Here is a 112150-nt window from a genome sequence, read left to right as displayed (position 1 = left end):
CTGGCCGGCATCGCGATCACCGGCAACGGCGTGGATCCGTCGCAGGGCGCCTGGCAATACTCGACCGACAACGGCGCGACCTGGAACACGATCGCGGCGACTGGCCTCAGCGATTCGAACGCGCTGGTGTTGTCGTCGTCGGCAGAATTGCGCTTTGTGCCCGCGGCGAATTTCAACGGCACGCCGGGACAACTCACGACGCGCCTGATCGATTCGTCCAGCGTGGCGATTGCCGGTTCGGTGACCGGCGCGGACCTCGCCGCAGGCGACACGGCGCTTACCGGCGTCGACGTATCGGGCGCGCATAACGGCGGCACGACCGCGGTCAGCGCGGCGACGGTCGATCTCGGCACCGTCGTCAGCGCGGTCAACGATGCGCCGCTCGCGAGCGGCAATGCCACGCTCGGCACGGTGAGCCCGGACGATCCGAACCCGCCGGGCGACACCGTCGGCGGACTGTTCGGCCACAGTTTCAACGACGGCGCGGACCAGCAGCAGAGCGGCGCCAATCCGACCGGTTCGACGGCGAACACGCTGGCCGGCATCGCGATCACCGGCAACGGCGCGGAGCCGTCGCAGGGCACGTGGCAGTACTCGAGCGACGGCGGCAAAACGTGGACCGACGTGCCCGCTACGGGCCTCGGCGACAACGATGCGCTCGTGCTGTCGGCAACGGACGGGCTGCGTTTCAAGCCGTCCGGCTCGTTCAGCGGGACGCCGGGCGGCCTGACAGTGCGGCTGATCGAAACCACGGACACCTCGGGCAGCCCGGTCGCCGACGCCACCGGAGTCAACCTCGGCGCGGTGGGCGGCACGACGCAGTACAGCGCGTCGACTGTGCTGCTGTCGACCCAGGTCTCGAATTCGAACCGACCGTTCTTCTCCGAACCACAAGACCTGATCCCCGACTTCAACGCGCCGAACGACTACAACAAGCTGACCGATTCGAACGGGCTCGATAACTCACAGTTCCCCGACGACAACCTGGTCACGCCGTCCGAAGGCCGCGGCTACCGGACGAGCCTGTCCGGCGAGCCGATCATTCCGCAGGTCTGGCTGAGCGGCTCGGTCGGCAACCGCTTCGTGATCGAAGAGCAGCACGCGATCATCCAGGTGCCGGCGAACCTGTTCGACGATACGTACCAGGGCGCGGAGCTTTCCTACGACGCCCGCAGCCCCGGCGGCGGACCGCTGCCGCAATGGCTGCTGTTCGACGCGCGCAACCTGACGTTCACCGGCACGCCGCCGCGGGGCACGCACGGCACGGTCGAAGTGGAGATCGTCGGGCGCGACCAGTTCGGCAACGAGGCAACGGCGACGTTCCAGATCATGGTCGGACGCGAGCCGCACGATCTCGATCAGATGCTCAAGCGCCTGGTCGTCAAGGATGCGCCCGCGCCAGTTGCGCGCACGCATGCGCCGGAGCATGGCCAGCCGGTGCACGGACGGCATGACGTACAGCATCAGCCTGCGCACCCGCAACCTCAGCAGCACCCGCAGCAACACGCCCAACTGGGACGCAGTGCGTTTTCTGCGCAGTTGCGCGACGCGGGGCCCATCGGAAGGATTCTCCAGGCACGGCAGATCGTGCAGACGATCGCTGAAGTCGCTCCGGTGGAGTCCGCCTGATTCACTTTCCATAAAGCGAACTGAAAAAATGAAAACTCCAACCGGCGACCGCTTCAATGCGGCGCGGTCGAAAGCGGCGCCGACCACGCCGCAACGCGAACCGCAGTTGTCAGCGGTACGCCTCGGGCTGACGGGCGCAACGCTGCTGTCGGCGGCGTTGCTCTCGGCGTGCGCGGTGAAGCCGCAACCGATCTCGCAGGCCGAGCATCTGCAACGCGCAAAGGATGACTACACGACGCTGTACTCGACCTACGTGCCACTACGCGGGCCGCTAACGCTGCCCGACGCGATCGCCCGCTCGCTCAAGTACAACTACGACGCGCAGCTCGCAAAAACCGAGGAAACGCTGCAGGACCGCCAGCTCGATCTCGCGATCGCGCAAATGCTGCCGCGGCTCGCGGCCAACGCGGGGTACGACTGGCGCAACAACGAAAACGCGGCGGAAAGCGTGTCCGTGGTGACGCGTCAGCAGTCGCTGGAACCCTCGTTCTCCGAGTCGCCTTCGCACGCCACCGCTTCGCTTGAACTGTCGTGGAACCTGCTCGACGTCGGCGTTAGCTATTTCCAGGCGAAGCAGCAGGGCTATCGCACGTACGTGGCGGTGGAGCGTCGCCGGAAAGTGATCGACGGGCTCGTCAAGAGCACCCAGGAAGCGTACTGGAAAGCAGTCGCCGCCGACCGCCTGCTGCCGCGTCTCCAGCCGCTGCTCGTCGACGCGCAGAAGATGCTCGACAACTCGCGCGAGGCGAGCCGCGAAAAGCTCGTGTCGCCGCTGCAAGGGCTCGATTTCCAGCAGAACATGCTGTCGGTGGTCGGCCAGTTGCGGCACATGCAGACCGATTTGAACACCGCCAAGGTGACGCTCGCGTCGTTGATCAACGTGCCCGGCGACGCGCCAATCGAATTCGCGCCGATGGAGCTGGACATGAGCACGGCCACCACCAGCGTCGATCCGCGCAAGCTCGAGATGATCGGTCTCGCGATGCGCCCCGAACTGCGTGAAGAGGCGTATCAGGGAAAGATCGACCAGCAGGACGTCTACAAGGAAATCGTCAAGATGCTGCCGGGCGTGGGCCTGCTGGGCAGCCTCAACTACGACACCAACCGCTACCTGTTCAACCCGAACTGGGCGCAGCTCGGCGTGAACGCCACTTTCAACCTCGTCAACCTGATCGAAGGGCCGAAGGCCATCGCGGCGGCTAAAACGTCCGTCGAAGTGTCTCGCCAGCGCCGGCTCGCGTTGAGCGTCGCGGTGCTGACACAGGTGAACCTGAGCTATCAGGAATACCTCGCGGCGGCGCAGGATCTCGACATCGCGAAGCAGATCGACGACGTCGAGCAGAAAATCCGCGTGGCGTCGGCGAATGCGTCGCGCGCCGAGGAGGAATCGGAAGCCGACCGCGTGCGGCGCGAGCTGGCGTCGATGGTGTCCGAGTTCACCTACGACCGCACGGTGGCCCAGGTGCATACCGCGTTGACGAATCTGTACACGTCGGTCGGTGTGGACCTCGTGCCGCCGAACGCGGACACCGACGATCTGGCGACCTTGAGCCGCAGTGTGAAAAGCGCGATTGCCGGCTGGGAAGCGGGTCAGTTGCCTGAATTGAGTATGGCCATGCCGGCTGCTGCCGCGGCGCAACTCGGGTCGGCGACAGCGCCGGGAGCGGCTGACGCGGCTCCGGCCACGGCAACGGCAACGGCTCCGCTGGCTGCGACCACGGTTCCGGCCGGCGCGCAAATCACAAGCATCGCCGCGGCGCAGATTTCGCCGTCAGCGAAATGACCACGAAGTCGAAGGTGAAGAAGTTGAAATCGATGAGGTTGCAGGTAACGAAGTTCACGCGCGGTGGCCTGGCAATGGTTGCATTGGGGTTAGGTGTATCGACGGGTTCGTTCGCGTTGGCCGCGCCGACGCCCGCTGCCGGTCTGGCCACCGCCACGGCCAACGCCGTCACACCGGTCAGGCCCATTACGCCGGCCGCACAGCCTGTGGCGGCCGCCCAACCCGCAGCGTCTGAAATCCGCGTACAGGTCGTGGCCGAAACCAGCGCGACCATCGGCGCGCCGATGTCCGGCCGGCTCAGCCAGTTTGCGCTGCGCGACGGCGATCGCTTCAGGCAGGGCCAGGTCATCGCGCGCTTCGTGTGCGCGGAGAAGGAAGGCGCGCTCGCACATGCGCGAGCCGTGTTCGACGGCCGCCAGATCGTGAACGCCAGCAAGCAGCGGCTGCACGCGCTCGGCTCGACAAGCGACGTGGAGTACAAGGTCGCGGAAGCCGACGAAGAACAGGCTGCCGCCGACGTGAAAACCGCGCAGACGCTGGTCGACACCTGCGTGGTGGCCGCGCCGTTCACGGGCCGCGTGTCCGCCGTGTTTGCGCACAACTTCCAGTTCCTGCAGACCGGCGCGCCGCTGCTCGATGTGTTGAGCGACAGGAATCTCGACCTCGAAATGATCGTCCCGTCGATGTGGCTTGCGTGGTTGAAGCCGGGCAACACCTTCAACGTCGCCATCGACGAAACCGGCAAGACCTACCCCGCCACGCTGACGCGCCTGTCCGGCAAGGTCGACGCAGTAAGCCGTTCGATCAAGGTCTACGGTCACATCGACAACCCGCCCGATACACTGTTGCCGGGCATGAGCGGTCGCGCCGTCTTCACGCCGCCCGCCGGTACAGCCGTGTCAGCGCGGCAATGAACGCGCCCAATCCTGGCCAGGCGCTCAACTATCAGTTGCTGCGCCTCGGCGCGCTGCTGCAACTCGAACAGCGGGCGCGCGCGGCGAGCCGTCACGAACTCGAATTCCTGATCGTCAACGAGACGGCGGGAATCGTCGCGTACCAGCAGGCCGCGCTGTGGCAGAACCCGGCGGCCGGCGGCGCGCCGTTGATATTGTCCGGTGTCGCCACGCCCGACGAAGGCGGCCCTTACTACCTGTGGCTCGACCGCGTCTGCGCGGCGATCGGGCGCGGCGCCGACGCGCACCAGTCGCACGGCGTGAACGCGGCCGACCTGCCCGAGGCGCTCGCGCGCGAATGGCCCGAGTGGTTCCCCGCTAACGCGATGTGGTGTCCGCTGACGTGGCGCGACGGTGTGCTGGTCGGCGGGTTGCTGCTCGGCCGCACCGACCCGTGGAACGACGGCGAGCGGCAGTTGCTCGACGCGCTCGCCGGCACCTATGCGCAAAGCCTGCTGCTGCATCAGCGCCTCCGCGAAACGGGCTTCTGGCGGCGCCTGCCTGCGAAGCGCCGGCCGCTGGCGATCGCCGCCGCGGTGCTGCTGCTGGCCGCGTTGCTGCCGGTGCGCGAATCCGTGCTCGCGCCCGCTGAAATAGTGCCGATCGATCCCGCGCCCGTACGCGCGCCGTTTGATGGGGTGGTCGGCGGCTTGCGCGTCGCGCCCAACCAGACCGTGCACGTCGGCGAGCCACTGGTGTCGCTCGATCGCACGCAACTGCAAACGCGCCTTGCCGTGACGCAGAAAGCGCTCGACATGGCGCGCGAAGAATACAGCGACACGTCGCAGCAGGCGATGAGCGACGACAAGGCCAAAGGCCGTCTCGCGATGCTCGTCAGCAAGGTCGCCCAGGAGCAGGCTGAGCTCGCCTACGACCAGGACATGCTGACGCGCGCCGACATCACAGCACCGTCCGACGGCATTGCCGTTTTCGACGACAGCAGCGAGTGGGTGGGCAAGCCCGTCGCGCTCGGCGAACGGATCATGATGGTCGCGTCGCCGACGCATACGCAGTTGCAGATCGAAGTGCCGGCGGCGTCGGTGGTCTCGTTCAAGCCGGGTTCCGAAGTGGTGTTCTTCAGCAACCTGTCGCCCGACGAACCCGTGTACGGCAAGCTGGTTTTCGCGAGCTATTCGAGCACGCTGACCGCCGACGGCGTGATGTCGTACGCGTTCCGCGCCGCGCTCGCTCCCGGCGTGACGCCGCGCCTCGGGCTGAAAGGCACCGCGAAGATTTACGGACCGCGCCGCGTGCTCGCGTTGTGGTTGTTGCGGCGCCCGCTGGCGGTGCTGCGCGAGTGGGTGTCGGTATGAGCACCGCTACCGCCGGCCCCGCGACCGCCGCCGGCGCGGCTATCGGCGCACCGGTCGCCGAAGCGGATGGCGCTTCGGCAGCGACTGGAGGAGCGCCGCCGGTTGCCTTGCCGCGGTTGCGCGAAGACCTGAAGCTGCTTGCCGGCGGCGCGTCCGCCGACGGCAGTCCCACCTGGACATTGCAGGATCCCGCGCGGCACCGGTTCATCCGGATCGGCTGGCTCGAATTCGAGATTCTCGCGCGCTGGACACTCGGCAATACCGACGCCGTCGCCCGCTCCGTGTCGAGCGAAACGACCCTTCGCGCGACGTCGCAAGACGTGCTCGACGTGCTGTCCTTTCTGCATCGCGCCGGCCTGATCGCGCCCTTCGGCCCAGCCGCGATGGACCGCCTCGCCGTCGAAAACAGCGGCAAGCGGCTGTCCGCCGCGCGCTGGCTGCTGAAAAACTATCTGTCGATCAAGATCCGCCTCGTCAATCCCGACCCACTGCTAAGCGCGGTGGTGCCGCGCATCGGCTGGGTGTTCACACGCGGCTTCGTGACGCTGCTCGGACTGCTTGCGCTGCTTGGTTTTTATCTGATCAGCCGCCAGTGGTCCGCTTATACGCATAGCCTGCTGCATCTGTTTTCGTTGCAGGGCGCGCTGATGGTGGGGATCGCGTTGACGTCCGCGAAGGTCGTTCACGAAGTCGGCCACGGCGTGATCAGCAAGCGCATGGGCTGCCGGGTACCGTCGATGGGCGTCGCGTTGCTGGTGCTGTGGCCCGTGCTGTGGACCGACACCACCGACGCATGGCGTCTGACCGACCGCCGCAAGCGCCTCGCCATCGACGCCGCCGGCATGCTCGCCGAGATGACGCTGGCGATCGTGGCGTCGCTGGCGTGGTCCCTGTTGCCCGACGGGCCGTTGCGCACCGGCGCGTTTTTGCTGTCGAGTTCGACGTGGCTGCTGACCATTGCCGTCAATGTGAATCCGCTGATGCGCTTCGACGGTTATTTTTTGCTGTCCGACTGGCTCGACGTGCCGAACCTCCAGGAGCGCGGCTTCGCGATGGGACGCTGGTGGTTGCGCGAGATATTGTTCGGTCTCGGCGACCCGCCGCCCGAACGCTTCGCGCCTGCTAAACGACGCGTGCTGATCATCTATTCGCTGGCCGCGATGGTGTATCGCTTTTCGCTGTTTCTCGGCATCGCGCTCGTCGTGTATCACATGGCGTTCAAGGCGCTTGGGCTGTTTCTGATGTGCGTGGAAATCGGCTGGTTTCTGGTGCGGCCGATTGTCGGCGAGATCGCGATATGGCGGCGGCGTCTTGGCGGCGCGCGTCCCGACCGGCGGGCAGTCATCAGTTTGAGCCTGCTGGGCGTGGCGTTGGTGCTGTTTGTCGTACCCTGGCATCGCGACCTGTCCGCACCCGCGCTTTTGCGGGCCGGCAAGCAGACGACGTTATATGTCGCGGAGCCTGGACAGTTGCTGAAGTTATCCGTCGACGGGACACGTGTTGCTGCCGGCAACCCGGTGTTCGTGCTGGCGTCGCCGACGGTTGCGTACCACAAGGCCGTTGCGGTGGCGACGCTGGAGGGCGTCGACACGCGGATGAAGGGACAGTCGTTCGATCCCGAACAGGCCGCAATGATTGGTGTTGGGCAGCAGGAACTCGAAGGCGCGCTGGCGACGGTTGATCAGGTCGCTTCCCAGGAGGCCTTGCTGACCGTGCGGGCTCCTTTTTCCGGTGTGCTCACCGATGTGCCTGCCGGCTTGCGGGCGGGGGAATGGTTGCCCCGGCGGGAAGTGCTGGGGATGTTGATCGATCCTTCTTCGCAGATCGTCGAGGCTTATATCGGCGAGGCTGATCTTGGACGCGTTCATCCCGGCGCCCGCGCGCGGTTTTTTCCCGAGAACGGAGATGCGGGGGTGGAGCTCGCTGTTGTCAGCGTCGGGAGTGTTTCCGTGCGGGCGCTGGATGTGCCTGAGCTTGCTTCTGTCTATGGCGGTGGGGTTGCGGTTCGCAAGGATAGCGAGAATCGGCTTGTGCCTGAGACCGCGGTTTATCGGGCGGTGCTTGCGCCCTCCCCGGCTGGATCTGGTTTTGCCGCGGCTGGCGGAGAGCCTCTTGTCCCCAAGCGGCTGCGTGGCTCCGTTCGGATCGAGGCCGATCGTAGCAGCCTCCTCGGACGGGTCTATCAACGTGCCGTCGCTGTCGTTATTCGTGAGAGTCAGTTGTAGTCTGGTTTTTTTCGTTCGCACTTTCGCTGTTGTCTGGTGCTGATTTATCACTGAGAGATTGATGCGTTGCCCTGTACGGGCAATGCTCTCAGCTTAAGCGCCATCACCGGACAGCACACGCAATTCAAGATGGGCCAAGATCGATTAGTCGACCGGCGTAAAACGAAGTAAAGTCGTCACCAAAAACGAAGTAAGGTCGTCAACACCCGGTTTTGCGTATCGCACACGACAGTTTTGGGGCGTCGATCGTTGGAAGCTTCTCAAGCACCGCCCCTGGCACCTGAGCCCGCGAGCTGCAGGTCGCGATCGTCAATGCCAAGGCGAAAGCCGCCTGCCATGCGATTATGGAAATGTCGCGCGATAGCAATACGATGCTCGTTGCGCATCGCTGGCTTCGTTGCAAAAGCTGGAGGCGATCGGGTTGCGTAAAGCGCGCCGCAGCGCGCACAACGATACGGTGAGCCCACAAGACTCGCGTTGAGGATGTAGGGTGCCTCCTGCCCGCAATGCTGGCATCTCGTCTCAAGCTTCTGTCGGTGAGCGGGACACCGGTTTTCACTGAACATCTGGTACGTCACGCTGTGATGACCAAGCGATGTGCATTGCCTGCAGTACGGGAAAACCGGGTGATACCGTCCCCGCTGGCCAGGGTCAAGGAGTGAAGCGCGCAGCACGTTGCCGGCAGTAGCAGCATGCGCCTCAAATGCTTCAGATCAATGACATCACGTATCGGCTCAACGCCTTCGTACGGGTCAATGTCCCGATCCATCAGCCGGACCAGTGCGTGCCCGGGTAGTCCATTTGCACGCGCGAACTTCCACAGGATCGATACGATCGATTCACCAGGCAACAGCCACTCTGCATCGAATATGAAGCCCAATGCCGGGGTCAGTCGTCGCTCATCGAGGCTGACGATCGGAAAGCGCGGCGCAATGAGCGCCGGGCGCCTCCTTACGCGTGGACGAGCACACGCCCGGTTGCATGGCGCGACTGGACATAGGCGGAGCGGCGCACCGCGTGTGCTCACGAGGATGGGTCCGGGCAATACCCTGGAGCATCCATGAGTTGGCTATCCTTGAGCACAACCTCGACGGCCCGTGCGAACGATTCCATCGGCGCCTCCAGACGGCCAGGCAGGGTCGCCTTGTGATGCGCGGCCTCGAAGGCATTCCAGAGTACGGCCGCATCGTTGACAAGTCGATAACCTGCATCGAACGCCTGTGGCAGGTAGAACCTCGTGAAGCTCCACTGCCTGCCCTCGGGATAGGCGGTCTGGTCGTAACCGTTCAGACACGTGGCGACATCTTCGGCATTGCGGATGCCGAGGAAAGCAAGTTCTTCGACCATCAGGCGCGCGACGATCTGCGTCTTGCCGGCGATCTGCAGTGCGCTCTTCTGGGCGAGCAACTCCTGCTGACCAACGAGGAACGTGAACAGCTTGATCTGCTGGCGGTCGAGTGCATCGTGTACATCCCTCAGCCACTCGTATTCGCTTTCGTTGTAACGTTGCGCCTCATCGCAAAAGAGCAGAACCGTCCCGCTGCCAGCGCGCGCAGCCGCTTCCCGGATCCGCAGCGAAAGCCGCATGCGTTTTGTGGGGTTGGTGCCCGCGTTCGGATCATGATCGCCGACAGCTTCCAGCAGGTTTGAAAAGCGCCACGCACCTTGTGCATCAAGGACACCGATCTCGCTGCCATCAGCGATGGAAAGCACGTACGCAGCGCAGATCGTCAGCGTTGATGTAGACGCGAAGCGACTGGCCAATCAGCTGGGCGCTGCTGGCTAGGACCATGTTGGTATAGCGCACGCCGAACAGGTTAATGTGAGGACGGACGCCGAGCGCAAGATAGCCGCGCACACGGCAGTGCCGCGCGGATTGCATCAGGCATAACTTACGTCGGCGCACTTCGGGCAACCAGGCCAGCAGTTGCCCTCTTCCACGAACAAAGAACTCCATCGCTTCGAGCGGCGTCGCGCCATTCAGCCCTCCGTGAAGCGTGCCGTGATAGCTTGCAATCGAATAAGTGATCAACTCGTCCAGCCCATCGAGCGACACATACAGGCGGAGATTACCTTTCGGGTCGGCCAGCGCGCGGCGCAGGTCACGAGGATGGGAGCCCGTGTAACCTGGGAGGCGTAAGGACAGCCTGCTAGCGATTGTGACCATCCCGAGAAAGACGCTGCCAGTGCCCGCGTGCAGCACCCATGCGAACATGGGCAGCACCGCTAGAATCGACAGGAACTGCGGCACGACCAGCAAACGGCTGCGCGGAAAGCGGTCGGAATACATCCCCGCGCTCAGGGACGCGAAGATACCGACGCCGCCCGTGACAAAGCCCACGAGCATCGACGTCGAGGTCGGCAGATGCAGCACCCGGATGCCATACGTGGTCATGTAGTGGCCCACCACATACACGGTGATGGTCAGGCCGATCAGCACGCAACAGGCGAGCACCAGTTCGGACAGGTGCGCATCGACGATGCCGCGCAGCAGCTCGCGATTGCTCTTCACCGCGTGTTCGGCGCTGAGCGTCTCACGCAGCCGGCTGGGGATGTAGATGCCGAGCGGCGCGATCAGCAGCCCGAGCATGAACGGAATGCGCCAACCCCATGCACTCAGTGCTTCGGCAGACAACACCAGATCGCGGCGCGCCCTCCCTTCATCACAAACGCCGGGCACTGTCATCGGCGTGAGAAATGGTTATGTTTATTCGTTGACGGGTCAAACCGCGAAAAAAAAGACGCGCATGAAATGCGCGTCAAATTGCTGTGGTCCGGGTCTTGCTTTGTGCCGCGGTCGGAGCATGTCTAGCGTTCCCTCAGCACACAGTCGACCGCATGAAAGACACGTCTGCTCAGTGGGTCGGACGTATTGGCATCGTCGATAATGGTGTCCTTCAGGCTTTGAATGAAGACCTTCGCCGCCGCGCTTAACGGAGTTCCGCGCCGATACATCAGGTTCACTTCCACTTCCGGGATGGTCTCCGTCACGGGCAGCACGCAGAACCCTTCTTTCGCGACGAGCAGTTCCGCGAGCGGCCAGGGCATGATCGAGAGGACGTCGGTGTTACAGATCAGGCCAATCATCATCGACGAGGAATGTGCGACGTGCACGCGCGGCTTGTAGCGGCGAAAGTACTCTCCGAACGGGCCGTAGCCTTCGGCGTCGTTTTCCGTGAAGTCGCGGTTCAACACCAGCTCGCGCCCTTCAGTTGCGACAACGTGCGGCATTTCGCGAGCGGATGCCCCGCGCGTCCCACTACCGCGTAACTCGAGAGGAAGAGCGGCACCTGCTGGAATTCGTCGCGGCATGAAGGCGGGCAGGCGCGATTGACCGAAAGGTCGAGTGTGCCGTCACGCAGTTTCGGCACGGCGACGCTCAGCAGGCTTTCGTAGAACACGATCCGCGTATCGGGCATTTCCTGCTCGAAGCGCTTCATGATGCCGCCAAGCAGCGCGATGGCGATCCACGTCGGCAGCGCACCGTCAGCCGCTCCCGGCCCGCTCCGGAGAAGCGGTCCATCTCGTCCTGCGCACGTCGCAACTGCTGGATCATCAGACGCGCGTGCGCCAGCAAGGCTTGCCCGGCATCGGTCAGAATGATCCCGGAGGCCTCGCGGACGATCAATGCCACCCCAACCTGGGCCTCGAGTTCGCGCATCGCCTTGGTGACAGCCGCAGGCGAAAGGTCGAGCGCCTTCGCTGCGTTGCGAATGCTTCCGGTATCGGAAATCGCAACGAGCGTGCGCAGTTGATGAATCTTCATGAAGGGGGGCGCCTCCACATCCAGTTCGCAACCAATAGTGAACGGGCTTACTTCCATTGATGCCAGCCACAGCCCTTCTCGCCTGGTGCGCATGCGAACGCGTGCAGGTCCCTCGCGTGCCGATGGGCGGTATCGTCCTCGAGTATCGGAGCACGTGACGGAACATGGTGCAAAGGTAATGCAGTCTGCCGCGTCAATAAAGCGAAAAAGCGCGGCGTTGCCGAATCGACAGGCCGCGCGGACGCGTGGAGTGAATGACAGGAGCATAGACAGGCGGGGCAACGCACGAGGCGCTGATGAATGCCGGCGAGAAGGCGCCGCGAGCAGCGCGACCCGGTCCTGCAGGGTCGACGTGCTCGCGCCGTATCAAAAGTAGTGTTGCACGCCGAAGCGCAGCGAGGCCTGCGAACTCGTCGACGAAGGAGCGAGCGACGGCAGGGCCGCCTTGGCGCCACCGCTCGCGTACTGATACGTCGCTTCGGCGTAGAGCATGGTGCGCACCGAAAGATGGTACAGGTCCGACAGCGCGACCGTGGTGTAGGCGTGGCCGTTGAACCAGGTCGTCGAACCACCCGCGACGACCGCGTTGAATGGCGTCATGCTCCAGTTGACGCCCAACTCCGCAGTCGTGGCATGCGCCGCGTCGGCCGCATCCGCGATTCGCACCGTGTTCAATATGCCGTGCACGGCCCACGTGCGATTCGGGGTCCACGAGCCAGCCATGCCCGCGATTCGCGTACTGCTCGCACGAAACGCGCTGCCGCCCGCGAGATTCTGACCCAGAAACGACGCATAACCGAGTGCCGTGTTGAACGCATAGGCCTTGTTGCGTGTGTCGCTGTACACGGCGGACAATTTCAACGGTCCCGATGCGTAGAAAACATCGGTGCCGAAGTAGCGTCCCTGCCCCGTCGACGCATCCGCGAAGCCGTACATCACGTGCGCGGACATGCCGTACCAGACGGGGCTCGCGTACCTGATCGTATTGCTGAGCGGGGTGACCGCGGCATTGTCGATATTTCCGGGATGATAGGCGAGATAGTTGTATTGAACCGCTCCATTCGCGTTCGGCGTAAACACCTCGTTGGTCAGGTCCCACTGCCGCCCCATGGTAACGGACCCGTAGCGCTCATTCGACAAACCAATCCACGCCATTCGACTGAACAGCACGCCTGCCGTTGCGAAACTGCCGGTATTCGAGAAATAGCCGTTTTCGAGCCGGAAAATCGCGCTGGTGCCGCCTCCCAGGACTTCGCTTCCCTTGAAACCGAACTGGTCCGGGACGGCTATCGGCCCCATCACCACTGCATGGCCGCCCTTCGTGTTGGTCACATACCCCATGCTTTCGTCGATGCTGCCGTAAAGCGTATAGCTCGATTGTGCATTTGCATCCGCGCATGCGGACGCCAGCACGCTCGCAATCACGAGCGTGCCTGCTTTATGTAGGCTCATTGTTGTGTGGTATGGAAGAGGCCGTCGCTTCTTGACCCCGTGTCACGACGGCCGTGAAGGGCCGACTAGGGCTTCAGTGCAAGGAGCGTTTCTGCCCACATCGGGTGATGAATGTTGCTGCCTTCAAACGGTGGGAATTTTTCGAAATCCGCGCGCATCTCGTGTCTGACTGGCGAATTCATCGCGCGCGTGATCGCTTCGGCGCTGTCGAACATCAGCTTGTTGCGCTGCATGTAGTGCACCCGCTTCCACGGCATCGCATCGACCCAATCGACCCGCGTGAAGATCTCGATTTCGCGCACGCCGTCAAAGAATTTCATGATCTGCGGATGATGCGACAGATAGTACGCAAGCCATTCGTCGAAATTCTCGGCGCGGCCCGGATAGTGAACGAGAAACTGGCAAGGCAACGCCCCTTGCGGCACCTGCGCTTGCGAATCCAGCACCGGAAAAGGCCGCCGCGCCATGACCTGCTGTTCGACCGCACATGTCGCGAGGCTCGGGTAATCGTCCCTCGCGAGTTGCTGCAGATGTCCGTCGGCGGCAATCGCCGATTCCAGATCCGCAAGCCGTTCGAAGTCGAGCTGCACGGCGAAGATCGGCGATGGACCGTCGTCCGTGTAATAGTCATTCGCCGCGGATGGCGTGTACAGGCGCGCGCGGCTCAATGCAGGCGTATTTTCCACGCACGCGCGGATATGGCGCCGATCCTCGTCGCTGATACGCGCACTTGGGTCGGGATGCTGGAAGGTGACGAGATAGGAGAATTGCATGTTCGGTCCGAGTGGTTCGATCGAATGAGGTGGCGGCGCGGTCGGGCAATTCACTTCACAGTTCGAGCAAAATCCTTTGCACGGTGTCGCGATCCACCTGGGTGCGATCACGCGGGGCCGCATCGCTCACGCCGAAGCTCGCGAGTATCAGCATCAGTGCGATGCGCAACTTCTGCGCGGAGAGATCGCCACCCGCGACTATTCCGTCGGCGGCGAGGAAACGCTGCTTCGGCACCGTGCCGCGCGGCGCGCGCGTGGCCTGCACCACCACCACACCAGCCGCGACGGCGTTGCACAACGCCTCGCGCTCCCCGGACGCGGGACGCCCAGGCGCAAGCCCCGCGGAGACGATGCCGCGCGCACCCGCCGCGACAAACGCTTCGATCGCCGCGCCGTCGGCACCCGCATACGACATGGCAATGTCGACCCGCGGCAACGCGGTCGACGCGGCTGCATCCAGTACCGATGCGAAACGCGGGCTCTGCCGCGACGGCCCCGCATCACGAAACACGCGACGCCGCCAGACCACGCCGGCGTCCGCATCGATCCTGCCGAGTGGTCCATACGGCGCGGCCTCGAATGCCGCGAGTTCGAAGCTCGCCGCCTTGGTCACGTCACGCGCGGCGAAGAAAAGGCCGCCCATGGCAACGAGCACGCCCGCACCGCGCGACTCCGGCGCGGCGGCCACGGCAACCGCGCCGCGCAGATTCGCCGCGGCGTCGCTGCCATCCGTGTTTGCGGGGCGCTGTGCGCCCGTCAGCACCACGGGTTGTTCGAGTTCCAGCACAAGGCCGAGAAACCACGCGGTCTCCTCGAGCGTCGCCGTACCGTGCGTGATCACGAAACCCGTCAACGCGGGATCGCTTGCAGCGGTGTCGCGGATCAGCGTGGCAAGCTCCAGCCAATCGCGCGGACCGATGGACACGCTCCCCAAGCTGCGAAACGGCACGGGCACGATCTCGACATGCGGGACCAGCTCGCCCAGGCGTTGCAGCAGATCGTCGATCGGATGGATCACGCCGCTGTCGGCGTATTCGATCCAGTCGAAGCGATGACGCCCATGCATTGCAAACGTCCCGCCGGTGCCGATCACGGCGATGCGGGGACGCTTTGCAGACACAGCTTGCTCGCCGACGAGTGTGGACACCGTGGGAGCAATCGGCTCTTTCACGTCAGCACCGTTCATGCCTGCACTCTCACGAAAAGCACATCGGCCTCGACCCTGGTCTCATGACGCCGGGTGTCGCGCGACACAGGCGCGGCAAGCGCACAGCCCGTTCGCACATCGACCAGACCGGCATGCAGCGGGCATTCCACTTCATGCCCCTCGAAATCGCCATCGCTGAGCAAAGCCGCGCCGTGCGTGCAGATGTCGTCAAGCGCGTGAATCTCATCGTCGACACGGAATAGTCCGATCTTGACGCCCTCGATCTCGATGCCACGGCACGCGCGCGCGCCGAACACCTCGTCAAGCGATCCGATTGCAAACCAGCCGTCGTCGCCGCGCACGTACTCGCGTGCGTCGGCGGAATTTATCTGGATCACCGCGTTCATAGCGCCACCCGTTGCTGGAGACTGACAGGTTCGTGCATCTTCACCGCGCCGATCAGGTCGGTGAGTTTTGCCACGCCGTGCCGCTTGCACCACTCTGTCAGATCGTCGATCAAGCGCGGCATCGCCGTGGGCGAAACGAAGTTCGCGGTGCCGACCTGCACCGCGCTGCAACCCGCGAGAAGAAACTCGAGCGCGTCCGCGGCCGTGGCAATGCCGCCGCATCCGATGACGGGAATCTTGACGGCCTGCACGCATTGATAGGCGATCCGCAGCATGATCGGTTTAGTGGCAGCGCCCGTGAGGCCGCCCATGCCGTTCGCCACACGCGGGCGGAATGTCTCGACATCGATCGCCATTGCAAGAATCGCGTTGCTCACCACGAGCGCATCCGCACCCGCTTCTTCAGCAGCCAGCGCGACCTCGACGACGTTGCCCGCATTGGGCGTCATCTTGGGCCAGACAGGCAGCGAGGTCGCGGACTTCATCGCCTTGACCACTTGCCAGGTGGCTTCCGGATCCATGCCGAACGCCTGACCGTTCTTCTTCAGGTTGGGACAGGAGACATTCGCTTCGATCGCCGCGACGCCTGGCACGCTGATTTTTTCCGCGAGCCTGCCGAACTCCTCGATCGTGTTGGCCGAAATGCTCGCGACGAGCGGCGGAAAGTAGCGCCGGTAGTAGGGCACGGTCTGTTCGACATAGTAGTCGCTGCCCTTGCTCGGGATGCCGATCGAAAAGAGCGTGGCGTCGCGAAACTCGGCGACACGCGGAGGCGGCACGCCTTCGCGCAAGTCATGAGTAATCGTCTTGGTGACGATTGCGCCGAGACAGTTGAGGTCGAATATCTGCGACGTGCCTTCGGCGAAAGTACCCGAGGCCGGCATCACCGGATTCGCGAGCTTGAGCGAACCAATATTGACGCTGAGATCTACCATGATGTCGTTTCCTGAAGATCGAAGACCGGGCCTTCCCAGCACACACGGCGGTAACTGAGCTCTTGTGAACCCGCCTCCTTCCGAAAAGGCCGCACGCATGCGTAGCACGCTCCGTAACCGCAGCCCATGCGCTGTTCGAGCGCGACCTGGCCACGGATGCCTAACTGCGCGACCACGCGTTGCAACATGACGAGCAGGCGGTTCGACCCGCACGTGCTGACGAATGTGATGCGCCGTTGCTCGTGCACTTCCCGGATCAGGCTCTCGACCTGGACCACGTCGCTGGTCTGCTCGTCATCGGTGACAGTGATCACATCGGCGCCCACGGCTTTCAGATAATCGGCCGACATCATCAACGCCTCGCTGCGCGCGCTGAGGACTGCGGTGACATGCGCACCCGCCGCGATCGCCTGCTGCGCGAGCGGCGCCATCGTCGCGAGGCCGACGCCGCGGCCAAGCAGCAGGACGTGTGCCGGTTCCGTCGATGTGGGCAGCGCAAAGCCGTTTCCGAGCGGGCCCAGCGCGTCGAGCGTATCGCCCGGCCGAAGTTGAGCCAGGCCACGTGTTCCCGCACCCTGTACCTTGTAGAGAAATTCGATGCGGCTGTCTTCCGCGGCCACGCAGTAGATGCTCATCGGCCGGCGAAGATAAGGCGTGTCGTCGTGCGAAGCCGGACACGCGAGATGAAAGAACTGCCCGGCGCGTGCCGTCAGCGCGAGCTCAGGCGCCGTGAGTACGAGATGCTTGTACTCCGCGTTGAGCCATGCGTTCGAGCGCACGTGGCACTGGTTCTCCGCGATCGTCGGCGTACTCTGGCAGGTGTGGGCGACATCCGCGTGCGCGCGATCCGGACACAATGTAATCACGCGCGCGGTGGCGGGATCGGTGGCCGTGTCGCTTCGCGACGCATTCGGCTCTGCAGAAAATGTGTTCATAAGAATTCCATCCATCAAACGGTTCGGGTCGTTTCGCTGGGTCCGGACTTGCGCAATGCGGTCAACGAAGCGAAATCGCTTGCCAGCGGCGACATCCGGTCGTCGGGCTCCATCATATGAAGCTGCGTGAAGCGCATTTCACTGATCAGCCACGTGCCGGAGGGCGTACGCTCATACTTCTCTTCGGTGACCGCCCCAAGCAGTACCGCGCGCGCATCGTCATCACGCAGCGCGAGTTGCCAGAGCCGCCAGTTGCCAGTCGCGTGCATGGCCTCGGTCACTTCGAGTGCTTCACTCACGTAGTAATGCATCGCGAAGCGCCACGGCGAACGCTGAAACCATTCGCACAGAGCGGCGCGTCCGACGAGGTCGTTGCCGAATCCCGCGCCGCCGGTCCACACCGCGCGCTCCGTGAAGCACATGGCCTGCTGCAACGCGATTTCGTGCATCACGGGTTGCGGCTGCCGTTGATAGTCGCTCGTGTATTTCTGATCGGCGAGCGCGGCGTAGCGTGCCTTCAGCGAGCGGATCGCGTCGATTGCTTCGAGCCGGGCGACGCGCGCCTCCAGCGACTGTATCGGCGAGTTGCGTTCCGTCATCACGCCAGCTCCTTCAAGGGAACCGACGTGTCGGCCAATCGGCCCGTTTCGATGCGCCTGCGCGCGCTGACGAGACGTTCCAGATGCCGCCGCTCACGGCTCTGGTTGACCGTCACGCCCGCGGCCACGCAACCGTCGCGCAGTGAAATCACCGTCGCGTCCGCCGATGAAAGCGAGCCGCGCACGACGATTTCATCGCCGGGTTCGTGCACGCCCGTCACCTGGATTGCGTGGCCGAGTTGATCCGTCCACATCCATTGAATCTCTGCATACGGTTCCATTCGCCCGGTGATGATCCCGGCTACGGCGCGCGCCTGATTCTCGGCGTTGCGCCACGTTTCCTGCCTGACGTGGCGACTGGATACGCTGTCCAATCCGCAGGCCGCGTCTCCGGCGGCGTAAAGCCAGGGCGCCGAGGGGCTGCGGCAGAACTCATCGACGAGGACACCGCGTTCGTCTGAGAGTCCCGTGCCGCGCAAGAATGCGGGATTGCAGTCGACGCCGATCGCGACCAGCACGCAGTCGGCATCGATGGTCACCGGCGCGCCGTCTTGCAACGCGTCGATGCGCAACGCGAACGCATCGCGGTCCGCCCCGCCCGCGCGCACGATGTCCGTGACATTGACCCGCGTTCGCACATCGACGCCCTTCGCGGCATGTTCCTGTGCAAGCCATCCAGCCACCTGCGGCGGCAGACAGCGCCCCATGATGCCGTCGCCGGCCTCCAGCACCGTCACCGGCACGCCAAGACTGATCGCGCTCGAAGCCACTTCCATCCCGATGACGCCCGCGCCGATGATTGCAAGCTTGCGGCAGCCTTCCAGCGATGTGCGCAACGCGAGGCAATCGTCCAGCGTGCGCAGCGTATGCACACCTTCGACGGGCTGCGTGGGGAAACGCGGACGCCTCGCCATGCCGCCCGTCGCGACGACCAGCAGATCGAAGTCCACGGTGGCGCCGTTGTCCAGATGCAGGCGCCGTGAATCGACGTCTAGTCTCCGCGCACTCGCGCACACACGCTCAATGCCGGCTCCCGTTAGCGACTCGCTGGTCCAGTAGTCAGGCGAGGTCAGCACGAGGCTCTCTTGCGTCTTCGTACCCAGCAGCAGTTCCTTCGACAACGCGGGACGCTCATACGGTGCATGCGGTTCATCGCCGATCAGCGTGACTCGCCCGGCATGGCCCAGGGCTTTCAGATGCTGGGCGACACGTCCGCCGGCATGACCCGCGCCGACAATCGCGACATGTGGCGAGCTCATTGTTGCGGCTCCTTGTTTGCTTCGGCGTTGCACGTCACGCGATACAGCACGCAGCCTGGTGAGATGCAACGATAGCGGCGCGCTTCGCGCGGCGGGATCAGGATGGCCTCGCCCGCCGAGAGGACGTAGTGCTCATCCGCCGCGACGATGTCGACGCGCCCTTCCAGCACTGCGGCGAGTTCTTCGCCAAGAAGGCCCGCATCAAATTCGACGAGTTCGTCGCGTTGCATGCGTTGGGTCGACGCTGAAAGCGCCGCGCCGTCGGCAACATTTCGCACGATCGGCAACTGAGCCGCCGCGCCTTCATGGGGAACGGCCGGAAGCAGCGTGCAATGCACGGCGCCGGCGTTCGACAGAATCGCTTCGCTCACGATGCGTTCTCCCGACCGGCCAGCGGGTAATAGGGAGCCTCGTCGCCGCCGCGATATTCGGCACGCGGCGGCGTCACCACGTTCAGACGCATGCTCATGCCCGCGCCTTCGTAGGTGTTGACGCCGTAGTGGCTCAAGCCGGCGGGAATGATCATCCCCTCGCCCGTGTTCAGGCGCCGCTCGATCTCCGCGCCGTTGTCGTGCACCTCGAAAATCGAACAGCCGCCTTTGATCTGCAGCGACGCCTCTTCTCCGTGGCTATGCGCATTCGCGGGCAGGCCGTGGCCCGCCGTTTCAACGAACTTGATGACCGCGACGCTCATCGTCTCGCCGATCATCGTCTTCATATAGAGGCCGTCGGCGACAACCTCCTTGAGTGCGTGGTCAACACCAAAAATGCGGCACTTGGGCATGATCTGATCCTTTACTGGCCGAGCGTGTGAGCGTCAGATGGCGGGGCGCATCGAAAACGTTTCGTCCGCCACGAAGCGGAAGGGATCGTATCCGTCGATCACGAAAGGCTGCTGGTAGAACTCGATAGCGGGCGCGACTTCGGCCAGCGACAGCAGCAGACACATCAGTGTCTTCGCGTCTTCGGGCAGCTTGTCCAGTTCGAACTGGTTAAGCCATGCCACGATGTCGTCGACCCTGGCGAGCATCGCGTCCTTGAATTCGACGATGGCCGGCATGCCCGCCGTATGGCGCCGCGTCGTCCGTTCGGTTTCGCTCGGCAACGCCCACACGTCGACAAAGCGGTTCAACTCCTCGAAGGCGGCAGGCAGCGGCGCGCGTGACGACGCGTCCTGCGTGAAATCCGCGCGCTTCGTGACGACGATGACTTTCTGTTCCATGACGTTTACTCCGCAGTGGCTTCGGCTTGCGCCAACAGGCGCTCGATGACGTGATAGCTGTGCCGCACCAGCAGCTCGTTGTCCTGCAGCACCATGAATTTCTTCACGCCGGTTTCCGCCGCCCGTTGCGTACGTTCGAGCGTGCTGAGGTCTTCGAGCAGCACGTCGCGCAACGCCACCTTCATGTACTCGAGGAAGAATCGGCCACCTGGCGTCGTCATTTCCGGGTAATACACGCGCGCTTCGAAAAGCGTCTTGTTATGCGCGATCGGACGGAAGTTGTAGGCCTGGCAGTAGTTGGGACGCAGCGACAGATAGAAGTCCGGAAACATCACGTTGATGTCGAACAGCCAGTTCTCGCTCTTCGTCCAGTTGACACCCTTGGGCAACGCGTCGAGCGGAAACTCATGACGCGCGCTGCCAATGCCCGCGCGCAATGCCGCCGCGGCGATTGGGCGTTTCGAACCGGCGTCGGACAATGCTTCGGCCGCGGCCGCGCCGCCCGATGTCACCGCTTTCGGGTTTCCATAGACCGACTTCTGGTTGCCCGCCAGCGACAAACGTCGATGGAACTCGCCGCACAGCGCGTCGAGCGGCGGCATGCTGCCGCCCGCGCTACTGTCGATGGCGTCGGCGATCGAATTGCCGTGCACATACGCGACGTGATACGCCTCCTGGAACGCGTCGAGCGCGAGCTTCCAGTTGCAGTCGACCACCGTTTCCCACGCGAAGCCCACCTTCAGCTTGTCGAACGGATAGCCTTCGACCTCGCCGTACATCGGCCTGAGAAAGTCGGCGAGCGAGAGCCTGGGCTGCGGGTCCATGTTGACGAAGATGAATCCTTGCCATACGTCGCACGCGACGCGCGTCAGTGCGTAATCTTTGAAGTCGAGCCCGAAAAAACATTGCTCGTCCGGCACGCCCGTCAAATTGCCGTCCAGGTCGTACGCCCAGCCGTGGAACTTGCAGAAGAATTTGCGCGTATGTCCGGTCTTGTCGTACGCAATCTGATTCAGCCGGTGCGAGCAGACGTTGTGCATTGCGCGAATCTCACCGCGCTTGTTGCGCACGACGATGATCTCCGTGTCGCACGCGTCGAGCTTCTTGACGAAGTAATCGCCCGCCTCGGGGATTTCCTCCACGCGGCCGACCTGCAACCAGGTCTTCTTGAAGATGTGCGCCTTTTCGCGCTCGTAGTACCCGGGAGAAATATAGGGCTCGACGGGAATCAGTCCAGCGCCTAGTTCCGCGTAGCGCGCGGTCAACGTGCCCTCCGGGGCGGGAATCGCATTCATGAACGGCGTCCTTCGTGAGGTGAGTGCTGAATCGCTGAATAATGAATATCATTCTGTTTTCAACGAAAAATGCTGTCAAGCTCTTTGTGAAAACTTTTTGAAGCGGCGTCGCTGACGAGACATCCGGCGCGCAGGCGATTGTTAGAATGGCGGGTCAATCAGTTGAATCACCTACCGAGGGAGGCGCGGTGCCGCAGGTAAAAAAAGCAGGAATTCGCGAGGCAATTCTGGCGTCGGCCTTCGCGGCATTCAGCCGCAAGGGCTATTCGGCGACCACCATGACCGAGATCGCGCGCGAGGCGGGTACTACCGTGGCGAACCTGTATGTGTACTTCGATTCGAAACTGATCATCCTGTATGAGATCTATCAGCCGTGGCTGACGCGGCAACTGCACGCCCTGCGCACCGAGGTGATGCTGCTGTCGAATCCGCGCAGCAAGATTCGCCGTATCATCAGTGGAATCTGGGCGGATATTCCGGCAGCCGATCATGCTTTTGCCAACTCGCTCATCGACGCGCTGGCGACCGCGCCCCCGGACCTGCGCAAGCCGGTCAATCTGCTGCAACCTGTCGAGGCGTTCGTCACACAGCTTTTGCTCGACTCGCTTCCGCGGGAACGGGCGAGCGTGGTCCACGGCGATTTGCTGTCCCACCTCATCTGGATGGCGTTCGATGGCTTCGTCATCAATCACCGGATCGGCGACGATCGCGACATCGACCAGATCTCGGCCATGATGGCCGACCTGCTGCTAGGCGAGCAGGAACCGGAAGCGCACTAGCGGTTCATCCGCAACGAAGCGGAATTTTGAAAACTTTGACAGCACGCAAAAAAGAATGTCATTCTGTATTTAGGCTGCTGATTTCAGCGGCCGGACTCCCTGATCCTCGGGTTGTTCAAGGCGTGAGACCTCGCTGCGGCGCACACTGAATCAGCGCTGGAGCGCGGGCCGAACCTGCCGGACAATCGGATGGCCGGGCAATCAATGGCGTTTACTATTTGCCTGAGGTGCTGGCATGGCCGCAATCTCCGAAAGCGCGCAATTACGTTCATTCAACCCGCCGTCCAGAACCACGTATCTGGTCCTGGTTCTGTGTTTCCTGACGATCGTCGCCGAGGGCTACGACATCGGCGTGATGGGAACGATCGTCCCGTCCCTGCTGAGCGACCCGGTCTGGAAGCTCACCCCGATGGAAATCGGCGCCATGGGTAGTGCCGCCCTCTTCGGTACCTTGTTCGGGTCGTATTTCATCAGCGTGATCAGCGACCTGGTGGGCAGAAAACTGCTGCTGATCAGTTGTGTCGCCCTCTTCTCATTGTCGATGCTCGGCGCAGCGTGGGCACCGACGCCGTTCGTGTTCTCCGTCAGCCGCTTCATCGGCGGGCTCGGCCTTGGCGGAGTCATTTCGGCGGCGGCGGCACTGACCGTCGAATATTCGCCGTCCGACAAGCGCAATCTGAATTTCGCGCTGATGTACTCGGGCTACTCGCTCGGCGCGCTGCTATCCGCGGTCATCGGTATTTTCTTTGTGCAATCCCACGGATGGCGCTTCGTCGTTGCGCTCGGGGCAAGTCCGCTGTTAGCGGTTCCTCTTCTCGTGTGGCTTCTGCCTGAATCACTCGACTTTCTGCTTGCGAAGGGCCGAGAAACTCAGGCGAAGACTTTGGCCCAACGCCTGGGCATCGATTCATCCGTGTTTCAGCGCGCAAGCCGCGGCGCGGCACCGGAACCCTCGCTTGGCGCCGTGTTCCGCGAAGTGTTCTCGCCGCAGAATTTCTGGGCAACGATTTGCCTGTGGGTAGCTCAGGTCGCCGCCGTGCTGGTGATCTACGGCCTGGGTACGTGGCTGCCGCAACTCATGCGCAAGCTCGGTTACGACCTCGGTTCGAGTCTGTCGTTTCTCGCGGTATTCATGCTGTCGTCCGCGTTGGGCGGCATCCTCATCGGTCAGATCAGCGACCGGCTGGGCGCGCGCAAGACCATCGTTGCGGGCTATATCATTGGCGCGCTCGCGGTGTGCGGCCTCACCCTCAAGGGAAGCCTTGTCTTCAACTATGCGCTCGTCGCACTCGCCGGCTTCGGCAGCATTGGCGTCGCAATGGTTCAGTTGGGCTTCATCGCCAACTTCTACCGCGCCCATGCGCGCGCGAGCGCGACCGGCTGGGCCGTTGGCATCGGACGTTTCGGCGCGATGAGCGGTCCGATGGTGGGCGCCTATCTCGCCGCGCACAACGTCGAAGTCCAATGGAATTTCTATGCGTTTGCCGCCTCCGCACTAGTTGCCGCACTGGCCATCGCTTTGACCGGCGACCCGCACTCACGCATGGCACGGCTCGACTCGTCGAGTGTTTCGCTGGAAGGTTGAAAAGATTTGCCGCGCACGCGCGGATCGCGCGGCACGCTTTTCACAAAACACACCATGGAGACAAAACAATGAGCCTCGGCTTTGGCACCTTGGCCCGGATCGGTCATCTCTATCCGTCTGGCGGACTCTGCGACTTCGAGGTTCAGTTGATGGCGCCCGAGGGCGTGCAGTTCGTGACAACGCGCTTGCCGTTCCGCGATACGTCGCTCGAATCCGACACGAACATCATCGACAACCTTGAATACCATGCGGGCCTGCTCGCCGACGCGAAAGTCGATCTGATCGCGTTGAATTGCACGGCGGCTGGTGTGGTGAATGGCTCCGAGACAATCAGGCGGCGCATTACGGACGCGACGGGCATTGCCGCTGTCACGACCATCGATGCGGTTCTCGCCGCTTTGGACGCCCTGTCGGCCTCGAGAATTGCGCTGCTGACACCCTATCGGCAAGAGGTCGTGTTGAAGGAGATAGGCTTTCTGCGCGGACAGGGGATCGATGTCGTCGGCCATGCAAGCCTGCCATGCCAGACGCCTTGGGAACAGGCGGCGATCACGCCGCAATCGTGGCTCGATCTAGCGGCAGGCATTGCAGGTAGCTTCGACGCCTTATTGATAAGTTGTGCGGGCATTCACGTCAGCCCGGTGATCGAGACGCTTGAAATCGAGGTCGGGGTCCCCGTCGTCACGAGCAATGCCGCTCTGCTTTGGCATTGCCTGTGCAGGTTCGGAATTGTCGAGCGGCCCACCCGCTACGGCTCACTTCTCGCGAAGGCCCTCGCGCACGAACAGGTTCCTCCCGATGCGCGTGCCAAGACCTTGCAAGAAGTATCGCCGCTGCGGTAACGCGCGCTTAACCGGCCGAAGCCGGCGACTCGACGCGCATCAGACCGGCTTGCCTTCGCTGCTGGCCCAGTTGCGCATCAGCGTATTGCTCGGCAAGCTTTCTTCGATCAACTTCTTTGCGGTCAGGATTCCGGTATTCGGCAAACCGGTTGGATCGAGCACGCCGACCTGCACCAGCTCCGACGCTTGATCCAATAGACCTGCTCGGTGTAAAGCTTGTTGTTGGCGTTCACAATTGATGCTAGCCGTGTTCACAGGAGCGCTAGCAAGTTCAGTAACGCTGCTAGCGTAACCAAGTTCGAGGCTGACGTACGACACGGCCTCCCGCAGAAAAATGCTACCAGGCCAGCCGCGCTGAGTCCAGGCCGACAGTCTGAACACTATGTTCCTGCGCGACTGCCGCCTCGTCCGGTCGCAGTGATTCGACCAAGAGACCGTTGGCAATGACGTCTGACGGCTTGCCCGTGGCCTCAGGCCCCGTTCACTGCATCCTTGAACGCCTTGCCCGCGGTGAACTTGACTGTCTTTGCGGCCGGGATCTGGATCTCGGCGCCGGTCGCCCGGTTGCGGCCGACCCGTGCGGCACGCGCGCCGGTCGAAAACGAACCAAAGCCGATCAACTGCACCGTCTTTCCCTTAGTCAGTTCACCGGTGATGGCCGCGATCACCGCGTCAATCGCCTCACCGGTGTTCCCGAAACGCAATTTTCGCGTTCCCGCACACTTTGTTGCGCGCCGATACAAAAAAAAGAGGAAGTTGACAAACTATCTTAAGATATATATCTTAAGACACATCTTAAGACACAAGCGGGAGTACCAAGATGCGTCATCAACACCGTTTTTCGCGTCCGCGCACAGCGGACGACACTTTCTCCACCGGCCACCAACGCGGCGCACTTCATGCGTTCTGGCACGCCTTTGCCCATCACCACGACTATCGCGGCGAGCGCGGCGGCGAAGCACGCGGTGACGGCTTCGAACGCCGTCGCGGCGAACGCGGCCGCAGCGACCGCGACGAATTCCGTGGCGACCTGCGCGGCGGCCATGGCCGTCACGGCTTCGACCGCTTCTCGCTGCACGCGCTGTGGCACGCCATCGGCCGTCATCACGAGCATCGCGGCGGCGGGCGTGGCGGGCGCTTCGGCGGCGGCCCGGGCGGCTTCGGCGGCGACGGCGACGGTTTTCCGCGCGGCCGCAAATTCAGTTCCGACGACCTGCAACTGCTGCTCCTGTCGATGATCGGCACGCAGCCGAGCCACGGCTACGAACTGATCAAGGCGCTCGAAACGCGCTCGAACGGCTTTTACAGCCCGAGCCCGGGCATGGTCTATCCGGCGCTCACATATCTGGAAGAACTCGGCTACGTGACCGTGCAACTCGAAGGCAACCGCAAGCGGTACGAACTGTCGGAAACGGGCCGCGAATATCTGGCCGCCAACCGCGACCGCGTCGAATTGATGCTGGCCAAGCTGAGCCATATCGCCCGCAAGATGGATTCGGTGCGCCGCGCGTTTGCAGGCGAAGAGCCGGCCGACATCAGCGAAGGCGGCTGGCTGCCCGAGCTGAACGAAGCGCGCCGCGCGCTGAAGCATGCGTTGCTGCGCCGTGACAATGCGCCGGCGGCGCAACAGCGCCGCATCGCTGAAATTCTGATGCGCGCGGCGAAAGAAATCGAAAGCGAAGTCAAACCGGACAACAGCGAAAACGGCAACGGCGGCGAAGCGGCCCGTTGAAATCGTGCCGCCCGTTCCCCGCGTGCGCTTGCGCGCCGGGAGCGCCGCCCGCGCGTGAGCGCGCGCCCATCGAACCAACCGCAACCATCTTGCATGGGACCGGAGCAAGGCGCTCAAGCGCCAACCTCTGGTCGACAGGAGCACCACTCTTATGCCGACTAAAGACCACCAAGCCGACAATCAAACCGACCTCGCAGTCCACCGCGTACGCCATCCGCTGAAGTTCCGTCTGCTGCAAGTCAAGCAGGTGCGCGCGCTGACCCCGCATCTGATCCGCGTCACATTCACGGGCGAAGATCTGCACGACTTCGTCTCCGCTTCGTTCGACGACCACCTCAAGGTGTTCTTCCCGGAACCCGGCGCGGACAAGCCGGTGCTGCCTGAAGCGGGCCCCGACGGTCCGGTGTTTCCCGCCGGCCAGCCACGTCCGATCGCGCGCGATTTCACGCCGCGCCGCTTCGATCGCGAGGCGGGCGAACTCGACATCGAGTTTGCAATGCACGAAGCGGGCCCCGCGGCGACGTGGGCGGCGCAAGCCAAAGTGGGCCAGTATCTCGGTATCGGCGGCCCGCGCGGTTCGCTCGTGATACCTAAGGATTTCGACTGGCATCTGCTGATCGGCGACGATACCGCGTTGCCCGCCATCGCTCGGCGTCTCGAAGAGCTGCCGGCCGGCAAGCGCGTCGCGGCCGTGATCGAAGTGGCCGATCCGTCGGCGCAGATCGAATTCACGACGCAGGCCGAGTTGCATCTCGTGTGGCGCTATCGCAGCGAAGCGGGTGTGCGCGGCGAGGCCTTGCTGCAGGCCGTGCGCGACACCTACCTGCCCGAAAACGGCGAAGGCTATGTCTGGGCAGCCGGCGAAGCCGCGACGATGCGCGCAGTGCGCTATCACCTGTGCACGGAACGCGGCGTCGACAAATCACGCATTCGCGCGGCCAGCTACTGGAAACAGGGCGCCGAAGCGGTGCACGAAACGCTCGACGATTGAGTGTCGGCCGTCCGCGGGATCACATGCGTCTTGAGGCGCGTGCGATCCGGCGGCGGCGCGAGTCGCGCGAGCACTGTGCTTCCAAAAACAACAACAAGGAATCGATCGATGTACTCAATAAGCGCAAAGCACGAACGCCGCCTGCTGTGGCTGCTCGCGCTGACGCAGTTCACCATCATCATGGACTTCATGGTGATGATGCCGCTCGGCCCGCAGATCATGCACGCGTTCGCGATCACGCCGGCTGCATTCGCGACGGCCGTGTCGGCGTATTCGTGGTGCTCGGGACTGTCGGGACTGTTCGCGGCGACCTATATCGACCGCTTCGACCGGCGCCGTCTGCTGCTGACCATGTATGCGCTGTTCGCGCTGTCGAACCTGGCGTGCGCGCTGGCGAGCAGCTTTCCGCTGCTGCTGGCCGCACGCGCGTTCGCGGGCATCACGGGCGGCGTGCTGGGCTCGGTGATCATGGCGATCGTCGGCGACGTGATCCCGGTTCAGCGCCGCGGCGCCGCCACCGGCACGATCATGACCGCCTTTTCCCTCGCGGCGATTGCGGGCGTGCCGGCCGGCGTGATGCTCGGCGCGCACTTCGGCTGGGCCGCGCCGTTCTTCCTGCTGGTGGCGCTGTCGCTGCTCGTGTGGACGGCGGGACGGCAACTGGTGCCATCGCTGGCGGAGCATTTGAGCCGCCGTCAGCCGCCGCTCGCGGAAGTGCTGCCGGATTTGTGGCGGCTCCTGAGCAACCCGCGGCATCTGAATGCGTTTGCGCTGACCTTCATGATGATGGTCGCGCACATGCTGGTGATTCCGTTCATTTCGCCGGTGCTGGTCGTCAATCACGGCGTGGCGCCCGAGCAATTGTCATGGCTCTATATGGCCGGTGGCGCAGCGACGTTCTTCACTTCGCGCCGGGTGGGCGAACTCGCGGATCGTTACGGCACGCGGCGCGTGTTCCGGATCGCGGCGGTACTCGCGTTTTTGCCGGTGCTGTTCGTCACGCATCTGCCGAATCTGCCGTTTTACGCGCTGGTGATGTTTTTCCCAGTTTTCATGGTGCTGATGTCCGGGCGCATGGTGCCCATGCAGGCACTGCTGACCACCGTGCCCGAGCCTGCCCGGCGCGGCGCTTTTCTCAGCGCGAACAGCGCGCTCCAGGCATTGGGCACGGGATGCGGCGCATGGATCGGCGGCTTGATGCTCAGCAGTTCGCCGAGCGGCCAGATCATCGGTTACGGGACGGTCGGCTGGGCTTCGGTTGCGGTCGCGCTGGCCGGCGTGTTGTGGGTTTCCCGCGTACGCGGCGCGCAAGGCGATGCGCCGGCGCCTGGGATGTTGCATGCTGAAGCGGTCGGCGAAAGTTGATTGCGTGTCTCGCGCGGCGCTGTTGTGCAAGGCGCCGCGCGGAGATGCTTCAGTCTGTCAGGCCGGCATCGTTCAGTTGGCCGGCCCCACCACCACGAACTTGATGCCGCCTTCGGCCAGACGCAGCGCGGCCTCCTTCAGCGGCGCTTGCACACAGTGCCCTCCCCACTTTCACCCCTACTGCGCGCCCAACGCAGCCAGCGGATGCGCCTCGCTCTTCCACGGCGAGGCGAGAAAATGTTTGACGCGCTCGGGCCGCACCTCGGCGAGCGTGGCAGGTGCCCAGCGCGCCTTGCGATCCTTATCGATCAACTGGGCTCGCACGCCTTCACAGAAGTCACCCTCTTCGATCACGCGTTTGACGATACCCAACTCCATGCGGAAGCACTCGGCCAAGCTCATCTGCCGCCCGCGCAAAAGCGCCTCACGCGTGACGTAAAGCATGGTGGGCGAATGGCTGGTCAGCGCATCGTAGATGGATTGCAACCACTGCTTCACCTCGCGCGGCGGCTCGCGCTCCAGGTCGTGCCGCACCGTCGCGACCATCCGCTCGACGCTCGAACGGCGGTCGAAATGCCGCAAGATCAGTTGCGTGAACGCGGCCAGCGGCGCGTGCGGAATGATGTTGCACGGCGGCTCGAACACGCCGCGCAAGGCGGCCATCAGATCGCCTTCGAGCGGCATGCGCTGCAGACGCTCTTCGAAACTGGCGAGCCATTCGGCCGGCACGCACAGATCGGCCAGCTGCAGGCGCAACGCATCGGCACCGGACAAGGTCGCGCCGGTCAGCCCGACATATAGCTCGAGCTCCGCCGGCATCACGCTCAGAAAGCGCGTCGCGCCGACGTCCGGCAGAAAGCCGATGCGCGTCTCCGGCATGGCGATCTTGCTGCGCTCGGTCACGATGCGCAGCCGCGCCCCCTGGCCGAGCCCCATGCCGCCGCCCATCGCGATGCCGTCGAGCAACGCGACCACCGGCTTCGGAAAGGTGTGCAGCGCATAGTCGAGCCGGTATTCGTCGACGAAGAACGCGAGCCACCGGCTGTCGCCGTTCTTCGCGAGCCGCTGCACTTCGCGCACGTCCCCGCCCGCGCAGAAACCTTTGGCGCCCGCGCCTTTCAGCACGAGCGCGACGATGCCGTCGTCGGTGCGGCAATGCTCGACCAGCACGGCAAGCTCGCGCACCATCGCGTGCGAAAGCGCATTGAGCGCGGCGGGACGGTTCAGCGTGATGATCGCCACGCGATTCACCACGCGAAACAGGATCTCGCGTTCCGCTTCGAGGCTCGTTTCGGCTATGACGCTTTGCAATGCGCTCATCAACGCGTCTCCTGCTGCGAGGAATCCGCCTGCGCGGCCTGCGTCACCTGCCAGCGCGGCGTGCGCTTTTCGAGGAACGCATTGACGCCTTCGCGCTGATCGGCGCCGTCGAACAGATCGACAAAGCGCTCGCGCTCCAGCGCCAGCGCCGCCGCGCGTGGCACGCCGTTGCGCCCCTGATGAATCAGCGTCTTGCTGAAGCCGACCGCCTGCGGACTCAACGTAGCGACACGCGCCGCCATGGCCAGCGCGGCCTCGCGCGCCGCGCCCTTCTCCACCACTTCTTCGACCAGACCGATGCGCAACGCCGTCGCCGCATCGACGCGCTCGCCGGTCAGAATCATCCGCTTGGCCCAGCCTTCGCCGACCAGCCACGGCAGCGTCTGCGTGCCGCAACCACAGGGCAGCAAGCCGACTGCCGTCTCGGGCAACGCCAGCAACGCATGCTGTTCCGCGATGCGAATATCGCAAGCCAGCGCGCATTCGAGCCCGCCGCCCATCGCATATCCGTTGATCGCCGCGATCACCACCGGCCGCGCGTTCTGCAAGGTCTCGAACGCCGCGCCGAAACGCGCCGCCGCGGCGCGCGCGACTTCGCGGTTGCCGTCGGCGAACGTGTTCAGGTCTGCGCCCGCGCTGAAGAACTTGGGGCCGTCGCCGGTAATCACGATCGCCCGCACGCGCGCCTCGCCGTTCAGGCGCTCGACGGTCTGCTGCAATTGCAACAAGCCCTCGGGCGTGAACGCGTTGGCGGGCGGCCGCTTGAGGGTGAGTTGCGCGACGGCGCCGTCGTGCGCGTAGTCGAGTTCGATCATGCCGCGCCTCCGTCCTTGCCGTCCTGGCGATACAGCTTGATGACCGCGGAAAAATCGAGACGTCCCGCGCCTTTCGTGCTCATCGTCTGGTAAAGCTGTTGCGCGAGCGCGCCGAGATAGAGCGGTTGACGCGCGGTTTTAGCGGCGTCGGTGGCGAGTCCTAAGTCCTTGAGCATCAGATCCGTGCCGAAGCCGCCGGTATAACCACGCGTGGAGGGCGCCGTCTCGATCACGCCGGGCATCGGGTTATACGTGTCCGAACTCCAGCAGCGCCCGGTCGACGTATTGATGATGCCGCCCAGCACTTTCGCGTCGATGCCGAGCGCCTCGCCGAGCGACATGGCTTCGGCCACGCCCGCCATCGTAATGCCGAGCACGAGGTTGTTGCAGATCTTCGCGACCTGGCCCGTGCCGGTATCGCCGCAATGCACGATGTTCTTACCCATCGCCGAGAGTACCGGCTTGACCTGCTCATACGCGCTCGCGCTGCCGCCGACCATGAAGGTCAGCGTGCCGGCCGCCGCGCCGCCAGTGCCGCCGGACACAGGCGCGTCGACAAAAGTGTTGCCGTGTTGCTGCGCGAGTTCGGCGAATGATTTCACGCTCGCGGGATCGATCGTGCTCGAATCGATAATGGTCACGCCCTTCGCGATGCCGGCGAAGATGCCGTCGTCCGCGGTCAGCACGCTGCGCACATGGGCGGCGGCGGGCAGCATGGTGATCACGCATTCCGCGTCGGTCACCGCCGCTTTCGGCGAACCGGCCGCTTTCGCGCCCGCATCGACGAGCGCCTGCACGGCTTGCGCGTTGAGGTCGAACACGTTGACCGCGTGGCCCGCCTTGAGCAGGTTGTGCGCCATCGGCGCACCCATGTTGCCGAGTCCGATAAAGCCTATTTTCATGATCTCGTCTCCAGTCTTCAGAAGCCGCGTGACTCAGCGCAGGCTGATGGTCGTATTGACGCCGTCGTTGACGGTGTCGTCGTCGAACCAGCGGGCAGTGACGGTCTTGGTCTGCGTGTAGAACTGCACGACCTGTTTGCCATACGGGCCGAGATCGCCGAGTTTCGAGCCGCGCGAACCGGTGAAGCTGAAGAACGGCACCGGCACCGGAATCGGAATGTTGATGCCGACCTGACCGATATCGATCTCGCTCTGAAATTTGCGTGCCGCCGCGCCGCTCTGCGTGAAGAGGCCCACGCCGTTGCCGAACGGATTGCGGTTGACCAGCGCGATCGCGTCATCGAGCGTTGCCGCGTTCAGCACCACCAGCACCGGCCCGAAAATTTCCTGACGGTAGATTTCCATTTCAGTGGTGACGTCGCTAAAGACCGTCGGACCGATGAAGTTGCCTTGCTCGTAGCCCGGCACTTTTACGCCGCGACCGTCGAGCGCGAGCGTGGCGCCTTCTTTCACGCCGGTTTCGATCAGGCCGAGAATGCGCTGCTTTGCCGCGCGCGAAACCACCGGGCCGATGTCCGTGTTCGGTTCGTTGCCCGCGTTGACTTTCAGCGTCTTGGCCTTGGCGACCAGGTCAGGCAACCATTGCTGCGCCGCGCCCACCAGCACGACCACCGAGGTCGCCATGCAGCGCTGTCCCGCTGCACCGAATCCTGCGCCAGCCAGCGCGTTCAGCGTCTGCTCGCGGTTCGCATCGGGCAGCACCACGGCGTGGTTTTTCGCGCCCATCATCGATTGCACGCGCTTGCCGTGCTCGCTGCCGAGGCGGTACACGTGCGTGCCGACCGCCGTCGAACCGACGAACGAAATCGCCTTAACCAGTTCGTGCGTGCAGAGCGCGTCGACCACCTCCTTGCCGCCGTGCACCACGTTCAGCACGCCCTTCGGCACACCGGCTTCGAGCGCGAGTTCGACCAGTTGCATGGTCGAGAGCGGGTCCTGCTCGGAAGGCTTGAGCACGAACGTATTGCCGCACACGATTGCCATCGGGAACATCCACAGCGGGATCATCGCCGGGAAGTTGAACGGCGTGATGCCGGCGCACACGCCGATCGGTTGCCGCAGCGTGTACGTGTCAACGCCGCCCGCCACGTTCTCCGCGAATTCGCCCTGTTGCAAGGTGCCGATCGAACACGCATGCTCGACGACTTCGAGGCCGCGGAAGATATCGCCTTCGGCATCGGGAATCGTCTTGCCCTGTTCCGCGCTCAAGGTCTTCGCGATACGCGGCATATGCTCGCGAATCAGCGCCTGGTACTTCAGCATGATGCGCATGCGCGCACCGATCGGCGTGTCCTTCCAGGTCTTGAACGCGGCGTCGGCGGAACGGATGGCTTCGTTCACCTCATCGGCGGTGGCGAACGGGACGCGCGCCAGCACCTCTTGCGTGGCGGGATTGACGATGTCGCGCCATTCGCTGGTCTTCGATTCGACGAACTCGCCGTTGATCAGCAACTTGACGGTGGCAACGGCAGCAATTGCGCTCATGCTGAAACTCCTCTGCAGTGGCCGCGAGGCGGCCGGACAGTGACTGGGGACAAATAAAATTAACGCAGATCCGGGAAATCTTCTTCCCAATACTCATCAGGCAGGCGCGCGGGCTCGGCCTCGCGCTCCATTTCGCGGCGCCGCAATTCGACGCGGCGAATCTTGCCGGAAATGGTCTTGGGCAACTCGCTGAATTGCAGACGGCGAATCCGCTTGTACGGCGCGAGCTTTTCGCGCGAGAACGCGAACACGGCGCGCGCGAGTTCGGGGCCGGCTTCGTAACCCTGGCGCACGGTGACGAACGCCTTGGGCACCGACAGACGCAGCGCGTCGGCGCTCGGCACCACGGCGGCCTCGCCGATCGCCTCGTGTTCGATCAGCACGCTTTCGAGCTCGAACGGACTCAGGCGGTAATCGGACGATTTGAAGACGTCGTCGGCGCGGCCGACATAGACGTAGTAGCCGTCGTCACGGCGCAGCGCGACATCGGACGTGCGGTAGAAGCCGTTGCGCATGGCTTGCGCGGTAGCGTTGGCGTTGTTCGCGTAACCGGTCATCAAACCGAGCGGCCGTTCGGCCAGCGGCAGCGCGATTTCGCCTTCCGTGACGGGCTGGTCGTCGGCATCGATGAGCTCGATGGTGTAGCCCGGCAGCGGGCGCCCCATCGAACCGGGCACGACCGGTTGGCCCGGCGAGTTGCCGATCTGGCAGGTGGTCTCGGTCTGGCCGAAACCGTCGCGTATCGTGATGCCCCACGCGTGCTTCACGCGCTCGATGACCTCGGGATTCAGCGGCTCGCCGGCGCCGACAATCTCGCGCAGCTTGACCGGGTAGTCGGTGAGATGCTCCTGCACCAGCATGCGCCAGACGGTCGGCGGCGCGCACAGCGTGGTGATGTTGAAACGCACCAGCGCGTTCAGCGTGTCTTTCGGCACGAAGCGCGGGAAGTTGAAAACGAACACGCAGGCCTGCGCATTCCACGGCGCGAAGAAGCAGCTCCACGCGTGCTTGGCCCAGCCCGGCGAGCTGATATTCCAATGGATATCGTTCGGTTGCAGACCGATCCAGTACATCGTCGACAGATGGCCGACCGGGTAGCTTTGGTGCGTATGTTCGACCAGCTTGGGCTTCGAGGTCGTGCCCGAGGTGAAATACAACAGCATCGGATCGGTGGCCCGCGTGACGCCCTCGGGCGTGAATTGCGGCGATGCGTCATAGGCCGCGGAGAGATCGATCCAGCCCTCGCGCGGCGTACCCACCGACAGGCGCGTGAGCGGCGCTTCGAGCGCATCGAATTTGGCCAGCTCCGCGCTATCGACCACCGCGAAATTCGCACCGCCGATCTGCACGCGGTCGCGCACGTCGTCGGCGGAAAGCTGGGTGGTGGCGGGCAGCACGATCGCGCCGAGCTTCATGGCCGCGAGCATCACGTCCCACAGTTCGACGCGGTTCGGCAACATCAGCAGCAGACGGTCGCCGCGGCCCACGCCCATGCCGCGCAGGAAATTCGCCATGCGCGCCGAGCGCTCCGACATCTGCGCGTAGGACAGGCGCAGGCCGTCGCTGGCGGGATCGTCTACGATCCACAGAGCGGGATTGTCGTTATTGCGCGCGACTACGTCGAAATAGTCGAGCGCCCAGTTGAACTCGCCTAGTGCCGGCCACGCGAATTCGCGGTACGCGCGGTCGTAGTCGGTTCGATGGCGCAATAACAGGTCGCGCGCGTCGAAAAAGGCCTTCGCTGCAGTCATCGTCGTCTCCTGGTGGCGCGGTATGCGCTCCGCTTTTTTTGTCCCGCGTTGCACTGCTTTCTACTCGGCGGGCAAGCTATTTTGCACTCAAAACCAGCCTCACTTCTATTTACACATGCCGCGCGATCAGCATGCGCTGCACTTCGCTGGTCCCTTCGTAAATCTGCGTGATGCGCGCGTCGCGATAATGGCGCTCCACCGCGTAGTCTTCGAGATACCCATAGCCGCCGTGAATCTGGATCGCGTTCGAGCAGATTTCCTCGGCCAATTCCGACGCGAACAGCTTGGCCTGCGAAGCCTCCGACAAACACGGCTTGCCCGCCGTGCGCAGCCGCGCCGCGTGATGCACGAGCAGGCGCGCGGCGTTCAGGCGCGTGGCCATGTCGGCGAGCATGTTGGCGATAGTCTGATGCTCCTTCAACGCCTTGCCGAACTGGATGCGTTCGTTTGCGTAGAGACGCGCGGCATCGAACGCGGCCCGCGCGATGCCGACCGCCTGCGCGGCAATGCCGATGCGGCCGCCTTCGAGATTCGACAGCGCGATGCGCAAGCCTTCGCCCGGCTCGCCGAGCAGATTGGCTTCCGGCACGGCGCAATCGTCGAGCGAAATCGGACAGGTATCGGAGGCGCGAATGCCGAGCTTGTGTTCCGGCTTGCCGACGTTGAAACCCGGCGTATCGGTCGGCACGATGAAGGCCGACAGACCGCGCTTGCCGCGCTCGGGATCGGTGACGGCGAAGACGATCGCGAGGTCGGCGCGCGAGCCGTTGGTCACGAACTGCTTGCTGCCATTGAGAATCCACTTGCCGTCGCGCAGCACGGCGCGGGTGCGCAGATTGTTCGCCTCCGAACCGGCCTGCGGCTCGGTCAGGCAGAACGCGCCGATGCGGCGGCCGGTCGCGAGGTCCTGCAAGTAGCGGTCTTTTTGTGCTTCCGTGCCGAAGTTGAGAAGCGGCCCGCAGCCGACCGAGTTGTGCACGCTCATCAGCGTGGCGCAGGCGGCGCAGCCCGCGGCGATCTCTTCGAGCGCGAGCGCATAGGCCACGTAGTCGGTGTAGGAGCCGCCCCACTCCGCCGGCACGATCATGCCGAGAAAACCAAGGTCGCCCATCTGCTTGACGACCTCGGCGGGCAGTTGCGCGTCGCGGTCCCATTGACCCGCATGCGGGGCGAGCCGCTCGGTGGCGAAGTCGCGAGCGGCGTCGCGGATCATCCGTTGTTCGTCGGTGTAGAAGCTGTCCATGGCGCTTGGTCCTGTGCTGTGCGTGTGATCGCGGCTCATGTCGCGCCTCGTGGCGGCGTCGCCCAAGGCAGGCTGTGCGCGATCGGTTGAGGCCCAGTGTAGGCAAGCCGCCGGGCAGGTTCGATGCTCAGCCCGATCATTCTGATTGAGCGCATTTGCCATACTGTTACGATATGAGGCCGCATACGTCCACGATTTCAGGCACTTGGCGAATTTCCACAAGGAAAACGCTGAGCGCTTTTGCCAGACTCTCCGTAAAGCCGGACACGCATGAAAAACGATAAAGGGACGATTTCCGTCAGCATGGTCGAGGAAGCGCTCGCGCTGGCGCGCTCGCGCGGCCTCGACGCGCTGCCGCTTGCCGAAGCCGCCGGCATCGCGGCGCCGATGCTGGCGTCGCAGAAAAGCCGGGTGTCGTCGGCGCAATACGGCGCGCTGTGGGCGGCGATTGCGCGCGCGATGGACGACGAGTTCTTCGGCCAGGATTCGCATCGCATGAAAAGCGGCAGCTTCATCGCCATGACGCAGACGGCGCTCACCGCGCGCAATGGCGCCCAGGCGCTGGCACGCGCGGTCGGTTTCATGCGCCTGGTGCTGGACGATCTCGGCGTGCGGACCGAAACGGACGCGCAGCGCGTGCGCCTGCGCTTCGTGGAAAACGCCGGCGCGCCGCCGGCCATGTTCGCCTACGCGACCTACTTCATCCTCGTGTATGGGCTGTTGTGCTGGCTGGTCGGGCGGCGCATTCCGTTGCTCGAGGCGCGCTTTCGCTGCACCGAGCCGCCCGCCGCGCACGAGTACCGGCTGATGTTCTGCGATCAGATGAGCTTCGATCAGGCCGAGTCGTACGTGGACCTCGCGCCGGCGTTTCTCGACCTGCCCGTGATTCAGACGACCAAATCGGTCAAGCCCTTCCTGCGCGATGCGCCCGGCAGCTTCATCGTCAAGTACCGCAATCCCGGCTCGCTCGCGGCGCGCGTGCGCAAGATGCTGCGCGCGATGCCGATGGCCGGCTGGCCCGCCGCCGATCAGATGGCCGATCGCCTGCACGTCGCCGAGGCCACCATGCGGCGGCGTTTGAAACAGGAAGGCTATACGTATCAGTCGATCAAGGACGACCTGCGGCGCGACATCGCGATCGGCGAACTGCAGGACACCGACCGCACCATCGCAGACATCGCGACCTCGGTGGGCTTTGCCGAACCGAGCGCGTTTCATCGCGCGTTTCGCAAGTGGACCGGCATGCGGCCGACCGATTACCGTCCGGCGCGCGCGGATTTCACGCGCCGGGCGGAATCGGACTAAGCTGTAAGGAGCAGGCCAGCCTTCTTTTGGGGTATCGGCCCGCGCCGGTCGATACGCCCTGACCGCGCGCGGCAGCCGTCAGCGATGAGCACGTATCCACGTCTCCCGTTCCGGCAGTCTGGCTCGCGCATGTCGCTTATCCGTGGCGATGTCGTGGGCCGGTTGATGCGCGGCATGACCGTGCTCGGCGTGCTTTTGACGTTTGGATTCGCGTCATGCGAATTGAATGTCGCTAATGTCCCACTTCGCGCCGCCGTCGCCCCCAACAGCGTCGTCGTCATTCCCGTGAACGGGGCGATCAGTCCGGCCAGCGCCGACTTCATCGTGCGCAGTCTGCAGCATGCCGCTGACGATCGCGCGCAGCTCGCCGTGCTGCAACTCGATACGCCGGGCGGGCTCGATACGTCGATGCGGCAGATCATCAAGGCGATTCTCGCCTCGCCCGTGCCGGTCGCCACGTTCATTGCCCCGAGTGGCGCGCGTGCGGCGAGCGCCGGCACGTATATCGTCTATGCGAGCCACATCGCGGCGATGGCGCCGGGCACCAACCTCGGCGCGGCGACGCCGATCCAGATGGGCATTGGCGGCGCCGAGCCGCCGGGGGGCGGCGGAACGCCGGGCTTGCCCGGCATTGGCGGCGGTGGCAGCGGCGGGTCGGCAAAACCCGCGGCATCCGCGCCCACCGGCTCCGCCAGCGCCCTGCCGCTCGACACCCAGTCGACTGAACTGCGCAAGCAGGTCCACGATGCCGCCGCCTATATTCGCGGCCTCGCCCAGATGCGCGGGCGCAACACCGACTGGGCCGAGCGTGCGGTCCGCGAAGCCGTGAGCCTGTCGGCGGCGGACGCGCTCGCACAGCACGTCGTCGATCTGAATGCGCGCGATGTGCCCGACCTGCTGCGCCAACTGGACGGCCGGGCGATCGTCACGAGCGCGGGCAACGTCAAGCTCAATACGGCCAACGCCCCGATCGTCACGCTCGAAGCCGACTGGCGCAGCCATTTCCTCGCCGTGATCACCGATCCCAACGTCGCGCTGATCCTGCTGATGATCGGCATGTACGGCCTGTTCTTCGAATTCGCCAATCCGGGCTTCGTGCTGCCCGGCGTGGTCGGCGCGATCAGCCTGCTGCTCGGCCTCTTCGCCATGCAGATGATGCCGATCAACTACGTCGGCCTCGGTCTGATCTTTCTCGGCATTGCGTTCCTGATCGGCGAGGCGTTTCTGCCGACCTTCGGCTCGCTCGGCTTCGGCGGCGTGGTCGCGTTCGTGATCGGCGCGCTGATGCTGATCGATACCGACGTGCCCGGCTACGGCATCCCTCTGCCGATGATCGCCGCCGTGGCCGTGTTCAGCGTGGTGTTCGTGCTGGGCGTATCGCGACTCGCGCTGCACGCGCGACGGCGTCCGGTGGTGACGGGTTCGGAAGCGCTGATCGGCAGCGTCGGCGTGGTGCTCGACGGCGGCCTTTCGCCGGCGGACCTCACCGCGGACGGCGCGCTGGGCGGTTGGGCACAAGTGCACGGGGAACGCTGGCGGGTGTCCAGCACGGCCCCGGTTGCGGCGGGTCATGCGGTGCGCGTTACGGCGCGGCGCGGCCTGACGTTGACCGTGGTGCCCGCGGAAGCACGACAACAAGGAGAAAGCTCATGATCGGTTTCACATTCGGCTTCAGCAGCATTCTGATTCTGCTGGTGGCCGCGCTGATTGCCTCATCGATACGGATTTTTCGGGAGTACGAACGCGGCGTCGTGTTCATGCTTGGGCGCTTCTGGAAGGTCAAGGGGCCGGGCCTCGTGCTGATCATTCCGATCGTGCAGCAGGCCGTGCGCATGGACCTGCGCACCGTCGTGTTCGACGTGCCGCCGCAAGACGTGATCACGCGCGACAACGTCTCGGTGAAGGTCAACGCGGTGGTGTATTTCCGCGTGGTCGATCCGGAGAAAGCGGTGATCCAGGTGGCGCGTTACTTCGAAGCGACCAGCCAGTTATCGCAAACGACGCTGCGCGCGGTGCTCGGCAAGCACGAACTCGACGAACTGCTGGCGGATCGCGAGCAATTGAACGCCGATATCCAGAAAGTGCTCGACGCGCAGACCGACGCATGGGGCATCAAGGTATCGATCGTGGAAATCAAGCACGTGGATATCAACGAAACGATGATCCGCGCGATTGCCCGTCAGGCCGAAGCCGAGCGCGAGCGGCGCGCCAAGGTGATTCACGCGGAAGGCGAATTGCAGGCGTCGCAGCATCTGTTGGAAGCGGCGCAGACGCTCTCGCGCCAGCCCCAGGCGATGCAGTTGCGCTACCTGCAAACGCTCACGACGATTGCCGCCGACAAGAATTCGACAATTGTTTTTCCGCTGCCGATCGACCTGCTGAGCGCCGTGTTGGACCGTTTCAGCAAACCGTCGCCGCCCTGAGTCGCAGGATCATTCAGCCCGGTTTGATTCGCTGGGCGAAATGGTGCATTGCCTTCAATCGCCTTACTCGAAATGCATATGAAAACTAGAATACCGCTGTCGTTTTTAACCGCTCCATAGGAGCTCGTCATGAAAATCGTTTCTCGAGTTGGACTCGGCGCGCTGTTGGCCGCCGTGAGCATGAGCACCGCGTTTGCGCAGACTTCGGCGCGGCCCTACGATCCGTCGGCGCCGAAAACGCGTGCCCAGGTGAAGGCCGATCTGGCCGACTGGCGTGCCGCCGGCTACGATCCGCTCGACTGGATCGACTACCCGGAGAATGCGCAACGCGCCGGCCGTATCGTCGCGCAACGGCGGGCGCAGGGATCGGGTGGAACGATGGCGCAGTAAGCGCCAGTAGCCGCGTGGCATGCGGGGCTGCCTGCGACTGCAACGGTCGCGGGCGCTTTTAGCCCCACATGCCTTTCCTGCTTTCCACTTTCCACTTTCCGCTTTCCACTTTCCACTTTCCACTTTCCGCTTTCCGCTTTCCGCTTTCCGCTTTCCGCTTTCCTGCTTTCCTGCTTTCCTGCTTTCCCGCTTTCCCGCTTCCCGCTTCCCGCTTCCCGCTTCCCGCTTCCCGCAACATCGTAAATTCGCTTGCCGCGCCGCCCCGCGCGCTGGCAAGGTATCATCTCGCCCCTTCGACAACCCGCCGCCGGAATCCGAACCATGTCAATCTGGGTTGACGCCGACGCCTGTCCGGCCGTGATCAAGGACATGCTGTACCGTGCCGCGCGCCGCACCGGCATGAGGCTGACGCTGGTCGCCAATTCGTTTCTGCGCGTGCCGCCGTCGCCGTTGATCCGCGCGATCCAGGTGCCGGCCGGCTTCGACGCCGCCGACGACCTCATCGCCGAACGTGTCGCCGCCGGCGATCTCGTGATCACCGCCGACATCCCACTCGCCGCCGCCGTGCTGGCCAAAAACGCCCAGGCGCTCGATCCGCGCGGCAACTGGTACACGCCCGGCACCATCGAAGAACGGCTGCGCATGCGGTCGATGCTCGACCAGTTGCGCAGCAGCGGCGTCGATACCGGCGGCCCTTCTGCCTTCAGCCAACGCGACAGTAAGAGCTTCGCGGGCGAACTGGATCGCTGGCTGGCGCGCCAACGGCCGCAGCCTGATGCATCGGCGCCACAATCTCCCGACGAACCGCCCGCCGAATGAGCGTTTACACGGCCGCTCAGCCGCACAATGCGGCACACCGCCGCCAATCCTGACTACAATCCGCCCGTGACCGAGCGCCCGCAGCCCCGGCGACGCGGCGCCTCACCGCCCAACCACAAGAAACGCTTTCTGAACGACGAGAGACCCGCCTCATGGACTCCATAAAACGCTACTTCGGCTTCGAAGCCGCCGGCACCAACCTGCGCACCGAAGTGCTCGCCGGACTGACCACCTTCCTGACGATGGCCTACATCATCTTCGTCAACCCGGCGATTCTCGGCGACGCCGGCATGCCGAAGGACGCGGTGTTCGTCGCGACCTGCATCGTGGCCGCGCTCGCGTCATTGATCATGGGTCTCTACGCGAACTATCCGATCGCGCTCGCGCCGGGCATGGGGCTGAACGCGTACTTCGCGTACACCGTCGTGAAAGGCATGGGCTTCACCTGGCAGGCCGCGCTCGGCGCGGTGTTCATTTCCGGCTGCCTGTTCCTGATCGTCACGCTGTTTCGCGTGCGTGAGGTGATCGTCAACGGCATTCCGCATTCGATACGCATTGCCATCACCGGCGGTATCGGCCTCTTTCTCGCGATCATTTCGCTGAAGTCGGCCGGCGTGGTGGTCGGCAGTCCGGCCACGCTCGTGACGCTTGGCGATCTGCACAACCCGCACGTGATTCTCGCGGTGATCGGTTTCTTCGCGATCGTGACGCTGGATCATCTGCGGGTGCGCGGCTCGATCCTGATCGGGATTGTCGGCGTGACGGTGTTGAGCTTTTTCTTCGGCGGCAATCAGTTCCACGGCATCGTCTCCGCGCCGCCGTCCATCTCGCCGACGCTGTTCCAGCTCGACATTCGCGGCGCGCTGTCGGGCGGCGTGCTGAACGTGATCCTCGTGTTCTTCCTCGTCGAGCTGTTCGATGCGACCGGCACGCTGATGGGCGTTGCCAATCGCGCCGGGCTGCTGGTGGAAGGCAAGATGCACCGCCTGAACCGCGCACTGCTTGCGGACAGCACGGCCATTCTGGCCGGCTCGATGCTGGGCACTTCGTCGACCACCGCGTACATTGAAAGCGCGTCGGGCGTGCAAGCCGGCGGACGTACGGGCGTGACGGCCATCACCGTGGCCGTGCTGTTCCTCGCGGCGCTCTTTTTCGCGCCGCTGGCGGGTGTGGTGCCCGGCTATGCGACGGCGCCGGCGCTGCTGTACGTGTCGTGCCTGATGCTGCGCGAAATGCTCGACCTGCCGTGGGACGACGCCACCGAAGTCGTGCCGGCCGCGCTCACCGCGCTGCTGATGCCCTTCACCTATTCGATCGCCAATGGCGTCGCGTTCGGCTTCATCTCATATGCGGGCCTGAAGCTGTTGACCGGCCAGGCGCGCAAGGTGAAGCTGGTGGTATGGATCATCGCGGCGATTTTCCTGTTCCGCTATTTCTATCTCGGCAGCGAATAGGCACGGCGCGGACGCTCGTCGGCCAAACCCGGGTCTGGATCAACGACGGTTTTATTCGCGGTGCCCATTCCGGTCGGGCACCGTTTATCATCTGACGATTAATAAAACGATCGACCTGGACACGGGAGTCCCCTACATGTCTTACAGCCGCACCTCGGACCGCTATACGGCGCCCGCCATTTTCTTTCACTGGGCCATGTTTCTGCTGATCGCGCTGGCTTATCTGGCGATCGAGATTCGCGGGCCCAAGGGCAGCGACAGCCGCGCGTTCTGGAGCAGCGTGCATTTCTGGTGCGGCACGCTGGTGCTGGGGCTGGCCTGTTTGCGTCTGCTCTGGCGACTGTGGGTCGGCGCGCCCGCCGAAGTCGACAGCAACCGGCTGCTCGCCTTTCTGGCGCGGGCCGCGCATCTCGCCTTGTACATTTTCATCTTCGTCCAGCCGCTGCTCGGCATCCTGATGATCAACACCGGTGGGCATCCGGTCACGCTGGCGTGGGTCAACATCGATTACACGCTGGTCGGCGCCGATCCCGTCGCGCGGCCATTGCTCAAGACCGTGCATGAGTGGCTCGGCAATGCGTTCTACTGGGTGATCGGCTTGCACGCGCTGGCCGCGATCGCGCATCACGTGGTGTTGAAAGATCGGACGCTGCGGCGGATGATTTGAGCGCACTCGCGCGCAAGTTGGGACGCCGGCGGCACGGCTGGCCGCGGACGGTTTGAATGATCGATGCCGCGCGTGGGTTTCCTCGCCTTCTGCTTCTTGCGCGGCTTTCCTGCTTGCGGCGTTGACCGACAGGACGTCGGAAACGCCTTCAGTCAATTACGCCAATTGGCTTCGTAGAAGCGCACATAGCCGCTTCTCAGCACGAGACATTGCGCTCTCGTTTCCGATATCAGGCGTCGCGTGGCCGCTTCGATCCTGGCGCGGTGCGCGTCGAATGCGCCGACCATGTCCTCCAGACGCGGCGATGCGGCGCCGTAGTGGTCTTCCAGTGCCTCCGCCGTGATCATGCATTCCACCCTCTGCCCATCGACCATCGCCGGGAACGCCAAGGTGAGTTCGCGACCTGAATATTCAGGAGTTTCATTCGGGAATAGGATCTGCATGGGTGTTCACCTGGAAGGTAGGTGCTGCGCATGGTGTAGCCTGGTAGTGCGCAAGCCGGTTGCGTCTGATCGCGTCGCTCGCCCACAACCTCCTTGTCCAATGCTGACGACGCGGGCTCGTCACCTGATTGCGGCGGCGGAATAGTTCGCGGCCCGCGGAGGTGATTTGATTCACTTTAGACGAGTTCGGCCACGGCGCAAGTTTTCCTTTTTGTTTGCCTGATTTTGGTGCCCCGCGCGTTTTTTTGAGGCATGCGGCGCCGCACGGCCTCCGTTTTTTCCCTGCCGTGCGCCGCGCGATTCGTCCTGTAATATCGGTGTTCGGCCGTGGGCGCGCATGTTGCGCTGCGGCATCGAGCGGAGGGCAACGTACCCGCCGTGTCCGTTTCACCGGAGACATGTCTTGACCCAACGTTCCGCCACGCCGCCCACTGTGGGTCGGCCCGATGTCATCGCGCAAGCTCACGCCCGCTCGCTCGAAATCGGCCTGCGCGCGTCGGAGACGCCGGACTTTCATCCGCTGCCCCGGCCTGCGCTGCGTGAGCTCGTCGATCGCAATCAATCGCTGTTCACGCATGCGCTTCCCGTCATGGAGACGCTGCATGCGCAGATCGTCGATACGCAAAGCATGGTGCTGCTCACCGACAATCACGGCGTGATCCTGCACAGTCTCGGCGACAGCGACTTCGTCGAGAAGGCCAATCGCGTCGCGCTGTGTACGGGTGTGTCGTGGGCCGAAGCGGATCGCGGCACCAATGCGATCGGCACCGCGCTCGTCGATGGCCAGCCGACCGTCGTGCACGCCGGCGAACACTTCCTGCACGCCAACCGGATTCTCACGTGCTCGTGCGCGCCGATTGCCGATCCGTTCGGGCGCACTATCGGCGCGCTCGACGTGAGCGGCGATACACGCGGCTTTCATAAGCACACGCTCGCGCTGGTGAGGATGTCGGCGCAGATGATCGAAAATCATCTGTTCTCCAATCAATTCGTCGACGCGATTCGCGTGCACTTTCACGCGCGCGCGGAATTCATCGGCACCCTGTTCGAAGGGCTCGCGGCGTTCGCGCCGGACGGCACGTTTCTGTCGGCTAATCGCAGCGCGCTGTTTCAATTCGGGCAGCCGCTCGCCGAGCTGCAACGGCAACCGTTCGATGCGCTGTTCGGCGTGGCCTTCGCGAGGCTGTTGCAGCAGATCGCGCGCGCACCCGGCGAGAGCATTCTGTTGACGCTGCCGAGCGGCGTGCGCGTGGTGGCGCGCGGCGAATATACGCTGCCACGCTACGTCGGACCGACGGAGAGCTTCGCCGGCACTTCGCGCGCGCCATTGTCCGGCGAGGCGCGTCATGCGCCGCGCTGCATCGATCCCGCGCCGCTAGCCACGCTTGAAACGCTCGACACCGGCGACGCGCAAATCGCCGCGATTCTGCGGCGTGTCGCCAAACTGCGGGGCCGCGATATTCCGATCCTCGTGCTCGGCAAGACCGGCACCGGCAAGGAGTGGCTGGCGCGCGCCATCCATCACGATTCGCCGCGCCGGGCCGCGCCGTTTATCGCCCTGAATTGCGCGTCGTTGCCGGATACGCTGATCGAGGCGGAGTTGTTCGGCTACGAAGACGGCGCGTTCACCGGCGCGAAGAAACGCGGCAGCATCGGCAAGATCGTGCAGGCCGACGGCGGCACACTGTTCCTCGATGAAATCGGCGACATGCCGCTCGCCCAGCAAGTGCGTCTGATGCGCGTGCTGCAGGAGCGCAACGTCGTGCCGCTCGGCGGAACCCGGGCGATTCCGGTGGATTTGCGCATCGTCTGCGCGACCCACCGCAACCTGCGCGCGATGATCGAAGCCGGCACGTTCCGCGAAGACCTGTACTACCGGATCAATGGACTCGTCCTGACCTTGCCGACGCTGCGCGAGCGCACGGATCTTCGTGTGCTCGTCACGCGCATACTGGAATTGCAAGCCGACGGCGAACGCCTGCCGCGGCGCGTCTCCGCCGAAGTGCTCGAACAATTCGCGCAATGCCGCTGGCCGGGCAATCTGCGGCAACTGGCCAACGTGTTGCGCACCGCGAGCATCATGGCCGAAGGCGCGGAACAGATCGAACTCGACGATTTGCCCGAGGACTTCTTGCAGGATTGCGTCGACATCGCGGCTGAGCCACGAGTGAAATCACTGGCAGCGCTTGCGGGCTCAGAATCCTGCGATGAGGTCCGCGCCGCGGCGCAAGCGCAGGGGCAGCCGGCGTCCAGCAAGATGGAGGCATGGCAGGCCACGCTGATCGCGCAAACGCTCGAACGGCTCGACGGCAATGTGTCGGCGGCGGCACGCGAGCTGGGATTGGCGCGCAATACGGTGTACCGCTATTTGCGACGCAACGGCACGACTCATTGAAGATGCAACGTGTAAAGTGTGGCGCAATCCGTCACAGATTCACACGATGTCCGACTCTACCCGCCCGCCTCTCGTTCGCGTCGAGCCGCTCGGCCACACCTTCGAAGCGCCCGATTCGCTCACGATTCTCGAAGCCGCCGGCTTTGCGAATCTGCGCTTGCCGCGCTCGTGCCGTAATGGGACGTGCCGCACGTGTCTGTGCAAAATGACTGCAGGACGAGTGCGCTACACGATCGAATGGCCCGGGCTCAGCCGGGAAGAAAAACAGGAAGGCTATATTCTGCCGTGCGTAGCGATCGCGGAATCCGATGTGGTGATCGAAGCGCCGGATGCGGTCGAATTGCCGCCGCTCAAGTGAAGCGCGGCGCGCATCGCCGGCCTTAACGCCCGTTACCCATCGCCCGGGCGATTTTCTTGTCGGTGTTGTACTGGCTCAGCGCGTACACCGACCAGATCGCTGCCGGAATCCAGCCGATCAGCGTGATCTGCAGGATCAGGCAGATGATGCCCGCGAACGGGCGCCCGATCGTGAAGAACTGGAACCACGGCAGAATGATGGCAAGCAGTAGCCGCATGCAGATTTCCCTTTGTTGATAATGGCTAGTTGATCGGTGCGAAGCGCGGCACCTTGGCGCCGTCGACTTCGACCAGTTCGAAAAATACCGAGGCTGGACGCGTCCAGATCGTACCATCGCTGGCTTTGTAGACGATCATCGTGACCGTCGGATCCGGCTCGAGCGTGGCCTCGCAAACCAGTTCGTAAATCCCGCCTTTGTAGTGCCGGTAACGCACCATGCTTATCCTCCCTGAATTGACCAATCTCGGCGATTCAGCGACGGTCGAACCGTCAGCCGCCCTCTTTCATCTGCTTCAGAATCTTGTAGACGGTGGCGCGTCCCATCGTCAGCACGGCGGCCACGTAGTTCGCGGAACTGCGGCCGCGAAACGCGCCTTGTGCGTGCAGTGCCTCGACGATTTCCCGCTTGTGTTCGCGCGTGAGCGCATTGATGCCGATCTGGCGTTCGCGCAGCCACGTATGCAGGTATGTGTTGATGCGGTCCTGCCAGTCGTCGCGGAACAGTTCCTCCGCGGGCGCGTCCGTCAGATTGCCGCCCTTGATGAACAGATCGAGCGTGGAGCGCACATCTTCGAACACCGCGATATTGAAGTTGATGCACAGCATGCCGGCCGGCTTGCCGTCGTCGTCGAACAGGATGTTGCTCACGCAACGCATGCGCCGGCCGTCCCAGTTGAGCTTCTCGTACGGTCCGATGGTCTGGCCGCGCGCCGCGTAATGGACTTCGTCCAGCACCGACGGCCCGCCGACTTCGAGCTTCGACAGGTTGTTCACGAGGTACGCGATGGTCTGATCGCGCAGGTCGTGAATCACCACTTCGGCGCACGGATAGAAAAGCGCCGCGATGCCGTCGGCGATGGGAGCGTAGCGCTCGAGCAGCAGGTCTTTCACAGGAGACACGTTTGGGTTGCGCATGGGGTCGCAGTGTTCGAAGGATGCGGCAACTCGCCATTGTAGCCACCCGGCCCGGCCACGGCGACCGTGGCGCCGGCCACGCCGTCAAAAAAAGCAAACGCTGACGCCCTTCGTCATGCGGCGATTTTTGTCCGCTTGGCGAGCGATTTTTTTTCGTGCGATAAAAGACCCATCTATTTGACGGAGCAACAGATGGCCACGCTTGAAGCGTTTCGCGCCGTGCTCGATGACGAAGGCACGCCGGAAATCATCCGCAATCACATCATCGATTCGCTGCAATACACGCTGCGCAATCATGGACAGATCTTCACGTCGAAGGAAGTCGAATGGCTGGCCGGCTGGGACGACGCCCGCATTCCGCTGGCGGCGTCGCGCGAGTTGCAAAAGCGCGTGAGCGAAACTTCCCGCTGAAACGCGAGTCTGTTGATCGTCCAGCGCCCGCGCCGTCATGGCGCAACCCCTCACCCGGCGTGCCGCTCATGCCCCGGCACGCCGTTCGCGACGATCGCGTCGCTCGCAAAGCCCCGCCGGCCGGGCGGTTTGTCCCTGCGTGGAACTTTTTGCTATCCAATTAGCCCTATTTAGTGCATCATATTGGAATAGCTGTATCCCGCATTCGCCGCATTCGCAATACCAGGCAACAACCGGCTTGATCAGGCAACACCGGGCAGTCTAAAACCGGCGTCTGCGCACCACCCCCGACTGTTCGACCGCCTGTCGGCGATCCCGTCACCCCGGCAATGCGTCGCATGCATTCGCCGTCGCGAGTTGTGCAGCTGAGTGTTCAGCTTTACGCGCCCGATGTCCGCGCGACATCAGCGTGTTTCTTCTCCATCGAATCCGCGATTTTGCGCGGCCGCGCTCAAGCCCTTGCGATCGGGCCTGTGCCAACCTTTTTCCATGGCGGCGCGCCCCAAGGTGCTGCGCTGCCCGGCCTGTCGTGCCGCGCGTAACACGCGTGACACGCCGGCCACGTATTACAGGACACGTGCTTCATGAATTCAGTTGTCAAGACGTACAAGGGTTATGAAATTCACCCGCTCGTCTATCCGCGCCGCCCGGCGGACGGTCAGACGAGCCGCAATCCGGACGCCGGCTACGACGCGTCGGTGCGCATCTGCCGCGTGGGCGCCAATCCGGCCGCCGACGGGCGTGTGTTCCGTCTGCAGTACCTGTTTCCGTTCGACGGCACGGGCAAGGCGCGCATTGCGTGCATGGCCCACGCCGAGCAATTGATCGACGGCCGTGTAGACGGTCAGTCCGTCGCCGATCTTTGAGCGGTACTATCAGCGCATAGGCTGATGCCGCAGGACGGCGGGCTCGAAAAGCCCGCTTTTGCCCCCATCTGATGTTGTGCTGCCCGGCGTGGGCGACCAACACCCCTTATCCCATCGACCAGGAGTTATGCATGGCGAAAGAAGAACTGCTTGAACTTGACGGTATCGTCGACGAAGTACTTCCGGACAGCCGTTACCGCGTGACGCTCGACAACGGCGTCGTGGTTGGCGCTTACGCGTCCGGACGCATGCGCAAGAACCACATCCGTATTCTCGCGGGCGACCGCGTGACGCTGGAACTGTCGGTCTACGATCTGACCAAAGGCCGGATCAATTTCCGTCACAAAGACGAGCGCGCCACCGGTGGCGGCGGTGCTCGCAACACGCAATTCCGTCGCCGTTAAGGCTGGCGGCACGCTGACCGCGCCGCGCACGGTCCTGGCGTGATCCATTGCGATTAAGTTGTACGCGAAGCCATTCGCGCGCCTTCTCCGGCTTGACTCGTTGACTCGAGCCTGAGCGGCGCGCTGCGGCATCGCTTCGTTGCAGCCTGGTTTTGCCCGATTCGCTTTAGCGCCTGGCCCTTTCTGTTGCCAGCGTGCGTTTCACACGCCTTCCTCGCTTCCTGCATACACGTGCTTAAAGCCCGAACACCGTCCCGAGATCCTCGCCGACGGCGCTTTTGCGCACCTGCTCGACTACCCGCTCCTCCAATTCCGCCAGATGCTCGCGCATAGCCGACAGTGCAACGTCGAGATCGCCCGCGTCGAGGGCGTCGATGATTTGCGTGTGTTCGTCCGCGGAGCAGGTCGAACCCTTCGACGGGTCGAACAGCGCTTTATACAACTCGGTTTTGGCGACCAGTTGCCCGACCAGCCCGAGCAACTCCGTGCCGCCCGCCAACTCCGTCAGCAGCACGTGGAACTGGCCCGCAAGACGCACGGACTCTTCGACGGCGCCCGCGCTCAACGCCTTCTCTTCGCTGCGCACATGCGCGCGCAAGCGCCGCTTGTGCTGCGCGCTCAACGCCCCGCACAAAGCCGCGACAATGCCCGCCTCGACGATCTGCCGCGCGCGATACACCTGGCGAATGTCCTCTTCCGACGGCGACGGCACGAACGCACCGCGATTCGCCTCCAGCACGAGCTTGCCCTCGAAGCCCAGCCGCGCCAGCACCTTGCGCAGCGCGCCGCGCGTGCAGCCGAACGCGGCAGCAAGATCGCGTTCGACGAGTTGCGCGCCCGGCCGCAGGCGCCCCTGCAACAGCGCGGCGGTAATGGACGCGTAAATACGCTCTTCGACGCTGATCGAATCGTCGTCGCGTGCAGCTTGAATGGGCGTTTCCGTGTCGGCAGACGACGGACGCCGGGGACGTGGAGCCATGAATTATGTAATCGGGAATGGAGCGATATCGGCTGGCATTCTAGCCGCGGCGGGCAGCCTGCGCCATCATCCACGGTTCGGGCAAGCAGATGCCCGTGTCGTGCTTGCGTTGAATCTTCTCCGCGCGAAGACGGTCGATGGACATCGCCAGTTTTCAACGTGAACGCCGAAGAGCCGCGGCGATGCTGCTGCGGCGGCACTTCGTGGTTTAAGTTGAAGAGATGCAGGTTTCCGGCTTTGCGGCAGACGTTCTACACGACGTGGGATCGTAAGGGCGTCGACCGTGCCGATGTGAAGACGTCTCAAACACGGCCGAAAGTCGCGCGCTTCTATTGTCCCGTGTTGAGCACAACCCTGAACCGTGCGGCGCCGCTCATCATCCGGTCGTAGGCCTCGGCAGCTCTCGTTAGCGGGAATTCTTCGATCATCGGTTTGATGCCCGATAGCGCGCTGAAGGCGAGCGTGTCCTGAGAATCCGCCGACGTGCCCGACGGCCAGCCTTGCACCGAGTTTCGCCCCATGATGAACTGCGCGATCGGCACCTCGACGGGCTCTTCGGAGAGTCCGACCATGATCAGCTTGCCGTTCAATCCGAGGCCGCCCACTACGGCGCTCATCGCTTTACCGCTCGTGACTGTGGCAAGAATCACGCGAGCGCCGCCCAAAGCCTGCAACGCCTCTGCGACGTTCACCGCCGTGCTGTCGATGTAGTGATGGGCGCCAAGCTCTTTCGCCAGACTTGCCTTGTCCTGCCCACGCGCGATGGCTACCGTGACAAATCCCATCTTTCGCGCGAACTGCACGCCGAGATGGCCAAGTCCGCCAATGCCCAGAACGGCGACCACGTCCCCGGCACGCGCGCCGCTGTTGCGCAGCGCGTTGAATGTCGTGATGCCCGCGCACAGAAGAGGGGCGGCATCGACATCGGAAAGATCATCCGGAATGCGCGCCAGTGCTTCGACCGGGGCCACCATGAACTCGGCATAGCCGCCGTCGTAGCTGATGCCAGGTACGAGTGCGCGCTGACACAGAACAAAATCGCCTCGACGGCAATGCTCGCACCGTCCGCAATGTCCGCCGTGCCAGCCGACGCCGACTCGCTGCCCCGCCTGCCATCCTTCAACGCCTGCGCCGACCTTGTCGATGACGCCTGCGATCTCGTGCCCGGGCACCCGCGGATATTCCAGGCCCGGCCACTGCCCTTCTTTCGTCAACGCGTCACTGTGGCAGATACCGCACGCCTGGATCTTGATGAGCACCTGTCCGGCACCGGGTTCCGGCACGTCCCGTTCAACGACCTCCAGGGGTCCGCCGGCCTTTGCCACCTGCACTGCCTTCATCGTCCGCATCGCTTTCCTCCTTGTGAAAGAGACGAACGCGAGTCGACCGAACCCGGTTCGCAGATTTGCCGCCGACGTCACCCTCCGGTCGAGCGCTCAGCTTACGCCATATTTTCGGCGGCGCGCCACGGCCTTGCCAATCTGGCGATGAGCGTTGACTCTGTTTCGCACGGGTCTTGCAAGCGGGATCATGGTGGCCGATGGAGCATGAGGCATGGCGTATGGTCACCGTTGGAGAAAGCCGCTTTCCAGGTCCGCGAACCGCGTCGAGTTCCAGGCTGTGGCCGTGGGGACGAGCATTCGACCGGATCACCGAGCGGGTCATGGAAGCGATGACCTCAGCCCCCGGCCCTCTTCGCGCTGTGGCCATACTTTTTTAGCGCCTCGATAACTCGCTCGCAATGGTCACCCTGCACTTCGATCACGCCATCCTTGACCGTTCCACCAGAACCGCAGGCCGTGCGCAACTGCTTGCCTAGCAACGCCAAGGCAAGAGGATCGAGCGCCAGCCCTTTAACGAGCGTCACGCTTTTCCCGCCCCGGCCCTTGGTCTCGCGACTCACTCGCACCACACCATCACCTACCGCTCGTGCCTTGGCGAGCGTCTTGCAGACACATTGCGCGAGCACCTGGCTGCATTCGGGACACATCCGTCCGCCATCGGTGGAATAAACAAGGCCGCCTTTTGAACTACTCTTCATGATTGGCTTACTCAAAGACACTTAAGTCGGAAATCACGACGAGTTTAGCAGGGGCTCCTGTACAGCCTCTCAATGTTTAACGCGCCGCCGCTCGCCACGCGGCGACGATTTCTCGTGTCCTGCCTTCTCCCGGCATCTCTACGGTGATTACACCGATGCAGTAGAGATAGTTGCGAATTCAGTGATAGCCGTCGTTGCCACCCGCTTCAATGACAAGCGCGCCCGGTTCGGTTTACTGGGCCACGGGCATCGCGAATTCGGCACCTTTGGCGATGCTGTCGGGCCAGCGCTGCATGACGCTCTTGTAGTGCGTGTAAAAGCGCACGGCTTCCTCGCCGTACGCGTGATGATCGCCGAACAACGATCGCTTCCAGCCCCCGAACGAATGCCACGCCGGCGGCACCGGACTCGGCACGTTGATGCCCACCATGCCGATGTGAATCTGCCTGGAGAATGTGCGCGCCGCGCCGCCATCGGAAGTAAAGAGCGATACGCAGTTTCCCAGTTCGTGCGCATTGACGAGTGCTATCGCACTCGCGAGATCCGGCACGCGGACAACCGACAGGACCGGCCCGAAAATCTCTTCCCGATAGATGCTCATCTCAGGCTTCACGCTGTCAAAGAGCGAGCCGCCGAGAAAGAAACCCTCTTCGTGGCCGGGCACGCGATGGCCGCGGCCATCGACGACGAGCCTGGCGCCCGCCGCGACGCCCGCATTGATATAGCCCAGCACCTTGGCGCGATGCGCGGCGCTGATGAGCGGCCCCATGTCCAGATCGGGCTCCATGCCGCCGCCGATCCTGAGCGAGCGCACGCGCGGCGCGAGACGCTCGACAAGCTCGTCGCCGATACGCCCTACCGCGACCGCGACCGAGGTCGCCATGCAGCGCTCGCCGGCCGAGCCATACGACGAGGCGATCAACGCATCGACCGCCTGATCGAGATCGGCGTCGGGCATGACGACCAGGTGGTTTTTCGCACTGCCCAACGCCTGCACGCGCTTGCCGCGCTTTGCGCTTTCGCTGTAGATGTATTGCGCGACCGGCGTCGAGCCGACGACCGATATCGCGGCCACGTCGGGGTGCTCGATCAGCGCATCGACGACCGACTTGTCGCCATGCACGACATTGAACACGCCGTTGGGAAAGCCCGCCTCGATGAACAGCTCGGCGAGCCGGATCGATGCCGACGGCGTGCGCTCCGAGGGCTTGAGCACGAACGTGTTGCCGCACGCGGCTGCCATCACGAACATCCAGCACGGCACCACCATCGGGAAATTGAACGGCGTGACGCCCGCGGCCACGCCGAGCGGCTGACGTAGATTCCAGTTGTCGATGCCGCCGCTGATCTGATCGGTGAAATCGGTCTTGAGCAGGTTCGGAATGCCACACGCGAATTCGACGATTTCGATACCGCGCACCACCTCGCCCTTCGCGTCCGAAAACAGCTTGCCGTGGTCGCGCGTAATGAGTTCGGCGAGTTCGTCCGAATGCGCCTCGAGCAGTTCCTTGAACTTGAACATCAAACGGGCGCGCTTGAGCGGCGCCGTTTCGCTCCAGGCCGGGAATGCGGCTTTCGCGGCGGCGACGGCGGCGGCGACTTCAGCTGCGTTTGCGACCGGCACGCGGGCCGCCACCCGGCCTTGCGCCGGATCGAATACGTCGTTGAACCGCCCGCTCGCGCCAGCGGCGCGTCGGCCGTCGATGAAATGACTCAGCTCGCGCACAGCGCCTTGATTTGCTTCGCTCATGTGTACTCCTATGGCGGGATGCGGGCGCTGCGCGCGCCACGCCTCCTCATGTCTTCGAACATGGGTCGTTCGGCTTCACTGTCGATCGGGCCGACGGCTCCGATAGAGGCCAATGTAGGCGCATTGATTCGGATTTCGAACACCCGCGTCCGACAAACAGTCTTGCGCAGCAGGAACAAATCGAAATTAGCGGGAAGGCTTGGCAAGCTGGAGTGAACGGTGATGTTCTGTGCAGTGCCGCCGCTAAAGGCGCGAAGTCGGATTGATGTGCGTATCTTCTCTCGACGTCGGCTTCACTTTTTGAACAGGGCGCGTTGATGCGTCCACTGTGTAACTCTATTTACTAGAGTCGAGAAGCGCCGGATATGCCTACGAGGCAATTATTAAATACCGCTACACGAGACTCGCCGGATGGTGGGCTCGGCACCAACAGCTGAAGAGGCCCTAACTGTTCACAAGTCGCCAACAGGCGATTCCTCATCAACGATGTGCAACAGCATGGAGAAACGTCATGATCAACCTTACCGTCAAAGACATCAGCGATTGTGCAGCGATGGACAGCGAGGCAATGTCCATAGTGTCCGGTGGCGCTGGACGCAAGACCGTTTCTGAGGCCATTGCCGACACGATCCGTTTGTTGAACGGGATTCGTGACGGCTCAACCACCATTGGGGATCACGGTGGAACCACCGTGGAACACGGACCCGACTGATTACGCTCGCCCCTGCGCGTCGCCGTTCGTCTGTCCGACGCGCACACTATTTCTCAAGTTTTAACCCTGACCTTCGCTTGACGCGCGCCCCAAATCGTTCAAAGCGACTGCAAGGCGAGCACGATGCCCGCACCCAAAGCGACAAGGAAGATTACCGCGCCTGTCGTCCGTCGACGATTAAGCCCGGTCCAGAGCACCACGCCGGTGAGTGAGAGCAGCACGAGGCTTCCCGCCATCGAGTCCGCCAGCAAAATCCAGCCTGCTCGCGCACCTTCGGCCCGATGCAAGCCTTCCAGCGTGTTGACGAGACCCTGATCGCGGCGTTCGATATCGATTGTGTTGCCGCCCTTCCAGTACTCCGCGCTGAGAAGGTAGCTCGGTGCGATGAAACGGATCTGCCAACGCTCGGGTTGCATCACGGACCGGTCCCCCCAGGTAACAGCGTGAGCAGGTTCACGGTTCGCCCGTTCCGCAGGACGGTCCAGCTTGAGTTCCGAGCGCAGCCAGTTCGCCATGTCGCGCGGAGACTGGGGAGCCGGATCGGGCACCTGCAAATGTATCTTCGACACGACCGGCGCGTCGCCAACGCGGATCTTCATGGTCGCCCGATGATTCTGCAGAAAACCCGTCACGCCGAAGAGCAGGCCAAGAACGGCGCCCCACAGTCCAATCCAGCCATGGATCCGCCGCAACCATTTGAGAAAGACGCCGCGACGGCTTGATGACCTGCCCTTTTGCGACAGCGGCTCGGCAGCTTCAGCGCGTGGCTCATTCATTTCGGTTACCTGAGTATTCATGGTCTGGTTCTCATTGTTTGCGTGGAGTCTAGAAATCGAGCGTCGAGGTCAATTCAAGTGTGCGTCCGAGACCCACGCCGAGCTGGTTGGAGCCGGCCGCGCTCCAGTACCGCTTGTTCGTGGCGTTCTCGAGGTTGGCCTGGAATGACACATGCTTGCCGTAGACCCGCGTCGAGTAACGCGCGCCTGCCGTAAAGAGCGTGTAGCCGCCAATGCTCGCCTGATCCGCGCTGTTGACCGGTCGCGAGCCGATGTAGTACACACCTGCGTTGACCGACAGCCCGGCGAGGACGGGAACCCGGTATTCGGCAAAAAGACTGGCGGTCACGTGTGGGGTGTTCTCGGGCGTCTTGCCGAGCAGCGTGGGGTCGGACGAATCGACCTGCTTTGCGTCGAGATAGACCGCGGACGCAGTCAGCGAAACATCCCGTGCCACATCGCCCTGTATGGAAAACTCGACGCCGCGATAGCGGGCGTTACCGTCCAGCACATAGACGTTGTCGCTGTTGACCTCCGCCGACGGCTGGCGCAGATTGAACAGCGCCAGAGACACGAGCGTATTGCCTGGAAGACGCGTACGCACGCCAACTTCTTCCTGGCGGCTAACGACCGCAGGCAGTATCTGATTGGCGTTATTCGCCGTCGCCGGAGCACTGCCGGCCGATTCCAGCGCCTCGACGTAGCTCGCGTAGACGCTCGTATTCGGCGTCAGGCGAAAGCTCACGCTGCCCGAGGGCGAAGTCCGGCTAATGTCCGAGTTCGGCGTACCGGCCTGCGACGTGATGTATTCCGAGCGACGCACGCCCGCCACCACTTGCAGTCGCGACGTGAGGTCGATCTGATCGAACGCGTAGACCCCGCTATTGCGGATATGCTGCGCAAAAAACTGCTTGGGTGTCCCGCTCGGCGTGAGCTTCGTGATTGGAACGGGATTGTAGAGGTTCTGGTTCGCCGTGAAGAAGTTCGTCGTGAAGTCCGGCTGGAATAGCCAGTTCTGCGTGACGCCGACTGTCAGTGTGTGGCCGATCGATCCTGTTTTGAAATCGCCGTTGACGTCCAGCCGAACGTTTTTGTTCTCGTACATCTGGCCGTTCTGCTGGCTCGCCTGCAGAGTGCCGGCCCCCGTGACGACGTTGTACTTCTGGAAGACCCATGCCCAACGGTCGCGACGCGTTATCGACTGGCCGAGAGAAAACGTCGCGCTCCAGTGGTCGGAGAACGCGTAGTCGGCGCGCAGCAATTGCGTGTTGGCGCTCGCGAGCGTGGGCTGACTGCCGCTGACGAGGAGCTTCGACGGATCAGGCAGGGCCGGAAGCGAGATGACACCGTTCTTCGGTGCCAGCGGCACGATACCCGCCTGCTCGACGATGCTCGTTTCGATATGCTCGAAGTCGTACTGGAGCTTGAGCTTGCTGTTCACGCGCCAGTCGAACGCCGCGCTGATGAACTTGCGGTAGCCGTGGTCACCGTCGATGGGCGTCTCGACGTGTTCATCCATTGCGTTCACTCGAATGCCGAACTGATCATCCGGCCCGAAGCGTCGCGCAATATCGGCGTGAGCACCATACGATCCATGCGAATCGCCGAGCAGCGAAATGCTGGTCACGGGTTCGGAGCCCGCCCGTTTGGTCACCATGTTGACGATGCCGGCGGGGACCGTGAAGCCGTAGTACAGCGCGGACGCGCCCTTCAATACTTCGACGCGCTCCTTGTCCTCCATCGGCATCCAGATGTTGTTGTCGATCGGGAGTACGCCGTTGAAGTAGAAGCTCGAGCGGTTATCGAGCGGAATGCCGCGAATCGAGATGTTGTCGTACGCAAGGCCGCTCAGTTGCTGGCGCGTCACGCCGGCAACGTTACGCAGCGCGTCGTAAAGGCCGGTATCGCCCTGAGCATCCATCACGCCTCGCGTGACGACGTTCACCGTGGCCGGCACGTCGAGTGCATCGAGTCCGCGATACGGGCCTGTTTCAACGGTCGTGGGAGCGAAGCCCTGCGCCTTCGTGCTTGTGACACGGACCGGGGCGAGTTGCTGCGGATCGGACGCCGCGGACGCCTCGCTGGTTGCATCGCCCGTTTCAGCGGCCTCGGCAAAGGCTGGCGAGCCGCCGATTATCCCCGCGGCCAGCAGTGCGTTAACCAGCAAACTTGTTGTGTCGAGCAATGAGACCTTGCTCGCGTTCCTGCGGCGAAACATATACCCCCCGATCAAGCGGACACCATCCCTTTCACCCATCAAGGCGAGGCGCTGGGTGTCGGCACGTTGCTTTCAAAAGGGCGCATGTTAATACGAATCGTTACTGTTTGCATTTATTCAAATTTTCGTCAATCTGACACATTCGGATTGCCCATCTGAAAATTACAATTTACTTTCGAAAATCAGGGCTGACGTGCCTGCCCGAGGACCGACTGTCATCTCTGCGAGACGCGCCGCGCGGTTCACTGCGACGCACGCGGCACTATCGATACATCCGTCGACGGCTCTTCGCCGTCGACGTGCGCGGACGTCACAAATTGTCCGGGACGCAGTCTTCGAGAAAGTCCGTGATCGCATCACGGCTCGGGCGGAGGCCCTTCAACTGAAGAACGGCACCCGCATTCCCCCGGTGATAAGTGCCATGCAGGCACACATGCAGAATGATTTCGCCTCGCCGCATGCGCGCCGGCTTTCCGCTAGTGAAGACGAAATCGACAGGCTGCTCGAAGTCGCTCTCCGTCAAACTGTCCACATACTCCGCATACCAGTCGTCGACTTTTCGCGCACTGTTTGCCAACGCCTGGAGCCTCGGCATGCTCTCCGATCGCGGCGCCTGAAACGGGTGCGAGAGTCCCTGCAAATGATGCTGAAAGATTCTGTCGACCACATGGATATGGTCGAGGATGCGAAGCATGATCGACGATTCCTCACTGCTCAGCCGGTCGAAATTCTGGCTGACAGCATCGTAGAGGCCGCGATCGGCCCACCGTTTGACGGCAACAAGTTTTGCATAGGGCTGATCTATCATAAGACGTCTCCTTTCAGCGTCGAGGGTTGCGATTCGCGTTCGATCCAGCGTGGCTTCAGCGTTGCCATTCGATTCGCGAGATGCATAATACGAGTGAAAACCCGTCCTTACCTACTCGCATTTGGAGCGCGAGAAATGGCGCGAAAACCGCTCACGAAACCCAGGAAACACGCGTCTCAAGGCAGATCGCGTGTCACTGTCGATGCCTTGATCGAAGCAACCGCTCGCATTCTGGTCAGGGACGGGTTCGACAAAGCCAGCACCAACCGTATCGCCGAAAGAGCGGGCGTGAGTGTTGGTTCGCTCTACCAATATTTCCCCGGCAAAGAGGCGCTCGTGAGCGCCGTCATGGAGCGCCATAGCCAGGAAGTCATGCAGGTCGTCCGTGGCGCGTTGGCAGAGGCGGCGGCACTGCCGATGGAGCAAGCGGTGCGCACGCTCGTCGCCGCGTCGATCGAGGCGCATCGGATCGATCCGCAGCTGCATCGCGTGCTCTCGGAACAGACTTCGCGCACCGGGCGGCTTGAAAACACCGCACTACTGAACGGGGAAACCTATGCGCTGTTCAGGACCTTCCTCGAGGCGCACCACGATGAATTTCGCGCACTCGACCTCGAGCTTGCGGCGTTTGTGTGCGTGACAACCATCGAGGCGCTGACGCATACAGCGGTCGTGCACCATTCCGAGAGTCTCTCGGACGAAGCGTTTGCAGCGCTCGTCGACGAGGCCACGCGGCTGATAGTCCGGTATCTGCAGTAGTCGCCGTGGTTGACGGAAGAGCAACGAGCACTCACGGAGAGTTTCCCGTGAGTGAGCGTCTCTTTTCCGGCTAACACATCGCCTCTCCTTCGCTCGCTCACCCACCTCGAACAAAAGCCAGAGCGACTCTCTGTCCGTTGAACGCACAACCCTCGCAAGTTGCCCGGATCTCGTCGCGCCCCACATCGTGAGCGGCGCAAGCTGAAGCTGCGCGCTAGCACTTCCACGAACACCTATTGCACTCGGCACGCAAAGCCGAGAACTGTCCCTATGCAGCGCGCTATACCGGACATTATGAAAATGGTTAACCATTTTTTGTTATTATGGTTGACCAAAACCGAGCCTTCGCAGGTTTTTTCACACCGCCCATCCCTCGCCACAGGACCATTGTGAATTCGCCCTCCAGCGCCAGCCCGCCCCGTACTCCCGCTCACCACGCCGCCACGGCGCTGAAGTGGCGGGACGTCGTGTGGCTGGCTGCGATCGTCGCGATCGGCATCAATCTGCGCCCGCTGCTCACGTCGATCAGCCCTTTGATGACGACGATCCGCGACGCAACTGGCCTCAGTTTCTACGGCGCGTCGTTGCTGACCAGCCTGCCGGTCGTCGCGATGGGCATCGGCGCATTCGGCGCGGGCGCGCTGACCCGCACGATCGGCGAAACACGCGGTGTCGTGCTCGGCTTGCTAGCGATCGCGCTGGCCTGCGCGGCACGGTGGACGGCGTCGAGCGGCACGGCACTGCTCGCCACCGCGTTGCTCGCGGGCGTGGGCGTCGCGGCGATCCAGGCGCTGCTGCCCGCCGTGATGAAGCAGCGCTTTCATGCGCGCGTGCCGCTTGCGATGGGCGTGTTCTCAGCGTCCATCATGGGCGGCGGCGGGATGGGCGCGAGTTTGAGTCCGTGGGTGAGCCGCGCGACGCAGTCGTGGCATGCGGGGCTCGCGGTGTGGGCGATTCCGGCTTGCATCGCGCTGGTCTGCTGGTGGGCATTGAACCGGCAGGCTTCTGCCAGCGGCGCCACGGCAAAGGCTGCTCCCGTCAACGGCGTTACCCTTTCGCTTTGGCGCACGCGGCGCGCGTGGACGCTCGGGCTCTACTTCGGCATCGTCAACGGCGGCTATACGAGTCTCGTTGCATGGTTGCCGGCGTTTTATCAGCAGCGCGGCGTGAGCGTCGCGGCAAGCGGTTCGCTGCTGGCGGGCATGACGGTGTTCCAGGCCACCGCCGCCCTGTTGCTGCCGCTCGCCGCGGCGTCGTTCCGGGATCGGCGGCCGTGGCTCACGCTCGGCCTCGCGGCGCAACTGTTCGGATTGCTTGGCTTGATCGTCTGGCCCGACGCGGCGCCCTTGCTATGGGTCGGCGTGGCAGGCGCGGGACTCGGCGGCACTTTTTCGTTGACGCTCGTGACCGCCATGGATCATTCGGCCGACCATCGCGTGGCCGGCAAGCTCGTCGCGTTCACCCAGGGCGTCGGTTTCATCGTGGCGGCTATTGCACCGATCGTGGCCGGCCTCGTGCGCGGCTGGAGCGGAAGCTTTGGTGTCGCGTGGATCATGCTGGCCGGCTGCGTCGTCGCAATGATCGCGGCGAGTTTTCTGTTCTCGCCCCGCAGTTACAGCGAATGGCGTCGATGAAGTAAGCGGCGCCGCCGTGCGCCGCTTCGGTGCATTGGCCTCGTGTGCCCCGCGGAGGTGCAGCCGCGGCGGCCCATGCAGCCGCTAAGTCCGTGATTGCTTTCGTTTCACCTTCGGGCGTATCGCCTGGCATAGCCGTTGCTTAATACGAGGCTAGCCGTCGATAAAGCCCCACTCCATGCTGCGCGTTCTCCTCGTAACCGACACCGATAAGCCCATCGGCGACCTTCGCGACGCCCTTGCCCGCCTCGGCTACGAGATGCTGGCAGGCACCGCCACGCCGCAAGCGCTACATCGCGTGGTGCAGTGCGAGCGGCCGGATGTCATCATCATCGATACGGAATCGCCGTCGCGCGATACGCTCGAACAACTCGCCGTGATGAACGCCACCGCGCCGCGTCCGGTGCTGATGTTCAGCCACGACGCCAACCAGCAGTTGATTCGCGACGCCGTCGGCGCGGGCGTCACGGCCTATCTCGTCGAAGGTCTCGCGACCGAGCGCCTCGCGCCGATCCTCGAAGTCGCGCTGGCGCGTTTCGCGCAGGAATCGCAGTTGCGCGAACGTCTCGCGCAAGTCGAGAACGAACTCGCCGAGCGCAAGCTGATCGATCGCGCCAAGCGCATCCTGATGGATCAGCAGAAAATCACCGAACACGCCGCCTACGCCAACCTGCGCAAACGCGCGATGAACCAGGGCGTCAAACTCGCCGAGGTCGCGCGCGCCATCATCGCGGCGGCTGACTCGCTCAAATGAAGCGCCGTCCATGAACTCTCCTACTTCACTCGCCAGAACGTCCACATCGGGGCAACTCGAGAAGACCCATTTGCGGCTCGGCTTCGTGGCGCTTTCGGACGCCGCACCGCTCGTCGCCGCCAAGCTGCTCGAATTCGGCCATGCGCACGGCCTGACGCTGGAGCTGTCGCGTCAGCCGTCATGGGCCGCCGTGCGCGACAAACTGCTGTCGGGCGATCTGGATGCGGCCCACGCGCTCTACGGACTCGTCTACGGCGTGCAACTGGGCCTGGGCGGACCGCAAACGGATATGGCCGTGCTGATGGTGCTCAACCGCAATGGCCAGGCCATCACGCTGTCGAACCGGCTCGCCGATGCGTTCGCCGAACACGGCACGCTGCCCAAGGCACTGGCGACGCTCGGCCGCAAGCCGGTCTTCGCGCAAACCTTCCCGACCGGCACGCATGCGATGTGGCTGTACTACTGGCTCGCGTCGCAAGGCGTGGATCCGCTGCGCGAGATCGAAAGCGTGGCGATTCCCCCGCCGCAAATGGTCGCGGCGCTCGCCGAAGACAAACTCGACGGCCTGTGTGTCGGCGAGCCCTGGAACGCGCAGGCGGAAGCGCAAGGTGTCGGCAGAACGATCGCTTATACGAGCGACGTGTGGCCGGATCATCCCGACAAAGTGCTGGCGTGCCGGCGCGATTTTGTCAGCGCGAATCCGAATGCAGCACGCGCACTCGTGCAGACCATGCTCGAAGCGTGCCGCTGGCTCGACGGCGCGGGACATCGCGAGGAAATCGCGCATTGGCTTGCGCGGCCCGAGTATGTCGGCATCGATGAAACATTGATCGCCGCGCGCCTAGGCGACGAAATTGCCGCTTCCGCACCTGGCGGTCTGCGCATGCGCTTCTTCGACAACGGCGCGGTCAATTATCCGCAAGCGTTTGAAGGCGCGTGGTTTCTCACGCAGTTCGAACGCTGGGGCATGATCGACGCGCGCGCGGATTACGCGGACATTGCCGCGCGGATCAACCAGACGCAGTTGTATCGCGAGGCGGCCACCGCAGTGAACGTGGCGGTGCCGGAAGAAGGCGCTTCAACGGTATTGATCGACGGCGAAACGTGGAGCGACAGCACGTCACCCACCGCTTACGCACAGCGCTTTCCGATCCGCCGCTGAGTTGCTGAGTTGCTCGCCAACGTCACACCGCTTTCAACGGCGGAAACAACACGCTGACGACCAACCCGCCACCTTGCGCGTCGGTGAGCGCGACCTGCGCGCCGTGCACGCGTGCGATCTCCCGCACGATCGATAAACCCAGGCCACTACCCTCGACCGCCTGCGTCGCTTCGCTGCGATAGAAACGTTCGAACACCGCGTCGCGTTCGCCGGCAGCAATGCCCGGCCCGTTGTCGATCACCTGCAGCAACGCTTGTTCTCCTTCGCGCGCAACGCGCACGGTAATCACCGCGCCATCGTCGGAATAACGGATGGCGTTGTCGATCAGATTGCCGACCAGTTCCGCAAGCAGATCGATCTGGCCCATGACATCGACACGCACGTCCTGTTCGAAACCGAGATCGATGCCGCGCGAGCGCGCCACCGGCGACCAGTCGAGCGTGACGCTGCGCGCCACCTTATGCAGCGGCACCGACGCATGCTTGACCGTGTAGCCGCTGTCCGCGTCGAGCCGCGAGAGCGACAGCAACTGCTGCACGATGCGCACCGCCTGCTGCACGGCGCGATTCAGCCGCCGCAAATGCACCCCTTGCCGGCGATTGCCCCCCGCACCTTCCTCCACGACGTCGATATCGCGCAACGCCAGTTCGGACTCCGCCTGAATCACCGCAAGCGGCGTTTTCAACTGATGCGCGGCGTCGTTGAAAAACCGCCGGCGCGACGACTGCATCAACTGCGTGCGGCCGATGTACTGATTGATCGAATCGACCAGCGGCGCCACTTCGCTCGGCAGACCGACGGTGTCGAGCGGCGTCGGATCGTCCTCGGCGCGCGCGGCCACTTTCGCCGACAGGCGGTTCAACGGCCGCAAGCCGCGCGCCACGCCCAACCAGACGATGCCGAGCGCGAGCACCACCAACAACCCTTCCTGTTGCAGCGACCCGGTCAGAATCTCGCGTGCCAACGCTTGACGCTGCTCGATCGTTTCGCCGACTCTCACCAGTACCACGCGCGTCTGCGCGCTCGGCACGTCGTGCACGGGCAGCCTGAGCATGGCGATGCGCAGCGGACGGCCGCGAAACACGTCGTTGTAGAACCGCACGCTGTAGGGCTCGCCCGGCACTTTTCCGGGGTCCGGCAAGTCGGGATAGCCCGTCACCACGCGGCCACCTTCCTCGCGAATCTGATAGTAGATGTTGCCGCCGCCGTTCGATTCGAACATCTCCAGCGCGAGGTACGGCAGATCGACTTCGATCTCGCCGTCGCGCAAACGGATGCCGTCGCGGATCGAGCGCAGTGAAAATTCGAGCGCTCGGTCGAAGGCCGCGTGCGCCGCGTTCATCGCGCGCTGATAAGTGAGCCATGCGTCCAGGGCGAGCAGCAGAAGCAGCGGCAGCAACAACCACAGCGCGATCCGTACGCGCAGATTCGGCCGCGTCATGCGCTTTTTGCTTCCAGCAGATAGCCGAGCCCGCGCAGCGTCACGATGCCCACCGAACTGTGTTCGAGTTTCTTGCGCAAGCGGTGCACATAGATTTCGATGGCGTCCGCGTTCACCGATTCGTCGAGCCCGAAGATCTTCTCCGACAACGTGTCCTTGTTGATCGCGCGGCCGTTGCGCAGGATCAGCACTTCGAGCACCGAACGCTCGCGCGGCGTCAGTGCGAGCGCTTCGCCGTCGAGCGTGAAGCCGCGATCCACGCTGTCGTAAAGCAGCGTGCCGCATTGCGCATGCAACGGCTCCTGCCCATGACTGCGGCGCAAGAGCGCACGCGCGCGCGCTTCAAGTTCGGTGAGCGCGAATGGCTTGGCGAGGTAGTCGTCGGCGCCGAGATCGAGACCGCGCACGCGCTCTTCCACCGAACCGTGCGCGGTCAGCATCAGCACCGGCACTGCATTGCGGCGCGCCCGCAAACGGCGCAGCACTTCGAGGCCGCCGAGCTTCGGCAAGCCGATATCGAGAATCACCAGTGCGTAGTCCTGGGTGCGCAAAACGTGGTCGGCGGACTCGCCGTCATGCATGCAGTCGACGGTGAGTTTCGCGCTGGTCAGCGCGTCGGTCAGCGAGCGGGAAAGGATCGGATTGTCTTCGACGAGGAGCACACGCATAGAACGGAATCCCAGGGAAATCCATGAGGTGAATTCGACCATTGTGACGCATTTCCTTCGAAAACTGAAAGCGTTCAGAAAGCCCCAGTCTCTTACCATTCGCCTACACAAAACCAACACGAAGTTTTCTGGAGGAAGACGTGCAAAACGCTTTGAAGGTTCTCGCAGCCGCTCTCGCATTCGCCGCACATTCAGCGTGGGCGGCCATTCCAGCCGGTTATCCGAGTGATTACCAAGCCACGGTCGACGGTGCAAAAAAGGAAGGCAAGCTGATCGTCTACTCGGTCACGGACACCGCACTCGTGCGCCCGCTCATCAAGGATTTTGAAAGCCTTTACGGCGTCAAGGTCGAGTACAACGACATGAACAGCACCGAGCTGTACAACCGCTACATCAGCGAAAACGCGGCCAGCAGCACCAGTGCCGACGTGCTGTGGAGCTCGGCCATGGACCTGCAGGTCAAGCTCGTCAACGACGGCCTGATGGCCACTTACGAATCGCCCGAAGCGAAGCAGTTGCCGCAATGGGCGCAGTACCAGAAGCAGGCCTACGGCACCACCTACGAGCCGCTCGCGATCGTCTACAACAAACGCCTCGTGCCGGCCGGCGACGTGCCGCAAACGCGAGCCGATCTGATCAAATTGCTGCAAACCAAGCCCGATCAGTTCAAAGGCCGGGTCACCACTTACGACATCGAAAAGTCCGGCGTCGGTTTCAACTACCTGACCCAGGACGCACGCGTCAACCCGCAGGTCACGTGGGATCTGGTCAAGGCCATGGGCGCCACCGGCCCCAAGCTGCAATCGAGCACGGGCGCGATGATGGAGCGTATTTCTTCCGGTGAGAACCTGATCGGCTACAACATTCTCGGCTCGTACGCGCTGACCAAGGCGAAGAAAGATCCGTCGATCGGTTATGTCTATCCGAAGGACTACACGCTGGTCGTCAGCCGCCTCGTGACGATTTCGAAGAAAGCGCAAAGCCCGAACGCCGCGAAGCTGTGGGTGGACTATCTGCTCTCGCAACGCGGTCAGACGCTGCTGGCTAATCAGGCGAGCCTGTTCTCGATTCGCGCCGACGTGGAAGGCGAAACGTCGATGGCCGGCCTCACGAAGCAACTCGGTGATTCCCTCAAACCGATCCCGATCGGTGCGGGACTGCTGGTCTATCTCGACCAGTCGAAGCGCCTCGAATTCCTCAAGCAATGGCAACAGTCGATCAAGCGCTAGCCATGCGCGTTTGATACGCAAGCGGCCGCACTGCGACGCGGCCGCCGGCCCTTCCTTCCATACCTGTCGATATGCGGCCTGCGTGCCGCAGGGGGACCCTCATGCTTTCCACTAGCGCAACCGGACGCCGCGCCGCGCCGCCGCACGCGGCAGACGGCGGCTCCATCGGCGCGCTGCCGCACGGCGGACTGCAACCGTTCATGGGGCTGCTGCGCTGGCTCGTCGTCGCGGTGCTGACCGTGGCCGTGGCGCTGCCGCTCGGCTTCATCCTGTTGCAGAGCGTGCTCAACGCGCCGTTCTTCGACGCGAAACGCACGCTCGGCCTCGCTGGCTTCGAATTCATTTTCAGCGACCCGGACTTCTGGTCCGCGCTGAAAAACTCTTTTGTCATCGCGGCCGGGATGCTGTTCATCTCGATTCCGCTCGGCGGCATTCTCGCGTTCCTGATGGTGCGCACCGACCTGCCGGGCCGCCGCTGGCTCGAGCCGCTGCTGCTCACGCCCGTGTTCGTCTCGCCGATGGTGCTCGCCTTCGGCTATGTGGTCGCGGCCGGCCCGGTCGGCTTTTACTCGGTGTGGTGGATGGAGTTGTTCGGCACCGCCGAAGCACCGTGGACCGTTTACTCGGTGTTCGCCATCACGGTGATCGTCGGCCTCACGCATGTGCCGCACGTGTATCTGTATTCGTCGGCGGCGTTGCGCAATCTCGGCTCGGACGTCGAGGAAGCCGCGCGTGTCGCCGGCGCGCGGCCGTTTCGCGTCGCGCTCGACGTCAGCCTGCCGATGACATTGCCCGCGCTGCTGTTCGCCGGCGTGCTGGTGTTCTTTCTCGGCTTCGAAGTATTCGGCCTACCGCTCGTGCTCGGCGATCCTGAAGGGCACCTCGTGCTGGCCACGTATCTCTACAAGCTCACCAACAAGCTGGGCGTGCCCTCGTATCACCTGATGGCCGCGGTCGCGATGTGCATCGTCGCGATCACGTTCCCGCTCGTGCTGCTGCAACGCCGGCTGCTGAAGAGCGCGAACCGTTTCGTCACGGTCAAGGGCAAGGCGGGACGTCAAACCGTGCTGCCTCTCGGCGCGTGGCGCTGGGTCGCGCTGGCGATCGTGGCGCTGTGGCTGCTGCTGACGGTGTTCGTGCCGCTCTCCGGCATCACGCTGCGTGCGTTCGTTACGCACTGGGGACATGGCGTGCATCTCGCGGATACGCTCACGCTCGCCAACTTCACCGAACTGTTCGAGCAGGACAACCTGGTGCGCGCGATTCTCAACACGCTCGGCATCGGCGTGTTCGGCGGAGCGCTGGCGGTGGGCTTCTATTCGCTGGTGGCGTTCGCCGGCCACCGCCGCAACGACTGGGCCACGCGCCTGCTCGATTACCTCGTGCTGCTGCCGCGCGCGGTGCCGGGCCTGCTCGCCGGTCTCGCGTTCCTGTGGGTGTTCCTGTTCGTGCCCGGCCTCAAGGAACTGAAGAACTCCATGTCAAGCATCTGGATCGCGTACACCGTTGTGTGGCTCGCCTACGGCATGCGTCTGATTCAGAGCGCGCTGCTGCAAGTCGGCCCTGAGCTCGAAGAAGCAGGACGCAGCGTCGGCGCAACGCGCGCACGCGTCAGCCTCGATGTGACGCTGCCACTCGTGCGCTTCGGCCTGCTCGCTGCGTGGCTGCTGATTTTCATGATCTTCGAGCGCGAGTATTCGACCGCCGTCTATCTGCTCTCGCCCGGCACGGAAGTGATCGGCGCGCTGCTCGTCTCGCTATGGGCCACCGGGTCGGTCGATCAGGTCGCCGCGCTTTCTGTCATCAACATCGCGATGGTCGGCGCCGGACTCGGCGTCGCGCTGCGCTTCGGAGTGAAATTGCATGGATAAGCTCTCGGTCGACAACCTCTTTCTCAGCTATGGCGACAACCCGATTCTCAAAGGTGTGTCGTTCGAACTGAATCCCGGCGAAGTGGTCTGCCTGCTGGGCGCGTCGGGCAGCGGCAAGACCACGCTGCTGCGCGCGGTGGCCGGTCTCGAACAGCCGTCGTCGGGCCGCATCGAACTGGACGGCAAGGCGTTTTTCGACGGCGCGGCGCATGTCGATCTGCCGGTCGAGCAGCGCTCGCTCGGGCTCGTGTTCCAGTCGTATGCGCTGTGGCCGCATCGCACAGTGGCCGAGAACGTCGGGTATGGATTGAAACTGCGGCGCGTCACCGCTACCGAGCAGAAAAAACGCGTGCAGGCCGCGCTCGACCAGCTTGGCCTTGGCCACCTTGCCGCGCGTTATCCGTATCAGCTTTCCGGCGGCCAGCAACAACGCGTGGCGATTGCGCGGGCGCTCGTCTACAACCCGCCGGTGATTCTGCTCGACGAACCGCTCTCCAATCTCGACGCCAAGCTGCGCGAAGAAGCGCGCGCCTGGCTGCGCGAGCTGATCGTGTCATTGGGCCTCTCGGCGTTGTGCGTGACGCACGACCAGACCGAGGCGATGGCGATGTCCGACCGCATCCTCTTGCTGCGCAACGGACGCATCGAACAGGAAGGCACGCCGGCCGAACTGTACGGCGCGCCCCGCTCGCTCTATACGGCCGAATTCATGGGCAGCAACAACCGCATCGAGGCGCGCGTGACCGCGGTCGACGGCGAACGCGTGACGCTTGCCGGCGACGGCTGGCAACTGCAGGCGCAAGCACGCGAAGCGCTCACGGCCGGTCAACACGCGCAAGCCGTGATCCGCCTCGAGCGCGTGCAGGTCGCCGACGGTCCCGGCACCAACCGGCTCGAAGCCGAGCTCGTCACGTCGATGTATCTCGGCGACCGCTGGGAATACCTGTTCCATTGCGGCGACCTGCGGCTGCGCGCCTTCGGGCACGTGCCGCGCGCGGCCGGCCGTCACTGGATCGAATTCCCCGCCAACGACTGCTGGGCGTTCGCTCAGGCGAGTTGAAAGCGGCACGCCACGAACCGAAGCAAAAAAAACCAACCACCGGAGACTATTGATGAAGTGGAGCATGAAGAAAGCGACTGTCGGCGTGACTTGCGCCGGGCTCGCCGGGTTTGCAGCGGGCACGCACGCGCAGTCGAGCGTGACCTTGTACGGCATCGTCGACGCGGGTGTCGAATACGTGAACCATGCAAGCAAGGACGGCGGCGCCACGCGCCTCGTCTCGGGCGGCAAGAACACGTCGCGCTGGGGTTTGCGCGGCGTCGAGGATCTCGGCGGCGGGCTGAAGGCGGTGTTCCAGCTGGAAAGCGGCATCAACATCGCCAACGGCCAGTTCGACGACGGCCCCGGCGCGATCTTCGACCGCCGCGCGACCATCGGCCTGAAAAACCGCTTCGGGCAAATCACGCTCGGCCGCAATTTCACGACCACCTACGATTACATGCTGCCGTTCGATCCGATGGGTTACGCGCCAAACTACTCGTGGGCGACGTCATCCACGGCGACGGGCGGCCGTAAAGACGGTCTGTTCTCGCGCTCGGCCAATGCGGTGCGTTACGACGGCACATTTTCCGGCTTCAAGTTCGGCGCGATGTATGGTTTCGGCAATGTGCCGGGCAGCATGAAGTCGAGCTCGAAGTACGACTTCGGTCTCGGCTACGAGAGCGGTCCATTCGCGGCGGTCGCGACCTTCGACCGGCAGAACGGCACGAACGACAGCGTCACGCCCGCCGATACGACCAACTACATTCAGGGCATTCACGCGGGCTTGAGCTATGACTTCGGCGCCGTGAAGGCGATGGCGGGCTACCGGAACTACCGGCGCACGTTCCACACCAGCGCGCCTACGCTGCGCAGCGACATGTACTGGATCGGCGGTCAATACGAAGTGACGCCGTTCATCTCGCTGTTCGCCGCGCTCTACCATCAGGACATCAAGGACGCGAGCGATGCCGATCCGACGCTGTTCTCGCTGCGCGCGCAGTACGCGCTGTCGAAACGCACGGTGCTGTATATGGCGGGAGGTTATGCGATGGCCAAGCACGGCAATGCAGTGAGTCTGTCGCGCGATTTGATTGGCGCGGCGGATACGCAAGCGGGTGTCACGGCGGGTATCCAGCATCGCTTTTGAAGTTTTTCGCTCGCCGAGTCGCACGGCGACGAAGTGGGCACGCTTGATGAATTTTGCCACCTGTAAAGCAGATTTTTCTCGGATCAAATGGAGGTAATGTGAAACCACAACTGATCCACCCACCGCGCCCACCGTGAACATGAGTCCACACGCAAGCGTGTGGACAGATACCAAAACCACGTGAGCAAGGTTAAAGAATGTCTTACGTAGCAAATATGGCTGAAGCCAATTCTCTTAAAGGACAACTTGTCGGCAACGGACAATGCGTGACGTTCGTCCATGCTGTTGTTTCCATTCCACCTTCCTCGTCGTGGCACCAGGGAGAAAAAGTAAGAACCGCGAATCTGATCAGACCAGGATCGGTTGTCGCAACATTCGACCCTAACGGCAGGTACGGAAACCACATTGACGGACGCAGCCATGCAGCCATTTATCTTGGCCGCAACGCCGCCGGTATTCAGGTTCTGGATCAGTGGAACGGACATGCGGTGCAGCCCGTCCACGAACGAACAATCCGCTTCAGAAACGGACACGGAGTGAAAGCCAACGACGGAGATCAATTCTATGTGGTCGAGTGAAAGCCTTTGTGTGGTGTTCTGGGCGGTAGCAAGCGGCGCCGCGGTGGCAGCACCGGTTGCTTGTCCGGCCAATGTGCTCGATTCCGGAGTCCGGCATGTCTTGAACAACGCGGCTTTGTACGATGGGCCGCCGGACCAGATGGTGAGCCTTGCACCCGTACCCGCTGGTCCTGTAGATCACTGGGATACCGATAAGATTGACCCCTATCTCGTCTGCAAATACAAGGGCACAGCCAGGACTGTTACGCTTCACGCGAAGAACGTGAGTATGTGTTCAGCAGGCATGAAGCCATTCAGGGCACATTGCAAGTAACAGACGGATGCCACCTTACGAGCTTGGGACAGCTTCCGAACTCGCAACAGCCAAAACAGCGCGATCCGGCCGACGAGGCAACACTCAATCGTGAGCACGATCGCGTTGTGGAACACGCTGTACATGAACGCGGTGCCGACCCGAATATCACATCACGCTCAACGGACCCAACCTCACGACGAAGATCGCGCCCGATCTTTAGCGTCGGCGAATTGCGTCAGTCAAGCTTTAAAAAACACGCGGCGCGTGGACCGCTGAATCGCCCTCGCGCCGCGTGTTTCGTGCGTTGCCAAACACTTCAGCCGCGCAACGTCACGCGGTGAAGTGTTGCCGCTCAGAAATTGAAGTTATCGATATTGCTCGAATCAAACGTGGTCGGCGGTCCAAGAATGATTTCGCCTTGCGGCCCGATGGTGCGTTTGCCGAGCTTGCCGGCGTCGAACGACTCGCCTTCCTTACCGCTGATTGTACCCGACGACAGCGCCGCCGCGGCATATGCGGCCAGGTAGCCGAGTTGACCCGGATCCCACAACTGGAACGCCTTCACAGTGCCGTTCTTCACGAACGCGCGCATCTGATTCGGTGTGCCCAGACCAGTCACCGCCACCTTGCCCTTGCTCGACGAGGTCGAGATATAGCGCGCGGCGGCGGCAATGCCGACCGTGGTCGGCGCGACGATCGCCTTCAGGTTCGGATACGCCTGCAACAAGCCCTGCGTTTCGACGAACGACTTCTGATCGTCATCGTTACCGTAGGCGATTTTCACGAGCTTGATCTTCGCATACTCCGGCTTCTTCAACTCCTCCTGCATCCACTTGATCCACGTGTTCTGATTGGTCGCGTTAGGCGTGGCCGACAGCACCGCGAACTCGCCCTCGCCGCCCATCAGTTTGGACACCAGTTGAATCTGGCCGCGGCCGATGCCTTCCGCGTTCGCCTGGTTGACGAACAGTTGCCGGCCTTCGGGCGCCGTGTCCGAGTCGAAGGTCACGACCTTGATGCCTTGCGACATCGCCTTCTTCAGATACGGCACCACCGCATTGGCGTCGTTGGCGGCAATCACGATCGCGTCCTGGCGCTGTGTGATCAGCGTATTGATGTACTGCACTTGCGACGACGCACCCGCGTCCGACGGACCCACCGCTTTGCCCACGCCGCCGAATTCCTTGATCGCGGCCATGCCGCCGTCGTCGGCGATCACTTCGTAGGGGTTGTTGATCTGCTTCGGCAAGAATGCGATTTTCAGGCCGCTTTTCAGGCCCGCGGCGGACGCGGCGCAACTGATCGCGATCAACGCGACGCACAGCGCCGCGGTGCCGGTGTGACGTAGAGGTTTGAACATAGAGTGTCTCCTGCCTTGTTGTTGGACGTGGTGTTGTCCGGGTTATCGGTTGTTGGACTTTCTCTTCGTAGACGCAGGCCTTGCTAAAAACGTTAGATGGAAGAAGCGGACTTCGCGATGAAACGCCGGTCGCGCGCCGCGCGCCAGCGGGCAACCAGATTCGGTATCAGCACCGACGCCAGCAGCAGCACGCCGGTAACGATGGTGAGCGTTTCGCTGGACACGTCGTCGAGCGTCAGCGCGTTTTTCAGCACGCCGATGATCAGCAGCGACAGCAGCACGCCGATCATCGACCCGCGTCCGCCGAAAATACTCACGCCGCCGAACAGCACCGCCGCGATCACCGACAACTCGAAACCTTCGCCATTGTCGCCGCGCGCGCTGGTAAAGCGCAGCGTATAGACGATGCCCGCCAGCGCGCTCATGGCACCGGACAGCACGAACAGACGCAAGCGGATCTTCGCCACTTCGATGCCGGAGAACGCCGCGGCGGTCGGATTCGCGCCGATCGCGTAGAGACTGCGGCCGAACGCCGTGGACTGCAGCAGCACGGTGAAGACGATCGCGCCGACGATCACGATGACAAACGGCAACGGTATGAAACTCCCGCCCAGCGTGTCCATGCCGAACGCCGTATAAGCGGGCGGGAAATCCGCCACCGCCTGGTCGCCGAGCAACACATAGGCAAGGCCGCGAAACAGCGCCAGCGTGCCGATCGTGACCGCGAGCGAAGGCAGATTGAGTTTGACGATCACGAGGCCGTTCAGTAACCCGGCCAACGCGCCGGCGGCCAGCACCAGCACGATCACGAGCGGCATCGGCAAGCCCATGTGCCACAGCACGCCCATCAACGCGCTGGATGCGCCGAGCACCGACGCCACCGACAGATCGATTTCGGCGGCGACGATGATGAGCGTCATCGGCAGCGCCATCAAAGCGATCTCGGTCAGATCGGCTAGCACGTTGCTCAGATTCGCGCCGGTCAGAAACACCGGCGACAGCAAGCGTCCGAGCGCGAGCGAAAGAATCAGCACGATTACCAGCAGCACTTCCCATTGCAGCGGCGTTTCGCGTTTGCGCGTGAGCAGCGCGGAATCGGGTTTAGCCATGATCGCGTTTCCTCATCATGCGTTTGGCGACGGAGCGGGCCAGCAAGGTATCGACGGTGATCGCGGCGACGATCAATGCGCCTTCAATGGCCTGCTCCCAGAACGGCGACACGTGCAGCACCACCAGCGCGATGCTGATCACGCCGAGCACGAGCGCGCCGAGCGTCGCGCCGAGAATCGTGCCGACGCCGCCCGTGATCGCGACGCTGCCCACCACCGCGGCGGCCACCACCTGCAATTCGATGCCCTTCGCGGTGCTCGCATCCACAGTGCCGAAGCGCGCCAGCCACAATGCGCCCGCAAAACCGGCAATCGCGCCGGACAGCAGGAAACCCGCCATCACGCGACGTTCGACATTCACGCCGGCCAGACGCGCCGCCTCCGGATTCGAGCCGATCGCGTAGTGTTCGCGGCCGCCGCGAAACTGCTTCAGATAGATGGCAAGACCAATCAGCACGACGATCGCGATCAGTGCGAGTGTCGGGATGCCGAGGAACGTGCCGGTGGCAAGACGCGAAAACGCATCGGGCAAGCTGGTGGCGTTGATCTGTCCGCCGTGCACCCACGCGTAGTCCGCACCGCGAAAAATGTACAGCGTGGACAGCGTCGCGACGAGCGACGGCACGCGCCCTACCGCGACCAGCAGCGCGTTGATGGTGCCCGCCACGAGACCGATGGCAAGCCCCGCTCCCAACGCGACGATCACCGGCATATGCGGAAACGCGACATACAGACTGCCGACCGCATACGCGCTGACGCCGACCGTCGATCCGACCGAGAGATCGATATGCCGCATCAGGATCACCACGGTCATGCCGGCTGTCAGTAAGCTGATAATCGACACATTCAGCAGCACGTCACGCAGATTCTGCAGATTCAGAAACTGAGGCTTCGCGAGCCCGGTGCCCACGATCAACAGAACCAGCACGACGAAGAGCGTCGTCTCGCGGCTCTTCGCGATGCTCGCGGCGAAACCGCCCGGCGAACTGGCCGCGCGCTTCGGGACCGGTGCCTGCACCGGTGCGGGATGAGTGGAAGAATGGCGCATCATGCGGCGTGTCCCAGCGGTGAAATCGGTTGGCCGGGTTGGCCAAGTGCCGCGCCCATGATGCGTTCCTCGTCGGCATCGGCACGCGCTATATCTGCGCTGATACGCCCCTCGTGCATCACCAGCACGCGGTCGGCCATGCCGAGGACTTCCGGCAATTCGCTCGAGATCATCAGCACCGCCATGCCGTCGCGCACCAGTTCGGCGAGCGCGCTATACACCTCGGCCTTCGCGCCGACGTCGATGCCGCGCGTGGGTTCGTCGATGATCAGCACTTTCGGCCCGGTGGCCAGCCATTTGCCGAGCACGACCTTCTGCTGATTGCCACCCGACAACGTGCCGACCGGCGCGTTGGGATCGCCTGCCTTCAGGCGCAGGCGCGTGCCCCATTGACTAGCGAGTTGCGTCTCGCTGCGCGTGGAGATGAGGCCGTGTTTGACGAGACGCCCGAGCACCGTCATCGATGCATTGCGCGCGATGCTCAATTCCAGGGCGAGTCCTTGCTGGCGGCGATCCTCCGGCACGAGTGCGAGTCCAGCGCGCACTGCGGCCGCAGGGCGTCCAGCGGTGAGACGCTCGCCGGCAATCCAGATTTCGCCCGAGTCGAGCGGATCAATGCCGAAGATCGCCCGCGCGACTTCGCTGCGCCCCGCGCCGACCAGTCCGGCGAGCGCGACGATCTCGCCCGCGCGCACGTCGAAGGAGATGTCCTTGAACACGCCGATGCGCGTGAGGCCACGCACCGACAGGCGCACTTCGCCGGGCGGCCGCTCGGCCTTCGGATAGAAGGTTTCCAGATCGCGCCCGACCATTTTGGCGACGATCGACTCGGTGTTGAGATCGGCGGTCAAACCGTCGAAGACTTTCGCGCCATCGCGCATGATCGTGACGCGTTGTGTCAGCGCGAATACTTCGTCGAGCCGGTGCGTGATGAACAGAATCGCCACGTCACGCTCGCGCAGCTTGCGCACGATGGCAAAGAGCCGCTCCACTTCGGGCAGCGACAACGCCGCGGTCGGTTCGTCCATGATCAGCACGTTGGCGTTCAGCGACAACGCCTTGGCAATTTCGATCACCTGCTGATCGGCAATCGACAAACCACGCACCAGTTGATCGGCGCGCAGATCCACACCGAGCGACGCCAGCAAGCCGTCCACCTCGCGGCGCATCGCGTCGTACTGAATCCGGCCGATGCGGTCGACCGGTTGCCGTCCCATGAAGATGTTCTCCGCGATCGACAGATCGAAGAACAGCGTCGGTTCCTGATAGATGACCGCGAGCCCGGCGTCGCGCGCCTCGGCGGGTGTCGCGAAGCGGCGCGCCGCGCCGTCCACCAACAACTCGCCGGTGTCCGGCTGATGCACGCCCGCGAGAATCTTCACGACCGTGGATTTGCCTGCGCCGTTTTCGCCGAGCAAGGCATGCACTTCGCCCGGCCAGAGCGCGAGGTCGCCGTCGGAGAGCGCGCGAACCCGCCCGAAAGATTTACTCGCATGCCGCAATTCGAGCCTCGGCACAGCGGATGTGGGTTGCTGCACTACGTGTCTCCTTCTTTTTCGTGTTCCAGGCAACGTCTTTCAGATGCGGTAGCAACGTTCCGCGTTACGGCAAAACAGCGCTTCTTTTTCGACGACGCTCGCGCCCTCCACAATCGACGCATACGCATGCCACAAATCCGCGTAAGAGCCGAACAGCCGGTCGACCGGAAAGTTCGAGGCGAACATCGCCCGCTCGACGCCGAATGTATCTATCGTTTCGAGTACGTAAGGCCGCAGGCTTTCAACAGTCCACTTATGATCGAACATCGCGAGTCCGCTGATCTTCACGGCGACATTGCGGCAACCCGCGAGCAAGCGCATGCCGTCGCGCCATGCGCGATAACCGGCCACGCTGCTGCGGTCGACGAACATGCCCGCGTGGTTGATCACGAACTGCGTGTCGCCATGCGCGCGCGCCAACGCCGCCGCCTCTTCCATCTGTGACGGATACAGTTGCAGATCGAACGACATGTCGTAACGGCGCAGCAACGCAAAGTGCTCGCGCCATTGCGGCTCGCGCATGAAATGACGGCCGACGTAATCGAACAGCTTGTTCTCGTGCACGTTCAGAATCTGCCGGATGCCACGCGTGTTGGCGAACGATGCATGCGCTTCGAGCACGGCCGGCGCATTCGGCGCGGACAGATCCACCGCGGCGACGATCGCGTTCGGCATGCCGCGCGATTCCTTGCGATCCGCAATGGACTGCAGCCAGCGCGTTTCTTCGACTGGATCGGCGGGATCGTGATTCGCTTCGACGTGCACGAGTTTCAGCACGTCGATATCGCCCGCTTCGCCCAACAGATCGTCGAGCAGGTAGTCGTGCTTCAGATCGCGCGCGTCGCCCACGAACGACACGCCCGGGTTTTCCAGCCACGGATAGCGATGCGTTTTCAGATCCCACAAATGGATATGCGAATCGACCACCTGCATGCGACATCCTCCGTCCGGTAAAGTCGTTTCGAGGTTTGAGATCCTGCCGGATCAGTTCAGCTTAGCGAATTCAAATGAAAGACCGGTTCGAGCGGCTGCTGCACGGGCGTGTGATCCGGGGCCGTCTGCATGATGTCGGCCATGTAATCCCACCATTTGCGCATCACCTCGAGTTGCGGCAGTTCGTCCATGGTGTGGTGGCTGTTTCGCGTCAGCACGGCGAAAAGATGATCCGAGCCCGGATCGAAGAAAATCCGATAGTCGCGCACACCGGCGTTGTGCAATGCATCAACCAGCTCGGGCCAGATTTGCGCATGACGTCGTTCGTATTCCTCGCGCATGCCGGGGTTGAGCACCATCCGGAAAGCGATTGTCTCCATTGCGGCCTGTCTCCCGTCGTATCCGGGCGCTTTTCCAGCGAAGCGTGGAAGCGTCTGATACGACTATAATTCCTGCGTCGATAGCATCTCAATCCGAAGTTGGGATTGGGCGATCCACAAACCGAATCGCATCCGCCCCATGAGCCAACCCTCAGCAACTGTCGCACTCGTCAATCGGCTCAAGTTCAAGCACCTCGCGCTGCTCGTCGCGCTCGACGACGCGCGCAATCTCCATCAGGCCGCCGAGGCCGTCAACGTGGCCCAGCCGAGCGCGAGCCGCATGCTCGGCGATATCGAAGAAGCGTTCGGCTTTCTGCTGTTCGAGCGCAACGCGCGCGGCATGACGCCCACGCCGCTCGGCGTCGTCACGCTGGCTTACGCGCGGCGCGCGCTGGCCGAACTGACCCGTTTCGCCGAAGACCTCGACGTGAAACGCCGCGGCGGTCATGGCCAACTGACGGTCGGCGCGATCATGGGCGCCGCGCCCGATCTGCTCGCCATGGCGGTCGCCGCGCTGAAAACCGAGAGCCCGCTGCTGAACGTGCGCATTCTCGGCGAAACCAGCGACCAGGTCGTGCAATTGCTGCATCGCCGCGAAGTCGACTTGGCGCTTGGGCGCCTGACCAGTCCGCTGCAACACAACGATTTCAGTTTCGAGCCGCTCGCGCGCGAGACGTTGTTGCTGGTGGTGCGTTCGGTGCATCCGCTCGCGCAGCGCGCGCGCCTCACGCTGCGTGAACTGATCGACTGGCCGTGGGTGGCGCAACCTGTCACCAGTCCGGCGCGTGTACTGTTCGAAGAGGAACTCGCGCGCGCGGGACTGGCCACGCCGGTGAACCTGACCGAATGCGCGTCGATTTTTGCCACGCTGCAATTGCTCGAAAATTACGATGCGGTGGCGATGCTGCCGGAGTCGGTGGTGCGGGATCATTTGCGCGGCAAACTGCTGATCGCGCTGCCGCTCGAAATCGGCAAGAGCCTCGCCGGCTTTGGCATTCTCACGCGCAAGGAAGAACCGCTCGCCGAACCGGCGTTGCGCTTCATCGACCTGTTGCGCGGTTTCTCGCGCAAGCTCAAGCGCGATGACACCGCCGCGGCCGCTCCCGACTCGGTGATCGCGTCTTCGGCTCCCGTGAACTGAAATCGGCATCGGCGCGTTACTGCAGGTTGACGAAGAGACCGCCGTCCACCAGCAACGCCGCGCCGGTCACATAGCGCGCGCGGTCGGAAGCGAGGAACGTCACGCAATCGGCGACATCTTCCGGGCGGCCCAGTCTGCCGAGCGGAATGCGCTTTTCGAAGTAGGCTTTTTTGGCTTCGTCGGCGAGGTCTTCCGCATTCAGGTCGGTTGCGATGGTGCCCGGCATCACCGAGTTGCAGCGAATGCCGTACGGTCCCAATGCGACTGCGCAGGATTGCATCAGCGAATGCACGCCAGCCTTGGTCGGCGTGTAATGCGTTTGCATGCCGCCGCCCACTAGCGCGCTGATCGAACTCGTCGCCACGATCGCGCCGCCCGTGCCTTGCAGCTTCATCTGTTGCGCGGCGGCTTGCGTGACATAGAAGGCGCCGTTCAGATTGACCGCCACCGTCGATTCCAATACTTCCGGCGGCATGTCGAGAAACGCGTGGAACGGACAGATGCCCGCGTTGCTGGCTAGCACGTCGACTTTGCCGAAAGCTTCGACCGTATGGCGCACCAGTTGCTGACCGGTTTCGCGTGCGGCGACGTTGCCCTCGATCGCAATCACGCGCCGCCCCAGCGCCTCGATTTCGGCGACCACTTCCGCGACCGCTGAGCGGCGTCCATACGATGCATCGTTATCGCCCCAGTAGTTGATCGCCACGTCCGCGCCTTCGGTTGCGCACGCAACCGCGATCGCACGGCCGATGCCGCGCGAGCCGCCGGTGACGATCACGACCTTGTCCTTGAGCAGCACGTCATTCTCCTTTTATGTTTCTACGTTGCGGCAGATTTCGCGCAGCGAACGCCGCAACTCAACTAACGCAATCAACGCGCGCAATCAACGCGGGTAAGGCCGCACCAATGCACATTCCGGATTCAGCCTCACACCGAATCCCGGCGTGTCCGGCACCTTCATGCGTCCGTTCACCGGCACCGGCTCGTCGAGCAGCAGCGGCGTGAACATCGGCACGACCTCGTCGGCCTTGGGCGCCATCATCAGAAACTCGGCGAACGGCGAGTTGTGCCGCGTGACCACGAAGTGATAGCTATACACCGATGAACCGTGCGGCACGACCATCACATTATGGGCATCCGCTAACGCGGAGATCTTGATCAATTCGGTAATGCCGCCGCACCAGCCGACATCCGGTTGAATCAGATCGCAACATTGCATCTCGAGCAGCATGCGAAAGCCCCAGCGCGTCGCTTCGTGTTCGCCGGTCGACACCATCATGCCGCGCGGCACGTTGCGGCGCAGTTCGGCGTAACCCCAGTAGTCGTCGGGCGGCAGGCATTCTTCAATCCACTTGAGGCCGTATTCGTGCGCCGCTTGCGCGACCCGCGTCGCATACGGCACGTCGAGGCTCATCCAGCAGTCGTACATCAGCCAGAAGTCGTCGCCGACGCGGCTGCGCATGTCCGCGAGCTTTTCCAGATTCTGCTTGAGGCCCGCTTCGCCTTCAGCCGGACCGTGCTGCAACGGCAGCTTGCCGCCGATAAAACCCATCTCCTTCGCGAGATCGGGCCGCGCGCCGGTTGCGTAGAACACGAGTTCGTCGCGCACCGGACCGCCCAATAGCTGGTACACCGGCTCCTTGCGCACTTTCGCGAGCAGATCCCACAACGCGAGATCGACGCCCGAGATCGTATTCAGCACCACGCCTTTGCGGCCGTAGTACAACGTGGAGAAGTACATCTGATCCCACATCTTCTCGATGTCGGTAACGAGTTGGCCTTCGAGAAAACGCGCGAGATGTTTCTCGACGATGAATGCGCCGATCTCGCCGCCCGTCGTCACCGCGAAACCGACGGTGCCGTCGCTCGCTTCGATCTCCACCACCAGCGTGCCGAGCACGTTGATACCGAACGACTGGCGGCTCTGCCGATACTCCGGATAACGCGCCATCGGCGTGGAAATGTGATCGTCGATCCAGTGTCCGCCGGGTTGGTCGTGATAATCCGCACCGCCGCCGCGGACGATGAAGGCACGCACGTGCCGGATGGTAGGCATGGCCATGAATGGGGCTCCGTTATGAGTGCGTCGAGCGAGCGCCTAGCGGGCGCGATGCAGTAAGGTTTCGAAAGTGGTGTGCGGCTGCGCGGGATCGCGGCGCAAGAGCGTGCCGATCAGCAGCGCGGCGAGCAGACTCGACACGCCCAGCACGACCAGTCCCGCCGACGTCGACGAAAACGCGTGTTCCGCCGCGGTGCGCAAGCTCGGTGCGATGAAGCCGCCGAGTCCGCCGAGCGAATTAATCAAGGCGATGCCGCCCGCCGCGGCAGCGCCCGTGAGGTAACGCGTGGGGAAGGTCCAGAAGAGCGGCTGCGCCGCGATAAAACCGCTCGCCGCACAACAAAGGGCGAGCAAGCCGAGCAGCGGGCTATGCACGAGTCCCGACACGCCGATGCCGAGCCCGGCGACGACATACCAGGTCACGGCCAGCGCGCACAGCCACGGCAACGCGGCGACGAGTCCCACGCGCAAACCGACCGTCGTGCCAAGGAATGCCGCCACCTGTTGCGGCAAATAAAAGATCACGCCGTACACGCTCATCTGGATCAGCAGATAGATCGCCGACAGCAGCAACACACGGCGGTCCACCAGCGCCGCGAGAATGCGATGCGGGCCGTGCGCGGACGCAAGCAGTGCGTCGTCGTCGAGAGCCGCGCGCAAGCTGGCGCGCTCTTGCGGTTCGAGCCAACGCGCATCTTCGGGACGATTGTCGAGATACCAGAAGGCCCACACGCCGACCACTGACGCCAGCGCGCCTTCCACCAGAAAGAGCCATTGCCAGCCGGTAAGTCCAAGTGCACCGTGCAATTCGAGCAGCGAGCCCGACAAGGGGCTACCGAAAATAAACGCCAGCGGCGCGCCGAAATAGAAGACGCCCACCGCGCGCGCCCGGGACGACTGCGGAAACCAGTGCGTCAGATAATAGATCACGCCGGGAAAGAAACCCGCCTCGGCGACGCCGAGCAGAAACCGCAGCGTGTAGAACGCGGTTGGCGTATGAGCAAGGCACATGGCCGCCGATACGAGCCCCCACGTCACCATGATCCGGCACATCCAGGCACGCGCGCCGACCCGATGCAACAGAAGATTGCTCGGCACCTCGAACAACGCATAGCCGACGAAAAACACCCCCGCACCGAACGCAAACGCCGCATTCGACAGACCGGTATCGTGCTGCAAGGCCTTCTGCGCGAAACCGATATTGGCGCGATCGAGAAATGCCAGCACGTACATCAGCAGCAGAAACGGCAGCAGCCGGCGCATAACCTTGCTGTTGATCGCCTCGAGTGAAACGGGCGCAGGCGCTTCCATGTCGTCTCCTTCGCAGAGCGCGCGGGCGGCGGCTCTGCGTTTTCTTGTCTTGTGTACCGCTACTGAGATCAGGCTCGCGTGATGCCGCGTCGCCTCAGTACGTTGCGCGACCGCCGGACAGGTCGAACACCGATCCGGTGCTGAACGCGCAGTCCTCGGACGAGAGCCACAGAATCAGCGACGCCGCTTCTTCCGGCAACAGGAAACGGTTCATCGGAATCTTCGAGAGCATGTAGTCGATGTGCTGCTGCGACATCGAATCGAAGATCTCGGTTTTGGCCGCGGCCGGTGTGACGGCATTGACGAGAATGTTCTTCGTCGCGAGTTCCTTGCCGAGCGATTTGGTCAGGCCGATGAGACCTGCCTTGGAGGCGCTGTAGTGCGAGGCGTTCGGGTTGCCCTCCTTGCCGGCCACCGAGGCGATATTGACGATCCGGCCATAGCCCTGCTTGAGCATTTGCGGCACGACCGCGCGACAGGTGAGATACGGGCCGATCAGGTTCACGTCGATCACGCGGCGCCAGACGTCGGGCTCCAGTTCCCACGTGGCGCCGTTGCCGCCGGTAATGCCGGCGCAATTGATCAGCACGTCGATCGCGCCATGATCGGCGACGGTTTGCGCCACCGCCTGCGCGACGGCGGCTTCCTGCGTGAGTTCGACGGTGACCGCGGTGACTTTGCCCAGTTCGCTAAGCTCACGCTGGCTGCGCGCGAGGCGGTCCGCGTCCACGTCCCATAGCGCGATCGAGGCGCCCGAGTTCAGCGCCCGTTGCGCCACCGCGTAGCCAATGCCACGCGCGCCGCCGGTAATGGCGACTACGCGCCCCTCCAGATCGATTCGGTTCATCGCTGTGCTCCTTGGCAGGCCTATGCGGCGTGCCTTTGTGTTGTTGTATGCCGGCTGGTTGTGCTGTCAGTGCTGCTTGTGCTGACGGTTCAGCCAATATACGAGCGCTGCGATGCGCTAACAATTCGAGTATTGGAGGGGGTGATAACAAAAGTGGATCGCGGAAAGCGAGGCAAACCCTGGTATTAATCCGCCCTCCCCGTCATTGAAACTTCATATATTGACGGGACAATCGCGCCACTGAGAGAGAGAGCGGGCTGTTGTTGCCCATAAAAATCGAATGCAAATCCAGCTGAATACACCGGCCAGCAGAGTCAGTTTTCATCGGGGATTCGGTCTGCGTGCAAGTACGACGCCCACGGGCGATGGCTTGCACTCGGCGGATCTCGTCATCGAAGAACCCGGACGCCCTCCGCGCGCGTTCAACTCGCTAGACTTTTTCTACGACCACGAACAGGCAATCGGCTACGCAACCGCTTGGGGGCGTATCTGGGTCGACTCGAAGATGTAGAGCGCTTCATTGGACGTCCGTGCCTGCGTCACCGTTGCCAGGACGACGCCTTATCCCTGTGGCAGCGCACGCCTCGCTGGTCCATACTAGTGCAGCGCAATCGCGCTCAAACCCCGGAGGGACGGCCCCATCCAACCCCTTTTACTTTATTTTTTTGCACTTGCACAACCGCTCCATCGAGCCGGATACTGATTTGGCCCGCGCTGTCACCGGGTGCATCAGTCTTCGCCCGCTCCGCGCGGGCTCATTTCGAACGATGGATGCGAACGTCAGGAGGCGCCATGGAAGTCTGCGATGGATGCTCCGACATCGACGGCCTGCCAGTCGATGTGCAACGGCAGGAAAACCTCACGCTCATCGGTGTCGCGGAGTGCAACGGCACGCTCGTCCTCGAGCACTATCGCTGCGATAAATGCCGGGCCGTTATCGCCAGACAATTCACGGGCGACTCCGACGAACGGGTCTGGAGCGTAATCGAAGCCTCTCCTTAGGCAAGCGACGCCACCATCCGTCAACTCAGTGCCATTCACGGTGAACGCCTACAATCAGCAAGGCATGATGCGGCACACACACGCCGCAGCGCTTCCCTGTTGATTCCGGAGGAACCATGAGTCGAACTGAGACTGCATTGATTGTCGGCGCGGGTAAGGGCTTGAGCGCCTCCCTCGCACGCCTGTTTTCGGCGGAGGGCATGCAGGTCGCGCTCGCCGCCCGCGATACCAGCAAGCTGACGGACCTGGTCGACGAGACGGGCGCCCTGCCCGTGAGTTGCGACGCCAGTCAAACAGACCAGGTCACGGCACTCTTCGAGCGCGTGGAAAAAGCATTCGGCGTCCCCGATCTCGTCGTGTACAACGCGAGCGGCCGCTATCGCGCGCCAGTTGAAGCCATCGAGCCACAGAAGCTCGAAGACGCCTTCAAAGTGACTGCCCTCGGCGGCTTTCTCGTGGCCCAGGCCGCGGCGGTGCGCATGTTGGCGCGCGGCCACGGCACTGTACTGCTGACCGGCGCGACTGCCAGCGTGAAAGGACTGCCCGGCTCGACACCATTCGCCATGGGCAAATTTGCGCTACGAGGCATGGCCCAATGCATGGCGCGCGAGTTGGCGCCAAAGAATATTCACGTTGCGCATTTCGTGATCGACGGCGGCATCGCCAGCAGCGCGAGAGGTCCGGAAGAAGGCGGCGCGGACGACAAATGGCTGGACCCCGATGCCATTGCAAGGGAATACCTTCACATTCATCGTCAGCATCGCAGCGCGTGGACGTGGGAGGTCGAACTGCGCCCGTGGGTCGAGCGGTTCTAGGCCTCGTTGCTCGTCTGACCTAACGCACCAGAAACCCGTAGGTCAGCGGGTCACGCTCGTCGATAATCCAGGTCGCGAAGCCGCACACAAAGGCGTTGCCTTCGACTTCCGGAATGACGGCCTTGAAATCGCCCACCGTGGTTTCGCTCAGGACGCGCCCTTTGAACACGGTGCCGATAATGGACTCGTTCACCAGGGTGTCGTCCTTGCCCAGCTTTCCACGCAAATAAAGCTGCGCGACCCGGCCTCCCGTTCCGGAGCCGGTCGGTGAACGGTCCACCTCACGATCGGCAAACACACAACAGTTGGCTTGCGTCGAAGCCGCATGCCGCGGCGCATTCGCAATGATGGTGCCGTAGATGTGGTTGATCTCGGGGATAAAAGGATGCTCGACAGGAAACGCCTTGTTGGCCGCCTGCTTGACTTCATCGCCGAAGCGGATGAGCTCTTCCACCGACGACTCCCGCACCGCGAGACCATGCGGCTCGCCGTCGGTGTAAAAGTAGAACGCGCCGCCAAACGCGATATCGCCCGTCACCGAACCGAACGACGGCGTCTCGACGGTCACGTCCTGCTTCCAGATAAACGACGGCACGTTGACGAAGCGAACATTGCCGGCGTGCTCGCCATCCCACTTCACGAATGCTTCGATGAACCCGCACGGCGCGTCGATGCCCACGCGCGTTTCGGGTATCTCACGCTGAACCCAACCCAGTTCGACCGCCGCCGTCGACAGCGCGATGACACCGTGGCCGCAATGGTCGCTGTACCCTTCGTTATGAAGGAAGATGATGCCGAAGTCGGCATTCGGGCTGACTGGTTCTGTCAGATACCCGCCGTACATATCGGCATGCCCACGCGGTTCGAACATCAACGCCCGGCGGATATCGTCCGCGTTTTCCTTCAGCCATGCGCGCCGCTTGACGATCGTGTCGCCGGGCAGACGCGGCAAACCGCTGGTGACAATGCGGAATGCCTCGCCGCCGGTGTGAACTTCAACAGTCTGGATAGTGCGTGAAATTTTCATGTTTGCTTCATGAAGTCAATGGGTCGCTTGCCGTTACTGTCCGTAAGGGACCGGCAAGCCGTTCTTGATGCCGTACACGGTAGTCGGCGCGCCCTTCAGGTCACCGGACTCGTCGAACGAATAGGTGCCCGCGACGCCCTTATAGTTTTCCTTCGCGAGTTGGGCGGTCAGCTTGGCCTTGTCCGTTGTGGTTCCCGCCTTCACCATCGCGTCGGCCAGCAACTTGACGCCGTCGTAGTAACTCACGGCATAGACCTGCGTATCGATGTTATAGGCCGCCTTGTACTTTTGCAGAAATTCGCGGCCGGCCGCTGTCTTCTCCAGCGCAATGCCGCCCTGCGCGCAATACACGATCGATGCCGCTTCGCCCGCGACCTTGCCCATGTCAGCCGAGCAGATGCCGTCGCCGCCGAGCAGCTTCGCCCTCAGTCCGCGTTGGCGCATCTGTTTGGCCATCGGCGCCCCCTGCGACGCGTACCCGCCGAAGAAAATCACATCGGGATTTTTGGCCTTGATGGTCGTCAGAATGCCGAGGAAGTCGGTCGCCGACGAGTTGGTGAATTCCTGAGCCACGATCTGAATGCCGTTCGCCTTGGCGACCTTCGTGAACTGTTCGGCGACGCCTTGACCATACGCCGTGCGGTCGTCGATGACAGCAGCCGTCTTGGCCTTCAAGGTCTTCGCGGCGAACTGCCCCATCGTGCCGCCCAGTTGCTCGTCGCTCGCGCCGATCCGGAAGATGTTCTTGAAGCCCTGCTTCGTCAGCGCCGGGTTCGATGCGACCGGCAGCATCGGCACGTTTCCGGCGTTGTAGACGCGCGAGGCGGGAATCGCCACGCCCGAATTGTACGGTCCGACGACCGCGACTACGCCGCTATCCACCAGTTTCTGCGCAACCTGCACGCCGATTTTCGGGTCCGCCTGGTCGTCTTCCGAGTCCAGTTTAAAGGTGACCTTCTGACCTGAGACGGTAACACCCGCCTTGTTCAGCTCGTCGACGGCGAGCCGCGCCCCGTTCTCGTTGTCCTTGCCGTTCGGTGCCTGCGGACCGGTGAGCGGCGCCGAATGACCGATGGTGACGACAACCTGGGCACTCGCGGACAGGGTGAAACCAGCGGCCATCAATGCGGCCGCAGTCATTGCAAGACATCGCATACCGGACTCCGATTGGACTAGGGAGCAATCACCTTATGCTCAATTGGGTTCCAGTTCAATCGAGCGGTACGCCAGGCTCCGCGTCTCCAGATGATCCATCCGTCACCGCTCGGCTCGAAAATCATCAAAGCCGCAGCAGTTCGTTTTTCATCCACTCGTGAACCGCGTGACTCAATTCCTGCTGGGTCATGTCCTGCGGAGACAACGGCGGGCCGACCACCACGCGAATATGCCCGCGGCCGTCGGGCCAGCCTTTCGTCGGCCAGACCTTGCCCGCGTTCAACACCACGGGCACGGCCGGCACGCCGGTCGCGCACGCCAGCCGAACGCCGCCGGACGTCATTCGCAACGGTGCATCGTGCGCCACCCGGGTGCCCTCCGGGAAAATGACGACGACGTCGCCCTTGGCCAGCCTCTCCGCGCTTTCCTTCGTCACAGCCTGGTGAGCCTGTCGCGCGGAACCGCGATTCAGGCTGACCATATCGAGGCCGCGCAACACCCAGCCGAAGAACGGGATGCGCAGGAGATCCTCCTTGAACACAAAACTGATGCGGCGCGGGAAAAGCGCGAGGAATGCGAGCGTTTCCCACGTCGACTCATGACGGCTCAGGATGATCACCGGGCCGTCGGGAAGATTGTCGAGCCCGTCTACCGAACATGAAACGCCGGGTAGCCAACGCATGACGAAAACCAGCGCACGACACCACTGCTTGGCGAGCCAGTATCGTCCAGCGCGTCCGACGAAGGGAAAGAGAAGCAGGATAAGGATTGAATACAGCGTGCCGCTACCGAGCAGGTAGACGATAAAAAGCCATTTGGTAAAAGTTGAGCGCATCGGGACCTGAATCGGATGGTAAGCGGCGGAAGGAGTTCATGGTAACGCGTTGAGACTCCGACGTGAGTGATACGTTCGGTCGCGCGGGAGACGCGCGCCGGGCGCTCCCGCCGCTCACCGACGTATCGAATTCGGCTTGCGTTCCTCGTCCTTGTCACGCATCCGTTTCTGGACGACACCCGGCGCACTCAGAACGGCCCCCGACTCGCGAGCCGGGCATAGTCGTCCTTGAGCGTGCCAATGCGTCGCCGGTAGGCATTGAGCAGACACGATTGATTACCGCCGCATGCTTTTCTGGACTTCAGCCACACCTGCTGCTCGTCCTGCATATTGCCCCGCGTGCCCATTGCAACCAGGCCCGTGAGCATCTGGTAGCGCACGGACATTTCGACGTCCATCTCACTCAGTTGCCGTGATGCGCATACGGCCTTTTCGTCCGGCAAGCGCGCCCGGCCGCAGTCGAAGCTGGCGGCGAATGCAGACGCGGAACTGAGCGTGACCATTGCCAACAGCGTCCATCGCAAGTGTCGTTTCATGCCTTGATCGCGTTGTCGATTCATCACTGTTTCGCGGTCGAGTTGAACTATCGTGAGCATGGTCCGAACGGCTGGACCGATACCCGACAATTATTCCGTACACGCCGGGCAAGCCACCGCTTCAGCGGCGACCTTCTGCTCGCTGCGGCCAAAGCTGGCCAGCGCGGCCAGCCCCAGCAACGCGAGGCCGCTACCGAACAGAAAGTCCGCGGAAATCCCCACATGATCGACCACCACGCCGCCCACCAGCGACCCCAGCGCAATCGCCACCTGAATGATGCTCACGAACAATGCCGAGCCGGCTTCGGGCGAATCCGGCGTGGCACGCTGAATCCAGATGCTGAAACACAGCGGCAACGCGCCGAAGGAAATGCCCCACGCAAGCACCAGCGCCACGACGCCGATCGTCGAATGCTGCAGCAGCGGCAGCAACACCAGGGCGAACATCAGCAGTGAAACCATCGCACCAACCGACACTTTCAGATTGCGCGTGACCGTCGACGATACGGCGAAGTTCGAGAAGAACCCGATAATGCCAAAGCCAAGCAGCAGCCACGTGATGGTCGACATGTCCAGATTCGCGTTGCGCAGCAGGAAAGGCGTGATGTACGTGTACGAGGAAAAATGCGCGCCGAAAGCGAGTGCCACCATCAGCATGCTTCGGCGCGGATGCGGCTGGCGCAGCAGCGCCACCAGATCACGCAGACGCAGCGCGGCAGTCGACGGCAAGGACGGCACGAAGAAGAATTGCGCGATCAGCGCGACCGCGACCAGCACGCCGGTCGCCATGAACGACACGCGCCATGATGCGAAGCTCGCGATGAACGTGCCGAGCGGCACGCCGATCACCGTTGCGCACGTCACGCCGGTGAGGATCGTCGCCATGGCGCGTGCCGAATCCTTCGGCTTCACGAGACGCCCGGAGGCCGCCGTGGCCAGAGTCCAGAAACCGCCCAGCGCGGCGCCGAGCAGCGCGCGCCCGAGCAGCATGCAGAGGAAATTCGGCGCAAACGCGGAAATCAGATTCGACGCCAGCAGCAAAGCCGTCAGTAAAAGAAAGACCCGCCGGCGATCCATGCGCCCCGCCACCAGCATCAGCCCCGGCGCTGAAATAGCCGCGATGACGCCGGGGACGGTGACCATCAGGCCGGCCGTGCCAGGCAACACGCCCAGATCGGCGGCGACGCGCGGCAACAGTCCGACCGGCAAGAACTCCGTCGTCACGAAAGCGAACGCGCCAATGGCGACTGCCATGACAGCCAACCAGGAACGCAGGGACGACGAGGCGCCATCGTCCAGCGAGGCGGTGCTCGCGGGCAGATTGTCTTCGATCAACATAGTATTGTTTGCGAGTCTCTTAACAACGGGTGGGATTGGAGCGGCCGCACCTCGCTAATCCAGTCGCAGATCGCCCGGCACGATTAAAAAAGCAGGCCATATTGGCCTGCTTGCCGGAAAGTGACGCGATTGCAGTCTGGACAATCAGCGGGTGAAAACCCGAATGGACTACACCATAACATCGTATTAATTCGCTCGCTGACGACTCCGGAAAATTGCAGTCGAGCGTGGGGTTATTGGTGCGGATCTCACGCTTGGCTGCCTGCGTGCGAATGACGCGGCAGGGCATAGCGAAGCGCGAGCGTCACCTGGGCACAGCGCTTGCTGAAGCGCACGTCAGCGTTTTTAACAACCGCTCATCCGCTCACAAGAAAAGAGGACATCGCCCATGGTTACTACCCGCCCTTGCACCGCCACTTGCGTGATCGACGGCATGCCGCTCACCGTCACCTTCTATCCGGACAACGGCGTGCTGCGCATCGCGGATTCGTTGGGGACGTGCATCAAGGAAACGCGCTGGCATGCGTCGTGGCGCGCACTGCTGGACGAATTGCGCGGATTCAGCGAGCGCGCCGCCGTGGAAGGACAGGGCTTCAACACGATGATGGGTCGTTTCGGCGAGCGCGCCGATCATCCGCTACACACAATGGCATTCGCATAACGGCAGCTGACGGGAAGCGGTGCCCGCCATCGCGCACCGCATTCCCAAAGATAGACCGGTCATTGACCAAAATAGATTCTGCATTGCGGCCCAGAAGACGTGCAGGGCTGGCCTTGCCGGCCTCCCGCTTCCGATTGCCCCGTGGCCACGCCTCCGTAGGACACGTTGCGCACCGGCTGGGCGCCGGGCATGCCCTGTCCCGATTCGCTGAACGACATGTCGGTCGTCGCTTGCGCCGATTCGTTCGCGTTCTGCTGCATCAGCGCGCGGCCCGACATGCCGGTGCTCTGCTGGCCTTCGATGCCCAGCGCGGCCGCAGTTTTCGGCACCAGCAGAAGCACGGCGCTGGCCAGCGCCATCCATAATCGTAGTTTCATGTCCAGACTCCTTGAATCCGGCGCAGCAGTTCTCGTCCTCCAAAGAATTGATCCGCGAAAAAAAGCCAGGCTGCCCAATGGGCTGACGGACGAGTCGATGCCGATGCCAACTGCTGCGGCGAGTCATCGAACTAAACGAGTAATGAGTTGCCAGACCTGCAACCGATGTCGGACGCGTTCTCGCGGCTGGCCGGAATCAGTCGCCGCAGGCTGGAAGCACGGATTTTGGCTCCGCTGTTTTCTTTATAGCTCGGCCAATCAGGAATTCAATCGCGGAACACCCGGTCCGGTCTGCCGCAGCCGGAGTAGTTCGATAGAAGGGATTTGCACAAAATCATCCAGACCGGTACGTGCGTTGGCCGCACAGTGCGTTATGATGCTGACATAACGTCAATAATCGGCCCCACGCGAAGTACCGGCGAGAGACGGAGCGTGGAGATGAAACCGGCCTGCCGCAATCAGTGCATCGTCAATACCGTTTTTTCCCTTGTGGGCATGAGGCTCAGCGTGAGTCGTACGCAGCCTTCCTTGCCGCGCGGCAAAGCGCTTGAATATTCACTGATCGACATCCCTGAATTTGATAGGCGGCCGGGTCGGCTAATTGCTGCGCCGCGATATATGGTGCGACGTTTTTTAAATGCTGCCTTTGGAATTTCCTTCAATCGATAACCACACCGCGGGCCGTCCCCATTTATATGGGCCGATGCTTTCGCGGATTTCCCTTGCAATCTGTAATTGACAGAACGCCGGACGTTTTAGAAGGACGAATATCTTATGGACGAAAGGAAGCGAGATAGCATGATTGCGTATCTCCGCCATCGCATGGAAGAGTTTGGCATCAAACCAGAAGACCTTGCTGCAGTGCTGGCATCCGAGCCGGCCGCGCAAAAGGCTGAACGCTACCGTAGCGCAACTGGAGATAGCTGGGACGGCCAGGGCGAAATGCCCCAGTGGCTGAAACAGGCAATCAGCGCAGGTCAATCCATCGACCACTTTGAATTGTCGGCCGCGCCGGCGCCTGCCCCGCAGCCGAAAAAGCGCGTGGACTGGCAGAACGACCCGTTCGCCGGAAGCCCGCTTGCGCGTTCGAACAACCGATAGACCACCGCATTTTCCAGCCGCTAGCGTAGAGAAATCACCCCGCACTTCCTCCGTGGAAATCGCTGTTTCGGCAGATTCGCAAGCACGCCTGTACCCGTGCCACGCACGCATGTGATGCGTTGTCGCGTGCGCTTGACCTGCGTTGCCCCGCATTGCTCATTTGCATCCAGACGCCTGTGCCCGCCGTATATCCCGACAGAGCAGCGCAATGGCGCGTTGCATCTCGAGGACCGCTCACGGCAATCACGAGCCGTATACGTTCGGCTCACAGCGGTCCTGATGCCGATGAGCTCGCAAGGAGAAAGGTCATGCGCAACTCAATGCTGAAAATCATGCTGGGGTGCGTCGCCGCGCTTTCCGTGGCAAACGGTGCGGCGCTCGCACAAGGCGGCGGCAACGGCCAGGGCGGCAGCGGCGGAGGCAACGCGCACAGCGCGGCGACCGCGGGCATGACCAATTGGGGCGATCCCGTCTCGAATCCACTGGACCCGATGCCGGGAACCATCATGAAAAACATGGATTCGGCCAATGGCAAACCGCAGCCGGTGTCGCCCGGCGATTCAATGAATGCAGGGAAGCCCGCGCAGTGACTCTTGCTGGCGTTTCGCCTCAGGCCTGACTAAGACCGAGGCGGCGCCTGCGCAAAGTGTTCAGGCGTCACACGTCGTGACGCGCTGCGTCGAGGCACTCAAAGCGGGGATCGCGGCCGCAGTGGCCGCAACGCTGGCCGGCGTCGCATATTGCGGCAGTTCGATAAACGCGCTCATCTGCCGCACGATTTGCCAGAACACCTTCTCGAATAGACGCGCCCGCTCGGACTCGGCGATGTCGTCGGCGAGCGGATCGGCGAAGGCCCACGTGCACGACGCAGGCTCGCCAGGAAACGCGGGCGTGTGATGTGCGTCGACGGATTCGTCCAGCGCGACGACTAGATCCATGCGCGGTGCCCACTCGCCGGTGAATTCCAGCCAGCTTTTCGGGCTGAGAATGCCGAGGTCCGAGATGCCGGGCCGCAATTGCGCGACCGCGAATGGATGAACCCGCGCGGCCGGTTCCGGCCCCGCGCTGAACGCGTCGAACCGGTGTCCCGCCAGTTCCCGCAACAAAGCTTCGGCAATGATGCTGCGCGCTGAATTCTCTCGACAGAGAAACAGCACCTTATATTTTCTGGTCACGCTTACCCCGTACCCGTGTTTTTTTGTTTGATTCTGTGTGCAATTCTGCCGGCTCAGTCTTGCGCCCTCGTGACACTACGATGTTCAAATTTGTTGCGCCACGAGAATTTGTACCAGGGATCGATCGCTCACGGGCACCGCGCGTCGCGTTTGCGCGGGAGTGTACCAGCGCGAGCGTCGAGCTTTCATTAAGCCTTCAGTGGAGCGCCTGACGGGATCGCGCGCTTCAGACAGCAGCGTCGCTCTCGCGTCGGTCGGAGACGATCCGGTTGGCCGCGTCGTTTCCGTCGGACGCCGCGGCGGGCGACGTGTCGAACATCATGGCCGCGGGCGGGTTGCTGATCGCCTTGACGCCATTGGCGATGCTCGGTGCCGCGACGTAGGGAACAAATGCCGCCACCGCAACTACAACGATGAAAGTGAACATGGCCGTCGTGCCTCTCGGGACTGACTGCGTGAAAGTCAAACGAAGCAGGACCGCGTGGCAATGAGCAGGCGTCGCTCTTCACGGCGGCGTTCGAGCGACCACTGTCGCGGACGTGTCATTGATTCTAGAAGTGCAAATTCGAACGCTAAAGGCCGCTGTCTATATCAATTCGGTCTACCTCTATCGCCTACCGGCCAGAGCGTCATTCCTCACACGGCTGCGGATTCGGTGGTCTCGCATTGCGGCTCGCCGCTTCGATCGTCGCGCAATCCTGTGCGACTCAAAAACGCGAACGACGCAAATGCGGACAGCAGCGTGATCGCGATCAACACGTGCAACAGGCGAGTGAACGCGTGAGTGTAGGTCAGCGCCAGTTCGCGCCTGCCGATTTGGGGCAGGCTCGCGGCCGCTTGCGCCAGGCCGCCCGTCGTCAACCGCTGCGCGGCTTCGGCGAGATGGGCGGCCATCGCGGGGTCGGCGTGCGGCACGAGTCGCGCGAGGCTCGCCTGCGCCAGTCCGGCGAGCAAAGCCGTGACGATGGCCAGCGCGATGCCCTCGCCCGCCACGCGCGTCGTGCTGAAAATGCCCGACGCCATGCCCGCGCGCTCCTTCGGCACGACGCTTACCGAGAGGCCGTCCATCAAGCCCCACGGCATGCCCGCGCCGATGCCGGTGACAAGCATCGGCAGGATGATCGACGCCCGCGAGGCGCTCATGTCGACGCGGCTCAACCAGTAAAGCCCCGCTGCGGCGACCAGAAAACCGATACCCGACAACACGCCCGCCGAGATCCAGCGCGTGAGTGAAGCGGCGAGCATCGGCACGACGAGCATCGGCACCGATAGCGCGATCATCAGAAGACCGGCGTCCATCTCGCTGAGACCTTCGGCGCCGATGAAGCGCAGCGGCAGCATCACGATGAGCACGATGTAGCAATAGCAGGTGCCGACCGGCAGAATCTGCACCCCCACGAAGCGCGGATAGCGGAACAGGCTCAGTTCGAGCATCGGCCGCGCGACGCGCATTTCCACTAGCACGAACGCCGCCAGCAACAGCGCCGACGCCGCCAGCGTGCCGGCCACCAGCGGGCTCGACCAGCCGCTTTGCGGCGCCTGGATCACGGCGAAAGTGAAGAGCGCCAGCGTGGCGGTGAAGGTGATCGTACCCGGCCAGTCGAGGCCGCTTGCGACCGGATCGCGCGTCTCGCGCATACGCGGCACGCCGAAGATGAAGGCCAGCGCGCCGATCGCGGCAATCGCCAGGAAGATCGCGCGCCAGCCGAAGTGCGTGATCAACGCGCCGGCCATCAGCGGACCGAACGCGAGTCCGATGCCGAAGCTCGTGCCCAGCATGCTGAACGCCCGGGTGCGGGCGTGGCCGTCGAATTCCTGCGCGAGCGCCGCCGATCCACTCGCCAGCGACGCCGCCGCGCAGACGCCCTGCATCGCGCGCAAGACGTCGAGCCAGACGACGGACGGCGCGAAACTCATCGCCAGCGAGGTCACGATGAAGCCGCCCAGGCCGCTCACGAAAAGCCGCTTGCGGCCGAACTGGTCGGCGAGCGCACCGGCGGCCATCAGCAGGCTGCCGAAACTGAGCATGAAGGCATTCGTGACCCAGGTCAACGCGCTCGCGCTGCCGCCCAGGTCGCGCCCGATTGCGGGCGTCGCGACCGCGCCGCCGGAAAAAGCTAGCGGCAGCACCAGCGCGGCGAGACAGACGGCGGCGAGAATCAGCGGTTTGCCGCTGTCCGTTTTGTATGAGGTTGCAGTGTTCATCAACTGGCCCTTCGATAAGAATCCGGAAGTGGCGCGGACGATCGGGCACCGGCCAGGCGCGGGCCGAGCGCGCTTCGTCAAGCGCTCAAGGTCGCTATTCTGTTGGCGGATTGGCGACGGATAAAGAGCGTGCTTGTCGTCACTGAGCCACCTGAAATGCGGCAATCGCCGCCGCCTGGCCCGGCCCGCCGCCAGGGCATTCGGCGTTGCGTGCCCGCCGATTGTGCTGCTGAGCGCGACGCACTATTTACCCCAGACGGATTTATCGCGGCCAGTCCCGCCTTCATACTGAGCTTGAGAGTTTTTGCGCGGACGTCATGCCGACCGGCCGAGCGCCACGCCACACCACGACGGAAATCACGGGATGCTGAACAGAAACGCCATTAGCTCGGGCGCCTACCTCGAAAGTTTTGAATCGCTGCCCAAGGAAATGCTGTGGACGCAGGCGCAAATCGACGCGTCGCTCGCGCACACCATGCAGCAGCGTCCGGACACCGGCGATGTCTGGGTCTTCGCCTACGGCTCGCTGATGTGGAATCCGATCTCGGACTTCGACAGCCGCCGCATCGCGACCCTGCACGGCTGGCATCGCAGCTTCTGCATCCGCATGATCGCCGGACGCGGCACGCCGCAGCAGCCGGGCCGCATGCTTTCGCTCGAACTGGGCGGCAGCACGCAAGGCGTCGCGTTGCGCCTGTGCGGCGAGACGCTCGAAGAAGAGCTGCGCATTCTCTGGATTCGCGAGATGGTGACCGGCGCCTATCGTCCGACGTGGGCGCCGCTCACGCTCGAGGACGGCACCGAACTATCGGCGATCGCCTTTGTGGCGGATCACGGGAATTCGCAATACGAAGGCGACGCGCGAGCACCGCTGATCGCACCGTTGATGGCGGTGGCGACCGGTCTGTTCGGCACCAACGCGGAGTACGTGTTCAAGCTGCAGAGCGCGCTCGCAGACTGCGGCCTGAACGATCCTTATATCGACGAACTCGCCTCAGAACTGACGCGAATCGCCCGGCAGCCGGCGTGATGCGTCAAAACCGCAAGCCGTTGAGGAACTGAAACCACAAACCTTCGAGTACGCCGGCCGGATGGGTCTCGGCAGCGGGTTCTTCGCGCTTGCCCGAATTGGCGCGGCCGGCCGGCGCGCCATGCCTGGCGGCGTCCTGTTTCACTGAAGTTGCCTCGGACTGGGCTGAAACATCGGAGACCTCAGACGCCTCTGCGGCCTCGGCCTCCGCCTTCGCCGCTTCGCGGCGCGAGGCCTGCAACGCCGACACGCTGTCCGCGATCTGCGCGGCTCGCCGTGCCTCGCATTGGCGCCCGAGCAGCACGCCGAACAGCACATCGCGGTTGTGGCCGTCGTCGGCGAAACGCATGGCGAGCGAGACCATCTCCGCATACGCGGCTTCGTCGGCAGCGCGCGCCGCCGCTTCGCGCTCGGCTTGCGCCTTCTGCTGGCGTGCGTGCTGCGCTTCCCAACTGCGCATCTGCTCGGCGTACACCGCGTCGTACACCTTGCGCTGCGCGGCGTCGGAGAGGATCGCGTACGCGTCCTTGATTTCCTGGAAGGTGGCGCGTGCCACTTCTTCGGCGCCGCTATTGCGGTCGGGATGCCACTTCATCGCGGCCTTGCGGTACGCCCGCTTGATTTCTTCGTCAGTGGCGTGCGTGGGCACGCCGAGGGTGTCATAAAGAGTTGCCATTGCTTGCTCGACCTCGCCGTGATTGGCTTCGCGGTCGATCGTAACATGCAAAAAACGGCTTTATCGTGAAGTGGCCCGCGTGTGCGCCCTTCAGCCGGCGGATAAAAAAAGGCCCCGCCACTGGCGTGGCGAGGCCGAGTCCCATGTCAAGGAGGTGTCATGGAGGAGACGATTCGATGATAGCCGCAGGTCATCGCGCCCCCAAACAATGCTTCGCCATATGCTTATCCGGCGCGGCTTCAAGTGCATTGCAGCGGACGCGGCATGGGCTCCACGACGCCGGCTGCGGGCGCGCCGCCGCGCCGGCAACACGCCGCGCGGTTATATCGTTAGAACAAAAAGTCGCTTCGTGCGGCGCCCGGCGCTGATTAAGATGACACTTCAAAGTCCGGTTCGCCCCGGCCCGCTGCGCGCAGCCCCGCGCCGGCGCGCCGTGAGCCGCTACCGAAGGAGCATTTCGTTGACCAGTTTCGATCATCATCGCCGGCCGCTCGTCATCGGCATTGGCGGCACGACACGCGCCGCCTCGTCGACCGAACGCGCGCTCGGCTTCGCGTTGCGCGGCGCGCAAGCAGCCGGCGCGAACACCCGCCTGTTCGGCGGCACCTTCCTGCATAGCCTGCCCCACTACGCCCCGGAACAGGCTCACCGCACGGACGAACAGCTTGAACTGATCGAGGCGGTGCGCCACGCGGACGCGTTGATCATCGCCACGCCCGGCTATCACGGCGGCGTGTCCGGTCTCGTCAAGAACGCGCTCGACACGCTCGAGGAATTGCGCGCCGACGAGCGCCCCTATCTGGATGGCCGGGCGGTTGGCTGTATCGTCACCGCGTATGGCTGGCAGGCCGCGGGATCGGTGCTGACGTCGTTGCGCTCGATCGTCCACGCGTTGCGCGGCTGGCCAACGCCGTTCGGCGCTGGCATCAACACGCTGGAAACGCGCTTCGACACCGTCGATACCTGTTCCGACGCGAAGGTGATCGATCAACTCGCCACCGTCGGCCAGCAGGCCGCGCAATTCGCGCTGGCATTCAACACACACCGCACGCCGGACGCCGCGCCGCTTGCCGGCACCGCGCTCAAGGAAGCACAACCCGCTCGCCTCCTGCACGCGGTTTAAATCCCCGGTTTAAGTCCCCCGGTTTACATCCCTTTCGCCACAAGACTCACGACGCCGTGGACCCGCTTGCGCGGCCCACGGCGCGGTCGTTCGCGCGAACCGTGCGGCATATAACAGACCCGTGATCCGCAACGCCGGATAGTGTGTTTGAACACAGCGAATATGATCCGATCGGGGCTCCTGTACACCTCCCTCCTGATTTGCTTACGACGAAAGATTGGTTCACCCGCTGCGCAGCGCGGCCTAGGCTTGATCCTGCCCGCTGATTTACCGGCCGCGTGACGCTACGGGTTGCGTCCGACGTGCCGGCCTTTTCGCAACGCAAGCGGGGCACAACGATTGCCAAAAATCATGAACGCACATATTCGCTACAAGGGTTACGAAGTTGCACCGGCCGCACAACAACTCCCCAACGGCCTGTTCGCCGCCAACCTGACCATCGAGAAAACTTCCGCGAATCACGAGCAGCATTATTCATTCGACGCGCTCGATTACTTCTTCGACGAAGAGCACGCGCTGGCCTACGCATTCCGCTGGGGACGCATGTGGATCGATAACCACCAGTAGAATCACCGATCGCGTCATTTGCATCATTTTGCGCTGGGAGCGGCGCGGGCCAGCTTGCGCCGCTCGGCATCGGAATTTGAACGGTTGTGCCAGAATAGGCGACACATCGAGTTCGCCCTCTGTACGCCTGCCATGTCCGATACACTGACAGATGTTGCCGAAGACCGCACCCTACGCCACTGGACATTCCGCGGCCCCGCCCGCGTGAAGATCGGTTCCGAGCCGCACAAGCAGATGTTTTGCCGGATGCTGCTTGAAACCCACAACCCTTATAAACCCGCCGTGATCGAATGGCCGGCGCTGCCGCCCGATGCGCTCGAGCGGTTGTGCTCGCTGCCGATCTGGGACATCGCGGTGCAGACCGAAGGCCGCGCGTCGATCGCCGTCCATACCTATGCCGCGCAACTGAGCGATCCCCTGCTGCGCGAAGCCATCACCATGGACGGCGACGAAGAAGCGCGTCACAAGCACGTGCTCTCGAAGCTGGTCGCCGCGTACGGCATCGAGATCGCGCCCGAGCCGGACTATCCGCCGCCGCGCGACGCCGAATGGGAATGGATGCGCACGGGCTATAGCGAGTGCGTCGACAGTTTCTTTGCGTTCGGGCTATTCCGCTCGGCGCGGCAGTCGGGCTTTTTTCCCGAGGCGCTGGTCGAGACTCTCGAGCCCGTGATTCACGAAGAAGCGCGCCACATTCTGTTTTTTATCAACTGGGTCGCGTGGTATCGGCGCACCATGCCACTCTGGCGCAGACCGTGGCATTCGCTGCGCGTGGCCGCGATCTGGGTGGTGCTGGTGTGGCAGCGTCTCGCCATCGCGAGAGGCATCGACGCTAAAGGCATGGCGCACGATTCGAATTTTCTGCCCGCGAGCAGCAGCGTAATCGGTGAAGGCATGAACGCGCGCGACCTGTTCGCGCTCTGCCTCGCGGAAAACGACCGGCGCATGAGCGGTTACGATGCGAGACTGCTGCGGCCCAAGCTGGTGCCCACGCTGGCGCGCTTCGCACTGCGCTTCATGAAACCCTCGCGCCGGGAAATCCCATCAGGACAAGGAGACGCCGGCCATGACATGGACCGTCGATGAACAACTCGCGTTGACCGCTACAGAAGCCGTCGCCGCGATCCAGTCCGGCCGCCTGAACGCCGCCGACTACGTGGCCACCTTGCTCGCGCGCGCAGCGGCGCTCTCGAGCCTCAATGCGCTCACCACGCTCGAGCTCGACGGCGCGCTCGCCGCCGCGCGGCGCATCGACGCCTTGCCCGCGGCCGACAAGGCTCGCTTGCCGCTCGCCGGTTTGCCTATCGTCGTGAAGGACAACATCAACACGGCGGGCATGCAGACCTCGGCGGGCACACCGGCGCTCGAGGGCTTTATGCCGAAGACCAACGCGCCTTCGGTGCAGCGCCTTATCGACGCCGGCGCGATCGTGCTCGGCAAGGCGAATATGCACGAACTGGCATTCGGCATCACGAGTACGAACCTCGCCACGCATGCCGGGCCGGTGCGCAATCCCTACGATCCCACGCTGATTCCGGGCGGCTCGTCGGGCGGCACTGCCGCGGCGATTGCCGCGCGCATCGTGCCCGCGGGCCTGGGCACCGACACCGGCGGCTCGACCCGCATCCCGGCCGCGTTGACGGGCACGGCGGGGTTTCGTCCGTCGGTCGGCAACGGCGGCCCCGAACGGCGCTATCACGATCCGAACGCCGTGGTGCCGATCAGCCATACGCGCGACACGGTCGGGCCAATGGCGCGCACCGTCGCCGATATCGCGCTGCTCGACGGCGTGATCACCGGCGCCGGCGCATTGCCGGCCGTCGCGTTGAACGGGTTGCGCATCGGTCTGCCCGCGCCGCTCTGGGAAGGGCTCGAACGCCAGGTGGAAGACGTCGCGCGGGCCGCGTTGAAGCAACTCGAAGCGGCGGGCGTGGTGCTCGTGCCGGTGGCGATGAGCGAACTGGACGAGCTAAACGGCATGGTGGGCGGTCCGATCGCGATCCATGAGCCGCTCGAGGACGTGCTGGGCTGGCTCGTCGCCAACGACGCGCCCGTCAAAACCGTCGTCGAAATGGCGGCCCGCATTGCCAGCCCGGACGTGCGCGCGATCTACGACGGCGTGCTCGACGATGTGCTGGGCGACCGCTACGAGGCCGCGCTGAATCATTGGCGTCCGCGCTTGCAGCAGTACATGGCCGCGACGTTCGCCGACGAGCGGCTCGACGCGCTGCTGTTTCCGACCACGCGTCTCGCCGCCGTGCCGATCGACGACATCAACGGCTCGTCGGTAGTCTCGATCGACGGTTCGGCAGCGATCGACACCATGGACGCGTTCCTACGCAACACCGATCCGGCCAGCACCTCGGGCATACCGGGGCTTTCGCTGCCGGCGGGCATGACCGCGAGCGGCTTGCCGGTCGGACTCGAACTGGACGGCCCGCTCGGCGAAGACCGGCGTCTTCTTGCGATTGGCGTGGCGTTCGAACAGCTTCTCGGCGCGCTGCCGGCGCCGGTGCTTTGATACCGCAACGACCTTCACAACGCCTCTAAAAAACTCGACTAAAACGCCGATGAAAACACCAACGCCCGCTCTCCTGCAGCGGGTCCTTTTGCGCCACGGCACGCGAATCGCCGCGGCGTTAGCTATCGCCTTGGCCGCCAGCGCATGCGCGCGCCTCGCCGCGGTCGATTCGAATGCGCTGTGGAAGATCGTCGATTTGCGTTGCGTGCCGTCTCAGCAGGCCACCGGCACGCCGGGTCAATGCACGTTTGTCGACCTGAACAAACGTTACGCGATCCTGAAGGATATCGTCGGACGCTCGCAGCATCTGCTGATTCCGACTGACCGCATTACCGGGATCGAAAGCCCGCTCGTGCTCGCGCCGCACGCGCAGGATTACTGGGTCGACGCTTGGGACGCGCGCACCTATGTCGAGAAGTCGGTCAAGCGCTCGCTGCCTGACAATCAGCTCAGCCTCGAAATCAACTCGCAATATCGCCGCACGCAGAACCAGTTGCATATCCATATCGATTGCATACGCGGCGATATCAGCGAAGCGCTCGCGCGCCACGCCAAAGACTCGCCCGATGAATGGCGCTGGGAGACGCTCGACGGCAATCGCTACCGCATCATGCGCGTGACTTCGCTCGAGGGGGCCGACAACCCGTTTCGCATCGTCGCGCGGGACAACCAGGGCGCTGCGGCGATGGCCGGGCAAACCATTCTCGTGACGGGCGCGGGGCCGTCCGCTCAGAAGGACGGCTGGCTGGTCGTGAATAGCGGGCTCGACGTGGACAACGGCAGCGGCTCGGCGGAAGGCCTCCAGGATCACGCCTGCCGCGTGGCGGACGCGCCGTAAGCGCCTGCCCCGCAAGCTCGCAGAGCGCGCCGGTGCTTAGGCCCGCGCGCCTATGCACGTTTGAGCAGATGCATTGCTGAACAAATTGGTTCTGGCAACGCGCGCGGGTCCGTAGGATCGGTCTGAACCTGCATTCCGACCGATCCCGCCCATGGCGATTTATCTCGACGACACGCAACGCAACGCACTCGCCCGCCTGGCGACAAGCTGGACCTGGCGCACGCAATGGCCGACCTGGGCGCTGATCGTGACGATCTATGGAGGATGGTTCGGCGTGGCGACGCATGCGCGCGAGCTCGGCTTGCCGCTCACCGCTCTCTTGCTGGCCGTGCTCGGCACGTGGTACATGTCCTTGCAACATGAACTGCTGCACGGCCATCCGACGCGTTCGCCGTTCGTCAACGCTCTGCTAGGGTTCGCGCCGCTCGCCGTGTGGTTTCCCTACGGCATCTATCGCGACTCACATCTTCAGCATCACGACGATCCGCATCTGACGCATCCCGAGCGCGACCCCGAGAGCTACTTCGTCAGCGCGCTCGTGTGGCGACGCGCGGGTTGGGCGATTCGCGCACTGCTGACCTTCCGCAATACGTTTATCGGGCGCCTGCTGATCGGGCCGGCGTTCGCCATTGCCGCAACGGGCGTGCAAGCGCTGCGTCGAATCAGAAGCGGCGATTGGCGCGATGTCCCGGTGTGGCTCGCGCACTTCGCCGCACTCGCCGGGCTCACGGCCTGGCTGCAACGTGCGTGTGGGATTCCGGCGTGGGTCTTTGTCGTCGGCGCGGGTTATGGCGCGCTGTCGTTGGGCTCGATCCGCTCGTTTCAGGAACATCGTGCGGCGCAGGCACACGAGCATCGCACGGTCATCAACGAAGCGGCGTGGTTCTGGCGTCTGCTGTTTCTGAACAACAACTACCATCTGGTTCATCACGACTTGCCGCATGTGCCGTGGTTTGCGCTTCGAGTCGTCTACGAGACCTCCCGCCAGCTGTACATAGAACGTTCAGGAGGCTTTCTCGTACAGGGTTATAGCGAGTGGTTGAGGCTCTACGGATACGCACCGGTTGCGCATCCGGTGCATGGCAATCTGCCCGATTTCATCGAGAGGAATCCGCCTGCTTTCGGCAGGGCGTAGCGCACAGGCGGTCCGAATCGCCGAGCAATCGCGAACCCGGTGGTCTACTACCAGCCGCATGCATGCGAAGCTGCCAGTCGATAGGAGACGGCGAATGTCCGCACGCAATCTGCTGAGAGGACATTCGCAGGTGACGCGCCGATACATTGATTGTTCGCGCCGGTTCCAGCACCTGAGGTGAAGAGTCTACGGAAACGCACGATCAGGGCGTCCAGCGATAAACAGTAATACTGGAGCCCTTGACGTTGTTCTTCGTGACCACGTACTCGCCGGTAGATCGAAGGTATGCCCTGATGCCGTACATCGCATCGATCGCGCTGCTGGCGTCCACGGCACGGCTATTGGTGTTGACCAGCGTGGTGTCGAGGTTGCCTGTAGCGAGATTGAAGGCGTCGATGTTCGGCAAAGCTTGACCGCTGCCGAACCAGTAGCCGACGAAAAGGTAGCGGCCGGCCGCGTCAATCGACTTGGCGCCGGCATGGGTGAGGTTGATCACCGGATTGGGTGACGTGGTGTTGCCCGCGCTCCAGCCGTGATACACCTCGATCCGCGTGCCTATCGAGGTCCAGTCCGTACTCCCGACGACACCCTGCCCGAGAATCATGGTGTCGCTGTCCGCGAGGTAGACGATGCGCGTCAGCGGCTGGATGCTCGCGGGAATGCGGATAGGGATGCCGGGTCCCCATGTTGGCTTGCCGCTGGCGTCGAAGCCGGTCAGCGGGTAGTGGTAGATGAAGCCCGTCTTATCCAGACCCGCCCACACGCCCCCCTTGCTGTCGATGCTGAATCCGTCCCTGACCGCCGCGGTCGTTTTGAACGCCGGACCAGGAAGCGTGGCGTCCGGTATGGCGATGTAGCCATTCGCAGCATTGAAGTGGAAGAAGTAGAAGATATCGGGATTCTGGCCGGACGCCACGAGGATCCGGTTGGCACCGACGGTGGCAAGTTGACCGAAGTGCTCGTCCCGTGAGTGATCGTTCATGTTGATGCGCGGGTCCGACGGGTAGGTGAACGGATCGACGGTGTTCGCGACGAAGGTGCCTCCAGCGCTGCCGCTGTAGATGTTGGTGCCGCCATAGAACAAGGCGCCATCCGTGGCCGGGTCCGGGGCGGCGATGCCCTCGAGGTTGAGGGACTGAAGCGTCCACCGCAGGTTGCCGGCACTGTTATACGCATGAATGTCGGTGCCGCCATTGCGGCCGAGGTCCCAGCTTCCGCCCCACGGGTTGTTGAGCACATAGAGGTTGCCGGCGGTGTCCTTGCCGATGCCAGTGACGCGGGTGAAGCGCTTCGCGCCGACCTGGCCTTTGATTCCCGTCGTGGTGTCGAGATAGCCGCCCTGAATGCCGAATGTACCGGCCAGCGTCGGCGTGCCCGAGAGTTTGTAGCGCTTGATGTTCATGTCGGGGCCCTCGTCCCCTATCATGAGCTGCCCCGACGATGCATCGAAATAGAGCGAAGACGGCTGCGATCCACTGGGCATACGGATGGTGTTCAGCAGCGCGCCAGTCGGACTGAACTCGACAATCGAGCCCTCGCTCTTCTGAGCAACCCAGACGTTGCCCGCGGCATCCAGGGCGAGCGCGCCCGGCCCCGACACGTTGATGTCCCGCTTCCAGACACCGTCGGTGGTGTAGATGCGGACGCGATTGCCATAGAAGTCGCTCGCATAGAGGAGCGAGCCCGCCGTGGCGAGTCCGGCGATGACGTCGACCCGAGGCTGGTTGGTCGACGCACTGACCTGAATCAAAAGATCGCGAGCCTTGGTGGTGCGGTTGTATCGTCCCACCGCGCCGCTTCCGTACGACCCGCCGGGCTGCAGTGCCGCGAAGATCGACGTCGCGTTGCCCGTGATCGCGCCGCCCTGAAACTCGCCGTGCGCGCCGATCGAGCCGAGGCTCTTGCCGTTCTGGTAGATCGCGACGCCACCCTCGAACTCGTCCCACATGGATGCCGTATAGATGACGCCCTCGGGCGCGACCCACATGGAACGCGCGGTGTTACCCACGTGGGCGGCGAGAGTCCCATAGGTGTTCGCCAGCCAGTCGGTGGTATTTTGCGCCTGACAGGCCGGCGCAATCGTGGCGATCGCTGCGGCGAAGAGCGCAGCATGAATTCGTTTTATTTGCACCATGACTGCTGCTCTCCTGGATGTAGCGATCATTCACGTGAATGACCTCATTAACTCGAGACGCATAGCGTGCAATTCGCGCCTCCTCATTTTTAGATCATATTGAGGATGGACTCCAGAGCTTCGTACAGTTCATGTGTTCTTTTCGGTCAGGGACCTCTTGAGCTAACGTCGACCGTTTCCTGTTGGCAGCTAACAGGCTCATGCAAGCGGCATACGCGACTCGCATAGCGCGGGTCTGAGTGGCGTTAGCGCGCGCGGCTTGCAACCTCGCGTGACAAACGCAAGCGCCAATTTAACTCCTCGTCGATGACAGTTCGATGCGCTTGCGCTGCAAGAACCGGCGCACGGCCGGATCGCGTTCGAGTCCGATCGCGAGATCGTAAGCGCCGAGCGCTTCGGCCGTCGCGCCGGCACGCGCGAGCAGATCGGCGCGCGCGGCCCAGTACGGCTGATAGTCGGCCAGCCGCGGATCGTGCGCATACGGTTCGAGCGCGTCGAGCGCCGCCTGCGGGCCGTCACGTTCGGCCAGCGCGAGCGCGCGGTTCACCGCGACCACCGGTGATGCTGCAATCGTAAGTAGCGCATCGTAGAGTTGCACGACCTCGTCCCAGTTCGGCCGATGCGTCCGGCAACGGTGGACGTGCGCAGACTGCAACGCGGCCTCGAGCTGAAAGCGTCCGATTGCGTTGAGCGTGTTCGCGCGCCGCAGCAGTGCATTGGCTGCGTCGATCATCGGCGCGTTCCATGTCGCCGGATCCTGAGCCGACAGCGGCACGTAGTCGCCGGCCGCATCGCGTCGCGCATCGCGCCGCGCCTGCGCATACAGCATCAGCGCGAGCAGACCAAGCGTCTCTGGTTCCTCGGGCAGCAATTCGACGAGCAGTTGTGCAAGAAACAGCGCCTCGCCGGCAAGATCGCGTCGCGCGGTATCGCCGCCGACCGGATCGGTCCACCCTTCCGCATACGCCGCATAGACTGCTTCCAGCACCGCGGCGAGCCGGCCGGGCAACTCCTCGCGCTCGGGTACGCTGAACGGAATGCCCGCTTCGCGAATCTTGTTCTTTGCCCGCACGAGGCGCTTGCTCATCGCGGCCGGCGACATCAGGAACGCGGACGCAATCGTCTTCGCTTCGAGCCCCAGCACCACCTGCAGCATCAGCGGCGTGCGAATCGCGGCCTCGAGCGCAGGGTGCGTGCACGCGAACAGCAGCGCAAGCCGCCGGTCGGGCAACATGCCTGCTTCACGCTCGTCGATCTCGTCGGCGAGGATCGCCAGCTGGTTCACCACTTCGTCGCCGACACGGCGATGACGCGCGCCATCGACCGCCCGGCGGCGCGCAACCGTCATCAGCCACGCTTCGGGATTCGCGGGGCAGCCGCGCTGCGGCCAGTCCGCGAGCGCGGCCGCAAACGCGTCGGCCAGCGCGTCCTCGGCCGCGGCGACGTCGCGCGTGCGCATCGCCAGCAGCGCGACGAGCTTGCCGTAACTGCGGCGCGCGACCGCCTCGGCAATCGCATGCGCGGCGCCGTCAGCGTCACGGTCGCCGCCGCCCGGACTCATGCAGCGGATGGCGCATCGTAAGGCGCAGTCCAGACCGGGCGCACTTCCATGAGGCCGTGCGCCGCGCCGGGACAACGCGACGCCCACGCGATCGCCGCGTCCAGGTTGGGCACGTCGATCAGGTAGTAGCCGGCGAGTTGCTCCTTCGAATCGGAATAAGGTCCGTCCAGCACCTGCGGCTTACCGTCGACGAGCCGCACCGTGGTGGCCGTGCTCGTCTGCTGGAGCCGGTTGGCGCCCACCAGCGCGTCCGCTTTTTTCAACGATTCGGTGTACGCCTGATAGGCGGCAACCCCTTGCTGCCGCTCGCTGTCGGTCATCTGGTTCCAGCCGTTTTCTTCCGAATAGATCATCAATAGGTATTGCATATGAGCCTCCGTCATGGGGTTAAGGCGGCTGAATGACATCGGGCCGCCATTACAATGACGCTCGGGCCGCATGCTGACGGACAGGCGGCGTTAAAAAAATCGCGAACGACGCACCCGCGTCAATCGGTCGCCTCCGTCGAGGACCCTGCGCGCGGTCACTTCGGGCGAGCCCGCCATCCGCTCCGCGCGGCTATCAATTTCACCGCACCATTGCAGACTGCATTAAAGCCCGGTTCCCGCAGGGATCGCAACAATCTCGGTGAGGATATCTGACTTTCAACTGTCCCACGCTCGACACCCACCAAGGTCGCTCGACTTCTCCCGCAATCGCTCTATCGATAACCTGCCGAGTAACTCGAAGAGTCAATAACTACACCTTGAAGCTGTCGATCAGGTGACACCCGGCCCGCGGTCCGTTTCACCCGCGACGATGCCTGACTGTCGGCAATGGCCGATTGCACGACAGCGGCGATTACGGATGTACAAACCCCTCCACCTCCTGCAAGAATGCGGGGCAACGAGGGCTCCACGATCCGATCCGCGCACGGCGCCCCGCAACCTGAGCCAAAAGTAGGAGTGCGTCCATGAGCAGGCTTGCCAAATCTGCAGCAAGCAACCGCAGTCAGTGGCTGATGGCCGCGATGCTGGCGGTGCTCTGCTGCCTGTGCCAGAGCGCCTTCGCGCAAGCGGCCGGCAACGCAGCGAGCCTGCGCGACAAATTCCAGAGTCTGACGCAGCAGCTCGCGCACAACCAGTTCCAGCGACCGCTCTACCTCGAATCGCAGGAGTTGCCCTCGGCGCTCAAGGGCGATATTTACGGTGTGCTCAACTATCCGTTCGCGACGGTCAACGGCACGCTCAACGACCCGACTCAGGGCCCGGCCAACTGGTGCGACGTGCTGATCCTGCACCTGAACACCAAGTACTGCCATGCATCGACGAGCGCCAGCGGTACGGTCCTCGCGGTGAACATCGGCAAGAAAACCGAGGAATCGCTTTCCTCGTCCTACCGTGTGCAATTCAACTATCGGCCGGCCGCGACCAACCCGGATTATCTTCGCGTGGAACTCTCGGCCGCCACGGGTCCGCTGAGTACGAAAGACTACCGTATCGTGATGGAGGCGATACCCGTGGGCGATAACCGCACCTTTATCCATCTGACCTACGCCTACGGCTATGGCACGACAGGACGGCTTGCGATGAAAACCTATCTGGCGACCATCGGCAGCGACAAGGTTGGCTTTTCCTCCACGCCCGATCAGTCGACGGGCGAGACGCAGTACATCGGCGGCGTGCGCGGCCTGGTGGAACGCAATACCATGCGCTATTACCTAGCCATCGATGCGTACCTGGGTGCGCTTTCCAGCCCGCCCAACGCCCGCCTCGAAAAACGCCTCACCGACTGGTTCGATGCGACCGAGCAGTATCCGCGGCAATTGCACGAGGTCAGCCGCGCCGACTACATGCAAATGAAGCACAACGAGTATCAACGTCAGCAGACCGCCCAGTAGATTGCGCAGCAGCGCGGGCGTCGTTGGGACCGGCAGGTTCTGTGAGGTCGCGCAATGGATTCGGAAGCGCGTCGTCCGATATCAATTCTCGCCGGCGTTGCACTGGCGCCGTCACGACTCAAAGTTTTGATCCCTTGGCAAGACCGAGTTTTTCCATTGCCTCATGTGCATCGATCACCAGCGTAGCGATCTCGCTCACCGTGACCCGGAGACTTGTCGCTCTCGAGCGAATGTGCTCGTAGGCTTCATTTTCGCTGAGCTGGTGCGCCTCCATGAGGATGCGGATGGCCTTCTCGACGTGGCGTCGCGCCTTGACCGCTTCCTCGAGCTTCGCGACCTTGCTGTGCAACCGCTGCTGATAGCCTGAGGACGCGCGCGCGAGCACCAGGGTGCTCAGGATGCCGGTGGAACGATAGGGCTTCGTGATGACGCCATGCGCCTGCGTATCCACCAGCATTTTTAGCGCCGTTGGATTCTCGTAGTCGGATAGCGCGATCAACGTTGCTTCGGTATCGGCTGCGCACCAGTTGCCCGCGCTGCGGGTTTCAGGGCCGACGAGAAAGAAAATCGCGTCGACATCGGCCGGCAGCTGCGACGGAAACGGCCAGAGCACGCGCACCGGACAGCCGATGCGGCGCAACTGCTCTTCCAGAACAATGCGGTCGTCGCCCGGCGGATGAATCACGAGGACGCGCAGCGTGCGTAGATCGTCGAAAAGGCGACGGGCCCCCGTGCTCATACCGATTCTCCATCGAGCCAGAATTCCGCGAATCCGTACGACGTCAGATACGGATCAGGTTTGATCGGACCTCGCCCCTCCCAGACTATGTCGAACGAGCCGTCCGGCCGGCACACGGCAATGCGCGGCGTCAGTATCGCGTGATTGTTCTCCGGGTCGATTTTCAGCAGCCCTTCCGGCGAATCGAATTCGACTTCGTGCACCGCCTCCACCAGCTTCGCCGTATCGAGACTTCCGCTACGGGCCAGCGCCAGCGCAAAGAGATGCACCTGGTTATACGCCATCTCCGACCACATGCTGGCCGGTTGATCGCCGAATCGCGCATGCCATGATTTCAGAAAGCGCTCATTACTCGCGAGGTTCAGCGTGTTGACGTAACTCGCCGAGATGATGTGGCTGCCGCATAGTTCGGGGCCAATCATCCGCGTTTCGCCTTCGGTCATCGTCAAGCTTGCAATCGGAATCTGTGCAGGGTCGATATCGTGCTCGCGATACAGCCGATAAAAAGCACGCGCACCTCGCCCGATCAGAGTGGAGAACACGACGTCGGGCTCGACGCTCCTGATCTGCCGCACCACTTCTTCCAGCGCCGCCGGATCTGCGTCGCTCGGCAGATAGAGTTCTTCCACGATTTCACCGCCATGCTGCTCGACCATGTCGCGCATGATCCGGTTCGATTCTCGCGGATAGATATAGTCGGCGCCCACCAGAAAAAAACGGCAGCCATGATTGCGCAGCAGGTAGGCCGCCAGTTGCATGCTGTTCTGGTTCGGCACCGCGCCGGTGTAGATCACGTTGGGCGAATACTCAAACCCTTCGTAGATCGAGCAGTACCATAGCAATGCGTTGGTGCGCTCGATCACCGGCAAAACCGCCTTTCTGCTCGACGAGGTCGAACAGCCGAAAATCACGGTCACGTCGTCTTCCTGCAGCATCCGGGTGGCGAGCCGGCGGTATTCATCGGGATCGCTCTTCGGATCGTAAACAACGGGGTCGAGCAGGCGCCCGCTCACTCCGCCGGCCGCGTTGACTTCTTCAATCGCGAGCGCCGTGCCGAAAAAATGCTCCGACTCGGTTGCCGAAGTCACGCCCGTGCGCGAGTACAACACGCCGATGCGCCAACCATCGTCCGCGGGCGCCGGATTGGCCGACTGTCGCGAGCTTGCCTCCATTTCGCTTCCTCCTTGCATCGCTTCCTCGTTTCCTAGGTCGCGGGAACACGTCCCACTGACGCAGCGATCGCCTGCTCGACGAACGCAGCAGCCTCGAGGCATCGGGCATCGTCCCACGGGCGGCAGATCACCTGCACGCCAATCGGGCCGCCTCGTGTGCCCTTCAATCCGGGCACGTTCACGCACGGGCAGCCGAGCAACGTCCAATTGCGATTGAATGCGGGGTCGCCTGTGGACGCCAGGCCGTCGGGCGCTTCGTCGGGTGCGCTGGGCGTCAGCAGTCCGGTCATACCGTCGAACAACCCGGCAAGCCTGGTCTTCGCCTGTTCCGCGAGAACACACGCCTTGGCGTAGCTTGTCGTATCCACCCTCGCAGCACGCTCAAGAAAACCGGCGAGCAGTGGCGATAGATCGGCACGGTGATGATCGTACTCGAAGCCCAGTGCCCGATATGACTCGTAGCTCTGAATCGTATTGTGCGCGGCGACCAGGTCGGCCATCCACGGAGCGAAACGCACACGCCGCACACGGCCCCCCGCCTGCTCGATGGCCCGCACCGCCGTGTCGAGCGCGGTGCTGGCATTCGCGGACGGTTCGGTCCATGGGTAGCTGTCCGGCACGCCGAATACCGGGTTGGCGGATACATCGCCCACGGCCAGTTGGTGGCCCGACAACACCTGCGCGAGGTAAGCCACGTCCCGCGCGCCGGCGCCAAACAGGCCAACCGTGTCCAGCGACCACGAAAAGCACTTCATGCCGACGGTCGGCAACATGCCGAGCGTGGGCTTGTAGCCAGCGATGCCGCAGAACGAAGCGGGCCGGATGGTCGAGCCGCCGGTCTGCGAACCGATCGCGAAAGGCACGATCCCGGCGGCCACCGCGGCGGCCGACCCGGATGACGATCCGCCGGGGGTACGCGCCAGGTCGCACGGATTGCGCGTCACCGGCGGGTTCATATAGGCAAACTCGCTGGTGACGGTCTTGCCGATGACGATGCCGCCGTTGCGCCTCAACAGCGTGACAATCGCGGCATCGGACTTCGGCTGATGGCCTTCGTAAATTGGAGAGCCGTAGCAGGTGAGCAGGTCGCTCGTGTCGAAGATATCTTTCACCGCGATCGGCATGCCGGCCAGCGGCCCCGTTGCACCAGCAGCCGCGGTCAACGCCGTTTCGCGCTGCGCAACGGCCGTCAACGCCCTCACCTCCGGCTCGACTTCCTCGATGCGCGCGAGCGACTCGAGGACGACGCGACCGCGCTCGCGAGGGTCGGCGGCAGTTTGCTCGAGCATGTCCAGTCCGGAGCGGGGTCGATAAAATGAGTTTGCG

The 112150-nt window shown here is 63.2% G+C and carries 111 protein-coding genes and 3 pseudogenes (2 of these 114 only partly in view); 50 read left to right on the top strand and 64 right to left on the bottom strand.

What is annotated here, in order from left to right; translation table 11 throughout:
• The 5 genes in view from P0D73_RS17805 to P0D73_RS17785 are tightly spaced (at most 28 nt apart) and all read left to right on the top strand, a layout consistent with a single transcriptional unit that may run on beyond the window.
• Nucleotides 1–1629, top strand: the 3' portion of a protein-coding gene (locus tag P0D73_RS17805; RefSeq protein WP_408432329.1) for a DUF4347 domain-containing protein. The gene continues 7581 nt to the left of window position 1, outside the view; only the last 1629 of its 9210 coding nucleotides appear in the window; its start codon lies beyond the left edge, outside the window; the stop codon is at nt 1627–1629.
• A 28-nt stretch (nt 1630–1657) separates the two neighbouring features.
• Entirely contained in the window at nt 1658–3412 is a 1755-nt protein-coding gene (locus P0D73_RS17800) for a TolC family protein (protein ID WP_408432327.1), read from the top strand.
• 14 nt (nt 3413–3426) lie between these two features.
• Nucleotides 3427–4326, top strand: a complete 900-nt coding sequence (locus P0D73_RS17795) for an efflux RND transporter periplasmic adaptor subunit (RefSeq protein WP_408432325.1) — start codon at nt 3427–3429, stop codon at nt 4324–4326.
• Complete coding sequence (locus P0D73_RS17790) at nt 4323–5678, top strand: efflux RND transporter periplasmic adaptor subunit (protein WP_408178076.1); 1356 nt, start codon at nt 4323–4325, stop codon at nt 5676–5678. Before P0D73_RS17795 ends, P0D73_RS17790 begins: the two co-directional genes overlap by 4 nt.
• Nucleotides 5675–7903, top strand: a complete 2229-nt coding sequence (locus P0D73_RS17785; protein ID WP_408432323.1) for an HlyD family efflux transporter periplasmic adaptor subunit — start codon at nt 5675–5677, stop codon at nt 7901–7903. The genes P0D73_RS17790 and P0D73_RS17785 overlap by 4 nt, the downstream gene beginning before the upstream one ends.
• A 951-nt stretch (nt 7904–8854) precedes the next feature.
• Here the strand turns inward: P0D73_RS17785 and P0D73_RS17780 are convergent.
• The 17 genes and pseudogenes from P0D73_RS17780 to P0D73_RS17700 form a co-directional block, all read right to left on the bottom strand.
• Nucleotides 8855–9556 (bottom strand): annotated as a pseudogene (locus tag P0D73_RS17780) (ATP-binding protein); the annotation flags it as partial.
• Nucleotides 9557–10064 (bottom strand): annotated as a pseudogene (locus P0D73_RS17775) (integrase); the annotation flags it as partial.
• A 647-nt stretch (nt 10065–10711) separates the two neighbouring features.
• Entirely contained in the window at nt 10712–11095 is a 384-nt protein-coding gene (locus tag P0D73_RS17770) for a LysR substrate-binding domain-containing protein (RefSeq protein WP_408432321.1), read from the bottom strand.
• Nucleotides 11092–11343: a LysR substrate-binding domain-containing protein gene (locus tag P0D73_RS17765; RefSeq protein WP_408432319.1), complete on the bottom strand. Its 252-nt coding sequence runs from the start codon at nt 11341–11343 to the stop codon at nt 11092–11094. The genes P0D73_RS17770 and P0D73_RS17765 overlap by 4 nt, the downstream gene beginning before the upstream one ends.
• Nucleotides 11340–11669 (bottom strand): LysR family transcriptional regulator, encoded by a 330-nt coding sequence (locus P0D73_RS17760; RefSeq protein WP_408432317.1) that lies wholly within the window; start codon nt 11667–11669, stop codon nt 11340–11342. The genes P0D73_RS17765 and P0D73_RS17760 overlap by 4 nt, the downstream gene beginning before the upstream one ends.
• Nucleotides 11670–12035: 366 nt before the next feature.
• A complete protein-coding gene (locus tag P0D73_RS17755) occupies nt 12036–13121 on the bottom strand; it encodes a porin (protein ID WP_408432315.1) in 1086 nt (361 codons plus the stop codon).
• 65 nt (nt 13122–13186) lie between these two features.
• Nucleotides 13187–13894, bottom strand: coding sequence for a hypothetical protein (locus tag P0D73_RS17750; RefSeq protein WP_408432313.1), 708 nt, complete (start codon nt 13892–13894; stop codon nt 13187–13189).
• 55 nt (nt 13895–13949) lie between these two features.
• A complete protein-coding gene (locus tag P0D73_RS17745; protein ID WP_408432311.1) occupies nt 13950–15080 on the bottom strand; it encodes an asparaginase in 1131 nt (376 codons plus the stop codon).
• The gene (locus tag P0D73_RS17740) at nt 15077–15448 is read right to left on the bottom strand and encodes a non-heme iron oxygenase ferredoxin subunit (RefSeq protein WP_408432309.1); all 372 of its coding nucleotides are present in this window, start codon (nt 15446–15448) and stop codon (nt 15077–15079) included. The genes P0D73_RS17745 and P0D73_RS17740 overlap by 4 nt, the downstream gene beginning before the upstream one ends.
• The gene (locus P0D73_RS17735; protein WP_408432307.1) at nt 15445–16383 is read right to left on the bottom strand and encodes a dihydroorotate dehydrogenase; all 939 of its coding nucleotides are present in this window, start codon (nt 16381–16383) and stop codon (nt 15445–15447) included. The genes P0D73_RS17740 and P0D73_RS17735 overlap by 4 nt, the downstream gene beginning before the upstream one ends.
• Complete coding sequence (locus P0D73_RS17730) at nt 16377–17318, bottom strand: dihydroorotate dehydrogenase electron transfer subunit (protein ID WP_408432305.1); 942 nt, start codon at nt 17316–17318, stop codon at nt 16377–16379. Before P0D73_RS17730 ends, P0D73_RS17735 begins: the two co-directional genes overlap by 7 nt.
• Before the next feature lie 14 nt (nt 17319–17332).
• Nucleotides 17333–17917 (bottom strand): nuclear transport factor 2 family protein, encoded by a 585-nt coding sequence (locus P0D73_RS17725; protein WP_408432303.1) that lies wholly within the window; start codon nt 17915–17917, stop codon nt 17333–17335.
• Nucleotides 17917–19176, bottom strand: a complete 1260-nt coding sequence (locus tag P0D73_RS17720) for an NAD(P)/FAD-dependent oxidoreductase (RefSeq protein ID WP_408432301.1) — start codon at nt 19174–19176, stop codon at nt 17917–17919. The genes P0D73_RS17725 and P0D73_RS17720 overlap by 1 nt, the downstream gene beginning before the upstream one ends.
• A complete protein-coding gene (locus P0D73_RS17715) occupies nt 19173–19547 on the bottom strand; it encodes a cupin domain-containing protein (RefSeq protein WP_408178089.1) in 375 nt (124 codons plus the stop codon). The genes P0D73_RS17720 and P0D73_RS17715 overlap by 4 nt, the downstream gene beginning before the upstream one ends.
• On the bottom strand, nt 19544–19960 hold the full coding sequence (locus P0D73_RS17710) for a cupin domain-containing protein (RefSeq protein WP_408178090.1): 417 nt from the start codon (nt 19958–19960) through the stop codon (nt 19544–19546). The genes P0D73_RS17715 and P0D73_RS17710 overlap by 4 nt, the downstream gene beginning before the upstream one ends.
• A 33-nt stretch (nt 19961–19993) precedes the next feature.
• The gene (locus tag P0D73_RS17705; protein WP_408178091.1) at nt 19994–20398 is read right to left on the bottom strand and encodes a hypothetical protein; all 405 of its coding nucleotides are present in this window, start codon (nt 20396–20398) and stop codon (nt 19994–19996) included.
• A 5-nt stretch (nt 20399–20403) separates the two neighbouring features.
• Nucleotides 20404–21693 (bottom strand): aromatic ring-hydroxylating oxygenase subunit alpha, encoded by a 1290-nt coding sequence (locus tag P0D73_RS17700; protein ID WP_408285103.1) that lies wholly within the window; start codon nt 21691–21693, stop codon nt 20404–20406.
• Between the two features lie 146 nt (nt 21694–21839).
• Between P0D73_RS17700 and P0D73_RS17695 the strand changes: the two genes are divergently transcribed.
• The 3 genes from P0D73_RS17695 to P0D73_RS17685 all read left to right on the top strand — a co-directional run bounded on the left by P0D73_RS17695 (nt 21840) and on the right by P0D73_RS17685 (nt 24899).
• Entirely contained in the window at nt 21840–22472 is a 633-nt protein-coding gene (locus P0D73_RS17695) for a TetR/AcrR family transcriptional regulator (protein ID WP_408432299.1), read from the top strand.
• A 235-nt stretch (nt 22473–22707) separates the two neighbouring features.
• Complete coding sequence (locus tag P0D73_RS17690; RefSeq protein ID WP_408285106.1) at nt 22708–24057, top strand: MFS transporter; 1350 nt, start codon at nt 22708–22710, stop codon at nt 24055–24057.
• A gap of 68 nt (nt 24058–24125) precedes the next feature.
• Nucleotides 24126–24899 carry a maleate cis-trans isomerase family protein gene (locus P0D73_RS17685; RefSeq protein WP_408285108.1) on the top strand — a complete coding sequence of 258 codons (774 nt, stop codon included), beginning with the start codon at nt 24126–24128 and terminating at the stop codon, nt 24897–24899.
• Nucleotides 24900–24938: 39 nt separating this feature from the next.
• On the opposite strand, the pseudogene P0D73_RS17680 reads toward P0D73_RS17685, so the two are convergent.
• Together P0D73_RS17680 and P0D73_RS17675 are read right to left on the bottom strand one after the other, a co-directional pair.
• Nucleotides 24939–25120 (bottom strand): annotated as a pseudogene (locus P0D73_RS17680) (dienelactone hydrolase family protein); the annotation flags it as partial.
• A 249-nt stretch (nt 25121–25369) separates the two neighbouring features.
• On the bottom strand, nt 25370–25603 hold the full coding sequence (locus tag P0D73_RS17675) for an HU family DNA-binding protein (protein WP_408285110.1): 234 nt from the start codon (nt 25601–25603) through the stop codon (nt 25370–25372).
• A gap of 116 nt (nt 25604–25719) precedes the next feature.
• Here P0D73_RS17675 and P0D73_RS17670 point away from each other — a divergent pair, with 116 nt between their 5' ends.
• The 3 genes from P0D73_RS17670 to P0D73_RS17660 all read left to right on the top strand — a co-directional run bounded on the left by P0D73_RS17670 (nt 25720) and on the right by P0D73_RS17660 (nt 28987).
• The gene (locus tag P0D73_RS17670) at nt 25720–26631 is read left to right on the top strand and encodes a PadR family transcriptional regulator (RefSeq protein WP_408432297.1); all 912 of its coding nucleotides are present in this window, start codon (nt 25720–25722) and stop codon (nt 26629–26631) included.
• A gap of 151 nt (nt 26632–26782) precedes the next feature.
• On the top strand, nt 26783–27622 hold the full coding sequence (locus tag P0D73_RS17665; RefSeq protein ID WP_132377443.1) for a siderophore-interacting protein: 840 nt from the start codon (nt 26783–26785) through the stop codon (nt 27620–27622).
• A 108-nt stretch (nt 27623–27730) separates the two neighbouring features.
• A complete protein-coding gene (locus P0D73_RS17660; protein ID WP_408285116.1) occupies nt 27731–28987 on the top strand; it encodes an MFS transporter in 1257 nt (418 codons plus the stop codon).
• Between the two features lie 177 nt (nt 28988–29164).
• On the opposite strand, the gene P0D73_RS17655 is transcribed toward P0D73_RS17660, so the two are convergent.
• From P0D73_RS17655 to P0D73_RS17630, 6 genes are all read right to left on the bottom strand, one after another.
• Entirely contained in the window at nt 29165–30307 is a 1143-nt protein-coding gene (locus P0D73_RS17655) for an enoyl-CoA hydratase/isomerase family protein (protein WP_408432295.1), read from the bottom strand.
• Complete coding sequence (locus P0D73_RS17650) at nt 30307–31122, bottom strand: enoyl-CoA hydratase (RefSeq protein WP_408432293.1); 816 nt, start codon at nt 31120–31122, stop codon at nt 30307–30309. The genes P0D73_RS17655 and P0D73_RS17650 overlap by 1 nt, the downstream gene beginning before the upstream one ends.
• Complete coding sequence (mmsB, locus tag P0D73_RS17645; RefSeq protein WP_408432291.1) at nt 31119–32024, bottom strand: 3-hydroxyisobutyrate dehydrogenase; 906 nt, start codon at nt 32022–32024, stop codon at nt 31119–31121. The genes P0D73_RS17650 and mmsB overlap by 4 nt, the downstream gene beginning before the upstream one ends.
• A gap of 33 nt (nt 32025–32057) precedes the next feature.
• The gene (locus P0D73_RS17640) at nt 32058–33569 is read right to left on the bottom strand and encodes a CoA-acylating methylmalonate-semialdehyde dehydrogenase (RefSeq protein WP_408432289.1); all 1512 of its coding nucleotides are present in this window, start codon (nt 33567–33569) and stop codon (nt 32058–32060) included.
• A gap of 59 nt (nt 33570–33628) precedes the next feature.
• A complete protein-coding gene (locus P0D73_RS17635) occupies nt 33629–35320 on the bottom strand; it encodes an AMP-binding protein (RefSeq protein ID WP_408432287.1) in 1692 nt (563 codons plus the stop codon).
• Between the two features lie 109 nt (nt 35321–35429).
• Nucleotides 35430–36563 (bottom strand): acyl-CoA dehydrogenase, encoded by a 1134-nt coding sequence (locus P0D73_RS17630; RefSeq protein WP_132379340.1) that lies wholly within the window; start codon nt 36561–36563, stop codon nt 35430–35432.
• Nucleotides 36564–36833: 270 nt separating this feature from the next.
• Between P0D73_RS17630 and P0D73_RS17625 the strand changes: the two genes are divergently transcribed.
• The 7 genes from P0D73_RS17625 (at nt 36834) to P0D73_RS17595 (ending at nt 43621) form a co-directional block, all read left to right on the top strand.
• Nucleotides 36834–37868: an AraC family transcriptional regulator gene (locus tag P0D73_RS17625; protein ID WP_408432285.1), complete on the top strand. Its 1035-nt coding sequence runs from the start codon at nt 36834–36836 to the stop codon at nt 37866–37868.
• An 84-nt stretch (nt 37869–37952) separates the two neighbouring features.
• Nucleotides 37953–39521, top strand: coding sequence for an NfeD family protein (locus tag P0D73_RS17620; RefSeq protein ID WP_408314850.1), 1569 nt, complete (start codon nt 37953–37955; stop codon nt 39519–39521).
• The gene (locus tag P0D73_RS17615; protein WP_132377452.1) at nt 39518–40291 is read left to right on the top strand and encodes a slipin family protein; all 774 of its coding nucleotides are present in this window, start codon (nt 39518–39520) and stop codon (nt 40289–40291) included. Before P0D73_RS17620 ends, P0D73_RS17615 begins: the two co-directional genes overlap by 4 nt.
• A gap of 129 nt (nt 40292–40420) precedes the next feature.
• On the top strand, nt 40421–40681 hold the full coding sequence (locus tag P0D73_RS17610; protein ID WP_132377453.1) for a DUF4148 domain-containing protein: 261 nt from the start codon (nt 40421–40423) through the stop codon (nt 40679–40681).
• A 321-nt stretch (nt 40682–41002) separates the two neighbouring features.
• Nucleotides 41003–41500 carry a YaiI/YqxD family protein gene (locus P0D73_RS17605; protein ID WP_408314852.1) on the top strand — a complete coding sequence of 166 codons (498 nt, stop codon included), beginning with the start codon at nt 41003–41005 and terminating at the stop codon, nt 41498–41500.
• Nucleotides 41501–41652: 152 nt separating this feature from the next.
• Nucleotides 41653–42954 carry an NCS2 family permease gene (locus P0D73_RS17600; RefSeq protein ID WP_408178107.1) on the top strand — a complete coding sequence of 434 codons (1302 nt, stop codon included), beginning with the start codon at nt 41653–41655 and terminating at the stop codon, nt 42952–42954.
• A 136-nt stretch (nt 42955–43090) separates the two neighbouring features.
• Complete coding sequence (locus P0D73_RS17595) at nt 43091–43621, top strand: cytochrome b (protein ID WP_408432283.1); 531 nt, start codon at nt 43091–43093, stop codon at nt 43619–43621.
• 152 nt (nt 43622–43773) lie between these two features.
• On the opposite strand, the gene P0D73_RS17590 is transcribed toward P0D73_RS17595, so the two are convergent.
• On the bottom strand, nt 43774–44064 hold the full coding sequence (locus tag P0D73_RS17590) for a DUF1488 family protein (protein WP_132377457.1): 291 nt from the start codon (nt 44062–44064) through the stop codon (nt 43774–43776).
• A 403-nt stretch (nt 44065–44467) separates the two neighbouring features.
• Here P0D73_RS17590 and P0D73_RS17585 point away from each other — a divergent pair, with 403 nt between their 5' ends.
• Together P0D73_RS17585 and P0D73_RS17580 are read left to right on the top strand one after the other, a co-directional pair.
• On the top strand, nt 44468–46459 hold the full coding sequence (locus P0D73_RS17585; protein ID WP_408314854.1) for a sigma-54-dependent Fis family transcriptional regulator: 1992 nt from the start codon (nt 44468–44470) through the stop codon (nt 46457–46459).
• Nucleotides 46460–46505: 46 nt separating this feature from the next.
• Nucleotides 46506–46817, top strand: coding sequence for a 2Fe-2S iron-sulfur cluster-binding protein (locus P0D73_RS17580; protein ID WP_132377459.1), 312 nt, complete (start codon nt 46506–46508; stop codon nt 46815–46817).
• A gap of 22 nt (nt 46818–46839) precedes the next feature.
• On the opposite strand, the gene P0D73_RS17575 is transcribed toward P0D73_RS17580, so the two are convergent.
• The 3 genes from P0D73_RS17575 to P0D73_RS17565 are packed head-to-tail and all read right to left on the bottom strand — an operon-like array spanning nt 46840 to nt 47951.
• A complete protein-coding gene (locus P0D73_RS17575; RefSeq protein WP_028194701.1) occupies nt 46840–47034 on the bottom strand; it encodes a YqaE/Pmp3 family membrane protein in 195 nt (64 codons plus the stop codon).
• A gap of 25 nt (nt 47035–47059) precedes the next feature.
• Entirely contained in the window at nt 47060–47254 is a 195-nt protein-coding gene (locus P0D73_RS17570) for a DUF1653 domain-containing protein (protein WP_132377460.1), read from the bottom strand.
• A gap of 52 nt (nt 47255–47306) precedes the next feature.
• Nucleotides 47307–47951 (bottom strand): helix-turn-helix transcriptional regulator, encoded by a 645-nt coding sequence (locus P0D73_RS17565; RefSeq protein ID WP_095421107.1) that lies wholly within the window; start codon nt 47949–47951, stop codon nt 47307–47309.
• 192 nt (nt 47952–48143) lie between these two features.
• Between P0D73_RS17565 and P0D73_RS17560 the strand changes: the two genes are divergently transcribed.
• From P0D73_RS17560 to infA, 3 genes are all read left to right on the top strand, one after another.
• The gene (locus P0D73_RS17560) at nt 48144–48362 is read left to right on the top strand and encodes a hypothetical protein (RefSeq protein ID WP_132377461.1); all 219 of its coding nucleotides are present in this window, start codon (nt 48144–48146) and stop codon (nt 48360–48362) included.
• 584 nt (nt 48363–48946) lie between these two features.
• The gene (locus P0D73_RS17555) at nt 48947–49228 is read left to right on the top strand and encodes a hypothetical protein (protein ID WP_035557986.1); all 282 of its coding nucleotides are present in this window, start codon (nt 48947–48949) and stop codon (nt 49226–49228) included.
• A 131-nt stretch (nt 49229–49359) separates the two neighbouring features.
• Nucleotides 49360–49632, top strand: a complete 273-nt coding sequence (gene infA, locus P0D73_RS17550; RefSeq protein ID WP_012427521.1) for a translation initiation factor IF-1 — start codon at nt 49360–49362, stop codon at nt 49630–49632.
• A gap of 235 nt (nt 49633–49867) precedes the next feature.
• On the opposite strand, the gene P0D73_RS17545 is transcribed toward infA, so the two are convergent.
• From P0D73_RS17545 to P0D73_RS17530, 4 genes are all read right to left on the bottom strand, one after another.
• On the bottom strand, nt 49868–50611 hold the full coding sequence (locus P0D73_RS17545) for a GntR family transcriptional regulator (RefSeq protein ID WP_325326701.1): 744 nt from the start codon (nt 50609–50611) through the stop codon (nt 49868–49870).
• 329 nt (nt 50612–50940) lie between these two features.
• Nucleotides 50941–51960 (bottom strand): alcohol dehydrogenase, encoded by a 1020-nt coding sequence (locus P0D73_RS17540; protein WP_408432282.1) that lies wholly within the window; start codon nt 51958–51960, stop codon nt 50941–50943.
• Between the two features lie 329 nt (nt 51961–52289).
• Nucleotides 52290–52652: a translation initiation factor Sui1 gene (locus P0D73_RS17535; protein ID WP_132377463.1), complete on the bottom strand. Its 363-nt coding sequence runs from the start codon at nt 52650–52652 to the stop codon at nt 52290–52292.
• Between the two features lie 232 nt (nt 52653–52884).
• Entirely contained in the window at nt 52885–54402 is a 1518-nt protein-coding gene (locus tag P0D73_RS17530) for a CoA-acylating methylmalonate-semialdehyde dehydrogenase (protein WP_408432280.1), read from the bottom strand.
• 511 nt (nt 54403–54913) lie between these two features.
• On the opposite strand from P0D73_RS17530, the gene P0D73_RS17525 reads away from it, so the two are divergent.
• Nucleotides 54914–55114 carry a hypothetical protein gene (locus P0D73_RS17525; RefSeq protein ID WP_408178112.1) on the top strand — a complete coding sequence of 67 codons (201 nt, stop codon included), beginning with the start codon at nt 54914–54916 and terminating at the stop codon, nt 55112–55114.
• A gap of 98 nt (nt 55115–55212) precedes the next feature.
• Here the strand turns inward: P0D73_RS17525 and P0D73_RS17520 are convergent, their stop codons facing one another.
• The 3 genes from P0D73_RS17520 to P0D73_RS17510 form a co-directional block, all read right to left on the bottom strand.
• Nucleotides 55213–55911 (bottom strand): PepSY-associated TM helix domain-containing protein, encoded by a 699-nt coding sequence (locus P0D73_RS17520; protein ID WP_408178113.1) that lies wholly within the window; start codon nt 55909–55911, stop codon nt 55213–55215.
• 28 nt (nt 55912–55939) lie between these two features.
• A complete protein-coding gene (locus P0D73_RS17515) occupies nt 55940–58057 on the bottom strand; it encodes a TonB-dependent siderophore receptor (protein ID WP_408432278.1) in 2118 nt (705 codons plus the stop codon).
• 361 nt (nt 58058–58418) lie between these two features.
• Nucleotides 58419–58916, bottom strand: a complete 498-nt coding sequence (locus P0D73_RS17510; protein ID WP_408178115.1) for a DinB family protein — start codon at nt 58914–58916, stop codon at nt 58419–58421.
• A 135-nt stretch (nt 58917–59051) separates the two neighbouring features.
• Between P0D73_RS17510 and P0D73_RS17505 the strand changes: the two genes are divergently transcribed.
• The 4 genes from P0D73_RS17505 (at nt 59052) to P0D73_RS17490 (ending at nt 63225) form a co-directional block, all read left to right on the top strand.
• Nucleotides 59052–59675 carry a TetR/AcrR family transcriptional regulator gene (locus P0D73_RS17505; RefSeq protein ID WP_408285166.1) on the top strand — a complete coding sequence of 208 codons (624 nt, stop codon included), beginning with the start codon at nt 59052–59054 and terminating at the stop codon, nt 59673–59675.
• 389 nt (nt 59676–60064) lie between these two features.
• Complete coding sequence (locus tag P0D73_RS17500; RefSeq protein ID WP_408432275.1) at nt 60065–61309, top strand: cyanate transporter; 1245 nt, start codon at nt 60065–60067, stop codon at nt 61307–61309.
• Nucleotides 61310–61487: 178 nt separating this feature from the next.
• Nucleotides 61488–62063 carry an ANTAR domain-containing response regulator gene (locus tag P0D73_RS17495; protein WP_132377466.1) on the top strand — a complete coding sequence of 192 codons (576 nt, stop codon included), beginning with the start codon at nt 61488–61490 and terminating at the stop codon, nt 62061–62063.
• Nucleotides 62064–62073: 10 nt separating this feature from the next.
• Nucleotides 62074–63225 (top strand): CmpA/NrtA family ABC transporter substrate-binding protein, encoded by a 1152-nt coding sequence (locus tag P0D73_RS17490; RefSeq protein ID WP_408432273.1) that lies wholly within the window; start codon nt 62074–62076, stop codon nt 63223–63225.
• 22 nt (nt 63226–63247) lie between these two features.
• Here the strand turns inward: P0D73_RS17490 and P0D73_RS17485 are convergent, their stop codons facing one another.
• Both P0D73_RS17485 and P0D73_RS17480 read right to left on the bottom strand, forming a co-directional pair.
• Nucleotides 63248–64666 carry a sensor histidine kinase gene (locus P0D73_RS17485; RefSeq protein WP_408432271.1) on the bottom strand — a complete coding sequence of 473 codons (1419 nt, stop codon included), beginning with the start codon at nt 64664–64666 and terminating at the stop codon, nt 63248–63250.
• Nucleotides 64663–65334: a response regulator gene (locus P0D73_RS17480; protein ID WP_132377469.1), complete on the bottom strand. Its 672-nt coding sequence runs from the start codon at nt 65332–65334 to the stop codon at nt 64663–64665. Before P0D73_RS17480 ends, P0D73_RS17485 begins: the two co-directional genes overlap by 4 nt.
• A gap of 140 nt (nt 65335–65474) precedes the next feature.
• Here P0D73_RS17480 and P0D73_RS17475 point away from each other — a divergent pair, with 140 nt between their 5' ends.
• From P0D73_RS17475 to P0D73_RS17450, 6 genes are all read left to right on the top strand, one after another.
• On the top strand, nt 65475–66563 hold the full coding sequence (locus P0D73_RS17475; protein ID WP_408432269.1) for an ABC transporter substrate-binding protein: 1089 nt from the start codon (nt 65475–65477) through the stop codon (nt 66561–66563).
• Between the two features lie 101 nt (nt 66564–66664).
• Nucleotides 66665–68434, top strand: a complete 1770-nt coding sequence (locus P0D73_RS17470) for an ABC transporter permease (protein ID WP_408432267.1) — start codon at nt 66665–66667, stop codon at nt 68432–68434.
• Nucleotides 68427–69494 carry an ABC transporter ATP-binding protein gene (locus P0D73_RS17465; RefSeq protein WP_408178122.1) on the top strand — a complete coding sequence of 356 codons (1068 nt, stop codon included), beginning with the start codon at nt 68427–68429 and terminating at the stop codon, nt 69492–69494. Before P0D73_RS17470 ends, P0D73_RS17465 begins: the two co-directional genes overlap by 8 nt.
• 52 nt (nt 69495–69546) lie before the next feature.
• On the top strand, nt 69547–70623 hold the full coding sequence (locus P0D73_RS17460; protein ID WP_408432265.1) for a porin: 1077 nt from the start codon (nt 69547–69549) through the stop codon (nt 70621–70623).
• Between the two features lie 197 nt (nt 70624–70820).
• The gene (locus P0D73_RS17455; RefSeq protein ID WP_408178123.1) at nt 70821–71201 is read left to right on the top strand and encodes a BPSL0067 family protein; all 381 of its coding nucleotides are present in this window, start codon (nt 70821–70823) and stop codon (nt 71199–71201) included.
• On the top strand, nt 71188–71514 hold the full coding sequence (locus P0D73_RS17450; RefSeq protein ID WP_408178124.1) for an STY0301 family protein: 327 nt from the start codon (nt 71188–71190) through the stop codon (nt 71512–71514). The genes P0D73_RS17455 and P0D73_RS17450 overlap by 14 nt, the downstream gene beginning before the upstream one ends.
• A gap of 334 nt (nt 71515–71848) precedes the next feature.
• Here P0D73_RS17450 and rhaS read toward each other — a convergent pair whose 3' ends face one another.
• The 6 genes from rhaS to rhaM form a co-directional block, all read right to left on the bottom strand.
• Complete coding sequence (gene rhaS / locus P0D73_RS17445; protein ID WP_132377476.1) at nt 71849–72856, bottom strand: rhamnose ABC transporter substrate-binding protein; 1008 nt, start codon at nt 72854–72856, stop codon at nt 71849–71851.
• Between the two features lie 92 nt (nt 72857–72948).
• Nucleotides 72949–73965, bottom strand: a complete 1017-nt coding sequence (locus P0D73_RS17440) for an ABC transporter permease (protein ID WP_132377477.1) — start codon at nt 73963–73965, stop codon at nt 72949–72951.
• Nucleotides 73958–75016, bottom strand: coding sequence for an ABC transporter permease (locus P0D73_RS17435; protein WP_408314872.1), 1059 nt, complete (start codon nt 75014–75016; stop codon nt 73958–73960). Before P0D73_RS17435 ends, P0D73_RS17440 begins: the two co-directional genes overlap by 8 nt.
• Nucleotides 75013–76551: a sugar ABC transporter ATP-binding protein gene (locus P0D73_RS17430; RefSeq protein ID WP_408432263.1), complete on the bottom strand. Its 1539-nt coding sequence runs from the start codon at nt 76549–76551 to the stop codon at nt 75013–75015. Before P0D73_RS17430 ends, P0D73_RS17435 begins: the two co-directional genes overlap by 4 nt.
• A gap of 39 nt (nt 76552–76590) precedes the next feature.
• Nucleotides 76591–77484, bottom strand: a complete 894-nt coding sequence (locus tag P0D73_RS17425) for an amidohydrolase family protein (protein WP_408314875.1) — start codon at nt 77482–77484, stop codon at nt 76591–76593.
• 56 nt (nt 77485–77540) lie between these two features.
• Nucleotides 77541–77864, bottom strand: a complete 324-nt coding sequence (gene rhaM, locus P0D73_RS17420; protein WP_132377481.1) for an L-rhamnose mutarotase — start codon at nt 77862–77864, stop codon at nt 77541–77543.
• Between the two features lie 139 nt (nt 77865–78003).
• Here rhaM and P0D73_RS17415 point away from each other — a divergent pair, with 139 nt between their 5' ends.
• Entirely contained in the window at nt 78004–79005 is a 1002-nt protein-coding gene (locus tag P0D73_RS17415) for a LysR family transcriptional regulator (protein WP_408314877.1), read from the top strand.
• Between the two features lie 16 nt (nt 79006–79021).
• Here P0D73_RS17415 and lra1 read toward each other — a convergent pair whose 3' ends face one another.
• From lra1 to P0D73_RS17395, 4 genes are all read right to left on the bottom strand, one after another.
• On the bottom strand, nt 79022–79804 hold the full coding sequence (lra1, locus tag P0D73_RS17410; protein ID WP_132377483.1) for an L-rhamnose 1-dehydrogenase Lra1: 783 nt from the start codon (nt 79802–79804) through the stop codon (nt 79022–79024).
• An 84-nt stretch (nt 79805–79888) separates the two neighbouring features.
• Entirely contained in the window at nt 79889–81067 is a 1179-nt protein-coding gene (gene rhmD, locus P0D73_RS17405; protein ID WP_408432261.1) for an L-rhamnonate dehydratase, read from the bottom strand.
• Between the two features lie 36 nt (nt 81068–81103).
• Complete coding sequence (locus P0D73_RS17400; RefSeq protein ID WP_408432259.1) at nt 81104–82375, bottom strand: MFS transporter; 1272 nt, start codon at nt 82373–82375, stop codon at nt 81104–81106.
• Between the two features lie 94 nt (nt 82376–82469).
• A complete protein-coding gene (locus P0D73_RS17395; protein WP_408432257.1) occupies nt 82470–83222 on the bottom strand; it encodes an SDR family NAD(P)-dependent oxidoreductase in 753 nt (250 codons plus the stop codon).
• Nucleotides 83223–83502: 280 nt separating this feature from the next.
• Between P0D73_RS17395 and P0D73_RS17390 the strand changes: the two genes are divergently transcribed.
• The 3 genes from P0D73_RS17390 to P0D73_RS17380 all read left to right on the top strand — a co-directional run bounded on the left by P0D73_RS17390 (nt 83503) and on the right by P0D73_RS17380 (nt 85039).
• Complete coding sequence (locus P0D73_RS17390) at nt 83503–83733, top strand: hypothetical protein (protein WP_408178131.1); 231 nt, start codon at nt 83503–83505, stop codon at nt 83731–83733.
• A 281-nt stretch (nt 83734–84014) separates the two neighbouring features.
• Complete coding sequence (locus tag P0D73_RS17385) at nt 84015–84224, top strand: hypothetical protein (RefSeq protein WP_132377487.1); 210 nt, start codon at nt 84015–84017, stop codon at nt 84222–84224.
• 116 nt (nt 84225–84340) lie between these two features.
• The gene (locus P0D73_RS17380; protein WP_132377488.1) at nt 84341–85039 is read left to right on the top strand and encodes an SDR family NAD(P)-dependent oxidoreductase; all 699 of its coding nucleotides are present in this window, start codon (nt 84341–84343) and stop codon (nt 85037–85039) included.
• 19 nt (nt 85040–85058) lie between these two features.
• Here the strand turns inward: P0D73_RS17380 and lhpH are convergent, their stop codons facing one another.
• From lhpH to P0D73_RS17355, 5 genes are all read right to left on the bottom strand, one after another.
• Nucleotides 85059–86066 carry a trans-3-hydroxy-L-proline dehydratase gene (gene lhpH / locus P0D73_RS17375; protein ID WP_408432255.1) on the bottom strand — a complete coding sequence of 336 codons (1008 nt, stop codon included), beginning with the start codon at nt 86064–86066 and terminating at the stop codon, nt 85059–85061.
• 33 nt (nt 86067–86099) lie between these two features.
• Nucleotides 86100–87221 (bottom strand): branched-chain amino acid ABC transporter substrate-binding protein, encoded by a 1122-nt coding sequence (locus P0D73_RS17370; protein ID WP_408432253.1) that lies wholly within the window; start codon nt 87219–87221, stop codon nt 86100–86102.
• 124 nt (nt 87222–87345) lie between these two features.
• Entirely contained in the window at nt 87346–88056 is a 711-nt protein-coding gene (locus tag P0D73_RS17365; protein WP_132377491.1) for a lysophospholipid acyltransferase family protein, read from the bottom strand.
• A gap of 188 nt (nt 88057–88244) precedes the next feature.
• Nucleotides 88245–88592, bottom strand: a complete 348-nt coding sequence (locus tag P0D73_RS17360) for a lysozyme inhibitor LprI family protein (protein WP_408178135.1) — start codon at nt 88590–88592, stop codon at nt 88245–88247.
• A 90-nt stretch (nt 88593–88682) separates the two neighbouring features.
• Nucleotides 88683–89930 carry an MFS transporter gene (locus P0D73_RS17355; RefSeq protein ID WP_132377492.1) on the bottom strand — a complete coding sequence of 416 codons (1248 nt, stop codon included), beginning with the start codon at nt 89928–89930 and terminating at the stop codon, nt 88683–88685.
• A gap of 388 nt (nt 89931–90318) precedes the next feature.
• On the opposite strand from P0D73_RS17355, the gene P0D73_RS17350 reads away from it, so the two are divergent.
• Nucleotides 90319–90591, top strand: a complete 273-nt coding sequence (locus P0D73_RS17350) for a hypothetical protein (RefSeq protein WP_408178137.1) — start codon at nt 90319–90321, stop codon at nt 90589–90591.
• Nucleotides 90592–90650: 59 nt separating this feature from the next.
• On the opposite strand, the gene P0D73_RS17345 is transcribed toward P0D73_RS17350, so the two are convergent.
• Nucleotides 90651–90968 (bottom strand): hypothetical protein, encoded by a 318-nt coding sequence (locus P0D73_RS17345; protein WP_408314886.1) that lies wholly within the window; start codon nt 90966–90968, stop codon nt 90651–90653.
• Between the two features lie 438 nt (nt 90969–91406).
• Here P0D73_RS17345 and P0D73_RS17340 point away from each other — a divergent pair, with 438 nt between their 5' ends.
• The 3 genes from P0D73_RS17340 to P0D73_RS17330 all read left to right on the top strand — a co-directional run bounded on the left by P0D73_RS17340 (nt 91407) and on the right by P0D73_RS17330 (nt 92659).
• On the top strand, nt 91407–91637 hold the full coding sequence (locus tag P0D73_RS17340) for a hypothetical protein (protein WP_408178138.1): 231 nt from the start codon (nt 91407–91409) through the stop codon (nt 91635–91637).
• 105 nt (nt 91638–91742) lie between these two features.
• Complete coding sequence (locus P0D73_RS17335; protein ID WP_132377496.1) at nt 91743–92069, top strand: H-NS histone family protein; 327 nt, start codon at nt 91743–91745, stop codon at nt 92067–92069.
• A gap of 308 nt (nt 92070–92377) precedes the next feature.
• Nucleotides 92378–92659 (top strand): hypothetical protein, encoded by a 282-nt coding sequence (locus P0D73_RS17330; RefSeq protein WP_408314889.1) that lies wholly within the window; start codon nt 92378–92380, stop codon nt 92657–92659.
• A gap of 60 nt (nt 92660–92719) precedes the next feature.
• Here the strand turns inward: P0D73_RS17330 and P0D73_RS17325 are convergent, their stop codons facing one another.
• The 3 genes from P0D73_RS17325 to P0D73_RS17315 form a co-directional block, all read right to left on the bottom strand.
• Nucleotides 92720–93244, bottom strand: a complete 525-nt coding sequence (locus P0D73_RS17325; protein ID WP_408285207.1) for an arsenate reductase/protein-tyrosine-phosphatase family protein — start codon at nt 93242–93244, stop codon at nt 92720–92722.
• A gap of 226 nt (nt 93245–93470) precedes the next feature.
• Nucleotides 93471–93671 (bottom strand): hypothetical protein, encoded by a 201-nt coding sequence (locus tag P0D73_RS17320; RefSeq protein ID WP_132377499.1) that lies wholly within the window; start codon nt 93669–93671, stop codon nt 93471–93473.
• Nucleotides 93672–93880: 209 nt separating this feature from the next.
• On the bottom strand, nt 93881–95449 hold the full coding sequence (locus tag P0D73_RS17315; RefSeq protein ID WP_408432251.1) for an MFS transporter: 1569 nt from the start codon (nt 95447–95449) through the stop codon (nt 93881–93883).
• Nucleotides 95450–95813: 364 nt separating this feature from the next.
• On the opposite strand from P0D73_RS17315, the gene P0D73_RS17310 reads away from it, so the two are divergent.
• A complete protein-coding gene (locus P0D73_RS17310) occupies nt 95814–96479 on the top strand; it encodes a gamma-glutamylcyclotransferase (RefSeq protein ID WP_408432249.1) in 666 nt (221 codons plus the stop codon).
• Between the two features lie 4 nt (nt 96480–96483).
• Here P0D73_RS17310 and P0D73_RS17305 read toward each other — a convergent pair whose 3' ends face one another.
• Complete coding sequence (locus P0D73_RS17305) at nt 96484–97155, bottom strand: J domain-containing protein (protein WP_408285216.1); 672 nt, start codon at nt 97153–97155, stop codon at nt 96484–96486.
• A 460-nt stretch (nt 97156–97615) separates the two neighbouring features.
• Between P0D73_RS17305 and P0D73_RS17300 the strand changes: the two genes are divergently transcribed.
• The 6 genes from P0D73_RS17300 to P0D73_RS17275 all read left to right on the top strand — a co-directional run bounded on the left by P0D73_RS17300 (nt 97616) and on the right by P0D73_RS17275 (nt 103339).
• Complete coding sequence (locus P0D73_RS17300) at nt 97616–98278, top strand: NADPH-dependent FMN reductase (RefSeq protein ID WP_408285219.1); 663 nt, start codon at nt 97616–97618, stop codon at nt 98276–98278.
• A gap of 351 nt (nt 98279–98629) precedes the next feature.
• Complete coding sequence (locus P0D73_RS17295) at nt 98630–98845, top strand: DUF6566 family protein (RefSeq protein ID WP_106277508.1); 216 nt, start codon at nt 98630–98632, stop codon at nt 98843–98845.
• Between the two features lie 132 nt (nt 98846–98977).
• On the top strand, nt 98978–99931 hold the full coding sequence (locus tag P0D73_RS17290) for a ferritin-like domain-containing protein (protein WP_408432247.1): 954 nt from the start codon (nt 98978–98980) through the stop codon (nt 99929–99931).
• Nucleotides 99912–101366: an indoleacetamide hydrolase gene (gene iaaH / locus P0D73_RS17285; RefSeq protein ID WP_408178146.1), complete on the top strand. Its 1455-nt coding sequence runs from the start codon at nt 99912–99914 to the stop codon at nt 101364–101366. The genes P0D73_RS17290 and iaaH overlap by 20 nt, the downstream gene beginning before the upstream one ends.
• Before the next feature lie 49 nt (nt 101367–101415).
• Nucleotides 101416–102204 carry a CDP-diacylglycerol diphosphatase gene (locus P0D73_RS17280; RefSeq protein WP_408432245.1) on the top strand — a complete coding sequence of 263 codons (789 nt, stop codon included), beginning with the start codon at nt 101416–101418 and terminating at the stop codon, nt 102202–102204.
• 151 nt (nt 102205–102355) lie between these two features.
• Nucleotides 102356–103339 (top strand): fatty acid desaturase, encoded by a 984-nt coding sequence (locus P0D73_RS17275; protein WP_408178148.1) that lies wholly within the window; start codon nt 102356–102358, stop codon nt 103337–103339.
• 202 nt (nt 103340–103541) lie between these two features.
• Here P0D73_RS17275 and P0D73_RS17270 read toward each other — a convergent pair whose 3' ends face one another.
• The 3 genes from P0D73_RS17270 to P0D73_RS17260 all read right to left on the bottom strand — a co-directional run bounded on the left by P0D73_RS17270 (nt 103542) and on the right by P0D73_RS17260 (nt 107402).
• A complete protein-coding gene (locus P0D73_RS17270; protein WP_408178149.1) occupies nt 103542–105473 on the bottom strand; it encodes an SMP-30/gluconolactonase/LRE family protein in 1932 nt (643 codons plus the stop codon).
• 292 nt (nt 105474–105765) lie between these two features.
• Nucleotides 105766–107034, bottom strand: a complete 1269-nt coding sequence (locus P0D73_RS17265) for an RNA polymerase sigma factor (protein ID WP_408432242.1) — start codon at nt 107032–107034, stop codon at nt 105766–105768.
• Nucleotides 107031–107402 (bottom strand): YciI family protein, encoded by a 372-nt coding sequence (locus P0D73_RS17260; protein WP_132377510.1) that lies wholly within the window; start codon nt 107400–107402, stop codon nt 107031–107033. Before P0D73_RS17260 ends, P0D73_RS17265 begins: the two co-directional genes overlap by 4 nt.
• A 584-nt stretch (nt 107403–107986) precedes the next feature.
• Between P0D73_RS17260 and P0D73_RS17255 the strand changes: the two genes are divergently transcribed.
• Nucleotides 107987–108913, top strand: a complete 927-nt coding sequence (locus P0D73_RS17255) for a hypothetical protein (RefSeq protein WP_408285236.1) — start codon at nt 107987–107989, stop codon at nt 108911–108913.
• Nucleotides 108914–109031: 118 nt separating this feature from the next.
• On the opposite strand, the gene P0D73_RS17250 is transcribed toward P0D73_RS17255, so the two are convergent.
• The 3 genes in view from P0D73_RS17250 to P0D73_RS17240 are tightly spaced (at most 32 nt apart) and all read right to left on the bottom strand, a layout consistent with a single transcriptional unit that may run on beyond the window.
• Nucleotides 109032–109652, bottom strand: a complete 621-nt coding sequence (locus tag P0D73_RS17250) for an ANTAR domain-containing response regulator (RefSeq protein ID WP_408432240.1) — start codon at nt 109650–109652, stop codon at nt 109032–109034.
• Nucleotides 109649–110824, bottom strand: a complete 1176-nt coding sequence (locus P0D73_RS17245; RefSeq protein ID WP_408432238.1) for a transporter substrate-binding domain-containing protein — start codon at nt 110822–110824, stop codon at nt 109649–109651. Before P0D73_RS17245 ends, P0D73_RS17250 begins: the two co-directional genes overlap by 4 nt.
• Nucleotides 110825–110856: 32 nt before the next feature.
• A protein-coding gene (locus tag P0D73_RS17240) for an amidase (protein ID WP_408432236.1) crosses the window boundary here: on the bottom strand, nt 110857–112150 show its 3' portion. It continues 8 nt past the right edge of the window; 1294 of the gene's 1302 nt are visible here — the last part of the coding sequence; the start codon falls outside the window, past its right edge; its stop codon occupies nt 110857–110859.

Source organism: Paraburkholderia sp. RL18-101-BIB-B, from assembly GCF_046026985.1.
Lineage (GTDB): Bacteria > Pseudomonadota > Gammaproteobacteria > Burkholderiales > Burkholderiaceae > Paraburkholderia.
Note: the sequence above shows the minus strand (reverse complement) of the source record. Positions and strands in the feature narration are given on the sequence as shown.

Coding starts and splice junctions, on each gene's coding strand:
- P0D73_RS17800 (WP_408432327.1), top strand. CDS start 1,658: ATGAAAACTCCAACCGGCGACCGCTTCAATGCGGCGCGGTCGAAAGCG.
- P0D73_RS17790 (WP_408178076.1), top strand. CDS start 4,323: ATGAACGCGCCCAATCCTGGCCAGGCGCTCAACTATCAGTTGCTGCGC.
- P0D73_RS17785 (WP_408432323.1), top strand. CDS start 5,675: ATGAGCACCGCTACCGCCGGCCCCGCGACCGCCGCCGGCGCGGCTATC.
- P0D73_RS17765 (WP_408432319.1), bottom strand. CDS start 11,343: ATGAAGCGCTTCGAGCAGGAAATGCCCGATACGCGGATCGTGTTCTAC.
- P0D73_RS17760 (WP_408432317.1), bottom strand. CDS start 11,669: ATGAAGATTCATCAACTGCGCACGCTCGTTGCGATTTCCGATACCGGA.
- P0D73_RS17755 (WP_408432315.1), bottom strand. CDS start 13,121: ATGAGCCTACATAAAGCAGGCACGCTCGTGATTGCGAGCGTGCTGGCG.
- P0D73_RS17750 (WP_408432313.1), bottom strand. CDS start 13,894: ATGCAATTCTCCTATCTCGTCACCTTCCAGCATCCCGACCCAAGTGCG.
- P0D73_RS17745 (WP_408432311.1), bottom strand. CDS start 15,080: ATGAACGGTGCTGACGTGAAAGAGCCGATTGCTCCCACGGTGTCCACA.
- P0D73_RS17740 (WP_408432309.1), bottom strand. CDS start 15,448: ATGAACGCGGTGATCCAGATAAATTCCGCCGACGCACGCGAGTACGTG.
- P0D73_RS17735 (WP_408432307.1), bottom strand. CDS start 16,383: ATGGTAGATCTCAGCGTCAATATTGGTTCGCTCAAGCTCGCGAATCCG.
- P0D73_RS17730 (WP_408432305.1), bottom strand. CDS start 17,318: ATGAACACATTTTCTGCAGAGCCGAATGCGTCGCGAAGCGACACGGCC.
- P0D73_RS17725 (WP_408432303.1), bottom strand. CDS start 17,917: ATGACGGAACGCAACTCGCCGATACAGTCGCTGGAGGCGCGCGTCGCC.
- P0D73_RS17720 (WP_408432301.1), bottom strand. CDS start 19,176: ATGAGCTCGCCACATGTCGCGATTGTCGGCGCGGGTCATGCCGGCGGA.
- P0D73_RS17710 (WP_408178090.1), bottom strand. CDS start 19,960: ATGCCCAAGTGCCGCATTTTTGGTGTTGACCACGCACTCAAGGAGGTT.
- P0D73_RS17705 (WP_408178091.1), bottom strand. CDS start 20,398: ATGGAACAGAAAGTCATCGTCGTCACGAAGCGCGCGGATTTCACGCAG.
- P0D73_RS17700 (WP_408285103.1), bottom strand. CDS start 21,693: ATGAATGCGATTCCCGCCCCGGAGGGCACGTTGACCGCGCGCTACGCG.
- P0D73_RS17695 (WP_408432299.1), top strand. CDS start 21,840: ATGGCGGGTCAATCAGTTGAATCACCTACCGAGGGAGGCGCGGTGCCG.
- P0D73_RS17690 (WP_408285106.1), top strand. CDS start 22,708: ATGGCCGCAATCTCCGAAAGCGCGCAATTACGTTCATTCAACCCGCCG.
- P0D73_RS17685 (WP_408285108.1), top strand. CDS start 24,126: ATGAGCCTCGGCTTTGGCACCTTGGCCCGGATCGGTCATCTCTATCCG.
- P0D73_RS17670 (WP_408432297.1), top strand. CDS start 25,720: ATGCGTCATCAACACCGTTTTTCGCGTCCGCGCACAGCGGACGACACT.
- P0D73_RS17665 (WP_132377443.1), top strand. CDS start 26,783: ATGCCGACTAAAGACCACCAAGCCGACAATCAAACCGACCTCGCAGTC.
- P0D73_RS17660 (WP_408285116.1), top strand. CDS start 27,731: ATGTACTCAATAAGCGCAAAGCACGAACGCCGCCTGCTGTGGCTGCTC.
- P0D73_RS17655 (WP_408432295.1), bottom strand. CDS start 30,307: ATGAGCGCATTGCAAAGCGTCATAGCCGAAACGAGCCTCGAAGCGGAA.
- P0D73_RS17650 (WP_408432293.1), bottom strand. CDS start 31,122: ATGATCGAACTCGACTACGCGCACGACGGCGCCGTCGCGCAACTCACC.
- mmsB (WP_408432291.1), bottom strand. CDS start 32,024: ATGAAAATAGGCTTTATCGGACTCGGCAACATGGGTGCGCCGATGGCG.
- P0D73_RS17640 (WP_408432289.1), bottom strand. CDS start 33,569: ATGAGCGCAATTGCTGCCGTTGCCACCGTCAAGTTGCTGATCAACGGC.
- P0D73_RS17635 (WP_408432287.1), bottom strand. CDS start 35,320: ATGACTGCAGCGAAGGCCTTTTTCGACGCGCGCGACCTGTTATTGCGC.
- P0D73_RS17630 (WP_132379340.1), bottom strand. CDS start 36,563: ATGGACAGCTTCTACACCGACGAACAACGGATGATCCGCGACGCCGCT.
- P0D73_RS17625 (WP_408432285.1), top strand. CDS start 36,834: ATGAAAAACGATAAAGGGACGATTTCCGTCAGCATGGTCGAGGAAGCG.
- P0D73_RS17620 (WP_408314850.1), top strand. CDS start 37,953: ATGAGCACGTATCCACGTCTCCCGTTCCGGCAGTCTGGCTCGCGCATG.
- P0D73_RS17615 (WP_132377452.1), top strand. CDS start 39,518: ATGATCGGTTTCACATTCGGCTTCAGCAGCATTCTGATTCTGCTGGTG.
- P0D73_RS17610 (WP_132377453.1), top strand. CDS start 40,421: ATGAAAATCGTTTCTCGAGTTGGACTCGGCGCGCTGTTGGCCGCCGTG.
- P0D73_RS17605 (WP_408314852.1), top strand. CDS start 41,003: ATGTCAATCTGGGTTGACGCCGACGCCTGTCCGGCCGTGATCAAGGAC.
- P0D73_RS17600 (WP_408178107.1), top strand. CDS start 41,653: ATGGACTCCATAAAACGCTACTTCGGCTTCGAAGCCGCCGGCACCAAC.
- P0D73_RS17595 (WP_408432283.1), top strand. CDS start 43,091: ATGTCTTACAGCCGCACCTCGGACCGCTATACGGCGCCCGCCATTTTC.
- P0D73_RS17590 (WP_132377457.1), bottom strand. CDS start 44,064: ATGCAGATCCTATTCCCGAATGAAACTCCTGAATATTCAGGTCGCGAA.
- P0D73_RS17580 (WP_132377459.1), top strand. CDS start 46,506: ATGTCCGACTCTACCCGCCCGCCTCTCGTTCGCGTCGAGCCGCTCGGC.
- P0D73_RS17575 (WP_028194701.1), bottom strand. CDS start 47,034: ATGCGGCTACTGCTTGCCATCATTCTGCCGTGGTTCCAGTTCTTCACG.
- P0D73_RS17570 (WP_132377460.1), bottom strand. CDS start 47,254: ATGGTGCGTTACCGGCACTACAAAGGCGGGATTTACGAACTGGTTTGC.
- P0D73_RS17565 (WP_095421107.1), bottom strand. CDS start 47,951: ATGCGCAACCCAAACGTGTCTCCTGTGAAAGACCTGCTGCTCGAGCGC.
- P0D73_RS17560 (WP_132377461.1), top strand. CDS start 48,144: ATGGCCACGCTTGAAGCGTTTCGCGCCGTGCTCGATGACGAAGGCACG.
- P0D73_RS17555 (WP_035557986.1), top strand. CDS start 48,947: ATGAATTCAGTTGTCAAGACGTACAAGGGTTATGAAATTCACCCGCTC.
- infA (WP_012427521.1), top strand. CDS start 49,360: ATGGCGAAAGAAGAACTGCTTGAACTTGACGGTATCGTCGACGAAGTA.
- P0D73_RS17545 (WP_325326701.1), bottom strand. CDS start 50,611: ATGGCTCCACGTCCCCGGCGTCCGTCGTCTGCCGACACGGAAACGCCC.
- P0D73_RS17540 (WP_408432282.1), bottom strand. CDS start 51,960: ATGCGGACGATGAAGGCAGTGCAGGTGGCAAAGGCCGGCGGACCCCTG.
- P0D73_RS17535 (WP_132377463.1), bottom strand. CDS start 52,652: ATGAAGAGTAGTTCAAAAGGCGGCCTTGTTTATTCCACCGATGGCGGA.
- P0D73_RS17530 (WP_408432280.1), bottom strand. CDS start 54,402: ATGAGCGAAGCAAATCAAGGCGCTGTGCGCGAGCTGAGTCATTTCATC.
- P0D73_RS17525 (WP_408178112.1), top strand. CDS start 54,914: ATGATCAACCTTACCGTCAAAGACATCAGCGATTGTGCAGCGATGGAC.
- P0D73_RS17520 (WP_408178113.1), bottom strand. CDS start 55,911: ATGAATACTCAGGTAACCGAAATGAATGAGCCACGCGCTGAAGCTGCC.
- P0D73_RS17510 (WP_408178115.1), bottom strand. CDS start 58,916: ATGATAGATCAGCCCTATGCAAAACTTGTTGCCGTCAAACGGTGGGCC.
- P0D73_RS17505 (WP_408285166.1), top strand. CDS start 59,052: ATGGCGCGAAAACCGCTCACGAAACCCAGGAAACACGCGTCTCAAGGC.
- P0D73_RS17495 (WP_132377466.1), top strand. CDS start 61,488: ATGCTGCGCGTTCTCCTCGTAACCGACACCGATAAGCCCATCGGCGAC.
- P0D73_RS17490 (WP_408432273.1), top strand. CDS start 62,074: ATGAACTCTCCTACTTCACTCGCCAGAACGTCCACATCGGGGCAACTC.
- P0D73_RS17485 (WP_408432271.1), bottom strand. CDS start 64,666: ATGACGCGGCCGAATCTGCGCGTACGGATCGCGCTGTGGTTGTTGCTG.
- P0D73_RS17480 (WP_132377469.1), bottom strand. CDS start 65,334: ATGCGTGTGCTCCTCGTCGAAGACAATCCGATCCTTTCCCGCTCGCTG.
- P0D73_RS17470 (WP_408432267.1), top strand. CDS start 66,665: ATGCTTTCCACTAGCGCAACCGGACGCCGCGCCGCGCCGCCGCACGCG.
- P0D73_RS17465 (WP_408178122.1), top strand. CDS start 68,427: ATGGATAAGCTCTCGGTCGACAACCTCTTTCTCAGCTATGGCGACAAC.
- P0D73_RS17460 (WP_408432265.1), top strand. CDS start 69,547: ATGAAGTGGAGCATGAAGAAAGCGACTGTCGGCGTGACTTGCGCCGGG.
- P0D73_RS17455 (WP_408178123.1), top strand. CDS start 70,821: ATGTCTTACGTAGCAAATATGGCTGAAGCCAATTCTCTTAAAGGACAA.
- P0D73_RS17450 (WP_408178124.1), top strand. CDS start 71,188: ATGTGGTCGAGTGAAAGCCTTTGTGTGGTGTTCTGGGCGGTAGCAAGC.
- rhaS (WP_132377476.1), bottom strand. CDS start 72,856: ATGTTCAAACCTCTACGTCACACCGGCACCGCGGCGCTGTGCGTCGCG.
- P0D73_RS17440 (WP_132377477.1), bottom strand. CDS start 73,965: ATGGCTAAACCCGATTCCGCGCTGCTCACGCGCAAACGCGAAACGCCG.
- P0D73_RS17435 (WP_408314872.1), bottom strand. CDS start 75,016: ATGATGCGCCATTCTTCCACTCATCCCGCACCGGTGCAGGCACCGGTC.
- P0D73_RS17425 (WP_408314875.1), bottom strand. CDS start 77,484: ATGCAGGTGGTCGATTCGCATATCCATTTGTGGGATCTGAAAACGCAT.
- rhaM (WP_132377481.1), bottom strand. CDS start 77,864: ATGGAGACAATCGCTTTCCGGATGGTGCTCAACCCCGGCATGCGCGAG.
- P0D73_RS17415 (WP_408314877.1), top strand. CDS start 78,004: ATGAGCCAACCCTCAGCAACTGTCGCACTCGTCAATCGGCTCAAGTTC.
- rhmD (WP_408432261.1), bottom strand. CDS start 81,067: ATGGCCATGCCTACCATCCGGCACGTGCGTGCCTTCATCGTCCGCGGC.
- P0D73_RS17400 (WP_408432259.1), bottom strand. CDS start 82,375: ATGGAAGCGCCTGCGCCCGTTTCACTCGAGGCGATCAACAGCAAGGTT.
- P0D73_RS17395 (WP_408432257.1), bottom strand. CDS start 83,222: ATGAACCGAATCGATCTGGAGGGGCGCGTAGTCGCCATTACCGGCGGC.
- P0D73_RS17390 (WP_408178131.1), top strand. CDS start 83,503: ATGCAAATCCAGCTGAATACACCGGCCAGCAGAGTCAGTTTTCATCGG.
- P0D73_RS17385 (WP_132377487.1), top strand. CDS start 84,015: ATGGAAGTCTGCGATGGATGCTCCGACATCGACGGCCTGCCAGTCGAT.
- P0D73_RS17380 (WP_132377488.1), top strand. CDS start 84,341: ATGAGTCGAACTGAGACTGCATTGATTGTCGGCGCGGGTAAGGGCTTG.
- lhpH (WP_408432255.1), bottom strand. CDS start 86,066: ATGAAAATTTCACGCACTATCCAGACTGTTGAAGTTCACACCGGCGGC.
- P0D73_RS17370 (WP_408432253.1), bottom strand. CDS start 87,221: ATGCGATGTCTTGCAATGACTGCGGCCGCATTGATGGCCGCTGGTTTC.
- P0D73_RS17365 (WP_132377491.1), bottom strand. CDS start 88,056: ATGCGCTCAACTTTTACCAAATGGCTTTTTATCGTCTACCTGCTCGGT.
- P0D73_RS17360 (WP_408178135.1), bottom strand. CDS start 88,592: ATGAAACGACACTTGCGATGGACGCTGTTGGCAATGGTCACGCTCAGT.
- P0D73_RS17355 (WP_132377492.1), bottom strand. CDS start 89,930: ATGTTGATCGAAGACAATCTGCCCGCGAGCACCGCCTCGCTGGACGAT.
- P0D73_RS17350 (WP_408178137.1), top strand. CDS start 90,319: ATGGTTACTACCCGCCCTTGCACCGCCACTTGCGTGATCGACGGCATG.
- P0D73_RS17345 (WP_408314886.1), bottom strand. CDS start 90,968: ATGAAACTACGATTATGGATGGCGCTGGCCAGCGCCGTGCTTCTGCTG.
- P0D73_RS17340 (WP_408178138.1), top strand. CDS start 91,407: ATGAAACCGGCCTGCCGCAATCAGTGCATCGTCAATACCGTTTTTTCC.
- P0D73_RS17335 (WP_132377496.1), top strand. CDS start 91,743: ATGGACGAAAGGAAGCGAGATAGCATGATTGCGTATCTCCGCCATCGC.
- P0D73_RS17330 (WP_408314889.1), top strand. CDS start 92,378: ATGCGCAACTCAATGCTGAAAATCATGCTGGGGTGCGTCGCCGCGCTT.
- P0D73_RS17320 (WP_132377499.1), bottom strand. CDS start 93,671: ATGTTCACTTTCATCGTTGTAGTTGCGGTGGCGGCATTTGTTCCCTAC.
- P0D73_RS17315 (WP_408432251.1), bottom strand. CDS start 95,449: ATGAACACTGCAACCTCATACAAAACGGACAGCGGCAAACCGCTGATT.
- P0D73_RS17310 (WP_408432249.1), top strand. CDS start 95,814: ATGCTGAACAGAAACGCCATTAGCTCGGGCGCCTACCTCGAAAGTTTT.
- P0D73_RS17305 (WP_408285216.1), bottom strand. CDS start 97,155: ATGGCAACTCTTTATGACACCCTCGGCGTGCCCACGCACGCCACTGAC.
- P0D73_RS17295 (WP_106277508.1), top strand. CDS start 98,630: ATGAACGCACATATTCGCTACAAGGGTTACGAAGTTGCACCGGCCGCA.
- P0D73_RS17290 (WP_408432247.1), top strand. CDS start 98,978: ATGTCCGATACACTGACAGATGTTGCCGAAGACCGCACCCTACGCCAC.
- iaaH (WP_408178146.1), top strand. CDS start 99,912: ATGACATGGACCGTCGATGAACAACTCGCGTTGACCGCTACAGAAGCC.
- P0D73_RS17280 (WP_408432245.1), top strand. CDS start 101,416: ATGAAAACACCAACGCCCGCTCTCCTGCAGCGGGTCCTTTTGCGCCAC.
- P0D73_RS17275 (WP_408178148.1), top strand. CDS start 102,356: ATGGCGATTTATCTCGACGACACGCAACGCAACGCACTCGCCCGCCTG.
- P0D73_RS17270 (WP_408178149.1), bottom strand. CDS start 105,473: ATGGTGCAAATAAAACGAATTCATGCTGCGCTCTTCGCCGCAGCGATC.
- P0D73_RS17265 (WP_408432242.1), bottom strand. CDS start 107,034: ATGAGTCCGGGCGGCGGCGACCGTGACGCTGACGGCGCCGCGCATGCG.
- P0D73_RS17260 (WP_132377510.1), bottom strand. CDS start 107,402: ATGCAATACCTATTGATGATCTATTCGGAAGAAAACGGCTGGAACCAG.
- P0D73_RS17255 (WP_408285236.1), top strand. CDS start 107,987: ATGAGCAGGCTTGCCAAATCTGCAGCAAGCAACCGCAGTCAGTGGCTG.
- P0D73_RS17250 (WP_408432240.1), bottom strand. CDS start 109,652: ATGAGCACGGGGGCCCGTCGCCTTTTCGACGATCTACGCACGCTGCGC.
- P0D73_RS17245 (WP_408432238.1), bottom strand. CDS start 110,824: ATGGAGGCAAGCTCGCGACAGTCGGCCAATCCGGCGCCCGCGGACGAT.